The sequence below is a fragment of the Roseateles sp. P5_E4 genome (assembly GCF_054049255.1).
On the sequence record NZ_JBFUMS010000004.1, the window covers coordinates 277,368 to 388,399 of the forward strand.

A 111,032-nucleotide genomic window follows, 5' to 3' on the forward strand; every position below is an offset into this window, starting at 1 on the left:
CAACAGCGCCAACCAGGCGCTGGACCGCATCATCAACTTCTTCCCCGAGGACCGCCGCCAGCAGCTGCTGATGGACCTGTCGCTGAACCTGCGCGCGCTGATCAGCCAGCGCCTGCTGCCGCGCCGCGAAGGCAAGGGCCGTGTCGCCGCGGTCGAGATACTGCTGAATTCGCCGCTGATCTCAGACCTGATCTTCAAGGGCGAGATCACCGAGATCAAGGAGCTGATGAAGCGCTCCCGCGAGCAGGGTATGCAGACCTTCGACCAGTCCCTCTTCGACCTCTACGAGGCCGGCAAGGTCACCTACGAAGACGCGCTGCGCAATGCTGATTCGGTCAACGACCTGCGCCTGCAGATCAAGCTCAACAGCGAGCGCGCCCGCAGCGGCGACCTGTCCAGCGGTACCGAACACCTGACCATCCTTTGACCCATTGCTCATGACCACCCGCAGCTACGACCCCATTCCCGCCCGCCGCGTCGCCTTCCTGGGCCTGGGCGTCATGGGCCATCCGATGGCCGGACATCTGGCGCGCGCTGGCCACCAGGTCACCGTCTACAACCGCACGCGGTCCAAGGCCGAGGCCTGGGTCAAGGAATATGGAGGTGCCTTTGCCGCCACGCCAGCTGAGGCCGCCCGGGGCGCGGAGTTCGTGTTTTGCTGTGTTGGCAACGACGATGACCTGCGCTCGGTGGCGCTCGGAGAGGAGGGCGCACTCGCCGGCATGACCTCGGGAGCCGTCTTCGTGGACCACACCACAGCCTCGGCGGCCGTGGCTCGCGAGCTGCACGACGAGGCAGCCAAGCGAGGCGTCGCCTTCGTTGATGCGCCGGTCTCCGGTGGCCAGGCCGGTGCAGTCAACGGTGCGCTGACCATCATGTGCGGCGGCGATGCGGCCCCTTTTGACATGATGAAACCCATCGCCCTGGCCTTCGCCAAGGCCGTGACCCTGCTCGGCGGCCCGGGCTCGGGGCAGCTTGCCAAGATGGTCAACCAGATCTGCATCGCCGGTGTCGTGCAGGGCCTGTCCGAGGCCGTGCGCTTTGGCCAGAACGCCGGCCTGGACATGGCCCAGGTGCTCGAGGTCATCGGCAAGGGCGCCGCCCAGAGCTGGCAGATGGACAACCGCGGCAAGACCATGGTCGAAGGCAAGTTCGACTTCGGCTTCGCGGTCGACTGGATGCGCAAGGATTTGGGCCTCGTGCTCGACGAGGCGCGCCGCAATGGCTCACGCCTGCCGGTGACGGCGCTGGTGGACCAGTTCTATGCGGACGTCCAGTCCATGGGCGGGAATCGCTGGGACACGTCCAGCTTGATCAAGCGTCTCTGACCCAACAAAGCCACAGAGTCACAGAGGCACGGAGAAAGCCGCAGCGAATTCCTCTGCGTCTCCGTGCCTCTGGGGCTGTGCTCAGAGCTACTGCTTTTTCGGTGTGAGGCGAGCGAGTTCGTCTTCGCTGATGATCTCGAACGCCCGGATCACTTTCTTGACGCCGCCGACCTGGCGCGCGATCTCGGTGGCGCGATTGGCCTCGCGTTCGGTCACGCGGCCCATCAGGAAGACCTGGCCGCGCTCGACGACAACGTAGAAGGCATTGCTCAGCAGGTCGCGCGCGTCGATGAACGAGGCCTTGACCTTGCCCTGGATGACGACGTCGTTGGAGCGACCGCTCAGTGCGCTGTGCATCGTGACCGCAGTCTCGTTCAGCACCTTGGTGACGTTCTCGACGCCGGCGACGATGCGCTCCACCTGAGCTTGGTCGGCTTCGTTGCGGGCCTCGCCGGTGATCAGCGCGACGCGGTTGTAGCTGTTGACGTTGATGTGCACCTTGTCGCCCAGCTGCTCGCGGATGCGGGCGCCGGCCTTGATCTCGATGGTCTCGTCCTCGAGCTGGGTGGCCGAGGTGCGGCGGTCGGTGGCGACGCTGACGCCACCCACCATCGCGCCGCCGATCAGCAGTGGCGCGCACCCGGTGGCAAGCGTGCTGGCGAGGATGGCGGCGGTCAGGGTGAGGCTGAGTTTTTTCATCGGGGTTCCGTCAAGGAGGTTATTCGTCGCTGCCGAGCAGTTGCAGGTCGACAGCGTCGACCAGCGCATGCAGCAGCACGCGCTGGGCTTCCACAACGCGTGGCTCGCGGCCGTGGCTGACGCGGATCTGGATATCGGTGTCCTGCAGCAGGCCGCGCCATTCGTCGGCGGCGCCCGGCGGCTGGGCGGTCAACGCGATGATGCTCATCTCCTGCGCATGGGCCACGGCCACGGCTGACTGCCAGGCGTCGCGCTGCTCGCGCAGGGGCTCGATCATGACGAGGACGTCACCCGGGTGGCCATGGGCCTGCAGGAGGCGCGCCAGGTCCACGCCCGCGGCGTCACGGGCCTGGGCGGACAAGCTCCAGGCGGCCAGGCCAGGCCTCTCCTGCTCGAAGCGGCCGGCCAGGCGGGCGGCCAGATAGTCGGCGTCCATGCTGGCCAGGCCCTGGCCGGCACACAGGATGCGGCTGCCGCCAGTGACGGCGTCCACCACCATCTGCGCGGCCATCGCCAGGGGCCGCGCCAGTTGCTCGGCGGCTTGGTAGAGCAGGTCGGCGCTCTCGAAGAATTGCTGCTGGATGCGTTGTTCAATCATGCGGCGCGGATCATAGTCAGGCAGCGTCGAAAGCTCCCTGTAACCAGTTGAGTTCGGCACCGTCGATGGCGACGACGTCGAAACGGCAGGGCGGTGGGCTGGCGTGGCGCAGCAGATAGTGCTGGGCCGCGTAGATCAGGCGCTGCTGCTTCCTGGCCGTCACGCTGGCGGCCGCGCCGCCATGCGAATCGCTCGCCCTTGCCCGCACCTCGACGAAGACCAGTGTGCCGTCGCGGTCCTGCAGGATCAGGTCAACTTCGCCGGCACGGCGGTTGGGGCCGCCGCCGACTCGATAATTCCGCTCCACCAGGCGCAGGCCGGCGCGCTGCAGATGCGCGAGCGCCGCGTCCTCGCCCGCCAGGCCGATCTCGGCCCGGTCAGGTTTTGAACGAGAGCCCCACTTGAACATTGATGCCTCTGTGCTTCGTCAGGCCGCACAAGCCGCAGCCGGCGGCCAGCAGTATCCGGCCGCCACGCTCTATCTCGTCGCGACGCCGATCGGCAATCTGGCTGATATCTCCTTGCGCGCCATCCATGCCTTAAGCCTGGCCGATGCCCTGGCCTGCGAGGACACGCGCCAGGGCGGCGGCCTGCTGCGTCATCTGGGCCTGCACAAGCCGCTGATCGCGCTGCACCAGCACAACGAGCGTGAGGCCAGCGCCACGGTGCTGGCGCGATTGGCTGCCGGTGAGCGCGTGGCCTATGCGTCGGACGCCGGCACGCCGGCCATCTCGGACCCCGGCGCCGTGCTCGTGCAGGAGGTGGTCGCAGCCGGCTACCGCGTACTGCCGCTGCCCGGGCCGAGCAGCGCGGTGACGGCCCTCAGCGTGGCTGGCGACACGGCGGCCCGGGGTTTTGCGTTTGCCGGCTTCCTGCCGACCAAGGCCGGCGAACGCCGCACGGCGCTGCAGGCGGTGCTGGCTGTGGAAGGCCAGAGCCAGGTCGTGTTCGAGGCGCCGCACCGTATCGTCGAGGTGATTGCACTGCTGGCCGAACTGGCGCCGACGCGCCGCGTGACGGTCTGCCGCGAGCTGACCAAGCAGTTCGAGAGCATTCACACCGCCGAGGCTGCGACGCTGCCGGCTTGGCTCGCGGCCGACGCCCAGCGCCAGCGTGGCGAGTTCGTCCTCGTGCTGCACGCCTTGGCGCCGCAGGCCGCGGCGGACGATGAACTGCCCACTGAGGCCCTGCGCGTGCTGGCCCTGCTCGTCGCCGAATTGCCGCTCAAGCAGGCCGTCGCCCTGGCCGCGCAGATCAGCGGCGCGCCGCGCAACCGCCTCTACGACGCCGGTCTGGCCCTCAAGCGCGGCGGCGACGAGTGAAGAGGCTGCCGGCCGCCAGGCCCAGGGCCAGCAACAGCGCGGGCGCGGGCTCGGGCACCGCGGCAGCGAGCAGATAGACATTGCCGTCAATGCCGACGGCATAGAGGGCGCCATTGCCTCCTTCGCCGAAGCTGGTCAGCGTCGAGCCGCCGAAGGGCGAGGCCAGTGGCGTGGCGGTACCGCCGTTCAGGGTCCAGATGCGGCCGGAGATGTAGTCGCCGAACACGTATTTGCCGTCGAGGCTGGCATCCGCGCCGCCGCGGTAGACATAGCCGCCAATGACGGTGGCATCGCCGTTGGCGCGGCCGTAGTCGTAGATAGGCTCGGTCAGGTTGGGCGGCGTGGGGTCGCTGATCCCGGGCGTAGCGATCGTGCCCTCGCGCACACGCCAGCCGTAGTTGGCGCCGCGGCCGAGGCCCGAGGCAGCGGAAGCGAAATCCACTTCTTCCCGCGCGCCCTGGCCCACGTCGCCAATCCACAGGTCGCCCGTCTGGCGGTCGAAGCTGTTGCGATAGGGGTTGCGCAGGCCATAGGCCCAGATCTCGTCATTGCCGGCCACGCCGACAAAGGGATTGTCCGTTGGCACCGTGTAGCCGCCCGCGGGGTTTGGCGTGATGCGCAGCAGCTTGCCCAGGTTGCTGGACAGGTTCTGGGCGTTGTTGTCGGGGTCGTTGCCACTGCCGCCGTCACCGGTGGCAATGTAGAGGTTGCCCGGGTCCGCGGCATTGAAGCCGATCCAGCCGGCCTTGTGGTTGCTGCGCCCGGCCGGCTGGGCCACCGTGATGACCGTCTTGGCGCTGGCCAGGTCCACGGCACCTGCGCCGTTGACGGTGTAGCTCGCGACGACGGTGCTCAGTGTCGTCTTGTCGATGTAGTCGACATAGAAGCGGCCGTTGTTCGCGAAGCCGGGGTCGAAGGCCAGGCCCAGCAGGCCACGCTCGCCGCCGGTGTCGATCTGCCCCGACAGGTTGAGCCAGGTCGAAACAGTGCCACCGCTGTCCTGCACCTTGATGCGCCCGGTCTTCTCAACGATGAAGAGCCGCGAATCGCCGCTGGGGGCGGTCAGGAAGACGGGCTGCTCATAGCCCGAGCCGACCAGGGTGGCGGCGAAGGCAGGACCGGCAGCAGCGGCCAGGGCCAGCGTGGCGAGCGGGAAAAGCTTCATGCGGCGCTCCAAATCCGTGAAGGACGGATACGCCGCATGCTGTGCGGGGCCTCGCCTCGCCGGCCATCCCTAGCAGGCCACCGCCAGGGATGGATTTGTTAGCAGGCGTAATGCATGGGTCATCTGGCTCGACACGCGGCTGCGTTGCGTCACTGCTCCCGGGCGTTGTGCTTCTTGCGGTGGATGTCGCGGCTGGCGCCGTCTTGCATGGCGGTCAGGCGGCGGCGCTCTTTGGCGGTGACGGTGCCGTCGGCCTTGGCCTTCGCCTCGGCGTGGTCGACGCGAGCCTGTTCCTTCTCCAGGCGCTGGGTCTCGTGGGCCGTCAGGCTGCCGCTGGCGGCGCCTTGCGCGATCCGGGCCTGCTGGTTCGCCTCGCGCTGGTCGATGCGAGGCGTGTTGGTGCCGGGCGTCTGTGCGAAGGCGCTGGCACCGGAGAGGGTCAGCAGGGCGATCAGGGCTTTGTGAAAGGTCTTCATCGGGGACTCCTTGGGGACGTCGGGTTGCAAGGCCTGTCCACAACGACGCCTTTTTCCGCGCGGCTGACACCCTGCCGGTAAAGAAGGATGTCCATGTCTTCCAATGCCTGACGCCCGACTTCCTAGAATCAAGCCATGATCGCCGTCGAACCCACCCTGGCCCGCCTGGCCACCGCCCGCTCGCAACTGCTGGAGCCCTTCGGCCTCACCGAGGCCTCGCTCTCGCAGGCGTTGCGCCTGATCACCGAGCATCGCGTCGATGACGCCGACCTCTATTTCCAGACCACGCGCGCCGAGGGCTGGAGCCTGGAGGAGGGCATCGTCAAGAGCGGGTCCTTCAGCATCGACCAGGGCGTCGGCGTGCGCGCCGTGGCCGGCGAGAAGACGGCATTCGCCTACTCGGACGACATCTCGCTCGATTCGCTGCTGGATGCCGCGCGCACCGTGCGCACCATCGCCGCGGCTGGGCAGAGCAAGAAGGTCAAGGTGCCGGGCCAGAGCCGCGTGGCCGGCAGCCGCGAGCTGTACGGCGTGTCCGACCCCATTGCCAGCCTCGACAGTGCCGCCAAGGTCGCACTGCTGGAGCGAGCCGAGAAGATGGCCCGCGCCAAGGACCCGCGCGTCGCTCAGGTCATGGCCGGCCTGGCCGCTGAGCACGAGGTGGTGCTGATCGCGCGTGCCGACGGCACGCTGGCAGCGGACGTGCGGCCGCTGGTGCGCCTGTCCATCACCGTCATCGCCGAGAGCAATGGCCGCCGCGAGGTCGGCTCGGGCGGCGGCGGTGGGCGCTTCGGCCTGGCCTATTTCACTGACGAGATGATTGCCAGCTATGTCGAGCAGGCGGTGCACGCCGCGCTGACGAATCTGGAAAGCCGCCCGGCGCCGGCCGGCGAGATGGTCGTCGTGGTCGGCCCGGGCTGGCCCGGTGTGCTGCTGCATGAAGCTGTTGGCCACGGCCTGGAGGGCGACTTCAACCGCAAGGGCTCGAGCGCCTTTGCCGGCCGCATCGGCCAGCGCGTGGCTTCCAAGGGCGTGACGGTGCTGGACGACGGCACCATCCCCGACCGCCGCGGCTCGCTCAACGTCGACGACGAGGGCTGTGCCAGCCAGCGCAATGTGCTGATCGAGGACGGCATCCTGAAGGGCTATATCCAGGACGCGATGAATGCGCGGCTGATGAAGGTCGCCCCGACCGGCAACGGCCGCCGCGAGAGCTATGCCCATGTGCCGATGCCGCGCATGACCAACACCTACATGCTGGGCGGCAAGGACGATCCCAAGGAGATCGTCGCGTCGATCAAGAAGGGCCTGTACGCCACCAACTTCGGCGGCGGCCAGGTCGACATCACCAGCGGCAAGTTCGTGTTCTCGGCCAGCGAGGCCTACTGGGTCGAGAACGGCAAGATCCAGTACCCGGTCAAGGGTGCCACCATCATTGGCAACGGCCCGGACGCGCTGACCCGCGTCAGCATGATCGGCAATGACATGGCGCTGGACACCGGTGTGGGCGTCTGCGGCAAGGAAGGGCAGAGCGTGCCGGTGGGGGTCGGGCAGCCGACGTTGCGGATCGAGGGATTGACGGTGGGTGGCACGGCTTGAAAGCCTGGCTTGGCGCTTCACGAACGACTGCGCCGGCCAGCGTGCTAGATTCCGCTCCCATGTCCCGCGCTGCTTACTTTAGCTTTTGGTTTTTTCCCCGCCCCGGCGGTGGAGAGTCCTGAGCGCGCGCGCTGAACCCAGACTCCCTACAAACCGCCGGGCCCGCAAAGCCCGGCGGTTTTTTGTTTTCTGAAAGGCTGATCCGATGAACGCCAAAGTCTCCTCCGTCGAACCCGAAGCCCAGCGCTGGTACTCCCAGGACGACAAGACCAGTGCCACCGACGACGAGCGCATCGTCGACGTCACGCCGCTGCCGCCGCCGGAACATCTGATCCGCTTCTTCCCCATCCGCGGCACGGCGATGGAGAACCTGATCGGCCAGACCCGCCAGCGCATCCGCAGGATCATGAGCGGCGAGGACGACCGGCTGCTCGTCGTCATCGGCCCCTGCTCCATCCACGACCCGACGGCCGCCATCGAGTACGCCCGCAAGCTCAAGGAGCAGCGCGAGAAGTACGCCGGCACGCTGGAGATCGTCATGCGCGTCTACTTCGAGAAGCCACGCACCACCGTCGGCTGGAAGGGCCTGATCAACGACCCCTACCTGGACGAGAGCTACCGCATCGACGAAGGCCTGCGCATCGCCCGCCAGCTGCTGCTGGAGATCAACCGCCTGGGCGTGCCGGCCGGCAGCGAGTTCCTTGACGTCATCTCGCCGCAGTACATCGGCGACTTGATCGCCTGGGGCGCCATCGGTGCGCGCACGACCGAAAGCCAGGTGCACCGCGAGCTGGCTTCGGGCCTGTCGGCGCCCATTGGCTTCAAGAACGGCACCGACGGCAACATCAAGATCGCCACCGACGCCATCCAGGCGGCGGCGCGCGGCCACCATTTCCTGTCGGTGCACAAGAACGGCCAGGTCGCCATCGTCGAGACGCGCGGCAACGCCGACTGCCACGTCATCCTGCGCGGCGGCAAGGCGCCCAACTACGACGCCAAGAGTGTCGCCGAGGCCTGCGCTGACCTGGCCAAGTCCAAGCTGCCGCAGCGCCTGATGGTGGACTGTTCGCACGCCAACTCCAGCAAGCAGCACCAGCGCCAGCTGGACGTGGCGCGCGACATTGCCGGCCAGATGCGTGAGGGCGGCAAGAGCATCTTCGGCGTCATGGTGGAAAGCCACCTGCATGACGGCGCCCAGAAGTTCACGCCCGGCAAGGACGACCCGGCCGCACTCGAATACGGCAAGAGCATCACCGATGCCTGCCTGGGCTGGGACGACTCCCTGGCCGTGCTGGACGTGCTGTCCGAGGCGGTTCGCGCGACACGGGCCTGATCGCACTGGCGCTTGAGTGCGGGCCCCCGAATCAAGGGGTAAATCAAGGGGTCGGGGGCGCGGCCCGGCGCGCCCGGGAGTAGCCTGAGCCTTTGGGCATCCTGAGGATCAGCACCATGCGACATCTACTGCTTGCGGCCGCTTTCTCTGCCCTGCTCGCCGCCCCCGCGCAGGCGGTGGTGGTCATTGGGTTCGAAGGCGTGAACGCCACTTATCCAAGCACCAGCTACGCCGACATCCTGAGCTTTTACAGCGGCGGCACCAGCAGCCAGGGCACGACGGGCGCCAATCTGGGCGCGACCTTCGCGAGCAACGCGGTGGCGGTTTGCCTGAATGCGCTGGGCGGAAGCTGCTCGAATGCCTCGCGCGGCGGCCTGTCGGTGACCTCGTCGCAGGGCGGTATGGGCATCGGCAGTGGCACCTCAACGTATTTCGACTTTCCCAGCGGCTTCAGCTTCGCGATCGGCTTCAGCTACGCGGTGGCGCCTGGCTCGGTGGCAACTATTTCTGCCTACAGCGGCCTGGGCGGCAACGGTGCACTGTTGGCGCCGCCGCTGGTGCTGCTGCCGGGCTCGCCAGGTTGCGCGGCCTACAACGCCAGCCGGTGCCCCTTCGGGCCGGGCGGGTACTCCTTCTCGGGCGTGGCGAAGTCGGTGGTGTTTACCGGGCAGCCGGGCAAGGTGGTGTGGGACGACCTGACCCTGGGCGCCAACGACCCGCAGTCTCCCGTGCCGGAGCCCGCAGCCTGGCTGAGCTTGATGCTCGGCCTTGCATCGCTGACTGTCCTGGGGCGGCGCCAAGCCCTGCCCCGGCCGCGTGACTGAGCGCGGGTCCTCCAGCAGTCGTCCTCGACCCGGATCGTCGGTCCACTGACACAATCCGGGCCATGCAAGCCCGGATCACCGTCATCTTCGCCACCGGCGCGCGGGTCGACATCCAGCTCGACGGCACCGAGGTGCTGGGCTTCGAGGCCGCCCGCCGCTGGCTGGACGAGAACTTCGTCCGCCTGGAGTGCGAGCCCCTGCGAGGCTCGGGCAAGGTGCTGCTGGCCGACAAGCTGGTGGGCGTCGCGCTGGCCGCAGGGCCGGCTGCGTTTGCCGATGCCGCCTGGGCGCTGGACTACGCCCGCGCGGCGGCCGGTTCGCTGTCCAAGGCGCTGATCAAAGTCGACGTGCCACGGCTTGCAGTTTCCTACTGACGCCCCCACTTGAACTCCTGCCGCGCGGCCCGACCTGAGGCCGCGTTTTGTTTTGATGGACACCTCACCATGACCAAGCAAACCCACGCCTTCCAGGCCGAAGTCAAGCAGATCCTGCACCTCGTCACGCACTCGCTGTACTCCAACAAGGAGATCTTCCTGCGCGAGCTGGTGAGCAACGCCAGCGACGCCTGCGACAAGCTGCGCTTCGAGGCGCTGGACAACGCGGCGCTGTTTGAAGACAACCCCAACCTGGAAGTGCGCGTCAGCTTCGACGAGGCAGCCAAGACGCTGACCATCAGTGACAACGGCATCGGCATGAGCGCCGATGAGGCCGCCTCCCACCTGGGCACCATCGCCAAGAGCGGCACGCGCGAGTTCATGGCCAAGCTGGAAGGCGACCAGAAGAAGGACGCCCAGCTCATTGGCCAGTTCGGCGTGGGCTTCTATTCCGGCTTCATCGTCGCCGACCGCATCACCGTCGAGACCCGCCGCGCCGGTCTGCCGGTGGACCAGGCCGTGCGCTGGAGCAGCGAAGGCACCGGCGAGTACGAGCTGGAGACCATCACCAAGGCTGGCCGCGGCACCGACGTCATCCTGCATCTGCGCGACGGCGAGGAAGAGTTCCTGAAGACCTGGCGCGTCAAGTCGACCATCAGCAAGTACAGCGACCACATTTCGCTCCCCATCCTGATGAAGAAGGAAGAGTGGGACGCGGACAACGCCAAGCAGGTCGTGCTCGACGAATGGGAGCCGGTCAACAAGGCTTCCGCCCTGTGGAGCCGCAGCAAGAGCGAGGTCACGCAAGAACAATACGAAGAGTTCTACAAGCAGATCAGCCACGACAGCGACGCGCCGCTGGCCTACACGCACAACCGCGTCGAAGGTCGCAGCGAGTACACCCAGCTGCTTTACATCCCGCAGAAGGCACCCTTCGACCTGTGGAACCGCGACAAACGCGGCGGTGTGAAGCTGTACGTGAAGCGCGTCTTCATCATGGACGACGCCGAGGCGCTGATGCCGGTCTACCTGCGCTTCGTCAAGGGCGTCATCGACTCGGCCGACCTGCCGCTGAACGTGAGCCGTGAGCTGCTGCAGGAAAGCCGCGACGTGAAGGCCATTCGCGAAGGCTCCACCAAGCGCGTGCTGGGCATGCTGGAAAGCCTGGCCAACAGCGAAGAGCAGGCCGACAAGGACAAGTACGCCGCCTTCTGGAAGGACTTCGGCCAGGTGCTCAAGGAAGGCATCGGCGAAGACCACCAGAACCAGGAACGCCTGGCCAAGCTGTTCCGCTTTGCCTCGACGCATGCCGACGCGAACGTCAGCCTGGCCGACTATGTGTCGCGCCTGAAGGACGGCCAGGACGTCATCTACTACATCACCGCCGATTCGCTCGCTGCTGCCAAGCACAGCCCGCAGCTGGAAATCTTCCGCAAGAAGGGCATCGAGGTGCTCCTGCTGGTGGACCGCGTCGACGAGTGGATGCTCAGCCACCTCTACGAATTCGAAGGCAAGACGCTGCAGTCCGTCGCCAAGGGCGCCGTGGACCTGGGCAAGCTGCTGGACGAGGACGAGAAGAAGAAGGCCGACGAGACGGCAGAGAGCCTGAAGCCGCTGCTGGACAAGCTGAAAGAAGCGCTGAAGGACCGTGCCAAGGACGTGCGCGTGACAACCCGCCTGGTCGACTCGCCCGCCTGCATCGTCGTGGAAGAGGGCGACATGAGCGGCCATCTGGCGCGCCTGTTGAAGCAGGCCGGCCAGACCGCGCCTGAGAGCAAGCCAACGCTGGAGATCAACGCCGAGCACGCACTGGTGAAGAAGCTGGATGGCAGCGATCACTTCGACGACCTCGCCCAGGTGCTGTTCGACCAGGCCGTGCTGGCCGAAGGCGGTCACCTGGAAGACCCGGCGGCCTATGTGAAGCGCGTCAACGCGCTGCTGACGGGTTGACCGTCGCGGCGCTGTAGTTCAGCGCCAGGCCCGGTCCTTGAGTCCGGGCCGGTCTGGGCGCCGGCGGCCTTGCTGGTCCGCCGAGTCGGCCCTGCTTCTGCGCTCTTTACGTGGCTTTGTGACGGTTTTGCGACAGGTCCCGTGCCCCCGGGCTTTCGCCTCGGCCGGCTCGCGGCTACCCTCCTAGGGTTTCCACCGAGTTTGCGTCGTACATGGTTCCGAGTGAGTTCTGCGCCTCTGTTGCGGCCGTGCCAGCGGCCATGGTGACCCGACGCCTCGTGTTGAGGCCACCGCGGGAAAGCGATCTGGATACCCTGACGGCGCTGCATGCCGACCCGGCGGTGAACCGTTTCTGTGCCGCCGCGACGCCGCACGGCCGCGCGGCCACCGAAACCCAGTTGCAGGCCTGGCTTGCTCACTGGCAGACGCGGGGTTTCGGCCACTGGGCCATCGCCGAGCGCGAACAACCTGAGACGCTGATCGGCTTTGGCGGCCTGATGCACCGCAGCGTTGCCGGCCACGCCGGCCTCTACCTTTACTACCGCATCACGCCCCAGGCCTGGGGCCGCGGCCTGGCATCGGAAATGGCCCAGCATGCGATGAGCCAGGCTTTCGAACAGCACCACGAAAGTACCGTCGTCGCTGCCGTTTTGCCCAGCAATGCGCCAACGCGCAAGACGCTGGAGTGTCTGGGCCTGCGCATGAAAGGCACATTGGCCGATGGCCCCGGCAGCGCCGCTGCGCTGCTCTATGAGCTGGGTGCCGACCGTTGGGCTGCCCTGCCCAAGGTCGAACCTGAAGCCATCGCCTTCGCGGCCTGAGCCTGAAACTCAACCCGCAAACCGCCTCAGGCCGACGAGGTCCAGCACCCGCAGGCCGCCATATTCGATGCGGATCAGGTTGGCATCGCTCAAGCGGTGCAGCGCCTGGTTCACCCGCTGGCGCGACAACCCCACCAGATAGCCCAGCTCCTGCTGCGTGATGCGCAGCCAGTTGCCCACGCCTGGGTAGAGGGTCGGGTGGAAGAGGGCGGCGAGGTTGCGGGCGACGCGCACGTCGGGGTCGTGGATGCGGTCGGTCTCTCGCGCAGCGATGAACTGGCCCAGGCGTTCGTTCAGCTGGTCCAGCACGAAGCGGTTGAAGGCGATGCTGCCGTCGAGCAGCGCATGGAAGCTCTCGATGGGCAGGCCGGCCACGACGCTGGGCCGCAGGGCCTGGATGTTGTAGCGGTAGACCTCGCGCTTGAGCAGGGTGCCCTCGCCAAACCAGCCGCCCGGCGGGATGCCGGTGAAGGTGACGGCTGCGCCCAGCGAGTCGTCGTTGTTCATCTTCAGCAGGCCCTCGACGACGCCAAACCACAAGGTGGCTGGTCGGCCGATGCGGCACAGCCGCTCGCCGGGCTCGGCATCGCCGACCTCCAGCGTCGTGAGAGCGCGCTCGCGCAACGGGCCGTCGAGCAGCTTCAGCCAGGGGATGGCATCCAGCTCAGCCGGCGCTGGCCGGCGTGTGCGTTGTCTGAGCGGCAGCGGCGTGTTGGCCATGGGGGCGGGAAAGTCTGGGCCGTGAAGACCCGTAAATTGTCGTCGTACGGACAGATGGGCGTCAAAGTACTGACCAGAATGGGGCTCACAGACGCAGGCTCCAGCCCGCGCATTGGAGACAGGCTTGACGACCTTCCCCCGGCTCTTGCTCGACCACGCCGCCCAGCGGCCAGACGCGCCCGCGTTGCGCGAGAAGGCTTACGGCGTGTGGCAGACGCTGTCGTGGGCGCGGCTGGCGGCATTGGTGCAGGAGCTGGCTCTGGGGCTGTCGGCCGCCGGCCTGCGTCGTGGTGAGCATCTCGTGGTCGTCGGCGAAAACCGGCCGCGCCTGTACGCCAGCATGCTGGCCGCGCAATGCCTGGGCGCCATCCCAGTGCCGCTTTATCAAGACGCCGTCGCCGCCGAATTCGTCTTCCCGCTGAACAACGCGGAGATCGCGTTTGCCATCGTCGAGGACCAGGAGCAGGTCGACAAGCTGCTGGAGCTGCGCGAGCAATGCCCCCAGTTGAAGCGCATCTGGTTCGACGACCCACGCGGCCTGCGCAACTACGACGAGCCGGGTCTCGCTTCGCTGGACGAGCTGGCTACGCGGGGCCGCGCCTATGCGGCCGAGCGACCCGAGTTCTTCGCCGCCGAGGTGGCGGCCTGCCTGCCCGGTGACGTCGCGGCGCTGTTCTTCACCTCCGGCACGACGGGCAACCCCAAGGGCGTCATGCACACCCATGCGACGCTGATCGACCGTGCCCAGGCCGGCCAGCGCTTCGACAAGCTGACCGACCATGAAGAGGTGCTGGCCTATCTGCCGCCGGCCTGGGTGGGCCAGAACATCTTCAGCTATGCGCAGTGGCTGGCCGTGGGCTATGTCGTCAACTGCCCGGAGTCGGCCTCCACCGTCAGCATCGATCTGAAGGAGGTCGGCCCGACCTACTACTTCGCGCCGCCGCGGGTCTTCGAAGGCCTGCTGACGACGGTGATGATCCGCATGGAGGATGCGTCGGCGATCAAGCGCTGGCTGTTCGAGCGCTGCATGAGCCTGGCCCGGCGTGTTGGCCCGCGCCTGATGGACAAGCAGCCGGTGGGCCTGCTGGACCGGATGGCCTACGCCGTGGGTGATGCGCTGATCTATGGCCCGCTGCGCAACACGTTGGGCTTCTCGCGCGTGCGGGTGGCCTACACGGCAGGCGAGGCCATCGGGCCCGACCTGTTCAGCTTCTACCGGGCCATCGGCATCAATCTGAAGCAGCTCTATGGCTCGACGGAGACGGCCGTTTTCGTCTGCCTGCAGCCCGACCACGAGGCCCGAGCCGACACGGTGGGCGTGCCCATCGACGGCGTGGAGATCAAGCTGACCGACAGCGGCGAGCTGCTGGTGCGCTCGCCCGGCCTGCTCAAGGGCTACTACAAGAACGACGCCGCGACGGCCGAAGCGCTGACGCCAGACGGCTGGTTCCACACCGGCGACGCCGGCTTCCTGACGCCTGGCGGCCACCTGAAGATCATCGACCGCGCCAAGGATGTCGGCCGTCTGATGGGCGGCACCTTCGACGGCGCGATGTTTGCGCCCAAATACGTCGAGAACAAGCTGAAGTTCTTCCCGCACATCAAGGAGGCGGTCTGCTTCGGCGACAAGCGCGACAAGGTCTGCGCCTTCATCAACATCGACTTCGAGGCCGTCGGCAACTGGGCCGAGCGGCGCAATCTGCCTTACGCCGGCTACACGGACCTGGCCCAGCGGCAGGAGGTCTACGAGTTGATCCTGGATTGCGTGGAGAAGGTCAATGCCGACCTGGCGCAGGACGAGCTGCTGGCCGGCAGCCAGATCAGCCGCTTCCTCGTGTTGCACAAGGAGCTGGATGCCGACGATGGCGAGCTGACGCGCACACGCAAGGTCCGCCGCGGTGCCATCGCCGAGAAGTACGGCGTGCTCATCGACGCGCTCTACGACGGCAAGGTGTCGCAGTACATCGAGACGCAGGTGAAGTTCGAGGATGGCCGCACGTCGATGGTGGCGGCCGACCTGCGTATCGTCGAGGCACGCACCTTCCCGCCGGTTCGGAGCGCCGCATGAAGAAGATCGGCGAGATCGTGCTGGAGGTGAAGAACATCTCGCTGGCCTTTGGTGGCGTGAAGGCGCTGACCGATATCAGCTTCGATGTGCGCGAGCACGAGGTGCGCGCCATCATCGGCCCCAATGGCGCGGGCAAGAGCTCGATGCTGAACTGCATCAACGGCGTGTATCAGCCACAGCAGGGCAGCATCACGCTGCGCGGCCGTACCTTCAAGGGCATGAGCCCGCGCCAGGTGGCCGAGATGGGCGTGGCGCGCACCTTTCAGAACCTCGCGCTCTTCAAGGGCATGAGCGTGCTGGACAACATCATGACCGGCCGCAACCTGCGCATGAAGCGCGGCCTGTTCTGGCAGGCCCTGCACCTCGGCCCCGCGCGGCGCGAGGAAAGCGAACAGCGCGAGGCGGTGGAGCGCATCATCGACTTCCTCGAGATCCAGGCCTACCGCAAGACGCCGGTTGGTCGCCTGCCCTACGGCCTGCAGAAACGCGTCGACCTCGGCCGCGCGCTGGCGATGGAGCCCAGCCTGCTCTTGCTGGACGAGCCCATGGCCGGCATGAACGTGGAGGAGAAGCAGGACATGTGCCGCTTCATCCTGGACGTGAACAACGAGTTCGGCACCACCATCGTGCTGATCGAGCACGACATGGGCGTGGTGATGGACATCTCGGACCGCGTCGTCGTGCTGGACTACGGCAAGAAGATCGGCGATGGCGCGCCGGATGACGTGCGCAAGAACGAAGACGTCATCAAGGCCTACCTCGGAGCAAGCCACTGATGGGCCCATTCCTCGAAACCCTGATCGGCGGCCTGATGGCCGGCATGCTGTATTCGCTGATCGCCCTCGGCTTCGTGCTGATCTTCAAGGCCAGTGGCGTCTTCAACTTCGCCCAGGGCGCGATGGTGTTGTTTGCAGCGCTGGCGATGGCGCGCTTTGCCGAGTGGATTCAGAAATACACAGGCCTGGACGGCAAGGTCGTCGTCAACCTGCTGGCCTTCGTGGGCGCGCTTGCGGTGATGGTCGTTGTCGCCTGGCTGGTGGAGAGGCTGGCGCTGTCCAAGCTCGTCAACCAGGAAGGCGTGACGCTGTTGATGGCCACGCTCGGCATCGCCTACCTGCTTGAAGGCCTGGGCCAGACGCTGTTCGGCAACGACATCTACAAGATCGACATCGGCCTGCCCAAGGACCCGATGTTCCTGTTCGAGGACGTCTTCCCCGGCGGCATCCTCGTCAGCAAGGAAGACCTCTATGCCGCGCTGATCGCGGCAGCATTGGTCGCGGGGCTGTCGCTGTTCTTCCAGAAGACCGCCACCGGCCGCGCGCTGCGCGCCGTGGCCGACGACCACCAGGCCGCGCAGAGCATCGGCATCCCGCTGTCGCGCATCTGGGTCATCGTCTGGAGCGTGGCGGGCTTTGTCGCGCTGGTGGCCGGGATGATCTGGGGCAGCAAGCTGGGGGTGCAGTTCTCGCTGTCGCTGGTGGCGCTGAAGGCGCTGCCGGTCGTAATCCTGGGCGGACTGACCAGCGTGCCGGGTGCCATCGTGGGCGGGCTGCTGATCGGGGTGGGGGAGAAGCTGTCGGAGGCCTATCTCGGGCCCATGCTTGGGGGCGGCATCGAGTACTGGTTTGGCTATGTGCTGGTGCTCGTTGTCTTGCTGGTTCGGCCCCAGGGGCTGTTCGGCGAGAAGATCATTGATCGGGTCTGACGATGCTTTACCGCGAGAACGGCCAGTTCAAAACCTCTTACTCGGCGGACAGCCAGATCCTGCCCATCCGGCAGGATCGCATCGCGATGGCGCTGATGCTCATCGCTGCCTTCGTCGTCATCCCTATGGTCTCCAGCGAATACCTGCTGCGCGCCATCTTCATCCCCTTCCTGATCCTGTCCCTCGCCGCGCTCGGCCTTAACGTGCTGGTCGGCTACTGCGGCCAGATCTCGCTGGGCTCGGGCGCCTTCATGGCCGTGGGCGCCTATGTGGCCTACAACTGCCAGGCGCGTTTCGAGGGCATGCCGCTGATCGTGTCGCTGCTGGTCGGCGGGCTGGGTGCCACGGTGCTGGGCGTGGCCTTTGGCTTGCCGTCGCTGCGTATCAAGGGGCTCTACCTCGCAGTAGCGACCTTGGCGGCGCAGTTCTTTGTCGACTGGGCCTGCCTGCGCCTGCCCTGGGTCACCAACGGTTCTTCCTCAGGGTCGGTCAGTGTGGCGGGGCTGAGCCTCTTCGGCTTCAGCGTCGAGTCGCCGGCATCGCGCTACTTGCTGTGCCTGGCCTTCGTCGTCGTCTTCTCGCTGGCAACCAAGAACCTCGTGCGCGGCCACATCGGCCGGTCGTGGATGGCCATGCGCGACATGGATGTGGCGGCCGCCGTCATCGGCATCCGCCCCATGCAGGCCAAGCTCAGCGCCTTTGCCGTCAGCAGCTTCATCATCGGCGTGGCCGGTGCGCTGTGGGGCTTCGTGCACCTGGGTTCGTGGGAGCCGGCCGCCTTCGGCATCAACCGCAGCTTCGACCTGCTCTTCATGGTCATCATCGGCGGCCTGGGTTCGATCTCGGGCGCCTTCTTCGGCGCGGCCTTCATCGTCGTGCTGCCGCTGATCCTGGACAAGCTGCCCTACTGGACCGGCCTGCCGATCGACACCGCCACCGCCTCGCACCTCGCGCTGATGATCTTCGGCGCCCTCATCGTGTTCTTCCTGATCAAGGAACCACACGGCCTCGCGCGACTCTGGGCGACCGCCAAGGAAAAGCTCAGACTCTGGCCCTTCCCGCATTGATACCCACAACGACAAGGAGACAGCCCCATGAAGACTCTCATCACCTGCGCGGCCCTGGCCGCCCTGCAACTCTTCGCGGCCCCCGCGGCTATGGCGCAAGCCAAGGAGCAGTTCTTCCCGTTGCTGGTGTATCGCACGGGCCCTTACTCACCCAATGGCACGCCCTGGGCCAATGGCAAGCAGGACTACATCAAGCTCATCAACGCCCGCGATGGCGGCGTCAACGGCGTGAAGCTCACGTTCGAGGAGTGCGAGACCGGCTATGCCACCGACAAGGGCGTGGAGTGCTATGAGCGCTTGAAGGGCAAGGGCGCGACGCTGTTCGACCCGCAGGCCACCGGCATCACCTTTGCGCTGACCGACAAGGTGCCCAACGACAAGATCCCGCTGATCACGCTGGGCTACGGCCTGTCCGCTTCGGCCGATGGCGGCGTATTCGCGTGGAACTTCCCGCTGATGGGCAGCTACTGGACGGCGGCCGACATCCTCATCCAGCACATCGCCAAGAAGGAAGGCGGCCTGGACAAGCTCAAGGGCAAGAAGATCGCCCTGGTCTATCACGACAGCCCTTTCGGCAAGGAGCCCATCCCGCTGCTGGAAGAGCGCAGCAAGATGCATGGTTTCGAGCTGGTGAAGATCCCGGTCACCGCGCCCGGCGTGGAGCAGAAGAGCGCCTGGCTGCAGGTGCGCCAGCAAAAGCCCGACTACACGCTGCTGTGGGGCTGGGGCGTCATGAACTCCACCGCGCTGAAAGAGGCCCAGGCCACCGGCTACCCGCGCGACAAGATGTATGGCGTCTGGTGGTCGGGCGCCGAGCCCGATGTGAAGGACGTGGGCGAGGGCGCCAAGGGCTACAACGCGTTGAACCTGAACACCTCCGGCCAGACCCCGAAGGTCATCCAGGACATCCTCAAGCTCGTGCATGAGAAGGGACAGGGCACGGGCCCGAAGGACGAGGTCGGCTCGGTGCTCTACACGCGCGGCCTGGTCATCCAGGCGCTCGGCGTGGAGGCCGTGCGGCGTGCGCAGGAGCGTTTCGGCAAGGGCAAGGTCATGACCGGCGAGCAAGTGCGCTGGGGCCTGGAGAACCTGGCGCTGGACGACAAGAAGCTGGCCTCGCTGGGCCTGAACGGCGTGATCCGCCCGATCAGCACCAGCTGCTATGACCACCAGGGTTCGACCTGGGCGCGCATCCACACCTGGGACGGCGCGAAGTGGAGCTTCAGCAGCGATTGGTACGAGGCGGACGCACAGATCATCAAGCCGATGGTGAAGGCGGCGGCGGACAAGTACGCGGGAGAGAAGAAGCTTACTCGGCGGACGCCTGCTGAGTGCCAGAGCTGAGCCGCGCGGCGGCTCAGCTCTTCGAGCTGGCAATGCCCCGCTCCCACCCCTTCCCCGCCCTCCGTGAGGGCGGGGTGCTGAGGCCCCACCCCTGTCCCCTCCCCCACGGGGAGGGGCGCCACCCGCGAGAGCATCCATGCTGAGGAAAGAGTTGCGATGACAGCCCCCCTCCTGAACGTCAACGGCATCGAAGTCATCTACAACCACGTCATCCTCGTGCTCAAGGGCGTGTCCCTGCAGGTAGCCGAGGGCCAGGTGGTGGCCTTGCTGGGGGGCAATGGCGCCGGCAAGACCACCACGCTGCGCGCGGTGTCCAACCTGCTGGAAGGCGAGCGCGGCGAGGTCACTAAGGGCAGCATCGAGCTGCGCGGCGAGCGCATCGAGAAGCTGTCCACCTCGGCCATGGTGGAGCGCGGGGTGGTGCAGGTCATGGAGGGCCGGCACTGCTTCGCCCACCTGACCATCGAGGAGAACCTGATGACCGGCGCCTACACGCGCAAGGACGGGCGTGGGGCCGTGGCGGCGACGCTGGACAAGGTCTACACCTACTTCCCGCGCCTGAAGACGCGCCGCACCAGCCAGGCGGCCTACACGTCGGGCGGCGAGCAGCAGATGTGCGCCATCGGCCGCGCGCTGATGGCCAACCCCAAGATGGTGTTGCTGGACGAGCCGTCCATGGGCCTGGCGCCGCAGATCGTCGAGGAGGTGTTCGAGATCGTGCGCGACCTCAACACCAAGGAGAGGACGACCTTCCTGCTGGCCGAGCAGAACACCAGCATGGCGCTGCGTTATGCCGACTACGGCTACATCCTGGAGAACGGCCGCGTCGTCATGGACGGCGCTGCCAGCGCATTGCGCGAGAACGAGGACGTCAAGGAGTTCTATCTCGGCGTGGGCGGGGAAGGGCGACGCAGTTTCAAGGACGTGAAGAGCTACAAGCGAAGGAAGAGGTGGCTGGCATGAGTGACGACAACTGGGAGATGGCGCCGCCACCTTTTGATGCGGACTCGGCGCTGCTGACGATGAAGCGCTTCGCGCGCGACCAGCGCGTGCTGGCCGAACGCGGCGAGGGCTGGATGCTGGGCGCCGACGTCGTGCTCAAGCTGACGGTGGAGGGTGCGACCGTCAAGGTCCAGCTCACCAAGCGCCCGGCGCGCACGCCCGAGTGGGACACCTTCACGTTGAAGTCGGCGACCGAGCTGCGCAAGTTGCAGGACGAGATCAAGCGCCGGCTCACGCGTTGGAAGGACGAGGAGTGAGCGCCGCGCCGGGCCGCCCCAAGCAAGCTCGCTCCCGCTTGGCGGGACAGGCCGTAGGCCGAAGGGTGCACCAATGAGCTCGGAGTTCTTCGACGCGCTGGAGACGCGCGACCCGGCCGCGCGTGAGGCCGCGCTGATGGCTGCGCTGCCGGAGCAGATCGCGCATGCCCAATCCAGCAGTCCGGCCTACACCGATTTGCTGGCTGGCATCGATGCCACGAGCATCACCTCGCGCGCTGCGCTGGCCACGCTGCCGCTGACACGCAAGAACAGCCTCGCCGCCGCCCAGGCCGCGCGCCGCGCGCTGCGCCTCGGCGGGTTTGCGGCCGGCATGCCGCGGCGCATCTTCCAGTCGCCCGGGCCGCTCTACGAACCCGAGCCCGATGCCGACGGCGCCGACCCCTGGCGCGCTGCCCGCGCCCTGCATGCAGCCGGCATCCGCGCGGGGCAGCTCGCCCATGTGGGCTTCAGCTACCACCTGACACCAGCAGGCGCCATGATGGAAGCCGGCCTGCGGGCCCTGGGCGCGGCCAGCTTTCCGGGCGGCGTTGGCAACACCGAGCTGCAATTGCAGGCCCTCCTGGACCTGCAGCCCGAGGCTTATGCCGGCACGCCCAGCCTGCTGCGCATCCTGCTCGAGAAGGCGGCCGAGGGCGGGCACGTGCTGCCTTATCTGCAGTGTGCTCTGGTCAGCGGTGAGGCCTGCCCGCCGGCGCTCGTTGCATGGTTTGCCGCACGCGGCGTCGACGCCTACCAGTGCTATGCGACGGCCGACCTCGGCCTCATCGCCTACCAGACCACGGCGCGTGAAGGCCTGGTCGTGGACGAGGGCGTCATCGTCGAGATCGTGCGCCCCGGCTCTGCTGAGCCTGTGCCGGACGGCGAGGTCGGCGAAGTCATCGTGACGACGCTGAGCGCCGGCTACCCGCTGATCCGCTTCGCGACCGGCGACCTCTCTGCCGTGCTGGCCGGTGCCAGTCCTTGTGGCCGCACCAACCAGCGCCTGCGCGGCTGGCTGGGCCGGGCCGACCAGTCGGCCAAGGTGCGTGGCATGTTCGTGCATGCCGGCCAGGTGGCCGAGGTGCTGGCGCGCTGTGGCCAGCGCGGCCGGGCCCGCCTCGTTGTCGACGGGGAGCTGGCCAACGACCGCATGTGCCTGCAACTCGAGGCCGCGCCGGCCGAGGGCCTTGTCGAGCAGTTGCAGATGGCGCTGCGCGACATCACCAAGCTGCGCGGTGAGGTCGAGCTGCTGGCCCCGGGCAGCCTGCCCAACGATGGCCTGGTCATCGAGGATCGCCGCCCCGTGTGACGCGCGTTTGACGGTCTCGGGCCTGACCTGAGCCTGAATCGGTGACAGGAAGGCCCGCATGGACTCAGCTTGGCGGGGCCACCACAGTCCGCCGCTTTGCCGGCCACCGCTGGCACCAGCCGAGGACGCGACATGACCCTTGCCCGCCATCTTCTGCCCACCCTGCTCGTGCTGCTGCTCGCAGCCTGCGGTGGTGGCAGCAACGACCCCCAAGTCTCTTCCCAAGCTTCCCAGGCCGAAAGCGAGCTGGCCAAAGCCGCCGCCGCGCGTCCGCGCGCCAAGGACCCCGACCACCACGAGTTCTCGGCCACGCTGTCCGCGCCCTTCGCGGTCACCGCCGCCAGCGGCGAGCGCGTCTTCAGCGTGCAGATGGACCACCCCGGCATTGCCGACGGCCAGGTCTTTGCGTGGGCGCTCAGCCTGGTCGACGAGCAGGGCCGCGTGCTGCAGCGCTGGAGCGGCGAATCGCGCTATGCCGGCGCGCCGGTGATGGCCAGCGTGCGCTGGGTCGGTCGCGGCACCGGCGGCACGGCACTGGCCGATGGCCTCTACCAGCTCAAGCTTGAGGCCGCCAGCCTCGACGCCGCCACCGCGCTGAGCCAGGGTGCGACCACCGGCCGCGCCGAGCGCCTGCTGGCCGCTGCCGCGCCGCTGGACCATGCCGAGCAGCAATGGCCGGTTGCCCTCGGCCAGCCGGCCAGCGTCGACCTGCCGCCCTATGCGGCCATGCCCACGGCCGCCGGCCGCGGCCTCGTCAAGGCGCAATCGGCACCGGCCATCAACAGCCTGCCCTACACGGTCTACTACGCCAATCTGCACAGCCAGACGAATGACTCCGACGGCGGCGGGGCGCTGGGCAGCTGCTCGTCTTCGCAGCCCGCGCAGACCGGCGCCTTCGGCCCGGCAGACGCCTTCGCCTATGGCAAGACGGCGGGCCTGGACATCCTGATGTCGTCCGAGCACAACCACTACTTCGACGGCTCCTCGAGCACCAACGCCAGCGGCAGCGCTGCCACCGCCAAGAGCCGCTACCAGGCCGGCCTGTCCGCCGCCACCGCCGCGACGACATCGAACTACCTCGCGATCTACGGCATGGAGTGGGGCGTCATCAGCAATGGCGGCCACATGAACATCTTCAACAGCACCGAGTTGTTCGCCTGGGAATACAACAGCAGCAACCAGCTCTTCGGCGACCGCTTCACGGCCAAGAGCGACTACGCGGCCTTGTACGCGACGATGCGCCAGCTCGGCCTTGTCGGCCAGTTCAACCATCCCGACACGACCGGCCAGTTCCTTGTCGGTGGCACGGCGCTGGGCTACAGCGCCGATGGCGACGAGGTCATGGTGCTGAGCGAGATCCTGAACAGCTCGGCGTTCTCGTCCAACACGACCGAGACCGAGACGGGCCTCAGCAACTTTGAAGACGCCTTCAACAAGATGCTGGAACGGGGCTTTCACGTGGCGCCCGCCAGCAACCAGGACAACCACTGCGCCAACTGGGGCAAGTCGTACACCAACCGCACCGGCGTGCTGATCCCGAATGGCACGGCGCTCAGCAAGGCCAGTTTCATCGATGCCATCAAGGCCCGCCGCGTCTTCGCGACGATGGACAAGACGGCGCAGATCGCGCTGACCGCCAATGGCCACGTCATGGGTGAGCGCTTTGCCAACAGCGGCACGCTCTCCTTGAGCGTCGGCTATGCCAGCAACAGCGGCAAGACGGCCACCAGCGTGCAGATCTACGAGGGCGTGCCCAAGCGCAATGGCACCGTCACGCTGCTGGCCAGCAGCGGTACGGTCAGCACGACGCCGGCCATCGGCGAGCACTTCTACTACGCCAAGATCACGCAGAACGACGGCAAGATGCTGTGGACAGCGCCCGTCTGGGTCACGCAGTCCAACGGGCCGGTGGACACCACGCCGCCGACCGCGACGGCCAGCGAGAGCGGCACGTCCGGCACCGTCACGCTGTCGGCCACGGCGAGCGACAACATCGGCGTGGCGCGCGTGGACTTCGTCGTTGATGGCACGGTGAAGGGCAGCGACAGCAGCGCGCCCTATTCGCTGTCGCTGGACTCGACGACGCTGGCCAACGGCAGCCACAGCCTGGTTGCCCGCGCCTACGACGCCGCCGGCAACTCGGGCGCCTCGTCGGCCGTCAACTTCAGCATCAACAACGCCAGCGCGACGCTGAACGAGACCGAGTCCAACGGCACCATCGCCACCGCCAACGTCGTCACCAACCAGACGACGATCAGCGGCACCATGGCCACCACGAGCGACAAGGACTACTTCAAGGTTACGCTGGCCGCAGGCAAGACGCTGCGTGTCGACATGAGCTGCCCGGCGGCCTATGACTACGACATCTACTTGCACAACGCCAGCGGCACGACGCTGACCTCGTCGGAGAGCGCCACCTGCACCGAGTCCCTGAGCTACAAGAACACCGGCAGCTCGGCGCTGGCGGTCTACATCCGCGTGGGGGCCTACTCAGGCAGCAGCGGCACCCAGGGCTATGCGCTGGCGCTGAGCTACCCCTGATGGCGCTGGCTTGGGGCCATCCCGGAGACGTCGGGGGCGGTACTCTGCCTAAGATCGTGCGCACACATCCTGGAGACAAGCCCATGCGCACGACCCTGATTGCCCTGGCGGCCCTGCTGGCCGCCGGCACCGCTGCCGCCGACTATCCCGACAAGCCGGTCACCGTGATCGTGCCGTTTGCAGCCGGCGGGCCGACCGACAAGGTCGCTCGCGACCTCGCCGAGGCGTTGCGCAAGCCCCTGGGCGCCACCGTCATTGTCGAGAACGTCGGCGGTGTCGGCGGCACGCTGGGCGCCAACAAGGTGGCCAAGGCCGCGCCGGACGGCTACACGCTGCTGCTGCACCACATCGGCATCGCCAGCGCGACGGCCCTGTACCGCACGCTGCCCTACAAGACGCTGGAAGACTTCGAATACCTGGGCATGGTCAACGAGGTGCCGATGACGCTGATCGGCCGCCCCAATCTGCCGGCGGCCAACTATGCCGAACTGGCCAAGTGGCTGGAGTCCAACAAGGGCAACATCAACCTCGCCCACGCCGGGGTCGGCTCGGCCTCCCATCTGTGCGGCCTGCTGTATCAGTCGGCCATCAAGATCGACATGACGACCGTGCCCTACAAGGGCACCGCGCCGGCCATGAACGACCTGCTCGGCGGCCAGGTCGACATCATGTGCGACCAGACCACCAACACCACCGGACAGATCGAGGCCGGCAAGGTCAAGGCCTATGCGGTGATGTCGGCCAAGCGCCTGCCCAGCGGCCCGCTGGCCAAGCTGCCGACGGCCGACGAATCAGGGCTGAAGGGCTTCAACCTGGCCGTCTGGCACGGCATGTATGCACCCAAGGGCACGCCCAAGGCCGTCATCGACAAGGTCAACACGGCGCTGCGCGCAGCCCTGAAGGACGCCGACTTCCACAAGCGCCAGGAGGCCCTGGGTGCGGTCATCATCAGTGACGCGCGCCTTGCGCCGGCAGAGCACAAGAAGTTTGTCGAGGCCGAGATCAACAAACTCACCCCGGTCATCAAGGCGGCAGGGGTCTACGCCGACTGAAATGGAGCCCCTCGTCTGGTCTCGCCATGCTGAACGCAGGCGAGTCCAGCCGGTCCCCCTGGGGGACGGCGATGCTTGCCGGATTGACCAGCAAGCACATCGCCAAAGGCGGGCCTGCTTGGGAGCGGCCCGGCGCTCGGCCCGCAAGCCAGCAAGCAAGCGTTGTTTCGAACGTCGGCCGGGGCGGCGCTCAGCCTTGTGTGCGGGCGTGCACGCCGCTTGGCCGTCAGTGGGGGCGGGCCTTTTCGCGCTTGTTCGCGTACATGCCCTGGTCACTGCGGCTGAGCACGGTGCGCAAGGTGTCGGTCGGCAGGACTTCGGCGAGCCCCAGGCTCACCGAGACCGACAGGCCGGCAGCGATGCCGCCCCATGCATGGCGGGACACCGCGTCGGCGATCCGCTCGGTCAGCGCTTGGGCTGCCTGCGCGCCGGTATCGCGCAGGATGATGACGAACTCGTCGCCGGCCAGCCGCGCGGGAAAGTCCTTGTCGCGCACGCATCTTCGGATCTGCGCCGCGATGGCCCGCAGCACCGCGTCGCCCGCGTTGTGCGAATGGCCGTCGTTGATCTGCTTGAACTTGTCGACGTCGATCATGACGAGGCAGGCCGTGCTGCCCTGGGTGCGCACCTCCTCCAGCAGGCCTTGCAGCTGGAGTTCGAAATGGCGCCGGTTCGGCAGGCCGGTCAGGCCATCCTCGAGCGCCAGTTGCTGGAAGTGCGCGCGCCCGGCCTCGGAGGCGTGCAACTGCCGGGTCCGGCTGCGCAGTTCCAGTTGCCGCTCCACGTCGGCGACGCGGCCGCGCAGGCTGGCAGACCGGGCCAACTGCTCGCGCTCGGCCAGCTCGCGCAGGGCCTGCGCGGCTGCGGCGTGGTCGCCCGCGGTGGACGCCAGATAAGCCAACTGGCCCAGGCCAATGCTGACCAGCCCTTCATGGTTCTGCGCCAGGGCGATGCGAATCATCTGCTCGGCGTGATTGCGGGCCAACGGCAGGTCATCTTCGGCCAAGGCCAGTTCGGACCCGGCCCAAAGCACGAGGGCTTGCAGCCAGGGCCGGCGGGAAGATTCCACCGCCTCGCGCAGCCGGCGCACCTGCGCCGCGGCACCCACAAGGTCGGCCTGCCAGATCAGCAGCATGGCCTTGTTGAAGGCATGGGTGAGGGCGCTGCTGCTGCGGCTGCCAATGCCGATGCTGGCCAATGGCGCTGCATCGTGCAGCAGTTCGTCGCAACGGCGCAGGTGTTCGCGCAGCAGTTCCAGGCTGGTCGTGCCTGCCGTGGTGGCGCTGCGTGCGCTGAGCGTGCGCATGACCTCGGTGGACCCCAGGTCGGCATGCAGCACATAGGTGTCAACCGGGGGATCGCACTGGTAGGCCAACTCGATGGCGCGCTGTGAAGCCTCGCTGGCCTCGGCGTAGGAGCGGCCGATGAACATGGCGACACCCAGTGCGTGGTGGGCCACGACCTGCTCGACGCTGGCTCCGTCGCCCGACGTGCCGGCACACAGCTTGACCGCCAGCAGGGCGCAATCGACCGAGGTTTCGTAGTAGCCCAGGCGTGCGGCGGCCATGGCCTGGGTGGCCAGCGCGCGGCATTCGCCCTCGGGCATCTCGGCCTGCTGAAACTGGAATGCCGCCTGGCGCGCGGACTCCAGCGCCGCAGCGAAATGACCTAGCAGGCGCAGCTCGACGCTGGCAATGCAGTGCGTGGCTTCCGCCTGGGCGGCCACGCTTCCCCGTTCAAGCGCGGCGTGGTGGGCGCGGCGCGCTGCGTCCAGCGCGGCCTCGGCATTGCCTGCATCGGCATGGGCCCTGGCTTGGGCCAGCGTGGCGTTGATCTGTGCTTGTTCCATCCCTGGCTCGGCTTCTGGTGGCGGGCGCGCGGCAGAGTCTGAGGTGCGGTCACGACGGTCCGGGGTAAACACGCTGTTGACTCGTCAAGTAATCACGGAAAGAATGCATGTAAACGTTTACATGACGACACAACGACCGACCCGCGCAAGCGGAGTTGGCACACGGATGAGACAACCGTTCCCGCCTGGCTTCCTTTGGGGCTGTGCGACTTCCGCCTATCAGATCGAAGGCTCGCCGCTGGCCGATGGGGCCGGCGTCAGCAACTGGCATCGCTTCGTGCGCACGCCGGGCCGCGTGCTCGGCGGCGATACCGGCGACATTGCCTGCGACCACTACCGCCGCATGAAGGACGACGTCGCGCTGATGCGCGAGCTCGGCCTCACGGCCTATCGCTTCAGCATTGCCTGGAATCGCGTGCTGCCCGAAGGCCGTGGCGCCGTGAACGCGGCCGGACTGGGTTTCTACGAGCGCCTTGTCGACGAACTGCTGGCCGCTGGCATCCAGCCGATGGTGACGCTGCACCACTGGGACCTGCCCGCGGCGCTGGACGACCGTGGCGGCTGGCTCAACCCCGACATGCCCGACTGGTTTGCCGATTACGCGCAGGTCTGCTTCAAGGCGCTGGACGACCGCGTGCCGATGTGGGTCACGCTGAACGAACCCTGGGTTGTCGCCGACGGCGGCTTCATGCATGGCGCGCTGGCGCCCGGTCACAAGAGCGCCTTCGAGGCGGCCATCGTCGCCCACCGGCTGATGCAGTCACACGCCAAGGGCGTGCAGGCCTACCGCGCGACCGGAAAGAACAGGATCGGCCTGGTCGTCAACATCGAGCCCAAGCATCTGCCGGCCGACGCCAGCGAGTATGACCGCCACGCCGCCGGGCTCGCCGACGCCTACATGAACCGGCAATACCTCGACCCGGCCCTGCTTGGCAGCTACCCGGCCGAGTTGCGCGAGGTCTTTGGTGAAGCCTGGCCCGACTGGCCGGCCGCCGAGGTCGAGGCACTCAAAGTCCCCGTCGACTTCCTCGGCCTGAACTACTACACCCGCGCCGTCGTGCGCTTTGATCCCAAGGCCTGGCCGGTGCCGGCGGTGCCGCAGCGCCAGCCCGGCGGCATCTACACCGAGACCGGCTGGGAGCTGCACCCACAGAGCTTGGCCGACACCCTCGTGTGGATGCACGAGCGCTACGGCGGCCTGCCGCTGTATGTGACCGAGAACGGCGCCGCGTTCTACGACCCGCCGGTGGCCATTGACGGCCGCGTTGACGATCCGCTGCGCGTGCACTATCTGCGCACCCACATCGCCGCCGTGCGGGACGCTATTCAAAGGGGCGCCGACGTGCGCGGCTACTGCGCCTGGTCGCTGTTCGACAACCTCGAATGGGCGCTCGGCTTTGCCAAGCGCTTCGGCCTCGTGCATGTGGACTTTCAGACACAGCAGCGCACCCCCAAGGCCAGCGCGCGCTTCTATGCTGAAGTCATCGCTTCCCACGGCGCCAACCTCTGACAACAAGATGACGGTCACCCCCGCCACGATCAAGGACGTCGCCCGCGTTGCCGGTGTGTCGGTCGCCACCGTTTCGCGCGCGCTCAACGGCGCCGAGAACGTGCTGCCGCACACGCGCCAGCGCATCGTCGAGGTCGCCCGCGAATTGCGCTATTCGCCGTCGGGGGCGGCGCGCAGCCTCATCACGCGACGCACCGACACCATCGGCGCCCTGCTGCCCGATCTGCATGGCGAGTTCTTCTCTGAGCTGATCCGCGGCATCGACCAGGCCGCCCGGGCGCGCGGCCTGCATCTGCTGCTGTCGAGCTCCCACGACGATGCCAACGAGGCCGCGGCCGCGCTGCGCGCGATGAACGGCCGCGTTGACGGCCTCATCGTCATGTCGCCGCACGCCGACGACGATTTCCTGTCGCAGAACCTGCCGCCTGCCCTGCCGGCCGTGCTGCTGAACTCCGGCGTGCGCGGCGCGAGCCAGCGGGTCTTCGCCGTCGACAACTTCGGCGGTGCGCGCGCGATGACCGAGCACCTGGTGCGCAGCGGCCGGCGACGCATCGCTTTTCTCGGCGGCCCGCAGGCCAACTTCGAGGCGCGCGAACGCGAGCGCGGCTACCGTGCCGGCTTGGCCGTGGGGGCCGAGGCATGGCTGCTGGAGGGCGACTTCTCCGAAGCAGGCGGCCAGCGCGCCGCGGCCGAGCTGCTGGCCCTGCCGGCGGGCCAGCGGCCCGATGCCGTCTTCGCCGCCAACGACATCATGGCCATCGGCCTGCTGGGTGCGCTGCAGGCCGGCGGTGTGCGCCTGCCCGAAGACATCGCGCTTGCCGGCTTCGACGACATCCCCATCGCCCGCTACGTCAGCCCGGCGCTGACGACCATGCACGTGCCCATTGCCGCGCTGGGCGGCCAGGCACTCGATGCGCTGGCCGACACCCTGGAGCGCAACGCCACCGACGCCGGCGCCACCGTGATGCCGGTGCAACTCGTTGTGCGGCGTTCGTGCGGCAGCGCCAAGACCTGATCCCGTCCAAACCACAGCACAACACAGGAGACAAGGACATCATGAGCACCCCGACCCCCCGCACCAAACCCAGACTTCTCACCCGCCATCTCTGCGCCGCCGGCCTGATCGGCGGGCTGCTGATGGCGGCCCTGCCCGCGCAGGCGCAGAGCGCCAGCGCCACCGTGCGCGGCACCATCACAGCGGCTGGCGCCACGGCGCCGGCAGGCACTGATGTCGTCGCCGTCAACAAGGCCAACGGCAATACCTACCGGACCAAGACCCTGCCCGACGGCAGCTATGTACTCGTCGGCCTGAACCCCGGCAACTACGAGGTCCGGGTGGCCGGTGCTGCCACCGGCAGTGTGGTTACGCTGTCCGTCGGCCAGAACGCGACGCTGGACCTCGGCAGCACGGACGCCAAGCTCGGCACCGTCGTGATCCAGGGCAGCGCGCAGCGCCAGGGCGTCATCGATTCCCAGGTCGGCACCACGGTGTCCAACAAGATGATCGAGGCCATCCCGCAGGCCACGCGCAACTTCCTGTCGGCAGCGGACTTCGCTCCCGGCGTGCGCTTCGACACCGACGCCAGCGGCAATACGCGTCTGCGCGGTGGCTCGCAAAACATTGACGCTGTAAACGTTTTCATCGACGGCGTCGGCCACAAGAACAACATCCTGCGCGGCGGCCTGAACGGCCAGGACACCAGCCAGGGCAACCCATTCCCGCAGACGGCCATCGCCGAGTACCGCGTGCTGACGCAGAACTACAAGGCCGAGTTCGACCAGGTCTCCAGCGTCGCCATTTCCGCCGTCACCAAGTCCGGCGGCAACGAGACCCATGGCAGCGTCTACGTCAACCGCACCGGGAGCAACTGGACGTCGCTGAGCCCCATCCAGGAGAGGGACAAGGCAAATCACATTGATCCTCCCTCGTACAAGCAGATCGAAGGCGGCTTCAGCATCGGTGGCGCCATCAAGCCCGACACGCTGCACTACTTCGTCGCCTACGACGGCAAGTCCATCGACAAGCCGCGCCAGTTGACTGCGATGAACCTGGACAAATACCCGAACAGCCCCGGCATCGTCCCCGCCATCGCTGCGCAGCAGGGCTCGTTCAAGGGCCAGTTCAAGGAGCATCTGCTGTTCGGCAAGCTGTCGGCCGAGATCGATGACCGCCAGCGGCTGGACCTGTCCACCACGCTGCGCAAGGAAACCAGCTACTCGGTCGACGGTGACCGCTTCGCGCCGAGCACGGCCATCAACAACAACAACAACGAGTACCGCGTCGACCTGGCCCACGAGTACGCCGGGGACAGCTGGCTGAATGAAGCGCGCGTGGGGTGGGAAAGCTCGAAGTGGAACCCGCAGTCGGACTCCACCGACCCGCTGGTGCGCTACAAGTACTCGCCCACCAACGCGATCAACAACGTCCAGGACGTCTTCTTCACCGGCGGCTCGCCCAACGCGCAGGACCGGCGCCAGAGCGGCGTCTACCTGAAGGATGACCTCAGCTACACGGGCCTGGCCGGCCATGTGGTCAAGGGCGGCGTCCAGTTCAAGGCCATGAAGTACGACCTCAGCGGCACCGCCTTCCGTGTGGCGGCGATCGACACCGTGCTGAACACGACGACCGGCCAGCCCTACTTCAACGGTCTCAGTTGCACCGGCACCAACGTCAGCAGCAGCGGGCTGTCCAGCGACCAGTGCAACATCCGCCTGCCCATTCCCACCGCGTCGGCGAACTTCAAGAACAACCAGTACGGCATCTATCTGCAGGACGACTGGAAGGTCAGCAAGCAGCTGGAATTGAACCTCGGTGCGCGCTGGGACTATGAAGACAACATGCTGAACAACAGCTATGTGACGCCAGCCGACCGCATCGCCGCGCTGAACGCGCTGGATGGCCGGACCGTCGATGGCATCACCGCGCCGCCGGGGCAGACCTACGCCCAGACCTTGGCCAAAGGCGGCATCAACATCGCCGACTACATCTCCACCGGTGATTCGCGCAAGCCGTTCAAGAAGGCCCTGGCACCGCGCCTGGGCGCGTCCTACGACGTGTTCAGCAACAAGGCCACGGTGGTCTACGGCGGCTGGGGCCGTAGCTACGACCGCCGCATGGCCAACAACGCGCTGGACGAGCTGCAGAAGAACGCGGCGCCCAACGGCGAGATCTGGCTGATCCGCAACAAGTTCAAGATGCCCTTTGCCGACCAGATGAGCCTGGGCGTGCGCCAGGCCGTGGGTGAATGGAATCTGGACGTCGCGGTGTCGAACATCCACGCGAAGAACCAGTTCTTCTGGTCCAACGGCAACCGTGATCCCAACGGCGGCTTCGGCAACTCCAACAACGTGGACCCGCTGTGGGGCGGCGCCCCGCGCAACTACGGCACCATCGTGCTGGGTGACTTTTCCGGCGAGAACAAGGCGACCAGCATCTTCCTGTCATTGGAGAAGCCCTACACCCAGGCCAGCGGCTGGAGCATGACGGTGGCCTACACCCACACCGACGCGAAGACCACCAACAACGAATGGTCGGATGACATCTTCGACTGGACCTACGGCAAGGCCAATCACGGGTTCCACCCGACCAAGGATGCAGAGAAGAACCGCCTGGTCGTTGGCGGCCTGATCGACAGCCTGCCCTGGGGCATGCAGCTTTCTGGCAAGTTGACCGTGGGTGACGGCCAGCCGCGTCGGGTGGTCGATTGCCATACCGGGTTCAGCGGCCCCACCGGCTGCAGCGCCGTGGCGCGCGGCTCCGACACCTACAAGCAACTCGACCTGGCGCTTTCCAAGAGCTTCAAGGTCTATGGCGGCGACCTGCAGATCCGTGCCGATGTGCTCAACCTGTTCAACACCGCCAACTGGGGCTACTACGACGACTGGGTCGGCGGCCCGTCCACGCCGCCGAAGAACGCCCTCGGTGGCGACAACGACCACTTCGACACCCGCACCGGCGTGCGCGGCTCGATGCGGCAGTTCAAGCTGGGCGTGAGCTACTCGTTCTGATCCTGAAGACCGGAAGCCGGCCGCGCCGAACGCGCGGCCGGCTCCCACAATCACCCCCATCATGAGTTTGCTGACCCGACGCGCCGTCCTGGCCCACGGCGCCGGCCTCGCCCTGGCCGCCAACCTGCCCAGCTGGGCCGAGGCGCCGGCGCAAGCCGCCGACACCTTTCTCGCCGACCTCGAGCGGCGCACCTTCGACTTCTTCTGGGAGACGACCGACGCCCGCACCGGCCTCGCACCCGACCGCTGGCCCACACCGTCATTCGCCAGCATCGCGGCCGTCGGTTTTGCGCTGAGCGCCTATCCCGTCGGCGTGGCGCGTGGCTACATCACGCGAGCGCAGGCTGCCCAGCGCACGCTGACGACGCTGCGCTTCTTCGCCGACCTGCCGCAGGGCCCGGGCAAGACCGGCGTGGCGGGCCACAAGGGCTTTTTCTATCACTTCCTCGACATGAAGGAGGGCCTGCGCTTCGACCGCTGCGAGCTCTCCACCGTCGATACGGCTCTGCTGCTGATGGGCGCCCTGCATGCCCAGAGCTTCTTTGACGGCGAGCATGCCGACGAGGCCGCCATCCGCGCACTGGCGGACGAGCTCTATGGCCGCGTCGACTGGACCTGGGCCCAGGTGCGCCCGCCGTCCATCAGCCACGGCTGGTCGCCGGAGAAGGGTTTCATCCGCAGCGACTGGAAGGGCTACAACGAGGCGATGCTGGTCTATCTGCTGGCACTCGGTTCGCCGACCCATCCGGTCAAGCCCGAGGCCTGGGACGCCTGGACCAGCACCTACGACCAGCAGAGCTGGGGCGAGAGCTATGGCCAGACCTTGTTGCGCTTCCCGCCGCTGTTCGGCCACCAGTTCACGCACTGCTGGGTGGACTTCCGCGGCATCCGCGACGCCTACATGCGTGACAAGGGCTTGGACTATTTCGAGAACTCGCGCCGCGCGACCTATGTGCAGCAGGCCTACGCCAAGGACAACCCGCTCGGCTGGCAGGGCTACGGCGGCGAGGTCTGGGGCGTCAGCGCCAGCGACGGCCCGGCCGACATCTCGCTGCAGTACACCACCACCGCCGGCAAGACAGTGAAGCGCCGCTTCATCAGCTATGCCGGCCGCGGCATGGGCCTGCATGACGACGGCACGCTGGCGCCCTATGCGGCTGGCGGCTCCATCGCCTTCGCGCCCGAGATCGTCATCCCGGCGCTGATGGCCATCAAGGAGCGCTACCCGCACACCTGGGGCCGCTACGGCTTCTGGGATGCCTTCAACCCCAGCTTCAACTTCCCCGATGTGCGCCTCACGCATGGCCGCATCGAGCCCGGCAAGGGATGGGTGGACACCGACATGCTGGGCATCGACCAGGGCCCGCTGCTCGCGATGATGGGCAACCATCGCGGCGAGCTGGTGTGGCAGGCGATGCGCAGGAATGCGTACCTCATCAAGGGCTTGAAGCGGGCTGGCTTCACCGGAGGCTGGCTCGGCTGACATGCGCCGCCGTGACCTGCTCAGCGCTTCCGCCGCCGCGGCCCTGACTGGCTGCGCGCGTCACGACGGCACGACGACACTGCGCTTCTGGGCCATGGGCCGCGAGAGCGAGGTCGTGGCTGAGCTGATGCCCGGCTTCGAGCGCGAACACCCCGGCGTGCGCGTCAAGGTCGAGCAACTCCCCTGGACGGCCGCGCACGAGAAGCTGCTGACGGCATTCGCTGGCGACGCCACGCCCGATCTGGCCCAGGTCGGCAACACCTGGCTGCCCGAGATGCAGGCCCTGGGCGCGCTGGAGCCGCTGGAGCCTTGGCTGGCGCGCACGCCGGCACTGCAGGCGACGGACTATTTCGAAGGCGTCTGGGCCACCAACCTGGCCGGTGGCCAGCGCGTGGGCCTGCCCTGGTATGTCGACACGCGGCTGATGTTTGTGCGCCAGGATCTGCTGGCCAAGGCCGGCATCAAGGCCATGCCTGTGAGTTGGGATGACTGGCGCGCCGCGCTGGCGCGGCTGCGCGAGCAGGGCATGGACAAACCCATCCTGCTGCCGACCAACGAATCCGCGCCGCTGCTTGCCTTGGCCCTGCAGCAGCCGGGCGAGGTGCTGCGCGACGGCGGCCGCTACGGCAACTTCTCAGGCCCGGGCTTTCGCAAGGCTTTGTCCTTCTACCTGGAGCGCTTCCAGCGCGGCGAGGCGCCCGGCGTCAGCGAGGTGCAGATCGGCAACCTCTGGCAGGAGTTCGGCCGCGGCAACTTCGCCTTCTACATGTCGGGGCCCTGGGACATCGGCGAGTTCAAGCGCCGCCTGCCGGCCGAACTGGCCAATGCCTGGATCACCGCCGAGCTGCCTGGCCCGGACGGCCCCGGCGTCTCCATCGCCGGTGGTGCCAGCCTCGCCATGTTCAAGCGCTCGCGCCACAAGCCCGAAGTCTGGGCGCTGATCAGCTACCTGAGCCGGCCCGACGTGCAGCTCGAGTTCTACCGCCTGACGGGTGACCTGCCGGCGCGGCGCGGTGCCTGGGCCCTGCCTTTGAACGGCGCCACGCTGGCCGAGGACCGCCACGCCGCCGCCTTCCGCCGCCAGCTCGAGCGCGTGCGCGCGGCGCCGGCCGTGCCGGAATGGGAGCGCATCGAGAAGGAGATGCAGCTCGCGGCCACGCGCGCGGTGCACGGCGTGACCGACCTCGACACGACGGTGCGTTCGCTGGATGCCCTCGTCGACGGCATCCTGGAAAAGCGCCGCTGGATGCTGGACCGAAAGACCGCCGCATGAAGCACAGTGGTCGCGAATCCCTCGCCGCCTGGGCCTTCGCCGCCCCGGCGCTGATCGTCATCGCGCTGTTCTTTGGCGTGCCCGTCTTCGCCGGCCTTGCGTTGAGCCTCACCGATTTCGACATCTATGCGCTGGCCGACCTGCGCAACCTGCGCTGGCAAGGCTGGGACAACTATGTGCACGTGTTGAGCCTGCCGCTGTTCTGGAAGGCGCTGGGCAATACCCTCTACTTCGTCGTGCTCGGCGTGCCGCTGTCGATCGGCGTGTCGCTGGCCGCGGCCGTGCTGCTGCAGTCGAAGCTGGTGCGTTTCAAGCCGCTGCTGCGCACCGCCTTGTTCGCCCCCGTGGTGACCACGCTGGTGGCCGTCGCCGTCATCTGGCGCTATCTCTTCCACGTCAAATACGGTCTGGTGAACTACACGCTGCAGTCCCTGGGCCTGGACCCCGTCGACTGGCTGGGCGACCCGCACTGGTCCATGCCCACCATCATCCTGTTCGCCGCCTGGAAGAACTTCGGCGGCAACATGATCATCTTCATCGCGGCGCTGCAGGCCGTGCCGCATGACCTGTACGAGGCCGCGCGGCTGGACGGCGCGCGCAGCTGGGCGCAGTTCCGCTACATCACGCTGGCCAGCATCGCGCCGACCCTGCTGATGGTCACCATCCTGACGACGGCCGGGTACTTCCAGCTTTTTGCCGAGCCCTATGTGATGACCCAGGGCGGCCCGCTGCAGAGCACGGTCAGCGTGCTCTACCTGATGTACGAAGAAGGCTTCAAGTGGTGGAACCTGGGCCTGGCCTCGGCGGTGGCCTTCGTGCTCTTCGTCGTCATCGTGGTGGTCAGCAAGGGCCTGATCGCCGTGCAGCGGCGGCTGACGGGGGAGGGCGCATGAAGCCCAGGACCCTTCTGGTCAATGGCCTGCTGTGGGCCTTTGCGGCACTGGCGGCCTTCCCGCTGGTGTGGATGGTGTGTGTGTCGCTGATGCCGGCCGGCAGCGCCTCCAGCCTGCCGCCGCCGCTGGTCCCGCACGACCCGACGCTGGTGCACTACCGCCAGTTGCTCGGCGACGGTGGCTTGAAGCGAGCCTTCGTCAACAGCCTGGGGCTGGCCGTGGTGAGCACGTTGATGTCGGTGAGCTTCAATACGCTGGCGGGCTACTCGTTCGCCAAGCTGCGCTTTCGCCACCGCGAGCGGGTGTTCGGGCTGCTGATCGCGGCGCTTGTCATCCCGGGGCAGGTGGCGATGCTGCCGCTGTTCCTGATGCTCAAGGGCATGGGCCTGGTGAACACATGGATGGGCGTGCTGATTCCCAGCATGGCGGGGATCTTTGGCATCTTCCTTGTGCGGCAGTACGCGCGAGGGGTGCCGGATGAATTGCTGGAGGCGGCTCGGTTGGATGGGGCAGGGGAGGGGCGCATCTTCTGGAACATCGTGCTGCCGACGTTGAAGCCGGTGTTGGTGACGCTGGCGGTGTTTGCCTTTTTAGGAAGTTGGAACGACTTCATGTGGCCGTTGATCGTGTTGACGGATGGCGAGATGCACACGCTGCCAGTCGCATTGGCTGCGTTGTCGCGGGAGCATGTGAACGACAGCGAGCTGATGATGGCGGGGGCGGTGATCACCGTGCTGCCGGTGCTGGGGTTGTTTGTGGCGCTGCAGAGGTATTACATGCAGGGGCTGTTGATGGGGAGTGTGAAATGACGGCCCGTTGCAGTGGCTTTGTGCCTATGCCCAGCCGGGAGTTCGCCCCGGCGGGCGACCTTCTTTTTGAGCGACCAAAAAGAAGGCAAAAAGTCGCCCCTGCGAAACCGCCCCTGCGGGGTTCCCTGCGATGCTCTGAACCCGGGGCCGCGCCCAACTCACTTCGCTACGCTGCGTTCAAACAAAGGGGCGCGAAGTCAGAGCTTGAGGCTCGCTGCGCTCGCGCCCCGGGCTCCTGCGCTTCTCGGCGGTTTAGAAGGGGAGTTCTCGAAGCAGCCGAACAGCCAACAGCCAAACCCGAAAGCCGTTCGCACCGAGGTGGTTTTCTCCCCCCCTTTGAGCCCGCCGAGGAACGCAAGACCTTGAGGCCGCGCGCGCAGCGCGCCTCAAGAACTGACTCCGCGCAACTGTTTGACCGCAGCGTAGCGAAGGGAGTTTTGCGCGGGGCCTCAAGGGCTGAGTACCGCAGGGCACCCCGCTGCGAAGCAAAGGGGCGGGCGGTTCGGGGGCGACTTCTTTGCCTACTTTCTTGTTCGCACAAGAAAGTAGGTCGCCCGCCGGGGCGAACTCCCGGCATGGGCCTTACCTCTCAACCTGCAGCCGCCAAGCCATGAGAAGGTTTCTCTACGTCTTGCTGACTTGCACCCTGCTCGCGTGCCTTGCGTCTCACGCCGCCATCCTCGATGACATGAAGGACGCCACCCGCTGGAAAGCCACCGCCTCCGACCAGGTCAAGGCTACCCTTCGACAAGACTCTCGCGACGACTCCCTCTGCCTCGACTACGACTTTGCCGGCGTCTCCGGCTATGCCGTGCTGCGCCGCGAACTGCCGCTGGACTGGCCGGCCGACTTCGCGCTGACCACCCAGCTCAAGGGCAAGACCATCGGCAACGACGTGCAGATCAAGTTCGTCGACGCCAGCGGCGACAACGTCTGGTGGATCAATCGCCCCGCGCTCGCATTGCCAGAAACGTTGACCGAGACGCGCTTCAAGCGCCGCCACGTCGCCTTCGCCTGGGGGCCGACCGAGGACCGCGTGCTCAAGCGCAGCCAGTTCATCGAATTTGTCGTCGTCGCCGGCCAGCAAGGCGGCGGGGCAGGCGCCCTGTGCGTCGGCGCCCTGGGCCTGGAGCCGCGCGAGCCCGCGCCCAAGGCCTGGCCTGCGCCGCGTCGCAGGCTGGGCGCCAGCGAGATGACGCTGGACTTCCAGTCCTTGCGGGAGTTCAACGGCCTGTGGTTCGACAGTGGCGCGGCCATGCGCGTCGAGGTCTCCGACGACAACCGGCGCTGGAAGACGCTGTCCACCCAACCCGGCCGCGCCGTCTTCCTCGGCGAGCAGGAATGGCGCTGGATTCGCCTGCGTTACGAAGGAAAAAAGCCGCCTGAGGTCGAGTTGCGTGACGCCGCGCAATGGCCGGACCGCAACGCCGCCGTCGCTGAGCTGGCCAAGTCCCTGCCGCGCGGCGAGCTGCCGCGGGCCTTCCTCGGCGAACAGAATTACTGGACCGTCGTCGGCGTGGATGGCGGTGCCCAGCGCTCCGGCCTGGTCAGCGAGGACGGCGCCATCGAGCTGACCCGCGGCGGCCCCAGCATCGAGCCGACCGTGCGCCTGGCTGATGGTCGTCTCGTCACTTGGGCTCAGGTGCGCACGGGGCACAGCCTCATCGAGCACGCCTTGCCGGTCGTTCGGTGGCAGCATGCAGACGTCGAGTTGCGCGTCGAAGCCGGTGCCGACGGTCCGGCCAAGGCGCCGCAGCTGCTGGCCCGCTACACGCTACGCAACCCCACCAGCAAACCGCAGCGCTACTCGCTGCTGCTGACGTTGCGCCCCTGGCAGGTCAACCCGCCGCAGCAATTCCTGTCGACACAAGGAGGCATCAGTCCTTTGCCCACCGTGGCCTGGGCCGATGGCAAGTTGACTGCTGCCGGCCTGGCCCTCCAGCCACGCGAGACGCCAGCCGAAGTGCGCGCCGCATCGTGGAGCGCCGGCCCTGGCTTCGCCACGCTGCTGCAGGCGCCGCCCCTCACGCAACTGGCGGACGCCGAGCAACTGCCCTCCGCGCTGATGCGCTTCGACATCGAACTCGCATCGGGCGAGGCACGCAGCCTGGGCTGGGTGACGGGCGGTGATGCGGGCGCCCTCGACACCCGCCTGGCCGTCGCGGCGGCGCAATGGCGCGACCGCCTCGGCGTGCTGGAACTGAACCTGCCGCCCCAAGCCCAGCCCATCGCCGACACCATGCGCAGCGCGCTGGCGCAGATCCTCGTGTCCCGCGACGGCCCCGCGCTGCGCCCCGGCACGCGCTCCTATGCCCGCTCGTGGGTGCGCGATGGCGCCATGATGGTGGCCGGCCTCGTGCGCATGGGTGAGGCCCAGGCCGCGCGCGAGTTCGTCGACTGGTATGGCGGCTATATCTTCGAGTCGGGCAAGGTGCCCTGCTGCGTCGACCAGCGCGGCGCCGACCCCGTCGTCGAGAACGACAGCCACGGCCAATACCTGTTTGCCGTCGCCGAGCTCTGGCGTCACACCCAGGATCGCGCGCTGCTGGAGCACCACTGGCCCAAGGTGCAGCGCGTCGTGGCGTGGATGGAGGCCCTGCGCCAGAGTGAACGCAAGCCGGGTGCCGACGCGCGCTTCAAAGGACTCATGCCGCCGTCCATCAGCCACGAGGGCTACAGCGACAAGCCGGCCTATTCCTATTGGGACGACTTCTGGGCCTTGCGCGGCTACAAGGACGCGGTGCAGATTGCCCAGGCCCTGGGTGACACCGCGCAGGCCGTGCGCTGGGCGGTGTCGCGTGACGAGTTCGAGGCCGAACTGGGCGCCTCCATCACTGCGACCGCCCGGCACTACCAGCTGAACCACATCGCCGGCGCCGCCGATCGCGGCGACTTCGATGCGACGTCGACCACCATGGCCCTCAACCCGGCCCAGGCGGACAAGCTGCCGCCCGAACTGCTGCGCGGCACCTTTGACCGCTATGTGTCGGAAGCCGAGGCCCGCATCACGGGCCGCAAGGCCTGGGCCGACTACACGCCCTACGAGCTGCGCAATGTCAGCGCCCTGGTGCGCCTGGGTCGGGTGGATGAAGCGCACCGGCTGCTGGCCTGGTTCTTCACGCACCAGCGCCCGATGGGCTGGAACCAGTGGGCCGAGGTGGTGCGGCCCGATGCGCGCGAGGCCCGCTTCCTGGGCGACATGCCGCATGCCTGGATCTCGTCCGACTACCTGCGCGCGGCCCTGGACCTGCTGGCCTACGAGCGCGAAGCCACTGGCAGCCTCGTGCTCGGCGCGGGTTTGTCGCCAGCCTGGCGTGCGGCCGGTGACATCGGCGTGGCCGGCCTGTCCACGGCCTGGGGGCGGCTGGACTACCGCTTGCTCAAACGCGCCGATGGCGGCTGGACGCTGCATATCGACCGCCGGCCCGAACGACTGCCTGGTGAATTGCGCCTGGCCTGGCCGGGTACGGAGCGGTTGCCGAGCGCTAACGTCGAGACTCAGGGCCTGAGCTGGCAGGATCGCGAGCTGCCCCTGCCCGCCAACGCCACCACCATCCAGCTGGAGCCCACACCATGACGATGAACCGCCGCCAGTTGCTGTTGACGACGCCGGCTCTGCTCAGCGCCTGCGCGGCTTTGCCGCCCACGCCTGCCGGCCTGGCCGCCGGCGAGCAGCGCGCCTGGGAGCTCGAAGGCCAGCGCTTCTGGATCTGGCTGCCGCGCGAATACAGCCAACGCACCGAAGCCTGGCCGCTGGTTGTCTTTCTGCACGGCTCGGGCGAGCGTGGCACCGACCTGGAGAAGGTCAAGGTCCACGGCCCGCCCAAGCTGGTCGCCGTCGGCGCCGACTATCCGTGCATCGTTGTCAGCCCGCAGCTCGAGGACAACCTGCGTTGGGACCCCGAGCGATTGCACAAGCTGCTCGGCGCCCTCAAGGCCAGGCTCAATATCGATCCGCAGCGCTGCGTCGGTACCGGCCTGTCCCTCGGCGGCTTCGGCGTGTGGCACTGGGCCACGGCCTTCCCGCGCGACCTCGCGGCCATCGCACCTGTCTGCGGCTTTGGCGATCCGGCCAAGGTGTCCGCCATGCGCGGCGTGCCGGTGCGCGGCTATCACGGCGAGCAGGACCAAGTCGTGCCGTTGGCGCCGCACATCGCCTGTGTCGAGGCGCTGCGCGCGGCCGGTGGCACTGCATCACTGACCATCTACCCCGGTGTCGGCCACGACTCCTGGACGCCGGCCTATCAAGATCCTGGACTGCTGCCCTGGCTGTTGGCGCAGCGACAAACATGACCGTTCACTCCCTTGGCAACAAAGTCGGCCTCGAGGCCGAGCTGCTGTCCCATGGCGCGCTGCGCCGCCTGATGTTCGGGCCGGCGCTGATGCTCAACCTCTTCCCCGGCAACGAGCTGGAAGGCGGGCCGGCCAATGTCTGGCTGCGCCGGCGCGATGCGGGCGGCAATTGGCGCATCGCAGCGCTGCTGGGGCCGCTCTCGCCGCTGAGCGCGCACACCGACGAAGGTGCCTTCGAGATGCGCGGTGAGTGGGACGGCCTGGCCCTGCGCCTGCAACTGCGCCTGGCCGCAGATGAGCTCGTGCTGTTCTGGCATCTGCAGGCCGCGAACGTTAGCGACACCGCCTGCGAGATCGCACCCGTGCTGGTGCAGGACGTGGGCCTGGCCGACTATGGCGCCGCGCGCACCAACGAGTTCTATGTCAGCCACTACATCGACCTGCAGCCGCTGCAGCACCCCGGCCACGGCGTGCTGCTGGCCGCACGCCAGAACCAGGCGCAGGGCGGCAAGCACCCCTGGCTGCTGGCCGGCTCGTTGCGCCGCGCGGAGAGTTTTGCGACCGATGCCAGCCAGGTCTGGGGCCATGCCGCGCGTGAGGGCGCCTTGCCGCCCGGGCTGTTGAGCGGCCTGCCGGGTCAGCGCCTGCAGCACGAGCACGCCCTGGTCGGGTTGCAGGACGAGGCACTGCCGCTCGCGCCCGGTGAGCGCGCGGCGGCGGGCTTTTTCCTGGCGCTGCAAGCCCATCATCCCGGGGCCAGCAGCGACGCCGACCTGGCCCGGCTGCCCACGCTGCTGGCGCTGCCCGAGGCCCAGCCATCCAACATGCTGGACGCGCCGGGCCTCTTGCCGGCGCCCAGCCTGTTCGCCAGCGCATCGATGCTGGCCAGCCGGGACTTCAGCGACGAGGACCTGGCCGCCTACATCCCCGGCGAGCGTCGCCATGAGGAATGGCAGGGCAACCAGCGCTTGAGTTTCTTCACCGGCGAGGCGACCCACGTCGTGTTGCGCGCCAAGGAACTGCTGGTGCGGCGGCCCCACGGCCACATCCTGCGCAGCGGCGACCATCTCGTGCCTGACGAAGGCGCGCTGACTTCCACCTGCTGGATGGGCGGTGTCTTCCATTCCATGCTGACCCAGGGCCATGTCAGCATCAACCGCCTGCTGTCCACGCAGCGCAGCCTGCTCGGCCTGTTCTGCACGGCCGGCCTGCGGTTGTTCGTGCAGCCACAGGTGAGCGACTGGCTGCTGCTCGGCCTGCCGTCGGCTTTCGAGATCCAGCCGCAGCGTTGCCGCTGGCTCTATGCCTTTGATACCAGCGTCATCGAGGTCGTCGCGTCGGCCGGCGCCACGCCGGATGCGATGGCGCTGAGCGTGCGCATGCTCAAGGGCCGGGCGCTGCGCCTGCGCGCCAGCCTCAATCTGGCCGTGGGCGGTGACGATGGCGCCGCGCCATTCAAGCCCGTGTGGGAGCACAGTGGCAGCCGGCTGCGCATCACGCCGCCCGAAGGCAGCGAGCTGGCGGAACGCTTTCCCGGTGGCGGCCTCGTCATCGACGCGCCGGGCCTGGCCATCGTGGGCGACGACGGCCGGCTGTTCGACGACGGTGTCAGCCGCGGCGAGCCGCTGGTCTGCCTCGACTTCTCGCCGGCGTCGGCGTTTTCGCTGACGCTGCGCGGCGAGCTGCTCGACACCGTGCCACCACCCGCCCAGCCGCTGACGCTGCCGCATTGGCAGCACCCGGCCCTGGCGCAGTTGAGCGACATCCTGCCCTGGTATGCCCACAACGCCCTGGTGCACTACCTGTCGCCGCGTGGCCTGGAGCAGTATTCGGGTGGCGGTTGGGGCACGCGCGATGTCTGCCAGGGGCCGCTGGAAATGCTGCTGGCCCTGGGCCAGACCGCACCGGTGCGGGATCTGCTGCTGCGTGTGTTCAGCAACCAGAACCCGGATGGCGATTGGCCGCAGTGGTTCATGTTCTTCGAGCGCGAGGCCAAGATCCGTGCCGGCGACTCGCATGGCGACATCGTCTTCTGGCCGCTGCTGGGCTTGGCGCAGTACCTGATCGCCTCCGGCGATGCGGGCATCCTCGATGAAGTGATGGCCTTCCACGGCGGCGAGCGGGCCACGTTGGCGGCGCATGTCGAGCAGGCGCTGGCGCTGATCCGCCAGCGCGTCGTGCCCGGCACGGGGCTGGCCGCCTACTGGCATGGCGACTGGAACGACTCGCTGCAGCCGGCTGACCCGGCGCTGCGCGAGCGCCTGTGCAGCGCCTGGACCGTGACGCTGCACCACCAGATGCTGCACACGCTGGCGACGGCCTTCACGCAGATCGGCCGAGCCCATGACGCCGCCGCGCTGACCGCCGAGGCCATGGGCGTGCGCGCCGAGTTCCAGCGCCTGCTGGTGCAGGACGATGTCGTCGCCGGCTACGCCCTCTTTCCCGAGCAGGGCGAGCGTGAGCTGTGGATCCACCCGCGCGACACCCGCACCGGCCTGCGCTACAGCCTGCTGCCGATGATGCATGCCGTCATCGACGAGCTCTTCACCCCCGAGCAGGCCGCCATCCAGGCCGCGCTGATCGAGCAGCATCTGAAGGGCCCCGATGGTGCCCGCCTGTTCGACGCGCCGCTACCCTATCGCGGCGGCCCGTCGCAGCTGTTCCAGCGCGCCGAGACCAGCACCTTCTTCGGCCGCGAGATCGGCATCATGTACATGCATGCCCATCTGCGCTATGCCCAGATGCTGGCCCATCTCGGTCACGCCGAAGCCTTCCTGCAGGCGCTCGCGCTGGCCCACCCGATTGCACTGACCGACCGCGTGCCCAGCGCGAGCCGGCGCCAGGCCAATTGCTACTACTCCAGCTCCGATGCCGCCTTCCCCGACCGCTACGAGGCCCAGGCCCATTACGGCCGAGCGCTGGCCGGCGAGGTGGCGCTGGACGGCGGCTGGCGCATCTATTCCAGCGGCCCGGGCATCGCGCTGGGTCTGGTCATCAACTCGCTGCTCGGCCTGCGGCTGGAGCAGGGCGCCCTCGTCGTCGATCCTGTCATGCCGCCGTTGCTGGACGGGCTCACCGTGCAGCTGGTGCTGGCGGACTTGCGCTTCGAGCTGACCTACCGCGTCGGCTTGCGCGGATATGGTGTGGAGCGGGTGCGGGACGAGGCGGGCGCCGAGCTGCCGGCCATGCGGCGCGCGAACGCCTACCGCATGGCTGGGCTGGCGCTGGCGCGGCCTGTGCCGGGCAGCCTGTCGCGGCTGACGATAGAGATCGGGTAGGAGATCCTCGTGGTGAAGATCCTTGCGAAGTTCTGGCTCTTGCGCTTCCTGCAGGTGTTCGTGCTGGCATGCGCCGTGCTGGGCGGCATCGAAGCCCTGCAGCATGGCGGACAGGAGGCGTCCTACCGGTCCGTGCTGACCTGGGCGGCGCTCACGGCGTTGATGACGGCGACGGTCTCGGCCTGGTGGGCCTACAAGCGCCAGTGCAAACTCGTCTTCAAGGATCCCTAAACCATCCGTATCGGGATGGTGACGGGGCCGTCGTTGATGAGGTGGACCTGCATGTCGGCACCGAACTCGCCATTGGCGACGACAGGGTGCTGGCTTCGTGCAAACGCCAGCGCGTGCTCGTAGAGCCGGCGTCCCGGCTCCGCCGGAGCAGCGCCCGTGAAGCTCGGCCGGTTGCCGGCACTCGTGTCGGCCGCCAGCGTGAACTGGCTGACGATGAGCAGGCCGCCGGCCACGTCCTGCAGGCTGCGGTTCATCTTGCCGGCGTCGTCGCTGAAGACGCGCAGCTTCAGCACCTTGGTGATCAGCTTCTCGGCGGTCGCCTCGCTGTCGGTGGGTTCGGCGCAGACCAGCATCAGCAAGCCCGGGCCGATGGCGCCGACAACAGCACCGCCCACCTCCACGCGTGCCTCGCGCACCCTTTGCAATACCGCGATCACACCAGGTCCTCCTCATCCATGTTGTGCGCCTCGACGTCCATGGGCAGCAGCTGGATGCTGGCGCGCAGCCCGGGCACGGCACTCATCAGCGCCTGCTCGACGTCCACGCGCAGCGCCGCGGCGCGGCCCAGAGTCCAGCTGGCCGGCATGTGCATGTGCAGGTCGATGAAGCGACGCTGGCCGGCCACGCGGCTGGCGATGTGGTCGAAGCGGATGGCGTGCGGATGGATAAAGCCGTCCAGCACCGCCATCACCTGAGTCATGGATTCGGCGTCCAGGGCCTGGTCCATCAGGCCACCGGTGGACTCGCGCATCAGATGCACGCCTTCGCGCAGGATGTTCAGCGCCACGATGATGGCCAGCAACGGGTCCAGCCATTGCCAGCCGGTGGCCATGACACCCAGCAGCCCGGCCACGACACCGGCCGAGGTCCAGACGTCGGTGATCAGGTGGCGCGCATCGCCCTCCAGTGCCACCGAGCGCACCTCGCGTGCCTTGCGCAGCATGGCCCAGGCCATGGCACCGTTCAACGCCGAGCTGACGACGGCCAGCGTGACGCCGACGCCGATGGCTTCCAGAGCCTGGGGGTGTTGCCAGCGGTCTGCAGCGCCCCACAGGATGCCCAGGCCGGCCGCGATGATGAGGATGCCCTCGAACCCGCTGGAGAAGTATTCGGCCTTGTGGTGACCATAGGGGTGGCCTTCATCCGGTGGCTGGGCGGCCAGCGTCACCATGGCCAGGGCGAACACGGCGCCGGCCAGGTTGACGAGGGACTCCAACGCGTCGGCCGCCAGGCTGACCGAGCCCGTCCACCACCACGCGGCGGTCTTCAGCGCAATGGTCACGAGGGCGACTGCGACCGAGAGCTTGAGATAGGCGCTGGCTTGCATGGCGGCATTGTCAGCGGCGCGCAGCAGGCCCCCGCAGAATGGGTGCCATGATGAATGCCGCTTTGATACGCGTTGCGGCCAGCCTGCTGGCCATGCTGTTGCTGGCGTTGCCGTTCGCGACGCCGGCCCAGGACCTGAAACCCGATACGCAGGGGCGCATCGACTTCGACAGCTTCACGCCCAAGACCATGTTCGACCTCGCCCGCGAGCGCCGCCAGAACTGGGCGGCGCAGCGCGTCTGGGGCGAACTGAGCCTGCCCAGGGGCGCCGGCGACAAGGTCCCGGCCATGGTGCTGATGCATGGCAGCGCCGGCGTGGAGAGCAGCATGTCGCAATGGGTCGACGCCTTGAACGACATCGGCGTCGCTACCTTCGTCGTCCACGTCTTTGAGGCGCGCGGCGTCAAGCGCACGGCGGAGAACCAGACGCTTGTTCCCTACTCGGCCGACCTGATGGACGCCTTCCAGGCGCTGATGCTGCTCGCCGGTCATCCACGCATCGATGCTTCCCGTATCGGCATCATGGGCTTCTCGCGCGGCGGAAGCGTGGCCTTCCAGACCGCCATCGAACCGCTGCGCCGTGCCGTGGTGAAGAGTGACCTGAGCTTCGCCCTGCACATCCCGGTGTACGCGGGATGCAACCAGGTCTACTGGTCGCCGCGAGTGACGAAGGCGCCGCTGCTCAACCTCGTCGGCGCTGAAGACGACTACGCCACGGCGCGGCCCTGCGAGCAGTTGGCCGAGCGCTACGCCGAGGCGGGCACGCCGGCTCGCACCATCAACTACGCCGGGGCGCCGCATTCCTGGGACGCCATGTACCAGCCCTTCCTGCTGGAGGGGGCCACGTCGGCAGCGCCCTGCGGCGTGCTGCGCTGGGACATCGAGGCGTGGAAGATCACGGCCGAGCGCACCGGCGCGACCATCGACGCGGCGAGGCTTGGGGAGTTCTTCGACAGCTGCGTCATCCGGGGCGTGCATGTCGGGCGCAACGAATCGGCCTTCCGGCAATCGCGAGCGGATGTGAAGGCCTTCGTGCGGCAGGTGTTTTTCGCCGGCAAGTGACCCGCGGGCATGCGCCGGATGCATCCTCAGGCTGGCGGGTCATGGGAGCGACCGCCATGGCGGCGTCCCTAGAATCCGCCTGCTGCTTTCCGGAGTCCGCTGCATGACCACCCCCCATACCACCGACGTCTCCCACATCGCCCCGCGCGAGAAGGCCGAGATCCTTTCGCAGGCCCTGCCTTACATCCGCAAGTTCCACGGCAAGACCATCGTCATCAAATACGGCGGCAATGCGATGACCGACCCGGGCCTGCAGCAGGACTTCGCCGAGGACGTGGTGCTGCTCAAGCTCGTGGGCCTGAACCCCATCGTCGTGCACGGCGGCGGGCCGCAGATCGAAGGCGCCTTGAGCCGCCTGGGCAAGAAAGGCGAGTTCGTGCAGGGCATGCGCGTCACCGACGAGGAAACCATGGAGGTCGTCGAGTGGGTGCTGGCCGGCCAGGTGCAGCAGGACATCGTCGGCCTCATCAATGCCGCCGGCGGCAAGGCCGTGGGCCTCACGGGCCGCGACGGCGGCATGATCCGCGCGAAGAAGCTCAAGATGATGGACAAGGACGATCCGGCCAAGGAGCACGACGTCGGCCAGGTCGGCGACATCGTCGCCATCGACCCCAGCGTCGTGAAGGCCCTGCAGGACGACCAGTTCATCCCCGTCGTCAGCCCCATCGGCTTTGGCGAGCACAACGAGAGCTACAACATCAACGCCGACGTCGTCGCCGCCAAGCTGGCCACGGTGCTGCAGGCCGAGAAGCTGCTGATGCTGACCAACATCCGCGGCGTGCTGGACAAGAACGGCGAGCTGCTGACCGAGCTGACGCCGCGCCGCATCGACGAGCTGGTGGCCGACGGCACCATCAGTGGCGGCATGATCCCCAAGATCGCCGGCGCCATTGACGCGGCCAAGAGCGGTGTCAATGCCGTGCACATCATCGACGGCCGTGTGCCGCACGCCATGCTGCTGGAGATACTGACCGATCAGGCCTACGGCACGATGATTTCGTCTCGATGAGACGAAATGCTCGTGCCGCGTCTGAGCCGAAGGGGAGGACTTGCGATGATTTCGTCTCGATGAGACGGAATGCGCGTTCCGCGTCTGAGCCGAAGGCGAGGACTTGCGATGATCGGTGGGTGACGAAATCTCGCGACCCGGTCTGGCTGTTCGACCTCGACGACACCCTGCACAACGCTTCGCATCGGGCGTTCACCGAGCTGAATGCGTCGATGGCGGCCTATATGGTCACCTACCTCGGCCTGACGGAAGAGCAGGCCGCCGCTCTGCGCAACCGCTACTGGCAGCGCTATGGCGCAACGCTGACGGGGCTGCAGCGCCACCATGGCGTGAAGCCGGCGCATTTCCTCAGCGAGACCCATCGCCTGCCCGGGCTGGAGGCCCATCTGCATGGCCACGGCCATGACCTGGCCGCGCTGCGCCGCCTGCCGGGGCGCAAGCTGCTGATGACCAATGCGCCGCGCAGCTATGCCGAGCGCGTGCTGGCGGCCATCGGGCTGTCCGGCGTCTTCGAGCGCCTGATCTGCGTCGAGGACATGATCATCTTCGGCCACTCCCGCCCCAAGCCCGATACGCGCATGTTCCGTATCGTGCTGGCACGCCTGAAGCTGAAGCCGGAACGCTGCATCCTCGTTGAAGACACGCTGATCCACCAGAAATCGGCCCGCAGCCTGGGGCTGCGCACCGTCTGGATGCAGCGCTGGCTGCGCAAGGCGGCCGATGGCCGGCGCCTGCAGCACCGCCCGGCCTACGTGACCCAGCGGGTGCGTTCCCTGGCAGCCTTGTTACGCTACCCCCTGTTCTGAAGGAAGACGCTCATGGATGAGGGGGTATCCTCACCTGACAATGCGGCTTCCGCGCGTTTGGAAAGTCCACAGAGTCCATGTCCCCGTTCTCGGTCCTGATCGTCGAAGACCAAGCCCGCTTCCGCGAGGCTTTCACTCACGCTCTGGGCAGCGTGCCCGACATCGAGCTGCTGGGCATCGCGCCCGACCTGCCCCAGGGCCGGCGCATGTTCGATCAGTTGCAGCCCGACGTCCTGCTCGTTGACCTGGACTTGCCTGGCGGCAGCGGCATCGAGCTGATCCGCCATGCGGCCCAGACCCGGCCGCAGTGCGAGGTCATGGTCATTTCCGTCTTCGGCGATGAGCAGCATGTGGTCGCCAGCATCGAGGCTGGCGCCACCGGCTATCTGCTGAAAGACAGCCTGGCGCTGGACCTGCCCGGCCAGCTGCGCTCTCTGCGCGCCGGCGGCAGCCCCATCAGCCCCGTCATCGCCCGCCGCCTGCTGGTGCGTCTGGCCCCCGGGTCGCAGAACTCGACCGGCCCCTCGCCGGAGGCCATGGCCGCGACGATGGCCGACGAGGAAGTGGTCGCCCTGTCCGAGCAGGAATCGCGCGTGCTGCACCTGGCGGCCAAGGGTTTCACCTTCGATGAGATCGCGCAGTTCATGCAGGTCTCGCCGCACACGGTGATGACCTACGTCAAGCGGGTCTACCGCAAGCTGCACGTGCGCTCCAAAGTGGAAGCGATCTACGAAGCTCGCCGCCTGGGCTGGCTGCGCGACTAGGGCTGTAACAGGCCCTAACATCGCCGGCATGGACGCCGACCAGCCCGCCGCCGACAGCCCCGCTGCCAACCCCAAGAAGCGCCCCAAGCCCGGCGAGCGCCGCACGCAGATCCTGCAGGTGCTGGCCGGCATGCTGGAGCAGCCGGGCGCCGACCGCATCACGACGGCGGCGCTGGCAGCCAAGCTCGACGTCAGCGAGGCGGCCCTGTACCGCCATTTCGCAAGCAAGGCGCAGATGTTCGAGGCGCTGATCGATTTCATCGAGAGCAGCGTCTTCGGCCTGGTCAACCAGATCGCCGACTCGCCGCATCCCCTGCCGCCGCCTGGCAAGGCCGCGCGCATCGCCAGCGTCATCCTGCAGTTCGGCGAAAAGAATCCCGGCATGGCTCGGGTGATGGTGGGCGACGCCCTGGTCTACGAGAACGAGCGGCTGGTGGCCCGCATGAACCAGTTCTTCGACCGCATCGAATCCTCGCTGCGCCAGGTACTGCGCGCCGCAGCCGAGGCGCAGGGTTCACTGACGCCGACCGTGCAGGCCAATGCACAGGCCTCGGTCTGGGTCAGCTTCATCATCGGCCGGCTGCAGCGCTATGCGCGCTCGGGCTTCAAGCGGCTGCCGACGGAGCAGCTCGAAGCCTCGCTCAGGGCGATCGCCTGAGCCTGGCCGCCTAAACTGCGGCGATGTCTGCCGCTCTGGATTCCTTCCTCACCCGCGCCGAGGGCCTGCTGACCCGGCTCGAAGCCGTTCTGCCCCACGCCGCCACGCCGCCCGACTGGGCTGCTTCCACCGCCTTTCGCGCCCGCCGGCGCCATGGCGCCCTGGTGCTTGAGCCGGTGCGCGCCGTCAGCCGCATCCGCCTGTCAGACCTGCAGGAAGTCGAGCCGCAGAAGGAGCGGCTGCTGCGCAACACCGCCCAGTTCGTCGCCGGCAAGCCGGCCAACAACGTGCTCCTGACGGGCGCCAAGGGCACGGGCAAGAGTTCGCTGATCAAGGCCGTGCTCAACGAGTTTTCGAGCCAGGGCCTGCGCCTCATCGAAGTCGACAAGGCCGACTTGGTGGACCTGCCGGACCTGGTCGAACAGGTTGCGGCCCGCCCGGAGCGCTTCGTGGTTTTCTGCGATGACTTGAGCTTCGACGAAGGCGAGGCCAGCTACAAGGCGCTGAAGAGCGTGCTCGACGGCTCCGTTGCTGCCGCCACCGACAACGTGCTGATCTACGCCACCAGCAACCGCCGCCACCTGCTGCCCGAGAAGATGGCCGACAACCTTGCGGGCACCCACGGCGAGCATGGCGAAATCCATCCCGGCGAGGCCGTGGAGGAGAAGATTTCGCTGTCCGAGCGCTTCGGGCTGTGGATCAGTTTCTACCCCTTCAGCCAGAACGAATACCTGGCCATCGTGGCGCAGTGGTTGCGCCACTTTGGCGTGGACGACGCCGCCATTGAAGGGGCACGCCAGCCGGCGCTGATCTGGGCGCTGGAGCGCGGCTCGCGCTCGGGCCGTGTGGCTTACCAGTTCGCGCGCGACATGGCAGGGCGTGCCGAATGACTGAACGTCCCATCACCGAAGTGGCGGTTGGCGTTCTCGTCGCGCCTGACGGCCAGTTCTTGCTGACCTCGCGCCCCGAGGGCAAGGTCTACGCCGGCTACTGGGAATTCCCGGGCGGCAAGGTCGAGCCGGGCGAAAGCATCGAGCAGGCGCTGGCGCGTGAGCTGCGCGAGGAACTGGGTGTGCAGATCGGCGCAGCCCATCCGTGGAAGATGCTGGTCATGGACTACCCGCACGCCCGCGTGCGGCTGAACTTCTGCAAGGTGTACGACTGGCAGGGCGATTTCCAGATGCTGGAAGGCCAGCAGATGGCCTGGTCCGGCCTGCCGGCGCAGGTCCGGCCGGTGCTGCCTGGGACGATCCCGGTGCTGGAGTGGTTCGCTGAAGAGCGCCGGCACGTCGGTCCGACTCACCTAGACTGAAACCATGGAAACGCAGCCCCCACGCTCACTTCGTTCTCTGCCCCCCGAGGGGGCGCCATTGCCCTTCGGGCGGCCGGGCGGGCCATGAACTGGTTGGACGAAATCAAATGGGACGACAAGGGTCTGGTGCCCGTCATCGCCCAGGAGCAGGGCACGGGCGACGTGCTGATGTTCGCCTGGATGAACCGCGAGGCCCTGGCCCTGACGGCCGAGCGCGGCCAGGCCGTGTACTGGAGCCGCTCGCGCAGCAAGCTGTGGCACAAGGGCGAGGAGAGCGGGCACTTCCAGCAGGTGCATGCCATCCGCATGGACTGCGACAACGACGTCGTGCTGCTGACCATCACCCAACTTGGCCATGAGCCCGGCATTGCCTGTCACACCGGCCGCCACAGCTGCTTTTTCCAGAAGCTGGAGAACGGCGTCTGGAGTGCCACCGAACCCGTTCTGAAGGATCCGAGCAAGATCTATGAGTGACGACATCCTCCGCCGCGTCGGCGCGGTCATCGAGTCCCGCAAGGGTGCTGACCCCGGCACCAGCTACGTCGCCAAGCTCTTCGACAAGGGCCTGGACGCCATCCTGAAGAAGGTCGGCGAGGAGGCCACCGAGACCGTCATGGCCGCCAAGGATGGCGACGCCCAGAAGGTCGTCTACGAGGTGGCCGACCTGTGGTTTCACAGCATGGTGGCGTTGGCCCACTTCGGGCTGAAGCCCGAGGACGTGCTCCGGGAACTTGCGCGTCGCGAGGGCTTGTCTGGCCTGGAAGAATTTGCGTCCCGCAACAAGCTGCCGAAAGAAGCCCCATGAACAACGATCCGAGCCCCGTGGCGCTGGATGTCGGCGCGCCTGCCGAGAAGCTGGCCAGCCTCAAGCAGCTGACGATGGTGGTCTATGTCCTCTATGCCCTGAGTGCCTTCACCGGCTTCACCGGCATCGTGGCCATCATCATCAACTACATCAAGCGCGAGGACACTGCGGGCACCGTCTACGCCAGCCATTTCACCTGGCAGATCCGTACCTTCTGGTGGAGCCTGGTATGGGGCATCCTGGGCTTTGCCACCTTGCTGCTGGGCGTGGGCTTCGTGATCCTGGCCGTTGACGGCATCTGGTTCCTCTATCGCCTCGTCAAGGGCTTCTTGAACTGGAACGACGGCAAACCCATGCCGGTCTGAAGCGAGTAAAAGATGACTCACGATCCCAACTGCCTGTTCTGCAAGATCGTCGCCGGCCAGATCCCGAGCAAGAAGGCCTATGAGGACGAGGACGTTCTGGCCTTCCATGACATCCATCCCTGGGCACCCGTCCACGTTCTCATCATCCCCAAGCGCCACATCGCCTCCATGGCGGACGTGACCGAGGCCGAGGCTGCGCTGCTGGGCAAGATGACGGCCCTGGGCCCGCGTTTGATGAAGGAACTGGGTGTTACCAACGGCTTCCGCCACGTCATCAACACGGGTCCGGACGGCGGTCAGGAGGTGTTGCACCTGCATCTGCATGTGATGGGCGGGCCTCGGCCGTGGTTGAAAGGCTGAGTTGTGACCAAACCTAAGGGCTGAGCACGATCGCACCGGAACGTGATCGGCCTCGAAATGACCCAGGATGCTAGGGTCATCCCTCACCTAGAATTTGAGCCAGTCCACAAGGAGTCAACATCATGGGTTCATTCAGTATTTGGCACTGGCTGATCGTCCTCGTCGTAGTCATCGCCATCTTCGGCACCAAGAAGCTGCGCAATGTCGGTTCCGACCTCGGCGCAGCCGTCAAGGGGTTCAAGGACGGGGTGAAGGACGGCACGACCTCCGAAGATCAAGCCGCAGCGCCCCAACAGGTCACCGCCCGCAAGGTCAATGACCCGAACACGGTCGACGTCGACGCGAAGACCAAGTCCTAAGTGCTTGACTTCGGCTTCGACAAGATCGCGCTGATCGGCGCGGTGGCCTTGATCGTCATCGGCCCCGAGAAGCTGCCGCGCGTGGCCCGCACGGTGGGCACCTTGCTGGGCAAGGCACAGCGCTATGTGGCGGACGTGAAGGCCGAGGTCAACCGCTCCATCGAACTGGAGGAGCTTCAGAAAATGAAGACCCAGTTCCAGACGGCGGTCCAGGACGTCGAGCAGAGCGTGCGCCAGGAGGTGGACACCGCAACGCAGGCGATGAACCAGACCTGGCAGGACGTGACCAGCGATTCGTCCTACGAAGCCGGCACGACGATCGCGCCACCGCCGCCCGAGTACCGCCACCCTAAAAAGAACTGGCGCCTCAAGCGCGGGTCGACGCCGATGTGGTTCAAGCAGAAGGCCGGTGTGAAGCGTCATACCCAATCGGGAGCTGCCCGCGTGGCGCGATTCCGCCCACCAGGCCTGAACCGATGAGCTCCTTCCAGAACCCCGACCACGACGAACTGGCCGGTACCGAACAGCCCTTCGTCACCCACCTGATGGAGCTGCGCGACCGGCTGCTGCGCGCCGTCATCGCCATCGCGGTCTGCTTCGGCGTGCTGTGCCTCTACCCCGGGCCGAGCCAGCTTTACGACTGGCTGGCGGCGCCGCTCGTGGCCAACCTGCCCGAAGGCACCAAGATGATCGCGACCAACGTCATCGCGCCCTTCTTCGTGCCGATCAAGATCACCATGCTGGCCGCCTTCATGCTGGCTTTGCCCATCGTGCTCTACCAGGCCTGGGCCTTCGTCGCGCCGGGCCTGTACTCGCACGAGAAGCGCCTGGTGATGCCGCTGGTCGTGTCGAGCACGCTGCTGTTCTTCGGCGGCGTGGCCTTCTGCTACTTCTTCGTCTTCAAGAAGGTCTTCGCCTTCATCCAGAGCTTCGCGCCCAAGAGCATCACGGCGGCGCCGGACATCGAGGCCTATCTCGGCTTCGTGATGAACATGTTCATCGCCTTTGGTGCGGCCTTCGAGGTGCCCATCGTCGTTGTCGTGCTGGTGCGCATGGGCATCGTGTCGGTGGAGAAGCTGCGCGAATGGCGCGGCTACTTCATCGTCGTGGCCTTCATCGTTGCGGCCGTCATCACGCCGCCCGACATCGTTTCGCAGCTCGCACTGGCGATCCCGATGTGCCTGCTCTACGAGGTGGGCCTGTTTGCGTCCACCTACTTCGTGCGCCATACCAAGGCGCCCGACGAGGCGGAGCAGACCACCCCCGATCAGTCGTCCTGATCGCGCTGCGGCTTGGGCCGCTGGGCCACGGCGAGCTGGAAGTGCATGGCCTTGCCGGCGCGCTGCACGCCCACCTCGACCTGACTGCTGGGCTTGAGGGCCGCCACGCTGGCCAGCAGTTCGGCTGGCGTCGTGACGGCATGCTCGCCGATGCGGGTCAGCACGTCGCCCGGCTTGATGCCAGCCTTGGCCGCCGGCGCGTCGTTGACGACGCCGCCGATCAGCACGCCCTTGGCATCGCCCAGCTTCAGTGCCTCGGCCAGTTCGGGCGTCAGCTCGCGCGTCTGCACGCCGATCCAGCCGCGCGCGACGACGCCGTCCTGCAGCAGCGAGGCCGCCACCTGGCGGGCCACGTCGACCGGGATGGCGAAGCCAATGCCCAGGGACCCGCCGCTGCGCGAGAAGATGGCCGTGTTGATGCCCACCAGCCGGCCATCGGCGTCCACCAGCGCGCCGCCCGAATTACCCGGGTTGATGGCCGCGTCGGTCTGGATGAAGTTCTCGAAGGTGTTGATGCCGAGCTGGTTGCGGCCCAGCGCCGACACGATGCCCGACGTGACCGTCTGGCCGACGTTGAACGGGTTGCCGATGGCCAGCACGACGTCACCGACCGCCAGGCTGGCCGCATCGCCCATCGCGATGACCGGCAGATCGGGCAGGCTGATCTTCAGCACGGCCACATCGGTCTCGGGATCGGTGCCGATGAGCTTGGCCTGGGCCTGGCGGCCGTCGCTGAGCATGACCTCGATGTCGGAGGCGCCCTCGACGACATGGTTGTTGGTCAGCAGCACGCCGTCAGCCGAGATGATGACGCCCGAGCCCAGGCCAAGCTGGGGACTGCCGCGGGGCTGGCGCAGCCCGAACGGGAAGCCGAACAGCTGTTCATGCGCCCGGCCCGCGCGCGACGGCGCCTTGCTGGCCGTGATGCTGACGACGGCCGGCGCTGCGACGCGAGCGGCCTGCGAGAAACCGGCCCGCACGACGGAGGCGGCAGGCGAGGAGGGCAAGGCGATCTGGCGTGCGGTCTGGGCGACGGTGGCATGGGGTAGCCGTGCCTCGTGCAGCCATTGCGGCTTCAGCGTCGAGACGACGAAGAGGGCGGCCAGGGCGACGGTGACCGCCTGCGCGAAAATCAGCCAGAGCCGTTTCAACACCTACATCCCCATCAAGCCATGACCGATCGCGCCGCGCTGGAACTCCGCCTGAACCAGCTGCTGGAGCCCACGCGCTTCAAGGATTATGGGCCGAACGGTCTGCAGGTCGAGGGGCGCGCCGAGGTGGGTCATCTCGTCTGCGGCGTCACGGCCAGCCTGGCCCTGATCGACGCGGCCATTGCCGTCGGGGCGGGTGCCATCCTGGTCCATCACGGCCTGTTCTGGCGTGGACAGGATGGCCGCGTGACGGGCTGGATGAAGCAGCGCCTGGCGCGGTTGATCCAGCAAGACATCAACCTCTTTGCCTATCACCTGCCGCTGGACGCTCACCCGACATTGGGCAACAACGCGCAGCTTGGTGCGCAATTCGGCTGGGCTGCGGACAGCCGCTTCGGCGAGCAGGATCTCGGTTTCAGCGCGGCCATCGAGCCCACCGACCTTGCCGCGCTGACGGTGAGGCTTCGCGATGCGCTGGGCCGCAACGTGACCGCCGTGCCGGGCGACGGCCGCCCGCTGCGCCGCGTCGCCTGGTGCACCGGCGGCGCCCAGGGCTATTTCGAGTCGGCCATCGCGGCGGGCGCCGATGTCTTCATCACCGGCGAGATCTCCGAGCCCCAAGCCCACTATGCCCGCGAGACCGGCGTTGCCTTCATCGCGGCCGGCCACCATGCCACCGAGCGCTATGGCGTGCAGGGCGTCGGTGCCCAGGTCGCGCAGGATCTGGGCCTCACCTGGCAGTTCATCGACGTGGACAACCCGGCCTGACCTAACCCTGGCGTAACCCGGCGCGGGGCCGCGGCTCCTAGCATCCGGCATGCCTTCCTGCTGCTATTGCGTTGCCCTCTCGCCCACTCGTGTCCTTGGGATGCTTGGCCTTCATCTGGCCGGCGCGTGAAGGCCGCGGAGGCCGTCACGCGGCCAGGCCGCTGGCGCCTGGCTTCGTCCCGGCGTCGGCAGATGGCGGTCTGGGCCGTGCTGTTGGGGCATGCGGCGTTGCTGCTGCTCATCTGGCAGGCGCGGCGGTGGCCAGCGGCAGGCGAAGAAGCGCGGCGTTCAGTGGTGCTGCGCCTGCTGCCCCCGCCGCCGCAGTTGCACCAGCGTGCGGCGCGCGTGCAGGCGCGGCAGCCCACCGCCCCATCACCGGGCATCAGCCCAAGACCCACGCCAACCCTGCCGGGCGCACCGGACGGCGAAGGCGCGCCCGTGGTCGCGGCGACGGGTGCGGCCCTGTCGCCCGGTGCGGCGGCGTCTGCACCCGGCGCGCTGAACCTGAGGCCCAGCCCCGAAATCCTGCGCGGCGCCCTGGCCAACCCGGCCACGACCGACCCGCGCAGCAATTCACCCAGGCCCACCTTCGAGGAGCGCATCGCGATGGGACTGGACCCCGACCTCTGCGTCAAGCTCGAGCGTGATGCCGAGGGCGTCGTGCGACGCCGGATGGGGCGGCTGGTAAATGCCACCTCTTTGCTGCAGTCCACGCATGGGGTGGGTGCCAGAGGCCTGCTGGTCTGCGAATGACGCCGCCTGAGGTTCAGATCTCGGCCGCCAGCGCGTAGCCGATCGCGGCCCGGGTGGCCGCGACCTGCGCCGCATTGCATTGCTCGGGCGTGGCGCGCGCGCTGTCCGGGTAGACCTCGGTCGTCGTGCTGAAGCGGGCGCCGGTGATGGCGGCGCACAGGTTGCGGCTGCGCACTGCGAAGCTGATGACGCCGGGCGACTGCAGCGGGCAGCCGATGATCTGGCCGTTGACATCGGGCTCGGCGATGTGGGTGACCTGGGCCACCGCGGCGATGACGGCCTTCTGGAACTCCGGTTGCGGGTGTTCGGCGTCGTCGACGAGGTAAAAACCATCGGGAATCAGCCCGGGCTCGAACACCTCGCCATCGCGCGCCGCCAGGGCAGGGCGGAACTCTGATTCGTCCGTGTCGGTGGTCTCGTGCAGGTCGATGTGCATCAGCACGCGGCCGCGCAGCGGCGCGAGCAGGGCCACCAGGGCCGTGGACTCCGGCACGGGGCTGCCCTCGCGGAAGTTGCGGTTGGGGTCGATTGCATCGAAGTTCCAGCGCTGGATGCGCTCATAGGCCCAGGGGCTGACGCAGGGCACCACCAGCAGGTTGGCCTGGCCGGCAGCTTCCTGCCCATGCTCGCGGACGAACTGCAGCGCACCATGCACGCCGCTGGTCTCGTAGCCATGCACGCCGCCGGTCACGACGAGGACGGGCAGGTCCTGGCGCCAGCCGCGGCTGCGGATGGCCAGCAGCGGGAAGCGTTCGCCGTCACAGACCACGGCGCCGTATTCGCTGACGTCGAAATCCTGCTTCAGAGGCTCGATGGTGGCGAGCACGTCAGCCGCAAAGCTGCGCTGCTTGACGAGGCGCCCGCGCCAGGCGGCGACCTCGCCCGGGCCCCAGGGCTGGCCGGGAATGCCGATTGCGTAGCTCATGGCCGTGCCTTTTCGCTCAAGATCCAGGCGTTGATGCGCTGCTCCAGCAGCGGCAGCGGCATGGCGCCCTGGTCGATGACGGCCATGTGGAAGCGGCGCTGGTCGAACTTGGCGCCCAGCGCGACTTCCGAGCGGGCGCGCAGCTCCTTGATCTTCAGCTCGCCCATCATGTAGCTCAGCGCCTGGCCGGGCTGGGACAGGTAGCGGTCGACCTCGGCCGTCATGAAGGTGGCGTCGTGGCCGGTCTGCTCGATCATGTAGGCGATGGCCTTGTCGCGGTTCCAGCCCAGGGCATGCAGACCGGTATCAACGACCAGGCGCGCGGCGCGGAACATCTGCGCCTGCAAGTGGCCAAAGCGCGCGTAGGGGTCGCGGAACAGGCCGATCTGCGGGCCCAGCGTCTCGGCATACAGCGCCCAGCCCTCGCTGAAGACCGAGTACTGCGACTGGCGGCGGAAGTTGGGCAGCTCGCCCAGCTCGACCTGGCGCGAGATCTGCAGATGGTGACCAGGCACGGTCTCGTGGGCGACCAGCGTCTCCATCGCCCATTTCGGCCGGCGCTTGAAGGAGATTGCGTTGGCGTTGAACCAGCCGGGCGTCGTGCCGTCCAGCGACGGGCCGTTGTAGTTGTCGGCCGCGCCTTCGCCGGTGTAGGGCGGCATGCCGCGGATGCCATAGGGCGAGCGCGGCAGCTGGGCGAAGAGCTTGGGCAGCTCGGGGTCGATGCGTTTGGCGATGGCGCGGTAGCCGTCCAGCAGCTCGTCGGCCGTCTGGTTGAAGAACTTGGGGTCGCTGTAGAGGAATTTCTTGAAGGCGGCGAGGTCACCGTCGAAACCGGCCTCGGCCTTGACCTTCTCCATCTCGGCGCGGATGCGCGCGGCCTCGCGCAGGCCGGTGGTGTGGATGTCGCCCGCCGCCAGCGGCAACGTCACATGGCGCTGGATCAACGCCTCGTAGACCTTGTCGCCGCCGGGATAGGTCGACAGCGAGCCGCTGTCCGGCGCCTTCGGCAGCAGCTCGTCCTTCATGACGGCGAGCAGCCTGCGCTGGGCCGGGTAGAAGATCTCGCGCATGGCCGCCTGGCCCTGGGCCTGGTAGTTGACCTTGACGCTGGCGTCCACCGTCATGCGCGTGAAGGGTTCGTAGACCGGGCTCTTGGTGACGTCCTCGGTCAGTTGCCCTTCCACCTGGGCAATGGCACGCGCCAGCACCGGCTTGGAGGTGACCCAACCCAGGGTCAGACCCTGGCGCAGGATGGCGATTTCCTGGTCGACCCGCGCCGGGTAGGCGGCCAGGCGCGTCAGCCACTGCTTGACCTGGGTCTCGTTGTTGACCGGCACATTGCGCGCAAAGCCGGCCAGGGCCGATTGCGCGCCGTACAGGGTGCCCAGCGTCAAGGTGCGCCAGCCGGCGAAGCCTTGCATGGCCACCTCCTGCTGGTAGCGGTTGATGAAAAGGGCCAGCGAGACACGGTCGGTGTCGCTGAGCTGGGCCGCGTCCACCGCACGGGCGCGGGCCAGCATGTCGCGGGCAAAAGCGTCGCGGGCGGCCAGGCCGGCCGCGGAACGGTCGCTCAGCTTGTCATTGAAGCGCAGGTCACCGCGCAGCGTGGCCCATTCCGGCGCCGCATGGGCCTCGGATTCCCAGGCTTCGTCGAACAGGGCCAGCAGGGCCTGATGGGCTTTGGCGACAGCGTCGGTAGCGGCTGCATTGGCCTTGGGTGCCGGCTGGGTGGCGGCGGGGGCGGTCAGATGCAGACCGGCGATCAGGGCGGCAACAAGGGTCTTGCGCAAGAAAGTCTCCACGGCGTGATGAGCCGGTGGGCAGTCTGCCAGCGCGCTGCCGGGGTGATGAAAGAATGCGGCATGACCCCGGAAAACTCCCTAGGCCAGCCCCTGGTCCTCAGCATGGGTGATGCCTGTGGCATCGGCCCCGAGATCATCGCCAAGTTGTGGCGGCACGAGATGCCGCGGGATGCCCTGGTGGTCGGCGACGTTGCCGTCATGAGGCGCGCGGTCGCTGCTGCCGGCGGTGGCCTGGCGGTCGCCGAATTGCATGGGGCCGATGAGTTAGGCCGCGTACCGCTGCGCTGCCTGCCGGTCTGGCAGCCCGCTGGCCTGCCCGCAGGCTTGATCGATGCCCCCTTGGGCCAGGTCGATGCCCGTGCCGGCGCGGCCGCAGCCCTGTGCATCGAGGCTGCTGTTGGCCTGATTCAGGCGGGCCATGCGCGCGCCCTCATCACGGCGCCCATTCACAAGGAAGCCCTGCATGCGGCCGGCTCGCCCTACCCGGGCCATACGGAAATGCTGCAGGCCCTGGCGGGGGGCGTTCCGGTGCGCATGATGCTGGCCAACGAGGAGCTGCGCACGGTGCTCGTCACCATCCACTGCTCGCTGCGCGAAGCCATCTCGCGTGTGACCCGCGAGGCGGTGGCAGAGACGCTGCGCATCACGCAGGCCGCACTGCAGCGCATGGGCATCGCCGCGCCCCGCATTGCCGTGGCTGGGCTGAACCCGCATGCCGGCGAAGGCGGCTTGTTCGGTGATGAAGAGATCCTGCATATCGCGCCCGCCATTGCCGACGCGCGTGCGGCCGGCATGGACGCCAGCGGCCCTTATGCGCCCGACACCATCTTCATGCGGGCCCGGCGCGGCGAGTTCGACGTCGTCGTGGCGATGGTGCACGACCATGGCTTGATCCCGGTCAAATACCTCGGGGTGGAGCAGGGCGTCAACGTGACGCTGGGCCTGCCCTTCGTGCGCACCAGCCCCGACCACGGCACGGCTTTCGACATCGCGGGGCGAGGCCTGGCCGACCCGGCCAGCCTGGGCGCGGCACTGGCGATGGCGCGACGGCTGATCGGCGGCTAGCGGCCGCCGAGCGCCGCCAGTTGCGCCCGGGCACGAGCCGTCGCGCGCTCCAGCAGCAGGCCGTGTTCATAGGCGCGCATGCGGTCGGCCTCGCAGAGCTTCCTCAGCATGCGGGCCGTCATCGTCACCGTCTCCTGGTGGCGGTTGCCGTGCGTGAAGATGAAGAAGCTGCGCCCGGCGCTGACATGGGCCAGGCGCACCTTCTGCCATTCGTTGCCGGTGTGCATCTGGTAGGCGAAGCCGAGCTGCATGTTGTCCACCAGCAGGGCGCCGCTGCTGGCCTCGGGTGCGCCCTCGGCGGCGGGCAGGCCGTCGATGGAGATGTCCACAGCCTGCAGCGGTTCGGCCGCGGCCGCCGCGTCGTTGCCTGACAGGTCGAGGTCCAGCTCGCCGTTCCAGTCGACGCTGGCTTCCTCGACGAGGCCCAGGCTCTTGGCCTCGGCCGGCGTCAGGCGCTGGCTGGCGTCGAGGTCGCCGGGCGCGGTTTCGCCGGCCATGGGCTTGGCGAGGTCGGCCTCGGCCGGTGGCGCGACGCCGAAGATCTGGTCGAGCTGCTTGATCAGCAGGTTGGTGTCCAGGGCGCTGGCGGCCTGGCCCTTCAGCGATTCGGCATGCGCGGGCAGCAGCACGCCGAAGAAGTCCTTGCGCGGGCCGTCTGGCCAGCGGATCAGGTCCATGCCCTCGTTGAGGGTGCGCATCAGATTGGGCAGCTCGCGCAGGAAATCGGCGCGCGCGGCCGTGCCGCCCTTGGGCTGCACGCTCATGACCAGGGTGCGGCCGAGCGTGCGCAGGCGCAGGGCCCGCTCCGGCGCGCCCTCGCGCGAAGCCAGCACGATGGCCTGGGACCAGACTTGAGCCAGGAAGGTGCGCAGGAAGTCCTGCATTGGCACACGGGCGAGCTGCTGCTGCAGTTGCAGGGCGTAGCGCTGCTGCAGGCGCAGGTCGGTCTCGCGGCGTTCGACGACGGCGGCGGCGTCGCCGGCAGCCTTCAACGTGCTGCGGGTCTGCTCGGTGATGAAGGCTTCCAGGGCGTCCAGCTTGGACGTGTAGACGTCCATGCGGTCGAAATCGCCCTGGGCGACGTCCTGCACGAGGTCGCGCACATGGGCCAGGAAGGAGCGGCCGGGGTCGTCGCTGAAGTCTTCAAAGGCACAGGCGAGGGACGCCATGCGATTGACGAACACGCGCACCGGGTGGCGGCGCGAGGAGAAGAAGGTTTCGTCGCCCAGGGCCACGCGCAGCACGGGCAACTGCAGGCGGGCCAGCAGGCGCGCCATCTGCGGCGGCACCTTGGGGTCGGACAGGATCTGGTCGAACAGGCCGGCGACGACGTCGATGACCATGTGGTCCAGCCGGCCCGTGGCCATCTGACGCAGTTCGTCGCGATGCTGGTTGATCAGGTTGGGCGGCAGCGGCATCTGCCCCCAGGCGCTGGGCTCACCGCTGAGGGTGTCAAGGCCCATGCGGCTGGAGTTGCCGTGGCTGTCATAGGCCGGCTCGTAGGCGCCGGGCGTCTGCGCCAGGCGGCGCAGCAGGTCCATCATCTGGGGGTCGACCCGGCCAATGCCGCCGCTGCCTCCGCCGCCGCCGCGGCTGCCAAAGCTGCCGCCGGCTCCGCCGAAGCCGCTGTTGCGGCCGCCGCCAGGGCTTCCCTGGCCACCCAGGCCGCCATGCCCTGAGCCACCGTAGCCACCGCGCGAGGACATGCCGCCAAGGCCCGAATCGAGATCGCCAGGCTGGGTGGCTGCACCCAGGCCGCCGAGGCGCGAGGCGGTGCCATCCGGCGATGCGCGCACGCGCAAGTCCTGGGGCCGCAGGCCGCGCGAGCGCAGCAACTCGGCAATATCGGCATAGCAGGCGCGCATCTCCTGGGCCAGCGCGCGAGTCAATTCGTCAGTCAGCGTCTGGCGGGTGACAGGGTCGTCGGTGATGGCCTGGATGGCATCAAGCAGGCCCTGGCCGATGAGCTCGGGCCGCAAGGGGTTGCGTTCACCGACCTGGATGCCGGCGACATAGGACTCGACCTCGCGCAACTCCCACTCACAGTGGTGGCCGATGGCCAGGCCGATGCGGTCCGCGGCTACCAGGTTGTTGACCTGGTCGTCGTCCATCAGCGAAAGCTCGCCCCAGGCCTTTTTGGCCGTGGGCGCCGCCTGCGGCGGCTTGGTATCGGATTGTTCGGCCGACACCTGTTTGCGCAAGCTCTGCACAAAACGCTGCGAGAACACGCCTTGTTGCTGGCGGAACACGAATTGAGCCGCGAGCAGGGCGTCGCGACGCTTGACCTGCCCCGAGGACAGCGCCGACAGTCCGAGACCTTCCGCGCAGCGCTCAGCCGCCTGCTCACCCGCCAGACGAATGCGGGTCAGCGAGGCTTCGAGGTGCGGGTTCAGGCGTATCTCTGGCGCGTTCATCAACTAGTGGCACGAGCTGCGTCGAAAGTATCGCGCCTGCAACAGGTGCGGGTTTTCAACCAGTTGCCAAATTCCTGGCACAAAAAAGCCCGGTAACCATTGCTTACCGGGCGACGGGCGGCGCGAGAGCTTAGCGCTTCAGCGAATCGCGAATCTCCCGCAGCAGTTGAATGTCTTCCGGCGTGGCCGGCGGCTCGGCCGGCGCGGCCGCGGCTTCGGGTTCGCGCTTGAGGCGGTTGATCTGCTGAATCATCAGGAAGATGACGAAAGCCAGGATGATGAAATTCAGCGAAACGGTCAGGAAGCTGCCATAGGCCAGCACGGCGCCGGTTTTCTTGGCTTCGGCCAGCGTCGTGGCCGTCTGGCCGGCCAGCGGGATGAAGTAATTGCTGAAATCCAAGCCGCCGAAGATCTTGCTGACGACCGGCATGATGACGTCGCCGACCAGGGAGTCGACGATCTTGCCGAAGGCGCCGCCGATGATCACGCCGACCGCCAGGTCGACGACATTGCCTTTGACGGCGAACTCCTTGAACTCGGAGAAGAAACTCATGCGGGGCTCCTGGATGGCGATGTCTGTGAGATGACTCGGACGGATGTTGGCGCCAAGTCCGGCGAGCCAGAAGGCGGGTAAACCTGCGGTCGGTCGTCGCTTGGCCGAGCCTCGGGTAAGCGTCCGTTAGAATCCTGGGCTGCCCCTGATCAGAAGTCTCTTTAGAGGACCCTCATGAGTGACCAGCAAGTGGACCAAGGCAAGCGCACCTGGTTGATTGCAACCGGTTGCGCCGGCGCCGTTGGTGGCGTTGCGACTGCCGTGCCCTTCGTCAGCACTTTTGCGCCGAGCGAGCGCGCCAAGGCCGCTGGTGCCCCCGTCGAGGTCGACATCTCCGGCATCAAGCCCGGTGAGAAGCTGACCGTCGAATGGCGTGGCAAGCCGGTCTGGATCGTGCGCCGCACGCCGGAACAGCTCGAGGCCCTGAAGAAGAACGACGGCCAGCTGGCCGACCCGAACTCAGACCGCAAGGCCTTCCCCATCCCCGACTACGCCAAGAACGAGAACCGCTCGATCAAGCCCGAGTACCTCGTCGTCGTCGGCATCTGCTCGCACCTGGGCTGCTCGCCGAGCGACAAGTTCGCAACCGGCGCCCAGCCCTCGCTGCCGGATGACTGGGCGGGCGGTTTCCTGTGCCCCTGCCACGGTTCTACCTTCGACATGGCCGGCCGCGTGTTCAAGAACAAGCCCGCGCCCGACAACCTCGAAGTGCCGCCATACATGTATCTGTCGGACACCCGGCTGGTCATCGGTGAAGACAAGAAGGCCTAACGGAGCACGGGACGAGACATGGCTGAATTCAAAGAAGCACCCGCAGGCGCCTCGGCAGGCGTGAAGACCATGACCTGGCTGGAGAACCGGTTCCCGACCGCGTTCGACGCCTACAAGGTCCACATGTCGGAGTACTACGCGCCGAAGAACTTCAACTGGTGGTACATCTTCGGCTCGCTGGCGCTGCTGGTCCTCGTGATCCAGATCGTCACCGGCATCTTCCTGGTGATGCACTACAAGCCCGACGCGGGCCTGGCCTTCGCGTCGGTCGAGTACATCATGCGCGATGTGCCCTGGGGCTGGCTGATCCGCTACATGCACAGCACGGGCGCCTCGGCCTTCTTTGTCGTTGTCTACCTGCACATGTTCCGCGGCCTGATCTACGGCAGCTACCGCAAGCCGCGCGAGCTGGTCTGGATCTTCGGCTGCGCGATCTTCCTGTGCCTGATGGCCGAAGCCTTCATGGGCTATCTGCTGCCATGGGGCCAGATGAGCTACTGGGGCGCCCAGGTCATCGTGAACCTGTTCRCTGCCGTGCCCTTCGTCGGCCCGGACCTGGCGCTGATGATCCGCGGCGACTACGTGGTTGGCGACGCGACCCTGAACCGCTTCTTCAGCTTCCACGTCATCGCCGTGCCGCTGGTGCTGCTGGGCCTGGTGGTTGCCCACCTGCTGGCCCTGCACGATGTCGGTTCCAACAACCCCGACGGCGTCGAGATCAAGAAGCACAAGGACCCGAAGACCGGCATCCCGCTGGACGGCATCGCCTTCCATCCGTTCTACACGGTGCACGACATCTACGGCGTCTGCATCTTCCTGATGGCATTCACCGCCATCCTGTTCTTCGCGCCGGAACTGGGCGGCTACTTCCTGGAGTACAACAACTTCATCCCGGCCGACCCGCTGAAGACGCCGGCTCACATCGCCCCGGTCTGGTACTTCACGCCGTTCTACTCGATGCTGCGCGCGACGACCGACACCATGGTCAACGTGCTGTGCGGCGTCGTCGCCGTCGCGGCCGTCGTGAGCTTCCTGAAGGGCAAGTTCGGCGGTGCCGCCAAGGTGGCCCTGCTGGTGGCGGCCGCCGTGCTGATCTTCCTGCTCAAGGTCTTCGACGCCAAGTTCTGGGGCGTGGTCGTCATGGGTGGCGCGGTCATCATCCTGTTCTTCCTGCCCTGGCTGGATCACAGCCCGGTCAAATCGATCCGCTACCGCCCCGACTGGCACAAGTATGTGTATGCCGTCTTCGTCGTCTTCTTCCTGTGGCTGGGCTACCTCGGCATCCAGCCGCCGAGCGACGTGGGCACCTTGGTCGCCCAGGTGGGCACCTTGTTCTACTTCGGCTTCTTCCTGCTGATGCCCTGGTGGAGCCGCCTCGGCACGCCCAAGGCAGTGCCGGACCGTGTGACCTTCCACGCCCACTGAGCCGCGGAGCAACAACACCAATGAAAAAGCTGATCGCTCTCCTGCTGGCCACCCTGGGCTTCGTGGGTGCCGCCCAGGCCAACACCGGCGGCATCGAGTGGGACAAGTTCCCCAAGGAAAAGATGTCGGACATGGCGGCGCTGCAAAGCGGTGCCAAGCTGTTCGTCAACTACTGCCTGAACTGCCACTCGGCCGCCTACATGCGCTACAACCGCATGCGCGACATTGGCCTGTCCGAGGCCGACATCAAGAACAACCTGCTGTTCGCGGCCGAGAAGGTCGGTGAGACCATGAAGGTCAGCATCGACCCGAAGGACGCCAAGGCCTGGTTCGGCGCCAACCCGCCCGACCTCAGCGTCATCGCCCGCTCGCGTGCCGATGGTGCCAAGGGCTCGGGTGCGGACTATCTCTACACCTACATGCGGAGCTTCTACCGCGACGACACCAAGGCCACCGGTTGGAACAACATGGCCTTCCCCAGCGTCGCGATGCCGCATGTGATGTGGGAGCTGCAGGGCCAGCGCGCCGCCAAGTTCGAGGAAGTGGCCGACCCGCACGACCACGACAAGAAGACCCACGTCTTCGCCGGCTACCAGCAACTGACGCCCGGCACGCTGTCCGAGCGCCAGTACGACGAAGCCGTGGCCGACCTGGTTGCCTATTTGCAGTGGATGGGCGAGCCCGCGCAGGGCCAGCGCTTTCAGCTCGGCGTGATCGTGCTGATCTTCCTGTCCATCCTGACCGTGTTTGCCTGGCGACTGAACGCCTCGTACTGGAAGGACGTGAAGTAAGCCCGTCCATCCCGGCACCGCTCTCGGGCGGTGTCGAAACACGCAGTGGGGCGCGCTTGTAGCCACCCACTGCGTTTGCTTTTTCAGCGCGGCCCCAGCCGTCGCGCGTTTTTGATTGACTGACCCCTCGGGAGCCCAAGCCATGATGGTCCTTTACTCCGGTACCACCGACCCCTACTCGCACCGCTGCCGCTTCGTGCTGTTCGAGAAAGGCATGGACTTCGAAATCCGTGACGTTGACCTGTTCGCGAAGCCCGAAGACATCGCTTTGATGAACCCGTACAACGAGGTGCCCATCCTCGTCGAGCGCGACCTCATCCTGTACGAGTCGCACATCATCAACGAGTACATCGACGAGCGCTTCCCGCATCCGCAGCTGATGCCCGGCGACCCGGTGGCCCGCGCCCGCGTTCGACTGTTCCTGCTGAACTTCGAAAAGGAGTTGTTCGCCCACGTGAACATCCTCGAGGGCCGCGGCACGACGACCAAGGCGACCGACAAGCAGCTCGAGAAGGCTCGCTCGCAGATCCGCGACCGCCTGACCCAGCTCGCGCCGATCTTCCTGAAGAACAAGTACATGCTGGGCGACGACTTCTCGATGCTCGACGTGGCCATCGCGCCGCTGCTGTGGCGCCTGGACTACTACGGCATCGACATGTCCAAGAACGCGCTGCCGCTGCTCAAGTACGCCGAGCGCATCTTCAGCCGCCCGGCCTACATCGAGGCGCTGACGCCCTCGGAAAAGGTCATGCGCCGTTGATTGCCCACCCCGAAGCGCTGTGCGCTTCCCCCTCGAGGGGGCGCCGTCAGTGGCCCGGCAAAACCGGTTCCATAGCGGCCGCGGGGTCTACAGACCGTATTGCACCCTGACCGGGTTGACTGTCGTACATGGATAAATCGCAAGGAGTTGAAGGCGGGGCGGGCAATGGCACGTCCACCCGCCCGTACCTGATCCGCGCGCTGCACGACTGGTGCACGGACAACGGCTTCACGCCCTATATCGCGGTCCACGTCGATCGTTCGGTGCAGGTGCCGATGGAGTACGTGTCCAACAACGAGATCGTGCTGAACGTCGGCTTCGATGCCACCAGCGGACTGGATCTCGGCAACGAGTTCATCCAGTTCAAGGCGCGCTTCGGCGGCGTCGCGCGAGAGATCGTCGTGCCGGTGGATCATGTTGTCGCGATCTACGCCCGCGAGAACGGCCAGGGCATGGCCTTTCCGGCGCCCGAGGCGCTGGCCGAAGGTGCACCGCTGCCCAGCCCGGCGCCGCCGGAGCCGCGCCGCAGCGGCCTGCGTCTGGCCAGCGAAGCCAGCGACGACGAGGGCGATGACACGCCCCCGCCACCCGACGCGCCCAGCGGTGGCCCGCGGCCTTCACTCAAACGGGTGAAGTGAGCGACTAGAATCTCGCCTGTTTTTCGCCGGCTTAGCTCAGTTGGTAGAGCAACCGCCTTGTAAGCGGTAGGTCATCAGTTCGAATCCGATAGCCGGCACCATTTCATTGAGTCACCCCGACTCAAGCAGCATCAAGGCCCCCAGGTGAATCAACCACTTGGGGGCTTTTTTCTTGCGGCCCGTGTATCGCCTCGTATCATCCCGCGTCAGTGAATACCGTCACTTCTGCCGGTACAAGAGGCGGTACTTCGATGCCGCCAGGGAAGCGATACCGTCATGCCGACCCTCGCCAAGGGCCTGACCGCCCAAGCCGTTAAGCAAACCAAGCCCGCCGAGAAGGCCTTCAAGCTCGCCGATGGCGCGGGGCTCTACCTGCTGGTGCAGCCCGGTGGCGCGCGCTACTGGCGCTTCGACTACAGGTTTGCCGGCAAGCGCCTGACCCTGGCCCTGGGCGTCTACCCCGAGGTCAGCCTCGCCGAGGCCCGCCAGGCCCACGAGACCGCGCGCCAGCACCTGCGTCAAGGCCTGGACCCCATGGGCAAGCGCACGGCTGACAGGCACCGCGCCCGCGCTGAGGCCGCCAACACCTTCAAGGCCGTGGCCCTGGCCTGGCACAAGGTGAAGTCGGCGGAGTGGGCGGACGCGACGGCCGCCAAGGTCTTGGCGCAGATGGAGGCGCACGTCTTCCCCGCGCTTGGCCATCGGCCGCTAAAGAGCATCGAGCCGCCTGAGCTGCTGCGCGTGCTGCGCGGCATCCCGCAGGCCTACACGGCGACGCGCATGCGCGAGGTCTGCGGCCAGGTCTTCCGCTTCGGCATCCAGGAAGGGCACGGCGAGCGCAACCCGGCTGCCGACCTGCGCGGCGCGCTCGCCAACCCCGACGTCACCCATAGGCCTGCCCTGACCACGCCACGCGAGTTTGGAGCCTTCCTGCGCGACCTGAAGGCCTACCAGAGTGCCGACCGGCTAACGCTCTTGGCGGCCCGCTTGGCGCTGCTGACCTTCGTGCGGTCGCAGGAGCTGCGTTTGGCGCAGTGGGTCGAGTTCGACCTTGACGCGCGCGAGTGGCGCGTGCCCGCCGGCAGGATGAAGATGGGCAAGGGCCTGAGCCAGGCCCACATCGTCCCCCTGTCGGATGCGACGCTGGCCACCCTGGCCGAACTGCGGGCGTTGAGCGGCCATGCGGCTCTCCTCTTCCCCAACGTCACGGGCAAGGCCGACCACATGAGCGAGAACACCATCGGTCGCATGCTCTGGCGCATGGGCTACAAGGACAGGCAGACCTTGCATGGCTTGCGGGCTTCCGCCCGCAGCATCCTGGGCGAGCGCGGCTGGTCGCGCGACGCCCTGGAGCGCCAGTTGGACCACGCCGAGCGCAACAGGGTCGTGGCCGCCTACGCGCGCGGCGAGCACCTGGAGGAGCGCCGTCGCTTGATGGCCGACTGGGGCGCCGTGGTGCAGGCGCTGGAGGCGGGGGAGTCGCTGCTGCCCGGCGGCAACGTCATCCCCATGGCCCGAGCGGCCTGATCGACCTTGGGCTGCGCCACGCCCGGCGTGTCGCATCGATACGACATGGCACGGCATGGCGCATATATGCGCAACGTGACACGGCGCGGCGTATGCGAAGAATACGCAACCGATGCAGAACAGCACCGGGTCAACGCAAGGAAAAGTCAGGGCCATCCGGCCCAGGGCCTTCGCCGCTCTAACGGCGTGCCGTAGGGCACCCTTGCCCATCAACGAGGTGCCGGCCGTCTTCGTCGCATGCGACGAGGCTATCCGGCCGTCGCCCCGCCCGGGGCGGCTCTGCTCAATCCCCCTCCCTCTGCAACGCACCCGCCGCCTGACTAGGTCAGCGCCGGGCTGCATAGACGCGCCCCTATGGGCGATGTACTGATGAGCAACCCCGTGTTCCTTCGCCTGTCCGACCTCTGCGGCCGGCGCAACCCGCCCCAAAAAGGCATGCTGCCCTTCAGCGCCAACACCATCTGGCGCAAGGTGCGAAACGGCACGTTCCCGAAGCCCATGAAGTTGGGTCCCAACGTGACCGCCTGGCTCTTTGCTGACGTGCAGGCGTGGGTGGACGAGTGCGTCGCCGCGGCCGCGCTGGGAGATGCGCAATGACCCGCACCCCTGTCTTCGCTCGTGCCGACGGCCGCGCTGTCGCGGCCCGCCAGGCCTCCCGTCGCCCGCACCCGCACCTGGCCTCTGAGCACCTGGCCGTCTTCTGCCGCATCCGCGACGAGCATCCGGGCTTCAGCGTCGATGCCTGCCAGCAGCGCCTCCTTGAGGGCATGCGCGTGCGGCCCGCGGGCGTGACCCCGTTCGAGGCGCGTCTGCATCTTGGTATCTATCACCCTGCCGCCATCGTCAACAAGCTGCGCAGGCAGGGGCGTCTCATACACAGCGAGCCGGTCTGGCGCGTCGATGAGGAGGGCAACCCGCGCGGGACGGTGGCCTACACCTTGGACGACCATGGGTGACGGGCATGCCTTCGCGCACGGCGGAGAGATGCCGGGCGGCGGCGTGTACGTTGGCGTGCGCGGCGTGCATCCGGAGCGGGTGCTGCCCGCCTTCAAGCACAACCTGCGGCACCTGATTCCGGGCCACCCCTGCCCGGCAGGTTGCAACCCCGCATTGACGAGCGCCAACGAAGTCCTGCAGGGCGCGTTGTGCGTCGATGATGCCCAGCGGGCCATGGCTGACGCGCTCGCCTTGCATGGCCTGGTGCCGCCCCAGCGCAAGGACGCATCGTGGCTGGTCGAGGTGGTGTTCAGCGCGCCGCCGGGCTTGGCGCGGCACGGCGACTACCTGCGCGAATGCGTGGCCCTGCTGGCCAGGCAGACCGCTGGCCTCGTCATCAGTGCCGTCGTCCATCGCGACCAGGGCGCGCCGCACGTCCACTGCCTGCTGCTACCCATCGAGGGCGGGAGGTGGGTCGGGTCTCGCCTTCTCGACAAGAAGCGCGTCATGAAGCTCAGGGCGGCTTTGTTCAGCGGGCCTGCTGCCACATACGGGTTGCGGCAGCCCGCGCGGCTCAGCGGCGCGCGCAAGGTGGAAGGGGTCCGCCTGGTCATGGCCAGGATGAGCCAGAGCCCGGCGCGGGAGTGCCCCTTCTGGCCGGTGTTCCAGGCGTGCATAGAAGCCAACCCGGCGCCGTTCCTGGCCCGCATGGGAGTAGACGTGCCGGCCGAGCCTGCAAGAAGCTTCACCGCCATCATGACCGGCACGGGCAGGCGAACCAGCGAGGATGCACGGCGCCCTCGCTAGCGAAGCTGCAACTGCAATAGCGGTCCATCTGCATGCAACTGCAACACAGGATGCGGTTCAGGTCGGGTCTACTGCAATAGCAGTCCAGCTTGGAAACCAACTGGAAACCTGTTTGGAAACCTGCGTGGCAACTTGCGCGCAAGGGCTCCGGTCGGCGGCCCCAGGAGCTAGCGACTGAGGCGCCGAGATGCGGCCCGGGCGCAAACCTCACGCACCATGTGCTCCTTGGCCGCCGTCCGCCCCACGAGGCGGGCTCTTGCCTCCGGGCCGGCTACCTGCTGTTCCAGCAACTGGTACAGCGCCAGCCTAAGCAGGTCTTGGGGGTCTTTGAGGCCTAGCTTTTCAGTCAGCTCTTTGACTTCGAGCCAGCAGCCGCGCTCGCCGCGCAGGTCGACATTGATGACGGGGCCGTGGCCTACCGGGCTTGCATAGAGAAATTCCCATCCCTGTGGTGACGACTCGAAGGCATCCATCTTCGCGAACATGTCAGCATTGGCCAGTTGGGTCATGGCGCCTCCGGCGTCTTTGAAATTGAATGCGGGCAATCTTCTCAAGCCAGTCCTGCGCTGTCCACGTCGGTAGGCAGGCTTGGGCCGCTCCCGCAAGCGGCCATGGGGCTAGCGCAGTGCATGCAAGCTGCTAGCGCAAGGCGGCCTGCTGCGCAGCGGGGTGGCCGTCGCCCGCTTCACAATCTCGCCATGACGACCATCATGGCGGAGACCCCGAAACGCATCCTGGGCGCCTCGCTGGCCGGCGCAGCCGTCGGCGTCCTGGGCGGGCTCATCGGCCTGGGCGGTGCGGAGTTCCGCCTGCCGCTCCTCATCGGCCTGTTCGGGTTCATCGCGCTCCACGCCGTCATCCTGAACAAGGCCATGAGCTTGATAGTCGTCAGCAGCGCCCTGGTCTTCCGCATGGGCACGGTGCCCGCGCACGAGCTGGCTGCCAACTGGCCCAGCATCATCAACCTGCTTGGCGGCAGTCTGGTGGGTGCGTGGCTGGGCGCAGGATGGGCCACAAAGCTCAGCAACCGACGGCTCTACCAGGTCATCAGCATCATGCTGCTGGCCATCGCAGCCGTGCTGCTGTTCGCGCACGGCGTCCACGCTGACGGTGCCCGGCTGCATGGCCCAGCGCAGGTGGTGGTGGGGCTGCTGGCCGGCTTCGTCATTGGCGTCGTCGCTGCCGTGATGGGGGTGGCCGGTGGCGAACTGCTCATCCCGACCCTCATCCTGCTGTTTGGCGCTGATATCAAGCTCGCGGGCAGCCTCTCCGTGGCCATCAGCCTGCCGACGATGGTCGTCGGCTTCATCCGCTTCAGCCGGGACAGCGCCTTCGAGGTGCTGCGGCGCAACCGGCGCTTCGTGCTCGCTATGGCGCTGGGCTCTGTCGCGGGTGCGGCCGTCGGCGGCCAACTGCTCGGCGTGGTTCCGAGCGCTGTCCTGCTGCCCGCGCTGGCCGCCATCCTTGTCATATCAGCGGTGAAGGTCTGGCGTCACAAGTAGCGCTCGGTGCCAAGATGGCGCGGCGGGCGCCTTGCCCGCATCGTCCAGGTAGGACGTCCAATGCGCGAGTCCCTGGCCGCCAAGGCCCCCCTATGCGTGTTGCTGCATCGAGCGATGCCGCGGTGCAGTCTGGCAGTGAGGCCGGAAATGGCAGGGACAATCGCCGTCACGAGGGGGCACGATGCATGAAGCGCAGCAACCAACAGCAGCCGCAACCCCAGCAGCCCCCACACCGGCTCCGGCCGATGCCGGCGTGCCCGTCGTGGGACGTGATGCAGTTCGAGCTGGAGGAGTCCCGTCGGTCGAAGCCCGAGCCGCAGGCCAGGCCATCCTCAAGCGATGGGGCTCCGGCCGAGGCCTCGCCGATAGCGAGACCCCGCGACTAGGCGACACCGACCAGCAGGCCGAGGAGGCCATCAACGCCGTCAGCAACGCCATCGGTGGGCTGTTTGGCGAGGGCCACCGGGTCATCCGTTCCGCGACAGCCGCCGCGGCGCCATACAGGGTGTGGTAGCCCCCAAACCAGCGGGGCAAAAGGAAACAATCATGAGCAAGCCAAGGCCGGCGCAACCCACAAAGCCGTCCTCGCCTTCTCCGCAGCGCAGCCAGTCGACGTCGTCGACGGACGACGAGTCTGGGGACGACCCGACAACGGGCACCCTGCGAGTGGCGAGGTTCGTCCATCAGAACAAGGCGCTGGCAGGCAAGCGGGCGTATACGGGCAAGCCCCGCTAGGCAGGGTCGACCCGCTGCAGGGCACTGGCGACCGGCGGTATCACCCCGCGGTGTCCGGGAGCGTCGAGCGCATGCGCGACTCTCGCAAGGCCGACCGCGAGCGCAAGGCCAGCAGCCGGGCGAAGAGCGTGTCCGGTGTGACTCCGGGTGGAGTCACACCGGAGTCACACCACTGGAACAGGAACAGGAACAGGGGAGGCGCCTGGTGGCGCCGCAGCCGCTAGCGCGGGCGTGCTGTCAACCTCTTGTAAACCTGCCTGACAACCTGGACCGGCGACAGGGGGCTGGAGAGACCTCTTTTGCTGGAAACGAATGGAAACTTTCGCGGAAACTTTCAGCGGCTTTCGATGCCGCGGTGACCGGCAAGCTCAACATCTTCGATGTCTTCCTGGGCGACGATAATTGCACCGCCGGGTTGTGCTGACGCGCAGCGCTGGTGCCGGGGGAGGAGAGCGACGCCATCGCTGCCATGTGAGCGGACGACGCGCTGCTGAAATCTTCGGCATGAACCTGGCGAGAGGGAGAGGGTGAGTTCCAGGCCGTGAGGGGCGGCCTGGAGGCGCGCCTGTAGACAACAACAACCTGATTTTGGTCATGCATTCAAGAATTGGCGCCGCGGCGCTGCTGCTGCTCGGGTGTCTCGGAGGCGCCCGCGCCGAAGGTGTCGAGACCGTCACCATCCCGCCTTTGGATGTGACCAAGCCGAGCGGCGAGGGCTGGCAGGTCGTCCGGCGCAGTGAGCAAGTCATCGCCTTCCAGCGCATCGACCAGGTGGCCAAAAAGCAGTCCACCGCCTACGTCGCGCTCATGGCTCTGAAATCATCCGGCGACTTGGCGGGCATTGAGGCCGAGCTGAAGCAGAGCATTGCGGCTGCCCTGCCCAAGCTCCTGGCTGTGCATGAGGTGACGTACAAGGGCAGCCAGTCGCGCGGCTACCCCTGCGTCACAGCCGTGGCGGAGACGACACAAGCTCTTGTGGTGCCCCAATCCGGCGAAACGCTGAATCTGCCCATGAGCGTCATCATTCTTGCCTGCCGGCTGGAGGGGAGCGTCCCCATGGGCTTCATGGCGGGCTATTCGCGTTCAGCGTTTAGTCGGGATGCGCAGGCGCAAGAGGACGCAGAGACCTTCTTCAAGGGCGTCACCCTCAGCTCGGGGAAGACCAAAGTCGTGGCGGTGGAGCCCATGAAGCCGCCTGGCAACTACACGGGCAAGGGCGTGCTGCGCACGGGCTCTTGCCCCAAGCCTGCCTACCCGCCCGAGAGCCTGGCTGCGGGCCGTTCGGGCACCGGCCAGATTCGGGTGAACATGAGCGCCCAGGCGAGGGTGCTGTCCAGCGAGGTGCTTGTATCTAGCGGCACGCCCGAGCTGGATGAAGCCGCCCGCGCCGTGCTGCCGCGCTGCTCATACACCCCTTCCTTCAAGGACAGCAACCCCGTGGCCGACACGATGGTCATCGAGTTCGTCTGGGCGCTGTCACCTACGCCGTCTGTGAGTTTCGATTCGAAGTGAGCTGGCCGCGGGGCGCGAGGCAGCATGACCGCGCTGACGGTATTTGTGACGGTATCTTCGGTGGCGTGACGGGTGCTGCGCCTTATGCGTCAATGCGTTAGGCGCTGGGTTTGGGTCGGATAGCCGCACCAATGCAAACCCACTGTCTCGCGACAGTGGGTTTTTTCATGTGCGCCTATTTCTGGATCAGCTTCACGCGGATATGTCCAGGCAGCCCGGCCTGGGCCAGCAGGGCTTCCAGCCGGGGCAGCAGATGGCGCAGCTTGGCGGCGACGGCCGCGTTGGCGGCCAGCAGGCTCCAGCCTTCTTCGTCCAGCGGCCCGGGTTGCAGGCTGGCCAGCAGATTGCCCGGCAACGCGGGCCCGATGATGCGCAGCCGCCGCCGTGACGCCTCCAGGCGCGCATTGAGCTGACTCAGGCCCTCGTGAGCACGCAACGCGTCGGCCACCGGTGTCGGCGACGGGACGCTGACGCGCACGCTCTTGGGAGCAAGGTAGCGGGGCGGGTTGGCCATAGCCGCAGTGTAGTGAGGCGGCGATCCTGGCCAAAAGCCCACTGCTAAACTGCGCCGTTTTGCGCGGCCGGGCAAGTCCGTCTTGCAATGCCTCGCCGTGCCCTCAGATTCGCGCCTCCCACCGGTTGGACAGCCCGCCCGGTGCCGCGCAGCTCCTCATTCCTCGCAGCATGTTGCCCAAGCTTCTCACCTCGATTTTCGGTAGCCGCAATGAGCGTTTGCTCAAGCAGTACCGCCGCACCGTGCAGCAGATCAACGCGCTGGAGCCGAAGTACGAGGGCTTGAGCGACGACGAATTGCGCGCCCAGACGGCTGAATTCAAGCAGCGCATCGCTGCCGGCGAGACGGTCGACGACATCCTGCCCGAAGCTTTCGCCGTCTGCCGCGAAGGCAGCAAGCGCTCGCTGAAGATGCGCCACTTCGACGTGCAGCTGATCGGCGGCATGGTGCTCAACGACGGCAAGATCGCCGAAATGCGCACCGGCGAAGGCAAGACGCTGATGGCCACGCTGCCGGTCTACCTGAACGCGCTGACGGGCAAGGGTGTCCACGTCGTCACGGTGAACGACTACCTGGCGCGCCGCGACGCGGAGTGGATGGGCAAGCTCTACACCTTCCTCGGGCTGTCGGTCGGCATCAACCTGCCGCAGATGCCGCGCGAGCAGAAGCAGACCGCCTACGCCGCCGACGTCACCTACGGCACCAACAACGAGTACGGCTTCGACTACCTGCGCGACAACATGGTCTACGAGACGGCCGATCGCGTGCAGCGCGGCCTGTCCTACGCCATCGTCGACGAGGTGGACTCGATCCTCATCGACGAGGCGCGCACACCGCTGATCATCTCGGGCCAGGCGGACGACCACACCGACGTCTACAAGCGCATCAACGCCGTCGTGCCCAAGCTGAAGAAGCAGATCGGCGAGCTCGACCCGCGCACCGGTGAAGGCGTCATCGAGCCGGGCGACTTCACGGTGGACGAGAAGTCGCACCAGATCCACCTGACCGAAGACGGCCACGAGGTTGCGGAGGCGCTGCTGACCGAGGCCGGCCTGATCCCGGAAGGCGCGAGCCTGTACGACGCGGCCAACATCACGCTGATGCATCACCTGAATGCAGCGCTGCGGGCCCACCACGTCTATCACCGCGACCAGCATTACGTCGTGCAGAACGGCGAGGTCACCATCGTCGACGAGTTCACCGGCCGCCTGATGAGCGGGCGACGCTGGAGCGACGGCCTGCATCAGGCTGTCGAGGCCAAGGAAGGCGTGGAGATCCAGGCGGAGAACCAGACGCTGGCCTCGATCACCTTCCAGAACTACTTCCGCATGTACGGCAAGCTGTCGGGCATGACGGGCACGGCCGACACCGAGGCCTATGAGTTCCAGGAGATCTACGGCCTCGAGACCGTCGTCATCCCGCCGAACCGCCCGACCATCCGCAAGGACGAGCTGGACCTGGTCTACAAGACCGACAAGGAAAAGTACAACGCCGTCATCGAGGACATCCGCGCCTGCCACACGCGCGGCCAGCCGGTGCTGGTGGGCACGACGTCCATCGAGAACTCCGAGCTGATCTCCAAGCTGCTGGACCAGGCCAAGCTGCCGCACAACGTGCTGAACGCCAAGCAGCACGAGAAGGAAGCGCAGATCGTCGCCCAGGCCGGTCGCCCGGGCGTCATCACCATCGCCACCAACATGGCCGGCCGCGGCACCGACATCGTGCTGGGCGGCAACGTCGAGAACCAGGTCAAGTTCCTCGAGGCCGACGAGGCGGTCCCCGCCGACGAGAAGGCGCGCCGCATCCAGCAGCTCAAGGACGAGTGGCAGGGCCTGCATGACAAGGTGCGGGCCGAGGGTGGCCTGCGCATCATCGCGACCGAGCGCCACGAGAGCCGCCGCATCGACAACCAGCTGCGCGGCCGTGCCGGCCGCCAGGGCGACCCGGGTTCTTCGCGCTTCTACCTGTCGCTGGACGACCAGCTGATGCGCATCTTTGCCGGTGAGCGCGTGCGCGCCATCATGGACCGGCTCAAGATGCCCGAAGGCGAGGCCATCGAGGCCGGCATCGTCACGCGCAGCATTGAAGGCGCCCAACGCAAGGTCGAGGCGCGCAACTTCGATATCCGCAAGCAGTTGCTCGAGTACGACGACGTCTCGAACGACCAGCGCAAGGTCATCTACCAGCAGCGCAACGACATTCTCGAGGCCGATAGCCTCATCGCCCAGATCGCTTCGCTGCGCGAGTCCACGCTGAGCGATGTCGTGCGCACCTTCGTGCCGGCCGAGAGCGTGGAAGAGCAGTGGGACCTGCCCGGTCTGGAGCAGGTGTTGCAGGGCGAATGGCAGATTGGCCTGTCACTGACCGAACTCGTCAAGAAGAGCGACTCGATCACCGACGACGACATTCTGGAAACCGTCACCAAGGCCGGCGACGAGCTCTTCCAGGACAAGCTCGAGCGCGTCGGCATCGATCAGTTCAACCCCTTCATGCGCATGGTGCTGCTGCAGAGCATCGACCAGCGCTGGCGCGAGCACCTGGCCGCGCTGGACTATCTGCGCCAGGGCATCCACCTGCGCGGCTATGCCCAGAAGAACCCCAAGCAGGAATACAAGCGCGAAGCCTTCGAGCTGTTCTCCCAGCTGTTGGACCTCGTGAAGATGGAAGTCACCCGCACGCTGATGAATGTGCGCATCCAGAGCCAGGAAGAGGCCAGCCAGGCCGCCGAGGCCATGGAGCGCCGTGCCGAAGCGGTGTCCAACGTGACCTACCAGCACCCCAACGAGGACGGCTCCATCAGCCAGGACGTCGACCCCGCCACGCTGCTGGCCGAATACGGCCACGTGGGCCGCAACGACCCCTGCCCCTGCGGCAGTGGCAAGAAGTTCAAGCTCTGCCACGGCAAGCTGGCCTGAGTTTTCCTGGTCGCATCCCGCCACGGGCCGGCTTTGCCGGCCCGTTTTCATTGGTGGCTCACCCCGCGCAGCCCACCCATGTGGGGGGAAAAGCGTGCGTTTGGGCACATCCCGCCGCCTGCGCCACGCGCATGAGGGGTGCTCGGACCGCTCTCACCCCCCTAGAGTGCAGTCATTCCCCGGCGAAACTCCGGGTAGACCCGAATAGAGAACCTGAAAGTACGTGATGAAAACGTTGTCTAAAGCGCTCGCCGCCCTCAGTCTTGTTGCCGCTGCATGCAATGCGACCGCAGCGGTGACGCCGGTGTCGTTCAGCTTTTCCAACGACGCCATCATGTCCAACGGCGCAGGTGCCGCGCAGTTCAACGACATCTTCGGTTTCACCTTGAACGGTGTGACGCTGATGGGCGGCAGCGTCATCACGTTCTCGGCCGAAGACCAGGCCAGCGTCGACATCACCTCGGCCTACCTCACCCAGGGTGGCACGTCCGTCGCGCTGACGCCGGTCGGCGCCGGCATCGACGTGGACAACGACATCTTCGGCATCGAGACCTGGACTCTGGGCCAGCAATGGCTGTCGGCGGGCGCCTGGCAGCTGCACGTCCTTGGCGCCGGCTTCAGCGCCAAGGGCTTCGAGGGCTACACCGCCACGCTGGAAGGCAGCACGTCGACCACCGAGTTGCCCGAGCCCACCGCCCTGGCCCTGGTGGCCGTGGCCCTGGCCGGAATGAGCCTGTCCCGTCGCCGCGCTCGCTGAGCCGCGTCCAGCCGCCCCAATCACGAAAGCAGTCCAACCATGTTCAAGCCTCTGACTCTCGCCGCCGCCCTGCTGATGAGCGCTTCGGCATTCGCCGCCGACACCGTCAGCATCCGCTTCGTCGACCGTGATGCCGGCGATCCGGCGCTCACCACCTCGCTGACGACCAACTACGTCACCGGTGGACTGAACTTCACGGATGCCGCCACCGGCAGTTTCCTGGCCTACTGCATCGAGCCGACCCAGTCCTTCGCGCTGAGCTTCAAGAGCGACGGCGTGACGCCCAACTTCAAGACCTACACGGTCGGCAGCTTCAGTGGCAGCCAGGACACACTGCTGCAGGCGCTGTACTCCAGCAAGTTTGCTTCGGTCCACTCCGGCAACCAGCAAGCCGCCTTCCAGCTCGCAGTCTGGGAAATCATGCGCGAGAGCAGCGGCACGCTCAGCGTTGCCCAGGGTAGTGGCAGCTTTTTCCTGAAGACGGAAGGTGCCACCGGCCAGCAAAATGGCATCAACAATTCGGTGCAGGCCCTGGCCACCAACTACCTGGCCGCCGCTCAGAGCTACGAGGGTCCGGCGCTGTACAGCCTGACCAAGCTCAGCAACGCCAGCTACCAGGACCTCGTCGTCGCAAGCGCCGTCAACGCGGTCCCCGAGCCCGAGACCTATGCCCTCTTCCTGGGCGGCCTGGGCGTCATCGGTCTGCTGGCCCGCCGCCGTCTGCCGCGCTGATCCACTTTCAGCTCCTTGCAAAGGCTCCCTCGGGAGCCTTTTTCACTTCTTAGAATCCTCGCGCTTTCCCTGACACCAACCGAGCGCGCCATGCCCGTCAATCTCACCGCCCCCGATCCCGCCTCCCTGTTGCCCGTGCCGGGCGTGCGCCTTGGCGTGACCATGGCCGGCGTGCGCAAGGCCAACCGGCGTGACCTCAGCGTCATCGCGCTGGAAGAGGGCGCCGCGGTCGCCGGCGTCTTCACGACCAACCGCTTCTGCGCCGCTCCCGTGCAGCTTTGCCGCGAGCATCTGGCCGGCGGCTCGGCCATCCGCGCATTGCTGATCAACACCGGCAATGCCAACGCCGGCACCGGTGCCGACGGCCTGGCCCGTGCGCGCCAGACCTGCCAGGCCCTGGCCGGCTTGATCGGCTGCCAGCCAGAGCAGATCCTGCCTTTCTCGACCGGCGTCATCATGGAGACCCTGCCGGTGGACCGCATCACCGCCGGCCTGCCCGCCGCCCTGGCCGCGCTGAAGGCCGACAACTGGGCCGAGGCTGCCGCCGGCATCATGACGACGGACACCCTGCCTAAAGCCGCTTCACGCCGCATCGAGATCGGCGGCGTGCCCGTCACCCTGACCGGCATCTCCAAGGGCGCCGGCATGATCCGGCCGAACATGGCCACCATGCTGGGCTTCGTCGCCACCGACGCCAACGTCGCCCCGGCCCTGCTGCAGCCGCTGGTGAAAGAAGCGGCCGACGCCTCCTTCAACCGCATCACCATCGACGGCGACACCTCCACCAACGACTGCTTCATGCTGATTGCGTCGCGCCGCGCGGCGCATGCCGAGATCACGTCGCTGGACAGCGCCGAGGCCAAGACGTTGCGCGAGGCGCTGATCGCGCTGGCCCAGGAACTCGCGCAGGCCATCGTGCGCGACGGCGAGGGCGCGACCAAGTTCATTGCCATCACCGTCGAAGGCGGCCGTGACGAGGCCGAGTGCAGGCTGGCGGCCTATGCCATCGCCCACTCGCCGCTGGTCAAGACGGCCTTCTTTGCCAGCGACCCGAACCTCGGCCGCATCCTGGCGGCCGTCGGCTATGCCGGCATTGGCGACCTGGACCAGGGCCTGATCGACCTGGACCTGGATGACGTTGCCGTGGTGCGCCAGGGCGGGCGCCTGACGACCTATCGCGAGGAAGACGGCCAGCGCGTCATGAAGCAGTCCGAGATCACCATCCGCGTCGGCCTGAACCGCGGTTCGGCCAGCGCCACCGTCTGGACCTGCGACCTCAGCCACGACTACGTCAGCATCAACGCGGACTATCGAAGCTGAGGGTTATTGCTGTCAGGGCTTCATCGCATGACGATCGGCGCCGCCTGCGGGCGGCGCTGACAATCCGCGGCTTCACGGAACACATCCCGGACACCGCTCGATGAAGCTCACCTTGTCTGCCATCACCCTCGCAGCCGTTCTCGCCACCAGCGCCCAGGCCCAGGGCCTCAGCTATCCCGCCACGCGCAAGGTCGACCAGGTCGACGCCTATCACGACACGGCTGTCGCCGACCCCTACCGCTGGCTGGAGGACGACAACAGCGCCGAGACCAAGGCCTGGGTCGTCCAGCAGAACGAGGTCACCGACAAGTTCCTGGCCGCCATGCCGCAGCGCCTGCCGGCGCGCCGCATCTACACCGAGCTCTACAACTTCGAGCGCTTCGGCATCCCCTTCAGCGAAGGCGGCCGCTATTTCTGGACCCGCAACGACGGCCTGCAGCAGCAGAACGTCCTCTACACGGCCAAGTCCCTGGCCGACACGCCGGTCGTGGCGCTGGACCCCAACCTGCTGTCCAAGGACGGCACCGTGGCACTGAGCGGCGTCGTGCCCTCGCGCGACGGCAAGCTGCTGGCCTATGGCATCGCCGGTGCCGGCTCCGACTGGCAGACCTGGAAGGTGCGTGACCTCGCCACCGGCCAGGACCTCGCTGACACCATCGAATGGGTCAAGTTCAGCGGCGCCGCCTGGACGGCCGATGGCAAGGGCTTCTTCTACGCCCGCTATGACGCGCCCAAGGAAGGCGACAAGCTCAAGGGCGCCAACTACTTCCAGAAGCTCTATTACCACCGCCTCGGCACGGCCCAGAGCGAGGACCTGCTCGTCGCCGAGAACCGCGACGACAAGGAGTGGGGTTTTGGCACCGAGGTGTCGGACGACGGCCAACTGCTGGTCATCAGCGTCTGGAAGAGCGCCGGCAGCAAGAACGGCCTGATGGTGCTGCCCCTGCCCAAGGGGGCTTTTGCCGGCGGCAAGCCCCAGCCCATCACGCTGGACTTCGACGCCCAGTACACCCCTGTCGCCGCCGTCAACGGCAAGCTGATCGTCAAGACCGACAAGGGCGCCCCGCGCGGCAAGCTCGTCGCTGTCGACCTGAAGAACCCGGCGCAGGCCAATTGGAAGACGCTGGTGCCCGAGGGCCCGGATGCGATGACGGCAGCCTCTGCCGTCGGCGGCCGTTTCCTGTTGAGCTATCTGCATGACGCTGCGACCCTCGTGCGCGTGCATGGCGCCGACGGCAAGCAGCTCAGCGAGGTCAAGCTGCCCGGCATCGGCACGGCTGGCGGCTTCGGCGGGCGCTGGAGCGACAAGGAAACCTTCTTCAGCTACACCAGCCTGACCACCCCGGCCGAGATCCATCGCTACGACGTCAAGACCGGCAAGATCAGCCTGTTCAAGCGTCCCAAGACGGCCTTCAACCCCGATGAGTTCGAGACCCGCCGCGAATTCGTCACCAGCAAGGACGGCACCCGCTTCCCCATCTTCATCGCCGCGAGGAAGGGCCTGAAGTTCGACGGCAGCAACCCGACCCTGCTCTACGGCTATGGCGGCTTCGACATCTCCATCACCCCGGGCTATGGCGTGACGGCCGCGACCTGGATGAGGATGGGCGGCGTCTACGTCATTGCCTCCATCCGCGGCGGTGGCGAATACGGCTCGGCCTGGCACGAGGCCGGCACCAAGCTGAAGAAGCAGAACGTCTTCGACGACTTCATCGCCGCCGGCGAATGGTTGATCAGCCACAAGGTCGCCAGCCCCGCGACGCTGGCCATCAACGGTGGCAGCAACGGCGGCCTGCTGGTCGGCGCGGTCACCAACCAGCGCCCCGACCTGTTCGCGGTCGCCGTGCCGCAGGTCGGCGTGATGGACATGCTGCGCTACCAGAACTTCACCATCGGCTGGGCCTGGGCTACCGACTACGGCACCAGCGCCGACAGCCCGGAGATGTTCAACGCGCTGCGCGCCTACTCGCCGGTGCACACCATCAAGAGCGGCGCCAAGTACCCGGCCGTGCTGATCACGACCGGCGACCATGACGACCGCGTCGTGCCGGCCCATAGCTTCAAGTACGCCGCCACGCTGCAGGCCGCCGACACGGGTGCGGCTCCGAAGCTGATCCGCATCGAGGTCAACGCCGGCCACGGCGCGGGCAAGCCGACATCCAAGATCATCGAGGAGCGCAGCGACATCCTGGCTTTCATTGCCAACACGATGAAGTTGGAAGTCAAATAATGAGACCCCTCGTCCGGCCTCGCGCCGCTGAACGCGGGCGAGTCCAGCCGGTCCCCCGAGGTGACGGCGATGCTTGCGGCGTCGAGCCGCAAGCACATCGCCAGCGCGGGCCGGCTCGGGAGCGGCCCAGCGCTCGGCCCGCAGGGCGATGAGCAGTGCTGTGGTGATCCGTGACCTGGGCGTCGGCGATGTCGACGCTCTGCTTGATCTCTATCAGCATCTGAACGCCGGCGATGCGCCGCCTTCGCAAGAGGCGGTACACGCCGTGTTCGCACATCCGTGGCTGCGCCATTTCGGGCTTTTTGACGGTGAGACGCTCATCGCCAGCTGCAACCTCGCCGTCATCCCCAACCTGACGCGCGGCGGCAGCAGCTATGGCGTCATCGAGAACGTCGTCACCCATGCGGACCATCGCGGCCAGGGGCATGGCCAGGCCGTCGTCCGGCATGCGATTGATCAAGCCTGGGGCGCAGGTGCCTACAAGGTCGTGTTGACAACCAGCCGCAAGGACCCCGCCGTGTGGGCCTTCTACGAGCGCTGTGGCTTTGACAGCGGCGACAAGCGCGCCTTCGTCATACGCCGGTCCTAGAAGTTCACGGCCTTGGTCTTGAGGCCGCGAGCCACCAGCGTCGCGTTGATCAGCTGGGCCTGCTCCCGGCTCGGGAAAGGCCAGACCGTTGCGCGCCAGCCCTCGGGCGTCTGGATGACATCGGCCTGCAGCGCGTCGGGGTTGCCGTGCACGCCGACCAGGCCCGCCTTCATCTTCCCCAGCAGCGCCTCGGCCTCGGCCTTGCTGCCCGGCGGGCCGACGAGGGCGACGACGACCTTGTCCGATGACTGGGCCAGGCGAGCCAGGCGTGGGTCGACGGGCTCGGGCTTGCTGGCGGCAGGCTCGGGCTTGTCGACCGTCTTTTCGCCCGGCTTTTCCGCAGGCGCCTCGGCGGGCTTGTCCGAGCGCAGGATCGGCGGGCGCTTGATGCCGTCGGTGCGCTCCACGAGGCGGGGGCGAATATCGGGCGGTGGCGCGTCGCTTGCAGCCTCGCTGGCGGGCGCTTGCGCGGCCGAAGCGGCCGCAACGGCCGACTCTGGAGCGGAGGCGGGCGCAGAAGCGGCTGAGGCGGAGACAGGCAGGGCCGGCGCTGATGCCGCCGACGCTGCCGTCGGGGGCGGCGCAGCGGCCGGCTCGGCCGCGCGTTGGGGCCACAGCATCCAGGCACCCACGGCGATCAGGACCGCCAGCACGGCACCCGCTGCGCCCAGGCGGATCGGGTCCCACAGCCGGCGGCCAATGATTTCCGAAGGGATGCCGCGGCCGGCCAGCACGCGGGTGCGGGCGCTGCCCACATCGACGCCCGCCGTCATCACATAGAGCTCGAAAGGCCAGCCGCCGTGGGCGCTGGCGAGGGTCTCGTCGATGACGATGACGCGCCAGGGCCGGCTGTCGGGGGTGGCCGGCGGCTCGGCAAAGCCATGGGCCAGCGCAAAGCGCTCGACCTGGGCCGGGCTCAGGCCGGGCAGGAATTTCTCGCTGAAGGCGCGCCATTGCGTGCGCGGGCGCCGGGCGATCAGGCGTGGCAGATGCGTCAGGCGCTGCTTCCATGCCGCCCAGCGTGACAGGGGTGGCGAGCCATGCAGTGCGTCGAAGGCGCTGACCACATCGGTCAGCACGGGCTCGACCAGGCCGCCCGCCTCGGCAGAGGCGCGCACAAAGGGCAGGGCCACCACGCCCACGGTGTGCACGTCGCCCACGGCGATGCGCCGCGCAAGCGGGTGGCGGTTGTGCCAGTCAACGATCTGTTCGGCCAGGCGCTCCATGACTACTTGATCTTCGCCGAGCCGCAGGCGATGCAGCTCAGCGAAATGAGCGCTCATCCCAGCTCTTTATTGGGTATTCGCGGGCCGAGCGCCGGGCCGCTCCCTAGCCGGCCCGCCTTGGGCGATGTGCTTGAGGCTTGATGCCGCAAGCATCGCCGTCCCCCCGGGGGCTGAGGCCGGACACGGCAAGTCCTGTGGACTCGTCGTGCCTGCCGAAGCGCTGCGGCCGCCGGCTGCAGCGCGGTCCCGGCCAAGGTACTCCTTGGACGAGGGGCTTCACTTCAGCCCAGTTGCTTCAGCAGCCAGGCGTTCAGATCTTCAATCTCCTCCATGCAGACCGAGTGCGGCATCGGGTATTCATGCCATTCGACCTCATGACCCAGGGCGCGCAACGCGTCACGGCTGGCCGTGCCGCGGGCGGGCACGACGACCGGGTCTTGCGTGCCATGGGCCATAAAGATGGACAGGTCGGCATTGGCGGGTGAGCGCTCGGCGGCCGTCGTCGCGGCCAATGGCAGATAACCCGACAGCCCGACGGCGCCGCCGAGACGCTCGGGGTAGCGCAGGGCGGTCATCAGCGCCATCGCGCAGCCCTGCGAGAAGCCGACGAGGACGATGCGCGCCGCCGCCACGCCGCGTGTGCGTTCGTGGTCAATCAGCTCGGTGATCTGGCGCACCGATTCGCGCAAGCCGGCCTCGTCCTCGCGCTTGACGAGGTCGGCGCCGAGGATGTCGTACCAGGCCCGCATCACATACCCGCCGTTGATCGTGACGGGCCGTTCGGGCGCGTGCGGGAACACGAAGCGCACGGCGCCCAGGCTCTTCAAATCAAGCTCGCCGCAGATGGGCACGAAGTCATGGCCGTCGGCCCCCAGGCCGTGCAGCACGATCAGCGTCGTGCCGGGATTGGGGCCGGTCTCGACGACATGGGTTTCAAGCATGGGGGTTCCAGTTCTCGATGCGAAGTTCAAAGCGTTTGTCGCCGTAGACGTCCAGGCCTTCGTCGGTCGGCGTCCAGCCGGCTCGACGGTAGAAGGCCTCGGCGCGTGAATCGGGCTGGGTGCCCAGGTCCAGGCGCCCGTGGCCCTGGGCGAACAGCCAGTTCACCATCACGTCGTGCAACTGGCGGCCGTAGCCCTGCCCATGCAACGCCGGGTCCACGAACATCGCCCAGATGTGGCCGTCGCGGGCGTCGCCGATGGCAAAGCCCGCAATGCGCCCGGGCTCCAGTTCGACAACCCAGCCACGGCCGAAATCTTCCAGATAGACATGCAGTTCGGCATCCGAGATGCGGCCCGGGGTCAGCTTGTTCTCGGTGACGGCATAGCGCACGCGCCAGATCTCGGCAGTGTCGTCGCGCGTGGCGATTCGAAGTGTCATGGCGTCATTGTCGCGACAGCGGGCGCTGCCCTTGCCGTTCATGATCACGTTCATGGGAAGCCTTTATCTCGTCCGCCACGGTCAGGCCAGCTTTGGTGCGGCCGACTATGACCAGCTCAGCGCCAAGGGCCATGAGCAATGCCGCCATCTCGGCGCTTACTGGCGCGAACGCGGCCAGCGCTTCGATGCCGTGTTCACCGGCACGCTGCGGCGGCACAAGCAGTCGCTGGCGGGCATCGTCGAGGGCTACGGTGAGGATCTGCCCGCCGTCGCACTGCCGGGGCTGAACGAGTACGACAGCGAGGCCGTCGTGCGCGCCATCCACCCCGGCCCCATCGATGCCCCGACGACCCCCGAGGCCGTCAAGCACCACTTCCGGCTGCTTCGCCAGGGCCTGCTGGCCTGGATGAGCGGCGAGACGGCACCGGTGGGCATGCCGGCGCACGCGGATTTCGCCGCCGGCGTGGCCGATGCGCTGGCACGCGTGCTGGCTTTGGGTGTGGGCAAACAGGTGCTCATCGTCTCCAGCGGTGGGCCTATCGCCACGGCCGTGGCCCAGGTGCTGTCCACGCCGCCCGAGACTTTTGTGGAACTCAACCTGCGCATCCGCAACTCGGCTGTCACCGAGTTTGCCTTCAACCCGAAGCGCCACCACCTCGTCACGTTCAACACGCTGCCGCACCTGGATACGGCGGAGATGCGGGCGCACATCACGCACGCCTGAGCGCGCCGGCCCCAAACGGGCCAATACCGACGGCACTGGGCATGGCTCTCCTGGGCGAAGCGGCCGTGCGACCCGGTCGGCAGCATGACGACTCCTCAACCCCCGATGGAGTTCCGTCATGTCTTCACCCCGCCTTTTTGGCTTCGCCACCCTGATCAGCCTGGCCGCCACCTTCGTTGAACCGGCCCAGGCCCAGAGCTACAGCTTCAACCAGACCGGCTACGCCGATGGTGCCACGCTGAGCGGCCATTTCGCCGGCAGCGACCTCGACGGCAATGGCTGGCTCTATGCCTATGAGCTGACCGAGTTTGAGCTGAACTGGTCCGGCAACCGCGCCGTGCAGGCCTTCAACCTCGGCTTCAGCGAACGCGCCGGCCTGGAGTTCGAACTCTCCAGCGGCACGCTCTCGCACATGGCCGCCTTCAGCCAGAACGAGGAGGGCGTGCGCTTCTTCAGCTTCGACAGCAAGGGCTGGCCCAGCTACACGATCCCGGGCGTCGTCGCCGACGAGCGCCTGGGCCTGGTGTCCATGAGCTGGGAGCCGTTGCAGGTCACGGCCGCCGTGCCGGAGCCGCAGAGCCTGGCACTGCTGATGGCGGGCATGGGCTTCATCGGCCTGTGGAGCCAGCGCCGACGGGCTCACTGACAATGCGCGGCTATGGCCGCGCCCTTGTTCACGTCCCTCATCACGCCGCCGCCGGCCGCCACCGCGCCGGCCCACGAGCGCTTTTTGCACCTCATCCGCCTGGCCCTGGCCGGCGGGCAGTTTGGCAAGTTGCTGCTGTCCGGCCCCGTGGGTGATGACGAGGACGTCGAGCGCCTCACCGTGCGCCTGGTCGAACTGCGCGGTGAGCCGGCCTTGAGCTTTCTCTGGCGCCACCGCACCAAGGACGTCACCAAGAACCACGCCCCCGAAGCGGGCCTGGCCGAGATCGCCACGCTGCTGGGCGCGCGCTTTCGCAATGCCCATCTGCACACGGCGACCGAAGAGGTGCAGTTCGCCGTCAGCCGCAAGGGCCGCGAAACGCTGCGGGTGACGCGCGTCGATGGGTCTGAAGCGGTTGCTCCCGCTGCCCACGACAAGGCCAAGCAGCGCCCGCTGGACATGCTCAATCCCGTGTGGTCGGCGCTGGGGCTGACCCACCTTGTCAAGGGCGAGCCGGCGCTGGTGCCGGCGATGGCGCGCAAGTGGAAGCAGATCAACCGCTTCGTCGAGATCCTGTCCTCGGCCGTCGACGAGGCCGAACTGCAAGGCCCCGTGCGGGTGGCCGACTTCGGTTCTGGCAAGGGCTACCTGACCTTCGCCGTGCATGACTGGCTGCAGTCCCACGGCCTCAGCCCCCGCGTCACGGGCATCGAGCTGCGTGACGACATGGTCAAGTTGTGCGGTGCCATCATCGACAACGAGGGCCTGACCGGCCTGCGTTTCGACCAGGGCGACGTGAGAACGCAGGCCGTGCAACCGCTGGACGTGATGATTGCCCTGCACGCCTGCGACATCGCCACCGACCATGCCCTGCACGTTGCCCTGCAGTCGGGCGCCAAAGTCATCATGAGCTCGCCCTGCTGCCACAAGGAGCTGCGCCCGCAGATGACGCTGCCAGCCGTGCTGCGGCCCATGCTGCAGCACGGCATCCACCTCGGCCAAGAGGCCGAGATGGTGACCGACTCGCTGCGCGCCCTGCTGCTGGAGAGCCAGGGTTACCGCACCCAGGTCTTCGAGTTCATCGCGCTGGAGCACACCAGCAAGAACAAGATGATCCTGGCCGTGAAGGCGCAGGGCCTGGCCGCCGAGGCATTGGCTGCGCGCCGGCCCGAGCTGCTGGCGCAGATTGCCGAGATCAAGCGCTTTTATGGTCTGCGCGAGCAGCGGTTGGAGCAGTTGCTGGCGGGGTGATGAATCGGCCTGCGCCGCTCCGGCAGTGCGGCCTCAGCCGCTTAGCCCGCCTTGCCAAATAGCGACTGCAGCAGGGCCTCCGCCCTCTGCAGGCCTTCATCGGTGAGAGCCACGGACGTCGCCTTGCCGACCGGGTCGCTGATCAACCCCTTCTCGTGCAGCCGGCCCATCGCATCCCAGTCGAAGGACTTCCACGCCCGATGGCCGTCATGCAGGCCCAGTAGCAACAAGGCCAGCACGGCGTCGTCGATCCGTTCGGTGTCCAGGTTCATGAAGCCTCCTGTCGAGCCATGGCCAGTGCATCCAGTGGCGAGCGCACGGCACCGCCGCCGAGCTTGAGCACATGGGTGTAGATCATCGTGGTGGCCACGTCGGAGTGGCCGAGGAGTTCCTGCACGGTGCGGATGTCGCTGCCGGCTTGCAGCAGGTGGGTGGCAAACCGAAGGTTCAGTGAAGACTGACTTGTACCCAAGTCATGTCGTAGCTAAAACAATGGCGCAGCGTGTGGGGTGTGGCGGGCTTGGCGACGCCTGCGGCCTGGACGGCGCGCTTGAAGGCGCGCTGGAAGGTCTCGTGATAGAGGTGGTGCCGGCGGAACACGCCGGTGCGCGGGTCGGTGGCGTGATGGTCTTGCGGGAAGACCCAGAACCAGCCCCAGCTCGCGCCCGCCCTGGGGTATTTGCGGGCGAGCGCGCCGGGCATCTGCTCAGCCGCAACTGCGAGTACGCCACAGATGTTCCCGCGTTTGAAGAGCCGTTCGAAAAGGAGTTCGCGTACGTTGCAGACCTATGGGAGTCAGCCGCAAGCCGAGCCGAGTTCGAGTCTAAGTACAGTCGTGCAGTCTCAAATCAACATGATGCGCGGTACTGCTAACCTTTTGCTGCAGCGGGCGGCTTCGCCGCCCGCTGAGCGCACACGTTTTGGCTCAGATGACCATTGAGAACGCCTTCTTGACCTTGTGTGGATTCCTCGCGATCTACATCGGTTGCCGGTTTATCGTGGCGAGGAAGATTCCAATCGTCAGCGAAGACGATCGCGAAACACATGGTTGGCTTCGCGGGAAGGAGGCTGTCATCGCAGGCCTTGCGGTTGTCGCTCTGGGGCTCGCACTCTTGGCTGCCGCGATTGGCCTCATCAAGCTACGTGCCTAGCCACATGAATATCCTGAGCCGGCCAGCTACTTCCGCAGTGATCCATAACCTGCCATTGGAGCGGACCGCCTTCGGCGTCCGCTCACTTTCACGTTCGGCCTCACCAATGCCGCCATGCCCCGCGATTGGCGGCCAAATTTAATGTAGCTACATTAAAGCGTGCAAGTTGAGTTCGACCCTGCCAAAGACGCGAGCAATCTGGAGAAGCACGGGCTATTGCTGGCATTGGCAGCCGGACTCGATTGGGATGCATCACTGGTGTGGGTTGATTAACGGTACGAGTACGGCGGGTTGCGCATGATCGCGTTAGCGCCGGATACCGGGATCCTGTATTACGTGGCATTTGTAGGTCGTGGCGAGACGCGAAGGATCATCAGCTTGCGCAAAGCCAACCGATGCGAGGTGAAGCACTATGTCCAAAGTTTCTAAGCGCCCGGCCATCGTCATGCCGACGGTGGCGGAAGGCAAAGCGATTACGGCAGCCGCAAAGGCCGATCCGGACGCGCACCCCCTGACTCCGAAGCAGTTGCAAGCCATGGTTCCGATGAAGGCTGTACGTGGTCGGCCTAAGTCTGAGAACAAGAAGCTGCTGGTGTCCGTCCGCTATAGCCCGGAAGTCGTGGCGTATTTCAAGTCAACCGGCGAGGGGTGGCAGTCTCGTATGGACGGTGTGCTTCAGCAGTACGTAGCGCGTCACTCGCGGCGAGCGTGAGGCCGAACCAGCCTCTCGAGCCGACTCGCGTCCGCAGGCCGCTGCTATCGGCTCAGCTTCAACGTCAGGCGTCACTCAAGCGGCATCGCGTACGTCTGACCATTCTTCGAAAGAACAGGAGACCCCAAATGTCCACATCGGTGCTCTTCATGTCTATGTCACTCGACGGATACATCGCTGGCCCGAACGACGAAGTGGGCAACCCCGGCGGCGACGAATTCGACCGGTTGCACGAGTGGTATGGGGACTTCTCCCGTCCATCTGGGGCGGTCGGACAACTGTGGGATGAGTGGAACTCACCTGGCGCGATTCTGGCGGGGCGGCGCACTGTGGAGCAGGTCGATCACTGGGGCGGTGACAACCACGGTGTCCCGATCATCGTGCCCAGCCACCGGCCGCCGGGCCCTTCGGTAGCGAACTATCCGTTGGTGACCTACGTGCCCGACGGCATCGAGCGCGCAATGGCGCAGGCAAAGGCCGCCGCCGGGGATCGCATCGTGCTGATGCTTGGTGCGTACACGGCGCAACGGGCGCTCGAGGCTGGTGTGCTGGACGAGTTGCAGATCCACCAGATCCCGGTCCTGCTCGGTGGTGGCCGCCGGTTGTTCGAGATGTTGCCTTCGCGCGTGGAGTTGGAGATTGTCCGGGTGATCGACACCCCGGAAGCCACCCACATCCGCTACTGCGTTCGTCGCTGAGTGGGATGACGCCTGACAACGGGTTCCAGCCGCCGGCTCCCATGAATTCAGCGCCAGCCATCGAATACAAGCTCTCGCCACCGCTGGGTGACCTGGAACTGAACGAGTTGTTTTCTGCGTCTTGGGCAAACCATCGCCCCACGACGTTTCAGGCCGTCTTGCGCTCCAGCATGGCTTACGTCTGCGCGTACCGGGGGGCCGAACTTGTCGGCTACGTCAACGTCGCCTGGGACGGCAAGACGCATGCGTTTGTCCTGGACACCACGGTTCATCCCAGTTGCCGGCGGCGGGGCATCGGAAAGGCGTTGGTTCTTGCCGCGCTGGAGCAAGCCAGGGGGCGCGGGGTCACTTGGGTGCACGTCGACTTCGAGCCTGACCTGCGGGAGTTCTACAGCCGTTGCGGGTTTCGCTTGTCCGAGGCTGGCGTCTTCAACGTCGCGGCCGAGGCGTGACAGTCAAGGGGCGTCCCGCAGGCGGGCCGCGGGCCGAGGGCAGCGACTTGGATCACGTCAACGCGCGCGGCGGCGCCGGGCCAGCATGGCCAGGCAGGCCAGGCCGGCCAGGATCAGGGTCCAACTGCCCGGCTCGGGCACCGGCACGGCGCTGGTCACGAAATGGCCATCGGTGGCCAGGCCATTGGCGGCCGTGAAGCCGTAGAACACCGGCGTGCCGACGAGGCCGAGCTGGTCGAAGCTGACCTGGGCGCTGACCGTGTAGATGCCGAGGTTCAAGTGCTCGATGGTGCCGGTCAGCATGCCGGCGTTGTCGTTCAGCCCCGAGGGGGTGTACTGCACCGAGGCATACCACTGGAAGTCAGGGTCGCGGATGGTGTCGCCCAGGCCGGTTTCGGTAGCAGCCAGCGGCGCCACTGAGCCGCCGGACAGGATCTGCAGGCTGGGCGACACCGGTTCGCCGTTGAAATGAAAGGTGTCGATGGCAAAGGCCACGCTGGCCGGACTCAGACCGTCATAGCCGAGGCCCGAGCCTGCGCCGCCGACGCCGGCCGTGTCGCTCAGCGTGAAGGTGAGGCCATCGCCGCGCAGGCCCTGGCTGACGGGGATGAAGAAGTGGAAGTCGAAAGCGAAGGCCTGGTTGAAGTCCAGCGTGAGGGCATTCGGCGCGAAGCCGGCGCCGCCCTGGCCGCCGACACCTGGTGCCGTCAGCATCAGGTCGCTGTAGGTGAAGCCGTTGCCCGGCGTCGTGTTGGACGCCGTCGCGCTGCCGTACAGCGACCAGCTGGTGAAGTCGGTGAATCCGGTTGCAAGGCTCACGCCCTGCTGGGCATGGGCGCCAAGGCTGGCGGCAAGGGTCAGGGGCAGCAGCAGTCGGGCAAGCTTCATGGTGGGGTCTCCGATCAGGTTGTGCGCCAGTCTGGAGAGCGACCGTTAGGCAATCGTTAGCCGATGGAGCCATCTCACCCCCTCAAGCCCGGGGTCTGTGAACTAGCATCCGCGCCCATGGCTCTCGCCCACACCAAGACCCGTGCGCCGCGCCCGCGTGCCGGCCTGCTGCTGCCACGCCCGGCCCTGCTGGCCGACGTGCAGCGCGCGCTGGATGCTCACCGCGTGCTGTTGATCTGCGCGCCTGCCGGCTATGGCAAGACGTCGTTGCTGACCCAGGCCCTGGCCGATGCGGGCGCCGACACGGCCATTGCCTGGGTGGCCCTGGACGAAGGCGACGACCTCGGCCGCCTGCTGGACTGCCTGTTCGCCGCCTTCGAGCCTTATGACCCGCCCTGGCGCACGGCGCCCGAGGGCCTGCGAGACGCGGCGCTGCGCGGCGGCACCGAGATCGTCACCGTGGCCGATGCGATGCTGAATGCGCTGGAGGCCTGCGAGGTCGAGCATGGCCTGATCGTGCTGGACGACGCCCACCATCTCGTCGACCCGGCTGCGTTGCAGTTCCTGGACCGCTGGCTGGCCCGCATGGGCGAGCGCTGGCGCCTGGTACTGGCCGCCCGCCACGAGCCCGCGCTGCGCCTGGCACGGCTGCGGGCCGCCGGCGAGCTGGCTGACCTCGGCCCCGTCGAGCTGGCGCTGGCGCGCGGCGAGGTCGAGCAACTGGCCCAGGCCGCGGGCCTGGACGAAACCGCTGCGGCGGGGCTCTACGAGCGCTGCCAGGGCTGGCCCGCCGGCCTGCGCCTGGCTTTGGGCGCGGGACAACAGCGCCTGCCCGCAGCCATCGACCGCGCCACCTTCGACTACCTGGCCGCCGAGGTACTGGACCGGCTGGAACCGGGCCTGCGCGGCTTCCTGCTGCGCACCAGCGTGCTGCACGAACTTGACGCCGCGCGCTGCCAGGCGCTGGGCGAGGACGCCCACGCAGCCGGCTGGCTGGCCGATATGGAGCGCCTCTCGCTCTTCGTGACCGTCGTCGACCTGGCGCCCCACACGCTGCGCCTGCACCAGCTCTTGCGTGACATGCTGCAACAGCGCCTGCGCCAGGAGCAGCCCGAGGTCTACCGCCAGCAGCTGGAGCGCGCCGCGATGCTGGAGACGGACGCGGTGCGCCGGCAGAGCCTGTTGCTGGCCGCGGGCCGCCCCGAGCGTGCAGCCGAGCTGCTGCTGGCAGACGGCGCCTTGCTGATGAACCAGCTCGGCGCCCAGGGCCTGCTGGACCTGACCCGGCGCTTCGACCCTGCCTTTGCCGAGTCCAGCCCGGAACTGCACCGCGTCAAGGCGCTGGCGCTGTGGGTGCTGTGGGAGGCCCAGCAGGCCGAATGGCATCAGAGCCGCGCCGAGGCGCTGTTCGACGCGCGCGGCGACCAGGCCGGTCTGCTCGCCGCGCGCGGCCATCGCAGCATCCTGCTGATCGCGCAGGGCCGCCTCCAGGAGGCTGAAGCCCTGCTGCGCGACCTCGACCCGTTTGCGCTGAGCGGCGAGCTGCGCCGCGTGACGCTGCTGGGCCGCACCTGGCATGCGATGGAAAGCTGCCGCTTCGATGCCGTTGCGCCGCTGTTCGACGCCCTTGTCACCGAGCTGCTGAACACGACCACGCTGGAGAGCTGGTACATCTGCTCGCCGTCGCCGCGCCAGATCAGCTGCGTCGGCATGTCGCCGGTGGCCGACCGCTGGTACCGTGGCGCGATGCAGGTGCTGGGCAACCGGTCGCTGCCCTTCGGCGTCAACGCGCACACGTCCCAGGCCTGGAACCTGTTCTGGCAGGGCCGCCTGGCCGAATCCCGGCAGATGCTGGCTCATGCTGAAGCCGATGCAGCCTGGTTGGGTCGCATCGTCATCGCGCGCAACCAGGGCCAGGCCCTGCATGCGATGTTCGACCTGATCGCCGGCCGCCATGACGAGGCCCTGGCCCTGATGCGGCTGCGCCTGGCCGAGCATGTGCCGGGCTATGGTGCCTGGGGCGCTTGGCATGCGACCTTTGCCATGTCGCGCATGGCGGCCGCCATCGGCAACCTTGAGGCGCTGGCCGAGAGCCTGGAGTGTCTGGTGCGCATCGGTGCGGACCTGCCCGACCTCGTCATGCCGCACCGGCCACGGCCGCTGCTGGGCCTGCAGGCCCAGCTCGCCGCGCTGCAGGGCCGGCGCGACGAAGCCATCGCCGCCTGGCGCGGTCTGCTGGCGGACGGCGAAGGCGGCGACCTGCTCGGCCAGCTGGCCGAGGCGCGCCTGCGTCTGGCCGCCGTGCTGCTGGAGGGCGGCGACCGTGGCGGTGCGGCACAGGCCCTGGCCCCGGCGCTGGCCCGGCGCGAGCCCGGCGGCCTGCTGTGGGCTGTGCCGAAGCTGCTGCAGATGGCGGGTGAAGACTGGGGCGACCTGCTCGACCCGGTCGACCTCGCCCGGCTGCGCGGCTGGGCCGACGCCGTGCGCCCGGCCACGCGGGTGGTGGTCGAAGCCGCCGCCGTTTCCGGGGACGACCGGCTCTCGCAGCGCGAAGCCGAAGTCATCGCCCAGATCGCCGCCGGCGCCAGCAACAAGCACATCGCCCGCGCGCTGGACCTGAGCCCCCACACCGTCAAGCGGCATGTGGCCAACATCCTCGACAAGCTGGGCCTGAACTCACGCGGCGAGGCGGCCGCGTGGTGGAACCAGCGTCAGATGGCCACCAGGCCCGGCACGCTGGCCTGACCCAGCGCCCGGCACAGCTTGGCCCAGGCCGTGTCGTTGAGCAGCGCGCGCGCCGAGGCCAGCACCGGCGCCTGAACCGGCGGTGGCAGGCTGCCGATGACAAGGGCGCGCTCGGCCGGCGTCAATGCCGGAATCATCCAGCGCAGCGTCTCGCTCATCTCGCGCGGGCCGATGCTGGCCAGGATGCGGTGGTGGATGTCGAGCAGCTCGGCGTCGCTGTAGGCGGCCCACAGCGCCAGGTTGTGGCGGCTCTCTTCCACGCCCATGTGCTCGAGGTTGTGGGCCACGAAGGCCGCGAAGCGGCGGTACAGGCGCTGGGCGGCGCTCGCTGACGGCATGGCGCGCAGCGCGGCGGACTCGGCGCGCAGGCCGGCGATGGCGTCCAGGTGCTCCTCGTGCTCGACCTCGATGGCCGCGCTGGCCCCCGCGCGGCGGGCTTCGATGGCGGGGTGGACGAACTCGTTCTCCTTGTCGAGATGGTGCCGGGCGGCATCCAGCAACGCGTCGAGCTGGCCCAGGCTGGTGGCCAGCTCGAGCGGGTCGTCGACATCGAGGCGGCTCAGCTGCTGCAGTGTGTCGCTCATGAACAGGCGCAAAGCCTTGTGGATATGGGCGTAGAGGTCCAGGCGCGGGGGGAGGGTGGTCATGGTGAAGGCTCCGTTTGAGCCGGCGTGATGGGGCCGGATGCGCCGCAGTGTTCCGGCCGGCGTCGCGGTTGCCATCGCGCTGATGGGCCATGCCCGACGGGCCATCGGTCGTGGCTCGTCGCATGGCTCTTCGGGGCGATGGCAGGGCCCGGCCTGCTCGGCAAAGTGCGATCCATGCAACGCCTCGACCTCGTCCTTCTGCTCAGCACTGCCGCACCGGCGGCGCGCGCCGAGCTGCCCCGGGCGCATCGAGCGTGTCTCTGTCCCGTTGATCCTTTTCCAGGAGATCCTCATGAAGCGTTTTGATTCCTCTTCTGCCCCACTCAGCCTGAGCTGGGCCATCGTCACCGCTCTGGGCTTGGTGGCCGCCGGTGTGCTGGTCCTGCCCGCCGAGGCTCATGCCGCCGCGTCGCCTTGTGACGACAAGGCGACACTGCAACGCCGGCTGGATGACTTCGATTCGCGCTGGAATGCCAGCGACGCCTGGGGCCTGACGGCCCAGTTCACGATGGAGGGCAGCTTGGGCGCTGCCGGCGAGCCGGGCCGCGTGGCGGTCTACCGCGAACTCATCGAGCGTCTGGGCCGTTCGTCGCAGCAGCGCAAGACGCGCCTGCTGCGTGCCACCGACGTCGGCCAAGCCTGCCTGGTGGACGTGCAGGTGCGCAGCGGCGAACGCGGCGAGGCTGGCTTGTTCCTGCTGGCGCCGTCGGCCGAGGGCGGCATCGTCGCGATGCGCTGAGGCAGCGCACCCGGGCTGGGCGCGTGGGCGGCCTACTTGCGTCTCAAAGGCAAATTGCCTTGTCGGCGTGAGGTCGTCGTTGCCTACTTCGCCTTCGCCGGCCAGCGCCGGAAGTCGTACCAGAGCTCCGGACGTTCGGCAGGCGTGGCGGTGCCGGGCGTGAGCAGCGGATTGGTGAGATCGATCACCACGCGCTCATGCAGGCGCGCACGGCGTAACCGTTCGCCGAAGTAGCGCTCAAAGAGCTTGTCAAAGCTGCCATCGGCCATCGCCTGGTTCAGTCCGCGCTCGATGTCGGCGGCGAGCTTCGTGGCCTTGCGGTTCACCATGAAGTAGGCGTCATAGGGGTAGTGCAGCACCACGTGCGACTCCACCTCGAAGCGGTCCGAGCGCTCCTCCAGTTCATCCCAGACCTCGGTCAACCCACGGGGAAAGTAGTCGAATCGTTCCCCCTGCAGCATGTTGAAGAGCGCCAGGTAGGCCGAGCCGGCCACGACCGGAATGCCGTTGGCACGCAGGATCTCGGTGTCCGGCCAGCTCTGGCCTTGGCCTACCCGCAGTTGCTGAAGCTGCTGCAGTGAGTTGAGCGACCCAAAGCGTGCCTGATCTCCGCGCCGGATGAGGCCAACCCGCCAACCGAGCATGCCGCGATTGACGGGGATGCGGATCGCCAGCAGGCGGGCTTCGCGCTCGGGCGAGGCGGGAATGGGCGCCACGTCGATCATGCGCCCCGCCTCCAGCTCAAGGACCTGGCGCTCCTGGTTCATGGTGACACCCGCATGCTCGATCCGGTACTCGGTGCCGCAGCGCGCCAACGCCAGCGCCAGCAATTGATCGGCGTAGACCGACCGACGGTCTTCCCGAACCTCGGGGCGCGGGATGCGCACGACCTCGACGGCTGCCGCAGCCTGCACCGCCGCCGCAAACCACAGTGCCGCGCAGAATCGAGCGAGCACTGTCATGAAGGACTCCTGCTGCTGCAACAGGTGGGGATGCTACCGGTCAGTTCCCAGAAGGCCGCCGCGCACGCCGAGTGGCGTTTGCATGCAGGCAAAGTAAAGCCCCGAGCGGCCAAGGCCGTTCGGGGCGAAAGAGCGCTTCACGCCGCCCGGGACGCACCCCGGAGGGACGTGGGGCTGCGGCGTGGATCACAGCGCAGGTGGCCTGGCAGGGCGACACCGGGAGGTGACGCAGTCGGGCCCGAATCTCATGCTTTCATGGTCGCGGGCGGCTCGCGTGCCGCCTCGCCAGGGGCCGCAACGTTGCCGGGGGCCATGCACTGGTGACGGGCTGAATCATCGGCGCAGCGGCCTGCGACAAAGCCGCGATCAGCCGGGATCGACCCGGCTTTTTCGGCTCAGTGACTGTGAGCCTCGGTACGGGCGGGCAGCACCTTCAACCTGACGGACGGTGCGCGCGGCTTGGGGTTGGCGGCGCTCGGCAGCTCGGCCCAGTTCCACTCGCCCTGGGTGCAGACCTGGCGCACGGCAAAGGCCAGTTCGCCCGGCTCGGCTGGCAGGGACACGCGCAGCACGAACTCGTCGTACCAGGCGTCCTGCACATAGTTGGCCTCGCCATTGGCCACCCAGCGTGCCTCGGCCAGTTCGTCGGTGACGGCCTTGCCGTGGCTGTCGTAGGGGACTTTCAGCGGCCGCTGCTTGGTGGTCAGCGTCCAGCCGGCTTTGGGCATGGGCTTGGCGCCGCGCAAGCCCTCAGGCAGGGTGACGACGATTTCCTTCGTCGCCGCGCCGCCCTCGCAGCCGTGCCCGACCTTGAAGACGGCGCGGTAGCTGCTGCCGGCCGGGGCCTCGGGCTGCTCCAGCGTGATGTGGGCCTGGGCGGTGCCGGCGACGGCAAGCAGAGTGGCGGTGAGGTATGTCTTCATAGATCGAATTTCAGCTCGGCCGAGTAGCTGCGCTGCGGGTAGGGGTGGAAGTTCCAGTATTGATAGTCGTTCAGGTTGTCGATGCCGACGGCGGCGCTCCACTGGCGGTCAATCTTCCACAGCACGCGCAGATCGGCCGTCGCATATTTGCTGACGCCCATATAGGCAAAGCCGTTCACGTCGGCATTGTTGAGTGTGCGGTACTGGCGGCCGCTGTAGCGGGCCGCGAGGCTGGCGCTCCAGTGCTCGTCGAAGCGCCAGGCTGCCAGGGCGGTGGCGCGCCAGCGCGGGATGTTGGGCTGCCAACGCCCCAGGGTGTCGCCCGGCGTTGCGACAAAGCCGCTGTTGGCCTTGATCCTGGAGTCGGTGTAGGTCGCGCTGGCCGACAGGTCCAGGCCCTTGAGCAGCCAGTCGTTGGCGGCGAGCGTGGCCTCCAGGCCGGTCGTGCCTATCTTGTCGATGTTCTGCACGCGGCTGACGTTCCTGTTGGCCGCCGGGTCGAAGAGGGCCTGCGAGTACAGCGAATCGCGGGTCGTCTCGGCGAACAGCGTGAGGCGCGACTGCAGCGGTCCCCAGGTGGCTTCAGCGCTCAGCTCGGCCGTCCAGGACTTCTCGGGCTTGAGGTTGGGGTCGTTGATGTACGCCGAGTTCGTCGTCGACGTGGCGCCATACAGCTCGGCCACGGTGGGCATGCGAACGGCCCGGCCGACGGAGGCCTTGAGCACGGTGTCGGCCGTGGCCTGCCAGGACAGGGCCGCCTTGGGTGACAGGAAGCTCTCGCTGCGCGCGGCATAGGCCTGGCCGGCCGTGGCCGAGAAGTCCGTGCGTCCGTCGTGGGCCTGCCAGGCTTCAGCGCGCAGGCCCAGCACGGCCTTCCAGTCGGGCGCCAGCAGCCAGGCGTCCTGTGCATAGGCGGCCTGCAGGCGGGTTTTGCCATGGACATTGGCGGCCAGCGCGCCGGGGCCGTCAGCGAGGTAGTTGCCGGCGATGTTGGACGTCAGGTAGCTGAGCCGGTAGCTGTCCTGCTGCAGGCCGAGGTCGACGACGTGATCGGTGCCCGCGGGGCGCCAGATGCCCTTGAGGGCGAGGGTGTTCCAGCCGGTGCCGCTGCCGTCGGCCAGCGTGCCCGCGCCGCCCGTCCGAGCGCCCGGCTGTGGGTTGCCGGCGGTGTTCTGGCGCTTGTCGTCCTTGCGGTAGTCGTAAAGGCTGGCCGCGGCTTCCCAGTCCCATTCACCGCCGCTGCGGCTCTTGACCGACAGGCCGTGCATGACGTGCAGCAGCTTCTCGCGCGTCAACGGGAAGTCGCCACCAGTCGGCGCGGTGAGCTGCTTGCCATCGATGACGACAGGCCCCGAATAGACGGGCTTGCCGTTCGCGTCGCGCAGCCAGCTCTCTGAATTGCCGTCTGAATCGTTGTGCCAGACGCCCATCACATAGCTGGCGCGCAGCGTGGGGCTGAGCTCATAAGCCAGCTTGATCTTCACGTGGTCCTGCCGGGTGCTGTATTGCGTGGCCGAGCCCAGCAGATACCAGGGCTGGCCATTGCTGTTGGGCACCAGCACGGCGCCCGTCACCGGGGTGCCGTTGGTGACCACGGTGCCCGTGCTGGCCAGGCGGTTGGCGAAGGTCAGCGGCTGGCCGTCGCTGTCGGTGCGGTTCACGTTGAGCCACCAGCTGAGGTCGCCGGCGCGGTCGCCTACCGAGGCGCTGGCCTGCCGGGCGCGGTAGTTGGCCTTGGTGCCATAGAGCTCGAAGGGCTGGGACACATAGCCCAGCTTGGCATGGGCCTCGAACTGGGTCGGCATGCGCGTCACGTAGTCGACGACGGCGCCGGCCGAGTTGCCGGGGTAGGCGGCCGAGAAGGGCCCGTACATGACGTCGACGCGCTCGATCTCCTCGGGGGTCACCAGGCCCCAGCGCGGCGGGAAGCTCAAGCCGCCGACGCCGTTGCCCAGGTAGTTGGACAGCAGGATGCCGTCGGCATAGACGGCCGAGCGTGCGCTGTTGCCGGTGCCCGAGGCGCGGCTGGACAGAATGGCGTGGTTGTAGTCGCCGACATAGCGCTTGCGCACCAGCAGGCTGGGCAGGTACTTCAGCGCGTCTTCGGTATCGGTCGCGTTGATGCTGCGCGCGATGTCCTCGCGCGTGACGGTTTCCCGAGTCGTTGGGATGTTGGTGGGCAGGGAGCTGGGCGCAACACCCTGCACGCGGACGAGGTCGAGCTTGTTGCGCGGCGTGGACGTGTCGGCGTCGGTCGCGGTCACCTGGGTGGGCAGTGGGGCGTCGTCGCAGTCGTCGCATGCCTGTGCCACGGTCCAGACAGACAGAAGGGCGCTGGCGGCAGCCGCGCGCGCGGGGGAGGATTTCTTCATGGAAAGGCCGGATCTGGGTCGCGCCGTCGTCCGCAGCGGAGGACGGCCAAACGCCGGGCCATGACGGCCGCGGCGGCGAGGGACTCAGATCAGTCCGGGTGGGGCGCGTGCGCTGGCGGGGCGCCAGGCGTGCGCGGTGACCGGTGCGGTCCAGAAGCGCTCGGGAGCTTCGGTCACCAGGTCGTCAAGCAGCTGCAGCTCAGGTGTCGCGGGAGGCTCGATGAGGTCGGCGGCGCCCAGATGGCAGGCCGGGCAATGGCCTTTGGCCAGCAGGTCCAGCGCGGCCTCAATGGGCTTCTTGGGCTCGGCGGCATTGGCGTTGGACGCCGGCGCGCGGCAGACGTCCTGCCAGGCCGAAAAGTCGCCCCGCGCATGCGCCAGCGCGGAGCTGATGCCCGGCGCCAGCACACCCAGCAGGAACACGGCCACCAGCCACCAAGAATGGCGGCGGGCGCGGGCGTGCGTCAGCTTGGGCATACTGGGATTCTAGGAGGTGAGTCGTGTCAGCACGGGTGTACGGTCGACATGAGCGAGGCTTGAGCCCCGAAACGATCAGATGACAGCACCCTTGGAAAGCCGCAGCCTGTTTGTTTGGCGATTGATGGCAGCGTGCCTCGCCTCGCTGGGTCTGTGGTGGCCTGTGCCGACGACGGCCGTCGAAGGTGCCGATGGGGTTCCTGCCTTACTGACGCGTATCCGTGCGTTGGCGAACAGTGACCGGCTTTTCGAGCCTCGCGTGGTCGCGAAGATCCTCGACGTCGAACCGGACTTTCGAGCGGAAATACAGGATGCGCCAGGATTGATCTGCAGCGAGCCGTCGATACTCAAAACGGTGTCGGCGAGATGGACACCGGCATGGGCCAAGGTTCTGACGACCCTTCCTTCCGCTGCTGGTATTGAGTTGCCGCCTGAGGCAGAAAGGTACGCCCGGTCTGCCTGGGAAGCAGGGAGCCTGCATGTCACCTACTCGTGGGTGCCCAAAGGCCCGTGTTCCGCTGAGCCAGCGAGCACGAACGAGGAGGAAGCCACCGTCGTTTTCGATGGCCTGCAGGTATTCGCCTGCGTGACGGCCGACGCCGTTTCATCGCAGTTCAAGGGGTATGCAGAAGAGCGGCAGCCGCCGCCTTATCACGGTGGGCCGGTTCCTCAGGTCCTGGTCGGCCCCCAAAGTGGGTCGCGAGGCACCCGCATCACCTTTGACTACCGGAGCAATGGTTGCGCTCAATCGATTCGTATTGAGCAAGCCACCCGCTTTGGCAGTCTGCACCGGGAGCGCAACTAGGCTGACCGGGACGGCGCTGTGGCCGCTCCGTGCAATGCGGGCCTGGCCGGCCTCCCTAGGCGCATCCTCAGGCCAGCAATTCGGCCAGGCTTCGAGCAACGACCATCGTCGCCTTGCGCAGGTCGTCCAGCACCAGATGCTCGTCGGCCCGCTTGGCATTGCTCTCCAGCACCGTGCGCGGCCCGGCGCCGTAGATGGCGGCCGGGATGCCGTGGGCGGTGTAGAGGCGCACGTCGGTGTACAGCGGCGTGCCCGAGGTCGGGATGGCCTCGCCGAACACCGCCTCGCCATGCTTCTGCAGCGCGGCGATGAGGGGCGCGGCGCCGGGCAGCGGCTTCATGGAGTTGGCGAGCAGCAGGCGCTTGATGTCGAGCTTGACGCCGGGGCTCTGCGCGACCGCGGCTTCGATCAGCGCGCGCACCTCGGCCTCGACGGTGGCCGGGTCTTCCTCCGGGATCATGCGGCGGTCCAGCTTGATGACGACCTTGCCGGGCACGACATTGGTGTTGCTGCCGCCCTCGATGCGGCCGACGTTCAGGTAGGGGTGGGTGATGCCAGCCACCTCGGAGCGGCGCATCTTCAGCACGTCGTTGTGCGCGTAGAGGGCCGTCAGCAGCTTGTTGGCGGCCTGCAGCGCGTCGATTCCCGTGCTCGGATAGGCCGCGTGCGAGGCCAGGCCGTGCAGGGTCACTTCCATCTGCAGGCAGCCGTTGTGGGCGGTGACGACCTGGTAGCTGAAGCCGGCGGCGATCAGGTAGTCGGGCTTGGTCAGGCCGTGCCTGAGCAGCCAGCCGGGGCCGAGTTCGCCACCGAATTCCTCGTCGTAAGTGAAGTGCAGCTCGACGGCGCCCTTCAGCGGCAGGCCCGAGTTCTTGAGAGCCAGCAGCGCGAAGGTGTAGGTCGCGAAGTCGCTCTTGCTGACGGCCGATGCGCGGCCGTAGAGCTTGCCGTCGACGATCTCGGCCCCATAGGGCTCGTGCGTCCAACCTTCGCCCGGGGGTACCACGTCGCCGTGGGCGTTGAGCGCAATCGTCGGGCCGTCCTCGCTGAAGCGATGGCGCACGATCAGGTTGGTGACGGACTGCATGCCGGCCGCATGCACCTCGGCGGCGGGCACGGTGTGTTTCTCGACCTCGAAGCCCAGTTCCGCCAGCAGCTCGGCCGTGCGATAGGCATGCGGCGCGTTGTTGCCGGGCGGGGTGTCGGTAGGGATGCGGACGAGGGCTTGGAGGAAGCCGACTTCGTCGTCGAAGTTCTCGCTGATCCAGGCATCAATGCGGTTCTGAGTCATAGGGTGTCGATCAAACGTTCAAACGCCCGGATGGACAGGTCGGCGTCATCCGCCGTCACCGACTCCAGCGGGTTGTGGCTGATGCCGCCATTGCCGCCGCGCACGAACAGCATCGCCTGGGGCAGCAGCTCGTGCAGCTTCATCGCGTCGTGGCCGGCGCCCGAGGGCAGGCGGTGGATGGGCAGGCCGAGTTCGGCGACGGCGGCCTCCCAGCGCGACTGCCAGGCGGCATCGCTCGGTGCGGCATTGGCGGCCATCGTCGGCTGCAGCGTGAAGCTCAGGCCGCGGCGCAGGCAGATTTCGTCGAGCTTGGCGCGCACGTCGGCGTCGAGTGCGTCGCGGGCTGTGTCGGTCGTTGCGCGCAGGTCGAGGCTGAAACGGCAGCGACCGGGGATGACGTTGATGGAGCCAGAAGGCACTTCCAGCATGCCGACCGTGCCGACGACGTCCGGCACCGCTGCGGCCCGCTGTTCCGTGAACAGGATCAACTCGGCCACGCCCGCCGCGGCGTCGCGGCGCTGGCCCATGGGCGTCGTGCCGGCATGGCTGGCCAAGCCGATGATCTCGCCGGTGTAGCGGCGGCTGCCGTTGATGCTGGTGACGATGCCCAGGGGCAGGTCCAGGCTGTCGAGCACCGGGCCTTGCTCGATGTGGACTTCGACAAAGCCGAGGTAGCGCGACGGATCGCGCCTGCAGCCGGCGATGGCGTCGAGCGTGCCCGGCAGGCCGGCCGCCTGCATCGCATCCCGCAGCGTGATGCCGGCGGCGTCGGTCTGGTCCAGCCAGGCTGCATCGAACCCGCCGATCAGCGCGCTCGAGCCGAGAAAGTCCGCTGGGTAGCGTTGACCCTCTTCCTCGGAGAAGCCCACAACCTCGAGGCCAAAGGGCAGCCGCTTGCCGGCGCGATGCAGCTTGCGCACGACCAGCATGGGCACAAAGATGCCCAGCCGCCCATCGAAGCGGCCGGCGCGTCGCACGGTGTCGTAGTGGCTGCCAGTCAGCAACCGCTTGTCGGCGCCCGTGCCGTTGTAGACGCCCACGACATTGCCGACCGCATCGCGGCTGACCTCGTCAAAGCCGCAATCGCGCATCCAGGCCATCAGCTGCTCGGCAACGGCCGTGTGCGTGGGCGTGGCGTAGGTGCAGGTCAGAAAGTCCTCGGCCTCGCTGTGAACGGCCAACTGGGCGGCCCAGTCCCACAGCTGCTCGCCCAGCTCGGGCCGAACGCCAAATTTGTCATTCAGTCGGATCTCCGCGATGCGATGGATCTGGCGCAGGCACTCGGCGCGCTCCAGGTCGGGGTGGGCGCGCAGCCGGCGCTCGAAGGTCGCGATGATCTCGGCGCGCGCGAAGCCCGTGCCACGCGGCCCGCGCACCGCCAGGATGAAGGGAAAGCCAAACCGCTCGTTGTACTTCGCATTGAGCAGTTGGAGCTTCTCGAACTCCTCGGGCGTGCAGGCCGTCAGCCCGGCTTTCTGCTGCTCGTTCGTCGACTCGGCCGTCAGCTTGCCGGCGACGGCGGCCTTGCCGGCCAGCTCGGGATGGGCGCGGATCAGGCCGAGCTGTTCATCCACCGTCGCTTCGCGTACGACACGGGCCAGCGCGACCTTCAGCGCAGCCAGCGACTTGAACGGGCGTGCCGCCGCGGCGCGCTCGGCGATCCAGGGCGAGTGTTCGTAGGTGCCGTCCAGCAGCGCGACGAAGTCGCTAGAAGTCGCGCCATTCAGCAGCGTGATGCCGTGGCGGACGTGCGTTGCGTCGAAGTCTTTAGCCGTCATGGGTGAATTGAACGTACAAGGATGTTGGTGATGCAAGCTGGACTTCTTGTAGTCAGCGTCACCGTGGTTTTGGAGTTCGCGGGCTCGATCGGCGGTACATAGAGGGTCGAACGCATGTAAATGTGATGCCCCAGGTCCATATGAGTCGACTTCCAGCCGGCCTGCTCGAACGACTGGTCGAGTTGCAACGTGCGGTCGCAACCGAGGCCGTTGAAAGGCGCCGTCTCCCAGTCGATGTGCAATTGAATTCCCTTTGGGGATTCAAAGATTGCGACGTGAATTTCCTTGCCTGCATTGTTCGATATGAGCCCCGACAGAAAGCGATCGGCGCCCAAGTTGGGCTCTTGTTCTCGGGTTCTCTCGATGTACTCCGCACCGAGATAGGCCAGGATTTGACGGGCAGTGAGTCGTGGAATCGCCGGGAGCAGGTCCGCCAGGTGATTCCAGATCGGCACCAGGACGCCCTCACCATCCAGGTGTGGCACTTGCTGAGCGCCTGTGGGCTTGCTCTCCGCCACGGCAGGGAGTTCGCCAGCGCTTGACGCATCGGTCAGCAACAGACCGCCGATGAGCAATATCGCAGCCGCTGTCAAAAGTCCACTGTCCGGCATGGTTCGAGAGCCCATCATTCCCAGACAAAGGCCGTCTTGGCGTCAAACGGATGGGTAGTTTTCCAATGCCGCGCGATGTCCAGCCGCCGGCAGACCCAGACGCGGTCATGCGCCTCGATGTGGTCCAGGAACTTCTGCAGGGCCCGCATGCGGCCCGGGCGGCCGAGCAGGCGGCAGTGCATGCCGATGCTCATCATCTTCGGGCTGTCGGCGCCCTCGGCATAGAGCACATCGAAGCTGTCACGCAGGTATTCGAAGAAGGGCTCGGCATGGCTGAAGCCCTGAGGCAGGGCGAAGCGCATGTCGTTGCAGTCCAGCGTGTAGGGCACGACGAGGTGCGGCGCCAGCTCACCGTTGGTCTTCCTGACCTGCAGCCAGAAGGGCAGGTCGTCGCCGTAGTAGTCGCTGTCGTAGTCGAAGCCGCCGAAATCGGCCACCAGGCGGCGGGTGTTGGGGCTGTCGCGGCCGGTGTACCAGCCCAGGCCATGCGGGTCACGGCCCAGCGTCAGGCGCTTGAGGCTCGCCATTGCCTGGGCCATGTGGGCGCGCTCGGTGTCTTCGTCGATGTTCTGGTAGTGCACCCAGCGCCAGCCGTGGGAGGCGATCTCGTGGTTGAGCTCGACGAAGGCCTGGGTCACTTCGGGCGAGCGCTCCAGCGCCATGCCCACGCCGAAGATCGTCAACGGCAGCGCGCGCTGCTCGAACTCCTTCAGCAGCCGCCACACGCCCACGCGCGAGCCGTACTCGTAGATGCTTTCCATGCTCAGGTGCCGCGCCGGGAAGCTGGGCGGGTTGGCCATCTCGGACAGGAACTGCTCGCTGCCGGCGTCGCCATGCAGCACGGAGTTCTCGCCGCCCTCTTCGTAGTTGAGGACGAACTGCACGGCCACCCGGGCGCCGCCGGGCCATTGCGCGTGGGGCGGGTTCTCGCCGTAGCCGACGAGGTCGCGGGGATACCGGGGCTGATGGGGCGTGCTCATCCCTACACTTTGCATCAATCGACGGAGATTCCATGGGCAAGCTCACAACACATGTTCTCGACACCGCCAATGGCTGCCCCGCCGCCGGCATGGCCGTGCGCCTGTACCGCTTTGACGCCGAAGGCCCCAAATGGCTACGCAGCCTGCACCTGAATGGGGACGGCCGCGCCGACGGCCCCCTGCTGGAAGGCGCCACCTTCACCGCCGGGCGCTACCGCCTGGTTTTCGAAGTTGCGGCCTATTTCCGTGGACGTGGCCAGGCCTTGCCGGAGCCGGCATTCCTGGACGAGGTGCCGCTGGACTTCGGCATTGCTGATGAAGACAGCCACTACCACGTGCCGCTGCTGGCATCGCCTTGGGCTTACTCGACCTACCGTGGCAGCTGAACCGCTGATCCTCGTCACGGTCGCCCGCACCACCGGCAGCGTACCGCGCGAGGAGGGCGCCTGGATGGCGGTGACGCCGGATGGCATCACCGGCACCGTGGGCGGAGGCCACCTGGAGTTCGACGCCATTGCCCGCGCCCGCCGGGCGCTGGATGGCGACGAACTGGAGGCGGAGGTGCGCTATCCCCTCGGCCCCAGCCTGGGCCAATGTTGCGGCGGCGTGGTCTGGCTGGCCTTCGAGCGCGTCGCAGCGGGCGAAGACCTGGCCGCCCATGTGCCCCAGCCACCGCAGCGGCCCCTGGCCTTGTTTGGCGCCGGCCATGTCGGCCTGGCCATCGCCCACATCGCCCGCGACCTGCCGCTTGCGCTGCACTGGATCGACAGCCGCGATAACCAGTTTCCCGATCAACCGCCCGAGCTCGGCTGGCGCCAGGAGGTCTGCGATCCAGCGGCCGATGCTGTCGACGATCTCTCCCCTGGTTCGGCCGTCCTCGTCATGAGCCACAACCATGCCGAGGACTTCGAGATCATTGCCGCCTGCCTGAAGCGCCAGCGCGAGCGGGGCGACCTGGTCTTCATCGGCATGATCGGCAGCCGCACCAAATGGGCGAGCTTTCGTCAACGCCTGGAGGCCCGCGGGTTCACGGAGGCCGACCTGGCTCGCGTCGTATGCCCCATCGGGGTGCCCGGCGTGGCGGGCAAACAGCCGGCGGTCATCGCAATTGCGGCGTTGGCACAGGTTCTTGCATTGCCGTGAACTAAATCGCGGCACGCGGTGTTACAACGCCGGCGTCGAGCTTTCGGCACCTTCGGATGCAGCCAATACTCCCGGGCTGCAGGATCAATTTTGCTGTTTGCACTCATGCGCCCCGACACGGAGATTTTGATGGCCCAACCCGTTCTTTCGACGCCGGCGGCGGCGCCTGCTGCGGTTGGCGCGTGCACGAAGAATTGACATGGCGTTGAACGAGAAGCGGGCCGGACTGTCGACCGCGCACAAGCTTGGGTTGGCCTTCGGCTGGCTGGTCATGCTGACGGTGGCGCTCGGCGTGGCGGCGCTGCAATCGCTGGGGCAGGCACTCATCTGGAGCCTGCTGATCACCAGCCTCCTGTCCGTCGTGGCGCTGGCCGTCGTGCTGTCGCGTGCGCTGCTGCGCGAGCTGGGCGGCGAGCCGCGCGTCGTGGCGCAGCAACTGCAGTATGTTGCCCAAGGTGACCTGACCCACCACGTGCCCGTCAAACCCGGCGACCAGGCCAGCGTGATGGCGGGTCTGGCGCAGATGCAGCAGCGGCTCATCACGGTTGTCGCTCAGGTGCGCGAGGGTGCCGAGAGCGTGGCCATGGCCAGCGCCGAAATCGCCACCGGCAACACCGACCTCTCCCACCGCACCGAGTTGCAGGCCGCGGAGTTGCAGCGCACGGCGGGCGCGATGGAGACGCTGCGCCAGCAGGTGCTGCTCGGTGCGGACCATGCACGCGATGCCAGCAGCGTGGCCACGACGGCTTGCGGCGTGGCCGAGCGCGGCGGTGCCGCGGTGGGCGGGGTGGTGGACACCATGCAGGCCATCAGCCACGGCTCGGCACGCATCGCCGAGATCATCGGCGTCATCGACGGCATCGCCTTCCAGACCAACATCCTGGCGCTCAATGCCGCGGTGGAGGCGGCTCGCGCGGGTGAGCAGGGCCGAGGCTTTGCGGTCGTCGCCGGCGAAGTGCGTGGCCTCGCGCAACGCAGTGCCAACGCCGCGAAGGAGATCAAGCAGCTCATTGCCGACAGCGGCGAGCAGGTGCAGCAGGGTTCGCGGCAGGTGGACGGCGCGGGCGAGACGATGCAGCAGGTGGTGGACGCCATCCAGAAGGTGGACCGCATCGTCAACGAGATCAGCGCCGCTGGCGCCGTGCAGGCCAGGCACGTGAACGACGTGGGCGAATCCGTCGGCCAGATGGATCGCAGTACGCAGCAGAACGCCGCCCTGGTGGAGCAGAGCGCCGCCGCCGCCGAAAGC

109 protein-coding genes and 1 tRNA gene (2 of these 110 cut by a window edge) are annotated in these 111,032 nt (G+C 67.3%); 78 read left to right on the forward strand and 32 right to left on the reverse strand.

What is annotated here, in order from left to right; genetic code table 11:
- Positions 1-427, forward strand: partial view of a PilT/PilU family type 4a pilus ATPase gene (locus ACXJLH_RS10460; RefSeq protein ID WP_056193006.1) — the end only. 710 nt of this gene lie to the left of the window's left edge; the window shows 427 of its 1,137 coding nt (coding positions 711-1,137); its start codon lies beyond the left edge, outside the window; the stop codon is at positions 425-427.
- A 10-nt stretch (positions 428-437) separates the two neighbouring features.
- Entirely contained in the window at positions 438-1,328 is an 891-nt protein-coding gene (locus ACXJLH_RS10465; protein ID WP_457443924.1) for an NAD(P)-dependent oxidoreductase, read from the forward strand.
- A gap of 87 nt (positions 1,329-1,415) precedes the next feature.
- Here ACXJLH_RS10465 and ACXJLH_RS10470 read toward each other — a convergent pair whose 3' ends face one another.
- From ACXJLH_RS10470 to ACXJLH_RS10480, 3 genes are read right to left on the reverse strand one after another with little or no spacing between them, the layout of a single operon-like run.
- Positions 1,416-2,027 carry a BON domain-containing protein gene (locus ACXJLH_RS10470; RefSeq protein ID WP_457323941.1) on the reverse strand — a complete coding sequence of 204 codons (612 nt, stop codon included), beginning with the start codon at positions 2,025-2,027 and terminating at the stop codon, positions 1,416-1,418.
- Positions 2,028-2,046: 19 nt separating this feature from the next.
- On the reverse strand, positions 2,047-2,625 hold the full coding sequence (locus ACXJLH_RS10475) for an SIS domain-containing protein (RefSeq protein ID WP_056192992.1): 579 nt from the start codon (positions 2,623-2,625) through the stop codon (positions 2,047-2,049).
- A 16-nt stretch (positions 2,626-2,641) separates the two neighbouring features.
- Entirely contained in the window at positions 2,642-3,034 is a 393-nt protein-coding gene (locus ACXJLH_RS10480; RefSeq protein ID WP_457443926.1) for a YraN family protein, read from the reverse strand.
- Between ACXJLH_RS10480 and rsmI the strand changes: the two genes are divergently transcribed.
- On the forward strand, positions 3,027-3,947 hold the full coding sequence (gene rsmI, locus ACXJLH_RS10485) for a 16S rRNA (cytidine(1402)-2'-O)-methyltransferase (RefSeq protein ID WP_457443928.1): 921 nt from the start codon (positions 3,027-3,029) through the stop codon (positions 3,945-3,947). The genes ACXJLH_RS10480 and rsmI overlap by 8 nt on opposite strands.
- Here rsmI and ACXJLH_RS10490 read toward each other — a convergent pair.
- Together ACXJLH_RS10490 and ACXJLH_RS10495 are read right to left on the reverse strand one after the other, a co-directional pair.
- A complete protein-coding gene (locus ACXJLH_RS10490; RefSeq protein ID WP_457443929.1) occupies positions 3,925-5,112 on the reverse strand; it encodes a PQQ-dependent sugar dehydrogenase in 1,188 nt (395 codons plus the stop codon). The genes rsmI and ACXJLH_RS10490 overlap by 23 nt on opposite strands.
- 149 nt (positions 5,113-5,261) lie before the next feature.
- The gene (locus ACXJLH_RS10495) at positions 5,262-5,588 is read right to left on the reverse strand and encodes a hypothetical protein (RefSeq protein WP_056192984.1); all 327 of its coding nucleotides are present in this window, start codon (positions 5,586-5,588) and stop codon (positions 5,262-5,264) included.
- A gap of 135 nt (positions 5,589-5,723) precedes the next feature.
- On the opposite strand from ACXJLH_RS10495, the gene tldD reads away from it, so the two are divergent.
- The 6 genes from tldD to ACXJLH_RS10525 all read left to right on the forward strand — a co-directional run bounded on the left by tldD (position 5,724) and on the right by ACXJLH_RS10525 (position 12,489).
- Complete coding sequence (gene tldD, locus ACXJLH_RS10500) at positions 5,724-7,187, forward strand: metalloprotease TldD (protein ID WP_457351532.1); 1,464 nt, start codon at positions 5,724-5,726, stop codon at positions 7,185-7,187.
- A gap of 205 nt (positions 7,188-7,392) precedes the next feature.
- Positions 7,393-8,520 (forward strand): 3-deoxy-7-phosphoheptulonate synthase, encoded by a 1,128-nt coding sequence (locus ACXJLH_RS10505; RefSeq protein WP_056192978.1) that lies wholly within the window; start codon positions 7,393-7,395, stop codon positions 8,518-8,520.
- Positions 8,521-8,636: 116 nt separating this feature from the next.
- Positions 8,637-9,344, forward strand: a complete 708-nt coding sequence (locus tag ACXJLH_RS10510) for a PEP-CTERM sorting domain-containing protein (RefSeq protein WP_457390300.1) — start codon at positions 8,637-8,639, stop codon at positions 9,342-9,344.
- Positions 9,345-9,406: 62 nt separating this feature from the next.
- Entirely contained in the window at positions 9,407-9,718 is a 312-nt protein-coding gene (locus ACXJLH_RS10515) for a hypothetical protein (protein ID WP_457324825.1), read from the forward strand.
- Positions 9,719-9,787: 69 nt separating this feature from the next.
- On the forward strand, positions 9,788-11,668 hold the full coding sequence (htpG, locus tag ACXJLH_RS10520; protein ID WP_457390301.1) for a molecular chaperone HtpG: 1,881 nt from the start codon (positions 9,788-9,790) through the stop codon (positions 11,666-11,668).
- Positions 11,669-11,928: 260 nt separating this feature from the next.
- Entirely contained in the window at positions 11,929-12,489 is a 561-nt protein-coding gene (locus ACXJLH_RS10525) for a GNAT family N-acetyltransferase (RefSeq protein WP_162247736.1), read from the forward strand.
- Between the two features lie 9 nt (positions 12,490-12,498).
- Here the strand turns inward: ACXJLH_RS10525 and ACXJLH_RS10530 are convergent, their stop codons facing one another.
- Complete coding sequence (locus ACXJLH_RS10530; RefSeq protein ID WP_056192965.1) at positions 12,499-13,209, reverse strand: Crp/Fnr family transcriptional regulator; 711 nt, start codon at positions 13,207-13,209, stop codon at positions 12,499-12,501.
- 124 nt (positions 13,210-13,333) lie between these two features.
- On the opposite strand from ACXJLH_RS10530, the gene ACXJLH_RS10535 reads away from it, so the two are divergent.
- The 10 genes from ACXJLH_RS10535 to ACXJLH_RS10580 all read left to right on the forward strand — a co-directional run bounded on the left by ACXJLH_RS10535 (position 13,334) and on the right by ACXJLH_RS10580 (position 25,554).
- Positions 13,334-15,277 (forward strand): AMP-dependent synthetase/ligase, encoded by a 1,944-nt coding sequence (locus ACXJLH_RS10535; RefSeq protein WP_457443932.1) that lies wholly within the window; start codon positions 13,334-13,336, stop codon positions 15,275-15,277.
- Positions 15,274-16,053, forward strand: coding sequence for an ABC transporter ATP-binding protein (locus ACXJLH_RS10540; protein ID WP_457443934.1), 780 nt, complete (start codon positions 15,274-15,276; stop codon positions 16,051-16,053). The genes ACXJLH_RS10535 and ACXJLH_RS10540 overlap by 4 nt, the downstream gene beginning before the upstream one ends.
- Complete coding sequence (locus tag ACXJLH_RS10545) at positions 16,053-16,982, forward strand: branched-chain amino acid ABC transporter permease (protein WP_457324321.1); 930 nt, start codon at positions 16,053-16,055, stop codon at positions 16,980-16,982. Before ACXJLH_RS10540 ends, ACXJLH_RS10545 begins: the two co-directional genes overlap by 1 nt.
- Positions 16,983-16,984: 2 nt before the next feature.
- Positions 16,985-18,049, forward strand: coding sequence for a branched-chain amino acid ABC transporter permease (locus ACXJLH_RS10550; RefSeq protein ID WP_457324320.1), 1,065 nt, complete (start codon positions 16,985-16,987; stop codon positions 18,047-18,049).
- Between the two features lie 27 nt (positions 18,050-18,076).
- Complete coding sequence (locus ACXJLH_RS10555) at positions 18,077-19,393, forward strand: ABC transporter substrate-binding protein (RefSeq protein ID WP_056192952.1); 1,317 nt, start codon at positions 18,077-18,079, stop codon at positions 19,391-19,393.
- A 156-nt stretch (positions 19,394-19,549) separates the two neighbouring features.
- On the forward strand, positions 19,550-20,356 hold the full coding sequence (locus ACXJLH_RS10560; RefSeq protein WP_056192949.1) for an ABC transporter ATP-binding protein: 807 nt from the start codon (positions 19,550-19,552) through the stop codon (positions 20,354-20,356).
- Positions 20,353-20,652 (forward strand): hypothetical protein, encoded by a 300-nt coding sequence (locus tag ACXJLH_RS10565; protein ID WP_457443936.1) that lies wholly within the window; start codon positions 20,353-20,355, stop codon positions 20,650-20,652. Before ACXJLH_RS10560 ends, ACXJLH_RS10565 begins: the two co-directional genes overlap by 4 nt.
- Before the next feature lie 73 nt (positions 20,653-20,725).
- Positions 20,726-21,961, forward strand: a complete 1,236-nt coding sequence (locus tag ACXJLH_RS10570) for a phenylacetate--CoA ligase family protein (RefSeq protein WP_457443938.1) — start codon at positions 20,726-20,728, stop codon at positions 21,959-21,961.
- 132 nt (positions 21,962-22,093) lie between these two features.
- The gene (locus tag ACXJLH_RS10575) at positions 22,094-24,502 is read left to right on the forward strand and encodes a CehA/McbA family metallohydrolase (protein ID WP_457443940.1); all 2,409 of its coding nucleotides are present in this window, start codon (positions 22,094-22,096) and stop codon (positions 24,500-24,502) included.
- An 83-nt stretch (positions 24,503-24,585) separates the two neighbouring features.
- Complete coding sequence (locus ACXJLH_RS10580; RefSeq protein WP_056192940.1) at positions 24,586-25,554, forward strand: tripartite tricarboxylate transporter substrate-binding protein; 969 nt, start codon at positions 24,586-24,588, stop codon at positions 25,552-25,554.
- 226 nt (positions 25,555-25,780) lie between these two features.
- On the opposite strand, the gene ACXJLH_RS10585 is transcribed toward ACXJLH_RS10580, so the two are convergent.
- On the reverse strand, positions 25,781-27,403 hold the full coding sequence (locus ACXJLH_RS10585) for a diguanylate cyclase domain-containing protein (protein ID WP_457443942.1): 1,623 nt from the start codon (positions 27,401-27,403) through the stop codon (positions 25,781-25,783).
- 166 nt (positions 27,404-27,569) lie between these two features.
- Between ACXJLH_RS10585 and ACXJLH_RS10590 the strand changes: the two genes are divergently transcribed.
- The 11 genes from ACXJLH_RS10590 (at position 27,570) to ACXJLH_RS10640 (ending at position 45,181) form a co-directional block, all read left to right on the forward strand.
- Entirely contained in the window at positions 27,570-28,913 is a 1,344-nt protein-coding gene (locus ACXJLH_RS10590; RefSeq protein WP_457443944.1) for a GH1 family beta-glucosidase, read from the forward strand.
- A gap of 7 nt (positions 28,914-28,920) precedes the next feature.
- Positions 28,921-29,928, forward strand: a complete 1,008-nt coding sequence (locus ACXJLH_RS10595) for a LacI family DNA-binding transcriptional regulator (RefSeq protein ID WP_457443946.1) — start codon at positions 28,921-28,923, stop codon at positions 29,926-29,928.
- A 41-nt stretch (positions 29,929-29,969) separates the two neighbouring features.
- Positions 29,970-32,921 carry a TonB-dependent receptor gene (locus ACXJLH_RS10600; protein WP_457443948.1) on the forward strand — a complete coding sequence of 984 codons (2,952 nt, stop codon included), beginning with the start codon at positions 29,970-29,972 and terminating at the stop codon, positions 32,919-32,921.
- Between the two features lie 61 nt (positions 32,922-32,982).
- Positions 32,983-34,404: a glucoamylase family protein gene (locus tag ACXJLH_RS10605; RefSeq protein ID WP_457443950.1), complete on the forward strand. Its 1,422-nt coding sequence runs from the start codon at positions 32,983-32,985 to the stop codon at positions 34,402-34,404.
- Between the two features lies 1 nt (position 34,405).
- The gene (locus tag ACXJLH_RS10610; RefSeq protein ID WP_457443952.1) at positions 34,406-35,677 is read left to right on the forward strand and encodes a sugar ABC transporter substrate-binding protein; all 1,272 of its coding nucleotides are present in this window, start codon (positions 34,406-34,408) and stop codon (positions 35,675-35,677) included.
- Positions 35,674-36,570 (forward strand): carbohydrate ABC transporter permease, encoded by an 897-nt coding sequence (locus ACXJLH_RS10615; protein WP_457443954.1) that lies wholly within the window; start codon positions 35,674-35,676, stop codon positions 36,568-36,570. The genes ACXJLH_RS10610 and ACXJLH_RS10615 overlap by 4 nt, the downstream gene beginning before the upstream one ends.
- Positions 36,571-36,659: 89 nt before the next feature.
- Entirely contained in the window at positions 36,660-37,379 is a 720-nt protein-coding gene (locus ACXJLH_RS10620) for a carbohydrate ABC transporter permease (RefSeq protein WP_235531826.1), read from the forward strand.
- A gap of 610 nt (positions 37,380-37,989) precedes the next feature.
- Positions 37,990-40,956, forward strand: a complete 2,967-nt coding sequence (locus ACXJLH_RS10625; RefSeq protein WP_457443955.1) for a hypothetical protein — start codon at positions 37,990-37,992, stop codon at positions 40,954-40,956.
- On the forward strand, positions 40,953-41,672 hold the full coding sequence (locus ACXJLH_RS10630) for a carboxylesterase family protein (protein WP_457322720.1): 720 nt from the start codon (positions 40,953-40,955) through the stop codon (positions 41,670-41,672). Before ACXJLH_RS10625 ends, ACXJLH_RS10630 begins: the two co-directional genes overlap by 4 nt.
- Positions 41,669-44,950 (forward strand): GH36-type glycosyl hydrolase domain-containing protein, encoded by a 3,282-nt coding sequence (locus ACXJLH_RS10635; protein WP_457443957.1) that lies wholly within the window; start codon positions 41,669-41,671, stop codon positions 44,948-44,950. Before ACXJLH_RS10630 ends, ACXJLH_RS10635 begins: the two co-directional genes overlap by 4 nt.
- 9 nt (positions 44,951-44,959) lie before the next feature.
- Positions 44,960-45,181, forward strand: a complete 222-nt coding sequence (locus tag ACXJLH_RS10640; protein ID WP_056192911.1) for a hypothetical protein — start codon at positions 44,960-44,962, stop codon at positions 45,179-45,181.
- Here ACXJLH_RS10640 and dtd read toward each other — a convergent pair.
- Positions 45,178-45,618, reverse strand: coding sequence for a D-aminoacyl-tRNA deacylase (gene dtd, locus ACXJLH_RS10645; RefSeq protein WP_056192908.1), 441 nt, complete (start codon positions 45,616-45,618; stop codon positions 45,178-45,180). The genes ACXJLH_RS10640 and dtd overlap by 4 nt on opposite strands.
- On the reverse strand, positions 45,615-46,508 hold the full coding sequence (locus ACXJLH_RS10650) for a cation diffusion facilitator family transporter (RefSeq protein WP_056192904.1): 894 nt from the start codon (positions 46,506-46,508) through the stop codon (positions 45,615-45,617). The genes dtd and ACXJLH_RS10650 overlap by 4 nt, the downstream gene beginning before the upstream one ends.
- 50 nt (positions 46,509-46,558) lie before the next feature.
- Between ACXJLH_RS10650 and ACXJLH_RS10655 the strand changes: the two genes are divergently transcribed.
- The 14 genes from ACXJLH_RS10655 (at position 46,559) to tatC (ending at position 55,287) form a co-directional block, all read left to right on the forward strand.
- Entirely contained in the window at positions 46,559-47,569 is a 1,011-nt protein-coding gene (locus tag ACXJLH_RS10655; RefSeq protein WP_056193136.1) for a dienelactone hydrolase family protein, read from the forward strand.
- A 103-nt stretch (positions 47,570-47,672) separates the two neighbouring features.
- Positions 47,673-48,578 carry an acetylglutamate kinase gene (gene argB / locus ACXJLH_RS10660; RefSeq protein WP_457390321.1) on the forward strand — a complete coding sequence of 302 codons (906 nt, stop codon included), beginning with the start codon at positions 47,673-47,675 and terminating at the stop codon, positions 48,576-48,578.
- A 119-nt stretch (positions 48,579-48,697) separates the two neighbouring features.
- Positions 48,698-49,384 carry a pyrimidine 5'-nucleotidase gene (locus tag ACXJLH_RS10665; protein ID WP_056192898.1) on the forward strand — a complete coding sequence of 229 codons (687 nt, stop codon included), beginning with the start codon at positions 48,698-48,700 and terminating at the stop codon, positions 49,382-49,384.
- A gap of 77 nt (positions 49,385-49,461) precedes the next feature.
- The gene (locus tag ACXJLH_RS10670) at positions 49,462-50,148 is read left to right on the forward strand and encodes a response regulator (RefSeq protein WP_056192896.1); all 687 of its coding nucleotides are present in this window, start codon (positions 49,462-49,464) and stop codon (positions 50,146-50,148) included.
- A gap of 28 nt (positions 50,149-50,176) precedes the next feature.
- Positions 50,177-50,806, forward strand: coding sequence for a nucleoid occlusion factor SlmA (gene slmA, locus ACXJLH_RS10675; protein ID WP_457443959.1), 630 nt, complete (start codon positions 50,177-50,179; stop codon positions 50,804-50,806).
- Between the two features lie 23 nt (positions 50,807-50,829).
- Positions 50,830-51,696 carry an ATP-binding protein gene (locus ACXJLH_RS10680; protein ID WP_457443960.1) on the forward strand — a complete coding sequence of 289 codons (867 nt, stop codon included), beginning with the start codon at positions 50,830-50,832 and terminating at the stop codon, positions 51,694-51,696.
- Positions 51,693-52,118, forward strand: a complete 426-nt coding sequence (locus ACXJLH_RS10685) for an NUDIX domain-containing protein (protein ID WP_056192887.1) — start codon at positions 51,693-51,695, stop codon at positions 52,116-52,118. The genes ACXJLH_RS10680 and ACXJLH_RS10685 overlap by 4 nt, the downstream gene beginning before the upstream one ends.
- Before the next feature lie 84 nt (positions 52,119-52,202).
- A complete protein-coding gene (hisI, locus tag ACXJLH_RS10690; RefSeq protein WP_056192885.1) occupies positions 52,203-52,592 on the forward strand; it encodes a phosphoribosyl-AMP cyclohydrolase in 390 nt (129 codons plus the stop codon).
- On the forward strand, positions 52,585-52,923 hold the full coding sequence (locus ACXJLH_RS10695; protein WP_457326340.1) for a phosphoribosyl-ATP diphosphatase: 339 nt from the start codon (positions 52,585-52,587) through the stop codon (positions 52,921-52,923). The genes hisI and ACXJLH_RS10695 overlap by 8 nt, the downstream gene beginning before the upstream one ends.
- Complete coding sequence (locus tag ACXJLH_RS10700) at positions 52,920-53,288, forward strand: DUF4870 family protein (protein WP_457390325.1); 369 nt, start codon at positions 52,920-52,922, stop codon at positions 53,286-53,288. Before ACXJLH_RS10695 ends, ACXJLH_RS10700 begins: the two co-directional genes overlap by 4 nt.
- Positions 53,289-53,300: 12 nt before the next feature.
- Complete coding sequence (locus ACXJLH_RS10705) at positions 53,301-53,648, forward strand: histidine triad nucleotide-binding protein (RefSeq protein ID WP_457390326.1); 348 nt, start codon at positions 53,301-53,303, stop codon at positions 53,646-53,648.
- A gap of 122 nt (positions 53,649-53,770) precedes the next feature.
- Positions 53,771-54,007 carry a Sec-independent protein translocase subunit TatA gene (gene tatA / locus ACXJLH_RS10710; RefSeq protein ID WP_457443962.1) on the forward strand — a complete coding sequence of 79 codons (237 nt, stop codon included), beginning with the start codon at positions 53,771-53,773 and terminating at the stop codon, positions 54,005-54,007.
- Positions 54,008-54,487, forward strand: a complete 480-nt coding sequence (tatB, locus tag ACXJLH_RS10715; protein ID WP_457324414.1) for a Sec-independent protein translocase protein TatB — start codon at positions 54,008-54,010, stop codon at positions 54,485-54,487. It begins immediately after the preceding gene.
- Positions 54,484-55,287, forward strand: coding sequence for a twin-arginine translocase subunit TatC (tatC, locus tag ACXJLH_RS10720; protein WP_056192870.1), 804 nt, complete (start codon positions 54,484-54,486; stop codon positions 55,285-55,287). The genes tatB and tatC overlap by 4 nt, the downstream gene beginning before the upstream one ends.
- On the opposite strand, the gene ACXJLH_RS10725 is transcribed toward tatC, so the two are convergent.
- On the reverse strand, positions 55,275-56,438 hold the full coding sequence (locus ACXJLH_RS10725; protein ID WP_457324413.1) for a S1C family serine protease: 1,164 nt from the start codon (positions 56,436-56,438) through the stop codon (positions 55,275-55,277). The genes tatC and ACXJLH_RS10725 overlap by 13 nt on opposite strands.
- 21 nt (positions 56,439-56,459) lie before the next feature.
- On the opposite strand from ACXJLH_RS10725, the gene ACXJLH_RS10730 reads away from it, so the two are divergent.
- The gene (locus ACXJLH_RS10730; RefSeq protein ID WP_457443963.1) at positions 56,460-57,206 is read left to right on the forward strand and encodes a Nif3-like dinuclear metal center hexameric protein; all 747 of its coding nucleotides are present in this window, start codon (positions 56,460-56,462) and stop codon (positions 57,204-57,206) included.
- A 126-nt stretch (positions 57,207-57,332) separates the two neighbouring features.
- Positions 57,333-57,959, forward strand: coding sequence for a hypothetical protein (locus ACXJLH_RS10735; RefSeq protein ID WP_056192861.1), 627 nt, complete (start codon positions 57,333-57,335; stop codon positions 57,957-57,959).
- A 13-nt stretch (positions 57,960-57,972) separates the two neighbouring features.
- Here ACXJLH_RS10735 and ACXJLH_RS10740 read toward each other — a convergent pair whose 3' ends face one another.
- A complete protein-coding gene (locus ACXJLH_RS10740; RefSeq protein WP_457443965.1) occupies positions 57,973-58,884 on the reverse strand; it encodes a M14 family metallopeptidase in 912 nt (303 codons plus the stop codon).
- On the reverse strand, positions 58,881-60,677 hold the full coding sequence (locus ACXJLH_RS10745) for a DUF885 domain-containing protein (RefSeq protein ID WP_457443967.1): 1,797 nt from the start codon (positions 60,675-60,677) through the stop codon (positions 58,881-58,883). The genes ACXJLH_RS10740 and ACXJLH_RS10745 overlap by 4 nt, the downstream gene beginning before the upstream one ends.
- A 72-nt stretch (positions 60,678-60,749) precedes the next feature.
- On the opposite strand from ACXJLH_RS10745, the gene pdxA reads away from it, so the two are divergent.
- Entirely contained in the window at positions 60,750-61,754 is a 1,005-nt protein-coding gene (pdxA, locus tag ACXJLH_RS10750; protein WP_457443969.1) for a 4-hydroxythreonine-4-phosphate dehydrogenase PdxA, read from the forward strand.
- Here the strand turns inward: pdxA and ACXJLH_RS10755 are convergent.
- Both ACXJLH_RS10755 and mscL read right to left on the reverse strand, forming a co-directional pair.
- Positions 61,751-64,168 carry a DUF1631 family protein gene (locus ACXJLH_RS10755; RefSeq protein ID WP_457443971.1) on the reverse strand — a complete coding sequence of 806 codons (2,418 nt, stop codon included), beginning with the start codon at positions 64,166-64,168 and terminating at the stop codon, positions 61,751-61,753. The two genes, pdxA and ACXJLH_RS10755, sit on opposite strands and share 4 nt — an antisense overlap.
- 130 nt (positions 64,169-64,298) lie before the next feature.
- The gene (mscL, locus tag ACXJLH_RS10760; RefSeq protein WP_056192848.1) at positions 64,299-64,721 is read right to left on the reverse strand and encodes a large conductance mechanosensitive channel protein MscL; all 423 of its coding nucleotides are present in this window, start codon (positions 64,719-64,721) and stop codon (positions 64,299-64,301) included.
- Between the two features lie 174 nt (positions 64,722-64,895).
- Between mscL and petA the strand changes: the two genes are divergently transcribed.
- The 10 genes from petA (at position 64,896) to ACXJLH_RS10810 (ending at position 72,376) form a co-directional block, all read left to right on the forward strand.
- On the forward strand, positions 64,896-65,492 hold the full coding sequence (petA, locus tag ACXJLH_RS10765; protein WP_056192837.1) for a ubiquinol-cytochrome c reductase iron-sulfur subunit: 597 nt from the start codon (positions 64,896-64,898) through the stop codon (positions 65,490-65,492).
- A gap of 18 nt (positions 65,493-65,510) precedes the next feature.
- A complete protein-coding gene (locus tag ACXJLH_RS10770; RefSeq protein ID WP_457443973.1) occupies positions 65,511-66,917 on the forward strand; it encodes a cytochrome b in 1,407 nt (468 codons plus the stop codon).
- Between the two features lie 20 nt (positions 66,918-66,937).
- Positions 66,938-67,708: a cytochrome c1 gene (locus ACXJLH_RS10775; protein ID WP_056192823.1), complete on the forward strand. Its 771-nt coding sequence runs from the start codon at positions 66,938-66,940 to the stop codon at positions 67,706-67,708.
- A 142-nt stretch (positions 67,709-67,850) separates the two neighbouring features.
- Positions 67,851-68,468 carry a glutathione S-transferase N-terminal domain-containing protein gene (locus ACXJLH_RS10780; RefSeq protein WP_056192820.1) on the forward strand — a complete coding sequence of 206 codons (618 nt, stop codon included), beginning with the start codon at positions 67,851-67,853 and terminating at the stop codon, positions 68,466-68,468.
- 128 nt (positions 68,469-68,596) lie between these two features.
- Complete coding sequence (locus ACXJLH_RS10785; protein ID WP_457443975.1) at positions 68,597-69,106, forward strand: ClpXP protease specificity-enhancing factor; 510 nt, start codon at positions 68,597-68,599, stop codon at positions 69,104-69,106.
- Between the two features lie 25 nt (positions 69,107-69,131).
- Positions 69,132-69,207 (forward strand) — tRNA-Thr (locus ACXJLH_RS10790).
- Positions 69,208-69,382: 175 nt separating this feature from the next.
- Positions 69,383-70,633: a tyrosine-type recombinase/integrase gene (locus tag ACXJLH_RS10795; protein ID WP_457443976.1), complete on the forward strand. Its 1,251-nt coding sequence runs from the start codon at positions 69,383-69,385 to the stop codon at positions 70,631-70,633.
- 369 nt (positions 70,634-71,002) lie between these two features.
- Positions 71,003-71,230, forward strand: a complete 228-nt coding sequence (locus ACXJLH_RS10800; RefSeq protein ID WP_457443978.1) for a helix-turn-helix transcriptional regulator — start codon at positions 71,003-71,005, stop codon at positions 71,228-71,230.
- Positions 71,227-71,589, forward strand: a complete 363-nt coding sequence (locus tag ACXJLH_RS10805) for a helix-turn-helix domain-containing protein (RefSeq protein WP_457443980.1) — start codon at positions 71,227-71,229, stop codon at positions 71,587-71,589. Before ACXJLH_RS10800 ends, ACXJLH_RS10805 begins: the two co-directional genes overlap by 4 nt.
- The gene (locus tag ACXJLH_RS10810) at positions 71,582-72,376 is read left to right on the forward strand and encodes a plasmid recombination protein (RefSeq protein ID WP_457443982.1); all 795 of its coding nucleotides are present in this window, start codon (positions 71,582-71,584) and stop codon (positions 72,374-72,376) included. The genes ACXJLH_RS10805 and ACXJLH_RS10810 overlap by 8 nt, the downstream gene beginning before the upstream one ends.
- 167 nt (positions 72,377-72,543) lie before the next feature.
- On the opposite strand, the gene ACXJLH_RS10815 is transcribed toward ACXJLH_RS10810, so the two are convergent.
- On the reverse strand, positions 72,544-72,885 hold the full coding sequence (locus ACXJLH_RS10815) for a hypothetical protein (protein WP_457443983.1): 342 nt from the start codon (positions 72,883-72,885) through the stop codon (positions 72,544-72,546).
- Between the two features lie 189 nt (positions 72,886-73,074).
- On the opposite strand from ACXJLH_RS10815, the gene ACXJLH_RS10820 reads away from it, so the two are divergent.
- Together ACXJLH_RS10820 and ACXJLH_RS10825 are read left to right on the forward strand one after the other, a co-directional pair.
- Positions 73,075-73,878 carry a sulfite exporter TauE/SafE family protein gene (locus ACXJLH_RS10820; protein WP_457443985.1) on the forward strand — a complete coding sequence of 268 codons (804 nt, stop codon included), beginning with the start codon at positions 73,075-73,077 and terminating at the stop codon, positions 73,876-73,878.
- A 1,329-nt stretch (positions 73,879-75,207) separates the two neighbouring features.
- Complete coding sequence (locus tag ACXJLH_RS10825; protein ID WP_457443986.1) at positions 75,208-76,125, forward strand: energy transducer TonB; 918 nt, start codon at positions 75,208-75,210, stop codon at positions 76,123-76,125.
- A gap of 175 nt (positions 76,126-76,300) precedes the next feature.
- Here ACXJLH_RS10825 and ACXJLH_RS10830 read toward each other — a convergent pair whose 3' ends face one another.
- Complete coding sequence (locus ACXJLH_RS10830) at positions 76,301-76,639, reverse strand: hypothetical protein (protein WP_157281141.1); 339 nt, start codon at positions 76,637-76,639, stop codon at positions 76,301-76,303.
- Between the two features lie 170 nt (positions 76,640-76,809).
- On the opposite strand from ACXJLH_RS10830, the gene secA reads away from it, so the two are divergent.
- From secA to ACXJLH_RS10860, 6 genes are all read left to right on the forward strand, one after another.
- Positions 76,810-79,554 (forward strand): preprotein translocase subunit SecA, encoded by a 2,745-nt coding sequence (secA, locus tag ACXJLH_RS10835; RefSeq protein ID WP_056192814.1) that lies wholly within the window; start codon positions 76,810-76,812, stop codon positions 79,552-79,554.
- A gap of 226 nt (positions 79,555-79,780) precedes the next feature.
- Entirely contained in the window at positions 79,781-80,311 is a 531-nt protein-coding gene (locus ACXJLH_RS10840) for a PEP-CTERM sorting domain-containing protein (RefSeq protein ID WP_157281139.1), read from the forward strand.
- 39 nt (positions 80,312-80,350) lie between these two features.
- A complete protein-coding gene (locus ACXJLH_RS10845) occupies positions 80,351-81,043 on the forward strand; it encodes a PEP-CTERM sorting domain-containing protein (protein ID WP_457351452.1) in 693 nt (230 codons plus the stop codon).
- A gap of 90 nt (positions 81,044-81,133) precedes the next feature.
- Entirely contained in the window at positions 81,134-82,363 is a 1,230-nt protein-coding gene (gene argJ / locus ACXJLH_RS10850; protein WP_457351450.1) for a bifunctional glutamate N-acetyltransferase/amino-acid acetyltransferase ArgJ, read from the forward strand.
- 112 nt (positions 82,364-82,475) lie between these two features.
- Entirely contained in the window at positions 82,476-84,593 is a 2,118-nt protein-coding gene (locus ACXJLH_RS10855; protein WP_457443988.1) for a prolyl oligopeptidase family serine peptidase, read from the forward strand.
- Between the two features lie 163 nt (positions 84,594-84,756).
- Positions 84,757-85,182, forward strand: a complete 426-nt coding sequence (locus ACXJLH_RS10860; protein WP_235531819.1) for a GNAT family N-acetyltransferase — start codon at positions 84,757-84,759, stop codon at positions 85,180-85,182.
- Here the strand turns inward: ACXJLH_RS10860 and ACXJLH_RS10865 are convergent.
- From ACXJLH_RS10865 to ACXJLH_RS10875, 3 genes are all read right to left on the reverse strand, one after another.
- Positions 85,179-86,465, reverse strand: coding sequence for a hypothetical protein (locus ACXJLH_RS10865; protein ID WP_457443990.1), 1,287 nt, complete (start codon positions 86,463-86,465; stop codon positions 85,179-85,181). The genes ACXJLH_RS10860 and ACXJLH_RS10865 overlap by 4 nt on opposite strands.
- A 224-nt stretch (positions 86,466-86,689) precedes the next feature.
- Positions 86,690-87,349: an alpha/beta hydrolase gene (locus ACXJLH_RS10870; protein ID WP_457443992.1), complete on the reverse strand. Its 660-nt coding sequence runs from the start codon at positions 87,347-87,349 to the stop codon at positions 86,690-86,692.
- Positions 87,342-87,788 carry a GNAT family N-acetyltransferase gene (locus ACXJLH_RS10875; protein WP_457443994.1) on the reverse strand — a complete coding sequence of 149 codons (447 nt, stop codon included), beginning with the start codon at positions 87,786-87,788 and terminating at the stop codon, positions 87,342-87,344. Before ACXJLH_RS10875 ends, ACXJLH_RS10870 begins: the two co-directional genes overlap by 8 nt.
- Positions 87,789-87,840: 52 nt before the next feature.
- On the opposite strand from ACXJLH_RS10875, the gene ACXJLH_RS10880 reads away from it, so the two are divergent.
- The 3 genes from ACXJLH_RS10880 (at position 87,841) to ACXJLH_RS10890 (ending at position 90,409) form a co-directional block, all read left to right on the forward strand.
- The gene (locus ACXJLH_RS10880) at positions 87,841-88,512 is read left to right on the forward strand and encodes a histidine phosphatase family protein (RefSeq protein WP_056193121.1); all 672 of its coding nucleotides are present in this window, start codon (positions 87,841-87,843) and stop codon (positions 88,510-88,512) included.
- Between the two features lie 118 nt (positions 88,513-88,630).
- Positions 88,631-89,158: a PEP-CTERM sorting domain-containing protein gene (locus tag ACXJLH_RS10885; RefSeq protein WP_457443996.1), complete on the forward strand. Its 528-nt coding sequence runs from the start codon at positions 88,631-88,633 to the stop codon at positions 89,156-89,158.
- Positions 89,159-89,170: 12 nt separating this feature from the next.
- Complete coding sequence (locus ACXJLH_RS10890; RefSeq protein ID WP_457443998.1) at positions 89,171-90,409, forward strand: class I SAM-dependent methyltransferase; 1,239 nt, start codon at positions 89,171-89,173, stop codon at positions 90,407-90,409.
- Positions 90,410-90,450: 41 nt separating this feature from the next.
- Here the strand turns inward: ACXJLH_RS10890 and ACXJLH_RS10895 are convergent, their stop codons facing one another.
- From ACXJLH_RS10895 to ACXJLH_RS10905, 3 genes are read right to left on the reverse strand one after another with little or no spacing between them, the layout of a single operon-like run.
- A complete protein-coding gene (locus ACXJLH_RS10895; RefSeq protein ID WP_056192786.1) occupies positions 90,451-90,681 on the reverse strand; it encodes a DUF6429 family protein in 231 nt (76 codons plus the stop codon).
- The gene (locus ACXJLH_RS10900) at positions 90,678-90,881 is read right to left on the reverse strand and encodes a tyrosine-type recombinase/integrase (RefSeq protein ID WP_457351440.1); all 204 of its coding nucleotides are present in this window, start codon (positions 90,879-90,881) and stop codon (positions 90,678-90,680) included. The genes ACXJLH_RS10895 and ACXJLH_RS10900 overlap by 4 nt, the downstream gene beginning before the upstream one ends.
- Positions 90,857-91,111 carry a tyrosine-type recombinase/integrase gene (locus ACXJLH_RS10905; protein WP_457444000.1) on the reverse strand — a complete coding sequence of 85 codons (255 nt, stop codon included), beginning with the start codon at positions 91,109-91,111 and terminating at the stop codon, positions 90,857-90,859. The genes ACXJLH_RS10900 and ACXJLH_RS10905 overlap by 25 nt, the downstream gene beginning before the upstream one ends.
- Positions 91,112-91,338: 227 nt before the next feature.
- Between ACXJLH_RS10905 and ACXJLH_RS10910 the strand changes: the two genes are divergently transcribed.
- The 4 genes from ACXJLH_RS10910 (at position 91,339) to ACXJLH_RS10925 (ending at position 93,422) form a co-directional block, all read left to right on the forward strand.
- Positions 91,339-91,560 (forward strand): hypothetical protein, encoded by a 222-nt coding sequence (locus tag ACXJLH_RS10910; protein ID WP_457351436.1) that lies wholly within the window; start codon positions 91,339-91,341, stop codon positions 91,558-91,560.
- Positions 91,561-91,972: 412 nt separating this feature from the next.
- Positions 91,973-92,272, forward strand: coding sequence for a BrnA antitoxin family protein (locus ACXJLH_RS10915; protein ID WP_457444002.1), 300 nt, complete (start codon positions 91,973-91,975; stop codon positions 92,270-92,272).
- A gap of 128 nt (positions 92,273-92,400) precedes the next feature.
- Positions 92,401-92,970 carry a dihydrofolate reductase family protein gene (locus tag ACXJLH_RS10920; protein WP_457444004.1) on the forward strand — a complete coding sequence of 190 codons (570 nt, stop codon included), beginning with the start codon at positions 92,401-92,403 and terminating at the stop codon, positions 92,968-92,970.
- 5 nt (positions 92,971-92,975) lie between these two features.
- Positions 92,976-93,422: a GNAT family N-acetyltransferase gene (locus ACXJLH_RS10925; RefSeq protein ID WP_457444006.1), complete on the forward strand. Its 447-nt coding sequence runs from the start codon at positions 92,976-92,978 to the stop codon at positions 93,420-93,422.
- Between the two features lie 57 nt (positions 93,423-93,479).
- On the opposite strand, the gene ACXJLH_RS10930 is transcribed toward ACXJLH_RS10925, so the two are convergent.
- Positions 93,480-94,310, reverse strand: a complete 831-nt coding sequence (locus ACXJLH_RS10930; RefSeq protein ID WP_457444008.1) for a PEP-CTERM sorting domain-containing protein — start codon at positions 94,308-94,310, stop codon at positions 93,480-93,482.
- A gap of 117 nt (positions 94,311-94,427) precedes the next feature.
- Here ACXJLH_RS10930 and ACXJLH_RS10935 point away from each other — a divergent pair, with 117 nt between their 5' ends.
- Positions 94,428-97,055 carry a LuxR C-terminal-related transcriptional regulator gene (locus tag ACXJLH_RS10935; RefSeq protein WP_457444010.1) on the forward strand — a complete coding sequence of 876 codons (2,628 nt, stop codon included), beginning with the start codon at positions 94,428-94,430 and terminating at the stop codon, positions 97,053-97,055.
- On the opposite strand, the gene ACXJLH_RS10940 is transcribed toward ACXJLH_RS10935, so the two are convergent.
- Positions 97,022-97,702: a hemerythrin domain-containing protein gene (locus tag ACXJLH_RS10940; protein ID WP_457444012.1), complete on the reverse strand. Its 681-nt coding sequence runs from the start codon at positions 97,700-97,702 to the stop codon at positions 97,022-97,024. The genes ACXJLH_RS10935 and ACXJLH_RS10940 overlap by 34 nt on opposite strands.
- A 292-nt stretch (positions 97,703-97,994) precedes the next feature.
- Here ACXJLH_RS10940 and ACXJLH_RS10945 point away from each other — a divergent pair, with 292 nt between their 5' ends.
- Positions 97,995-98,441, forward strand: a complete 447-nt coding sequence (locus ACXJLH_RS10945) for a hypothetical protein (protein ID WP_457444014.1) — start codon at positions 97,995-97,997, stop codon at positions 98,439-98,441.
- A gap of 83 nt (positions 98,442-98,524) precedes the next feature.
- Here ACXJLH_RS10945 and ACXJLH_RS10950 read toward each other — a convergent pair whose 3' ends face one another.
- The 4 genes from ACXJLH_RS10950 to ACXJLH_RS10965 form a co-directional block, all read right to left on the reverse strand.
- A complete protein-coding gene (locus ACXJLH_RS10950) occupies positions 98,525-99,424 on the reverse strand; it encodes a hypothetical protein (RefSeq protein WP_457444016.1) in 900 nt (299 codons plus the stop codon).
- Between the two features lie 374 nt (positions 99,425-99,798).
- Complete coding sequence (locus tag ACXJLH_RS10955) at positions 99,799-100,326, reverse strand: YcnI family copper-binding membrane protein (protein ID WP_457444018.1); 528 nt, start codon at positions 100,324-100,326, stop codon at positions 99,799-99,801.
- Positions 100,323-102,698, reverse strand: coding sequence for a TonB-dependent receptor (locus ACXJLH_RS10960; protein ID WP_457444020.1), 2,376 nt, complete (start codon positions 102,696-102,698; stop codon positions 100,323-100,325). The genes ACXJLH_RS10955 and ACXJLH_RS10960 overlap by 4 nt, the downstream gene beginning before the upstream one ends.
- 84 nt (positions 102,699-102,782) lie before the next feature.
- Positions 102,783-103,175 carry a DUF2946 family protein gene (locus tag ACXJLH_RS10965; protein ID WP_457444021.1) on the reverse strand — a complete coding sequence of 131 codons (393 nt, stop codon included), beginning with the start codon at positions 103,173-103,175 and terminating at the stop codon, positions 102,783-102,785.
- Between the two features lie 79 nt (positions 103,176-103,254).
- Here ACXJLH_RS10965 and ACXJLH_RS10970 point away from each other — a divergent pair, with 79 nt between their 5' ends.
- Complete coding sequence (locus tag ACXJLH_RS10970) at positions 103,255-103,980, forward strand: hypothetical protein (protein WP_457444023.1); 726 nt, start codon at positions 103,255-103,257, stop codon at positions 103,978-103,980.
- A gap of 67 nt (positions 103,981-104,047) precedes the next feature.
- Here the strand turns inward: ACXJLH_RS10970 and ACXJLH_RS10975 are convergent, their stop codons facing one another.
- From ACXJLH_RS10975 to puuE, 4 genes are read right to left on the reverse strand one after another with little or no spacing between them, the layout of a single operon-like run.
- Complete coding sequence (locus ACXJLH_RS10975; protein WP_457444025.1) at positions 104,048-105,271, reverse strand: M20/M25/M40 family metallo-hydrolase; 1,224 nt, start codon at positions 105,269-105,271, stop codon at positions 104,048-104,050.
- Positions 105,268-107,049, reverse strand: coding sequence for a 2-oxo-4-hydroxy-4-carboxy-5-ureidoimidazoline decarboxylase (gene uraD, locus ACXJLH_RS10980; RefSeq protein WP_457444027.1), 1,782 nt, complete (start codon positions 107,047-107,049; stop codon positions 105,268-105,270). The genes ACXJLH_RS10975 and uraD overlap by 4 nt, the downstream gene beginning before the upstream one ends.
- Positions 107,046-107,660, reverse strand: a complete 615-nt coding sequence (locus ACXJLH_RS10985; RefSeq protein WP_457444029.1) for a hypothetical protein — start codon at positions 107,658-107,660, stop codon at positions 107,046-107,048. The genes uraD and ACXJLH_RS10985 overlap by 4 nt, the downstream gene beginning before the upstream one ends.
- A 14-nt stretch (positions 107,661-107,674) precedes the next feature.
- On the reverse strand, positions 107,675-108,640 hold the full coding sequence (puuE, locus tag ACXJLH_RS10990; RefSeq protein WP_457444031.1) for an allantoinase PuuE: 966 nt from the start codon (positions 108,638-108,640) through the stop codon (positions 107,675-107,677).
- Positions 108,641-108,672: 32 nt separating this feature from the next.
- Between puuE and uraH the strand changes: the two genes are divergently transcribed.
- The 3 genes from uraH to ACXJLH_RS11005 form a co-directional block, all read left to right on the forward strand.
- Entirely contained in the window at positions 108,673-109,026 is a 354-nt protein-coding gene (gene uraH / locus ACXJLH_RS10995; RefSeq protein WP_457444033.1) for a hydroxyisourate hydrolase, read from the forward strand.
- Positions 109,016-109,783, forward strand: coding sequence for a xanthine dehydrogenase accessory protein XdhC (xdhC, locus tag ACXJLH_RS11000; protein WP_457351402.1), 768 nt, complete (start codon positions 109,016-109,018; stop codon positions 109,781-109,783). The genes uraH and xdhC overlap by 11 nt, the downstream gene beginning before the upstream one ends.
- A 199-nt stretch (positions 109,784-109,982) precedes the next feature.
- Positions 109,983-111,032 carry the 5' portion of a methyl-accepting chemotaxis protein gene (locus tag ACXJLH_RS11005; protein WP_457323490.1) on the forward strand. 489 nt of this gene lie beyond the right edge of the window, so 1,050 of the gene's 1,539 nt are visible here — the first part of the coding sequence; it begins with the start codon at positions 109,983-109,985; the stop codon falls past the right edge of the window.

Excerpts from the sequence above, each read along its gene's own strand:
- ACXJLH_RS10740 (WP_457443965.1), bottom strand. The coding sequence starts at position 58,884 with ATGAGCTACGCAATCGGCATTCCCGGCCAGCCCTGGGGCCCGGGCGAG.
- ACXJLH_RS10865 (WP_457443990.1), bottom strand. The coding sequence starts at position 86,465 with ATGAGCGCTCATTTCGCTGAGCTGCATCGCCTGCGGCTCGGCGAAGAT.
- ACXJLH_RS10515 (WP_457324825.1), top strand. The coding sequence starts at position 9,407 with ATGCAAGCCCGGATCACCGTCATCTTCGCCACCGGCGCGCGGGTCGAC.
- ACXJLH_RS10655 (WP_056193136.1), top strand. The coding sequence starts at position 46,559 with ATGAATGCCGCTTTGATACGCGTTGCGGCCAGCCTGCTGGCCATGCTG.
- ACXJLH_RS10785 (WP_457443975.1), top strand. The coding sequence starts at position 68,597 with ATGGATAAATCGCAAGGAGTTGAAGGCGGGGCGGGCAATGGCACGTCC.
- secA (WP_056192814.1), top strand. The coding sequence starts at position 76,810 with ATGTTGCCCAAGCTTCTCACCTCGATTTTCGGTAGCCGCAATGAGCGT.
- ACXJLH_RS10555 (WP_056192952.1), top strand. The coding sequence starts at position 18,077 with ATGAAGACTCTCATCACCTGCGCGGCCCTGGCCGCCCTGCAACTCTTC.
- hisI (WP_056192885.1), top strand. The coding sequence starts at position 52,203 with ATGAACTGGTTGGACGAAATCAAATGGGACGACAAGGGTCTGGTGCCC.
- ACXJLH_RS10620 (WP_235531826.1), top strand. The coding sequence starts at position 36,660 with ATGCCGGCCGGCAGCGCCTCCAGCCTGCCGCCGCCGCTGGTCCCGCAC.
- ACXJLH_RS10820 (WP_457443985.1), top strand. The coding sequence starts at position 73,075 with ATGACGACCATCATGGCGGAGACCCCGAAACGCATCCTGGGCGCCTCG.
- ACXJLH_RS10810 (WP_457443982.1), top strand. The coding sequence starts at position 71,582 with ATGGGTGACGGGCATGCCTTCGCGCACGGCGGAGAGATGCCGGGCGGC.
- ACXJLH_RS10685 (WP_056192887.1), top strand. The coding sequence starts at position 51,693 with ATGACTGAACGTCCCATCACCGAAGTGGCGGTTGGCGTTCTCGTCGCG.
- ACXJLH_RS10870 (WP_457443992.1), bottom strand. The coding sequence starts at position 87,349 with ATGCTTGAAACCCATGTCGTCGAGACCGGCCCCAATCCCGGCACGACG.
- ACXJLH_RS10600 (WP_457443948.1), top strand. The coding sequence starts at position 29,970 with ATGAGCACCCCGACCCCCCGCACCAAACCCAGACTTCTCACCCGCCAT.
- uraH (WP_457444033.1), top strand. The coding sequence starts at position 108,673 with ATGGGCAAGCTCACAACACATGTTCTCGACACCGCCAATGGCTGCCCC.
- ACXJLH_RS10575 (WP_457443940.1), top strand. The coding sequence starts at position 22,094 with ATGACCCTTGCCCGCCATCTTCTGCCCACCCTGCTCGTGCTGCTGCTC.
- ACXJLH_RS10815 (WP_457443983.1), bottom strand. The coding sequence starts at position 72,885 with ATGACCCAACTGGCCAATGCTGACATGTTCGCGAAGATGGATGCCTTC.
- ACXJLH_RS10630 (WP_457322720.1), top strand. The coding sequence starts at position 40,953 with ATGACGATGAACCGCCGCCAGTTGCTGTTGACGACGCCGGCTCTGCTC.
- argJ (WP_457351450.1), top strand. The coding sequence starts at position 81,134 with ATGCCCGTCAATCTCACCGCCCCCGATCCCGCCTCCCTGTTGCCCGTG.
- htpG (WP_457390301.1), top strand. The coding sequence starts at position 9,788 with ATGACCAAGCAAACCCACGCCTTCCAGGCCGAAGTCAAGCAGATCCTG.
- ACXJLH_RS10525 (WP_162247736.1), top strand. The coding sequence starts at position 11,929 with ATGGTGACCCGACGCCTCGTGTTGAGGCCACCGCGGGAAAGCGATCTG.
- ACXJLH_RS10570 (WP_457443938.1), top strand. The coding sequence starts at position 20,726 with ATGAGCTCGGAGTTCTTCGACGCGCTGGAGACGCGCGACCCGGCCGCG.
- ACXJLH_RS10625 (WP_457443955.1), top strand. The coding sequence starts at position 37,990 with ATGAGAAGGTTTCTCTACGTCTTGCTGACTTGCACCCTGCTCGCGTGC.
- ACXJLH_RS10795 (WP_457443976.1), top strand. The coding sequence starts at position 69,383 with ATGCCGACCCTCGCCAAGGGCCTGACCGCCCAAGCCGTTAAGCAAACC.
- ACXJLH_RS10475 (WP_056192992.1), bottom strand. The coding sequence starts at position 2,625 with ATGATTGAACAACGCATCCAGCAGCAATTCTTCGAGAGCGCCGACCTG.
- ACXJLH_RS10775 (WP_056192823.1), top strand. The coding sequence starts at position 66,938 with ATGAAAAAGCTGATCGCTCTCCTGCTGGCCACCCTGGGCTTCGTGGGT.
- slmA (WP_457443959.1), top strand. The coding sequence starts at position 50,177 with ATGGACGCCGACCAGCCCGCCGCCGACAGCCCCGCTGCCAACCCCAAG.
- ACXJLH_RS10635 (WP_457443957.1), top strand. The coding sequence starts at position 41,669 with ATGACCGTTCACTCCCTTGGCAACAAAGTCGGCCTCGAGGCCGAGCTG.
- ACXJLH_RS10550 (WP_457324320.1), top strand. The coding sequence starts at position 16,985 with ATGCTTTACCGCGAGAACGGCCAGTTCAAAACCTCTTACTCGGCGGAC.
- ACXJLH_RS10930 (WP_457444008.1), bottom strand. The coding sequence starts at position 94,310 with ATGAAGCTTGCCCGACTGCTGCTGCCCCTGACCCTTGCCGCCAGCCTT.
- ACXJLH_RS10610 (WP_457443952.1), top strand. The coding sequence starts at position 34,406 with ATGCGCCGCCGTGACCTGCTCAGCGCTTCCGCCGCCGCGGCCCTGACT.
- ACXJLH_RS10965 (WP_457444021.1), bottom strand. The coding sequence starts at position 103,175 with ATGCCCAAGCTGACGCACGCCCGCGCCCGCCGCCATTCTTGGTGGCTG.
- ACXJLH_RS10845 (WP_457351452.1), top strand. The coding sequence starts at position 80,351 with ATGTTCAAGCCTCTGACTCTCGCCGCCGCCCTGCTGATGAGCGCTTCG.
- ACXJLH_RS10560 (WP_056192949.1), top strand. The coding sequence starts at position 19,550 with ATGACAGCCCCCCTCCTGAACGTCAACGGCATCGAAGTCATCTACAAC.
- ACXJLH_RS10695 (WP_457326340.1), top strand. The coding sequence starts at position 52,585 with ATGAGTGACGACATCCTCCGCCGCGTCGGCGCGGTCATCGAGTCCCGC.
- ACXJLH_RS10970 (WP_457444023.1), top strand. The coding sequence starts at position 103,255 with ATGACAGCACCCTTGGAAAGCCGCAGCCTGTTTGTTTGGCGATTGATG.
- ACXJLH_RS10470 (WP_457323941.1), bottom strand. The coding sequence starts at position 2,027 with ATGAAAAAACTCAGCCTCACCCTGACCGCCGCCATCCTCGCCAGCACG.
- ACXJLH_RS10495 (WP_056192984.1), bottom strand. The coding sequence starts at position 5,588 with ATGAAGACCTTTCACAAAGCCCTGATCGCCCTGCTGACCCTCTCCGGT.
- ACXJLH_RS10510 (WP_457390300.1), top strand. The coding sequence starts at position 8,637 with ATGCGACATCTACTGCTTGCGGCCGCTTTCTCTGCCCTGCTCGCCGCC.
- ACXJLH_RS10545 (WP_457324321.1), top strand. The coding sequence starts at position 16,053 with ATGGGCCCATTCCTCGAAACCCTGATCGGCGGCCTGATGGCCGGCATG.
- ACXJLH_RS10895 (WP_056192786.1), bottom strand. The coding sequence starts at position 90,681 with ATGAACCTGGACACCGAACGGATCGACGACGCCGTGCTGGCCTTGTTG.
- ACXJLH_RS10920 (WP_457444004.1), top strand. The coding sequence starts at position 92,401 with ATGTCCACATCGGTGCTCTTCATGTCTATGTCACTCGACGGATACATC.
- ACXJLH_RS10975 (WP_457444025.1), bottom strand. The coding sequence starts at position 105,271 with ATGACTCAGAACCGCATTGATGCCTGGATCAGCGAGAACTTCGACGAC.
- ACXJLH_RS10910 (WP_457351436.1), top strand. The coding sequence starts at position 91,339 with ATGACCATTGAGAACGCCTTCTTGACCTTGTGTGGATTCCTCGCGATC.
- ACXJLH_RS10595 (WP_457443946.1), top strand. The coding sequence starts at position 28,921 with ATGACGGTCACCCCCGCCACGATCAAGGACGTCGCCCGCGTTGCCGGT.
- ACXJLH_RS10480 (WP_457443926.1), bottom strand. The coding sequence starts at position 3,034 with ATGTTCAAGTGGGGCTCTCGTTCAAAACCTGACCGGGCCGAGATCGGC.
- ACXJLH_RS10530 (WP_056192965.1), bottom strand. The coding sequence starts at position 13,209 with ATGGCCAACACGCCGCTGCCGCTCAGACAACGCACACGCCGGCCAGCG.
- ACXJLH_RS10960 (WP_457444020.1), bottom strand. The coding sequence starts at position 102,698 with ATGAAGAAATCCTCCCCCGCGCGCGCGGCTGCCGCCAGCGCCCTTCTG.
- ACXJLH_RS10985 (WP_457444029.1), bottom strand. The coding sequence starts at position 107,660 with ATGCCGGACAGTGGACTTTTGACAGCGGCTGCGATATTGCTCATCGGC.
- tatA (WP_457443962.1), top strand. The coding sequence starts at position 53,771 with ATGGGTTCATTCAGTATTTGGCACTGGCTGATCGTCCTCGTCGTAGTC.
- ACXJLH_RS10880 (WP_056193121.1), top strand. The coding sequence starts at position 87,841 with ATGGGAAGCCTTTATCTCGTCCGCCACGGTCAGGCCAGCTTTGGTGCG.
- ACXJLH_RS10700 (WP_457390325.1), top strand. The coding sequence starts at position 52,920 with ATGAACAACGATCCGAGCCCCGTGGCGCTGGATGTCGGCGCGCCTGCC.
- ACXJLH_RS10540 (WP_457443934.1), top strand. The coding sequence starts at position 15,274 with ATGAAGAAGATCGGCGAGATCGTGCTGGAGGTGAAGAACATCTCGCTG.
- argB (WP_457390321.1), top strand. The coding sequence starts at position 47,673 with ATGACCACCCCCCATACCACCGACGTCTCCCACATCGCCCCGCGCGAG.
- ACXJLH_RS10945 (WP_457444014.1), top strand. The coding sequence starts at position 97,995 with ATGAAGCGTTTTGATTCCTCTTCTGCCCCACTCAGCCTGAGCTGGGCC.
- ACXJLH_RS10730 (WP_457443963.1), top strand. The coding sequence starts at position 56,460 with ATGACCGATCGCGCCGCGCTGGAACTCCGCCTGAACCAGCTGCTGGAG.
- ACXJLH_RS10590 (WP_457443944.1), top strand. The coding sequence starts at position 27,570 with ATGAGACAACCGTTCCCGCCTGGCTTCCTTTGGGGCTGTGCGACTTCC.
- ACXJLH_RS10800 (WP_457443978.1), top strand. The coding sequence starts at position 71,003 with ATGAGCAACCCCGTGTTCCTTCGCCTGTCCGACCTCTGCGGCCGGCGC.
- ACXJLH_RS10935 (WP_457444010.1), top strand. The coding sequence starts at position 94,428 with ATGGCTCTCGCCCACACCAAGACCCGTGCGCCGCGCCCGCGTGCCGGC.
- tldD (WP_457351532.1), top strand. The coding sequence starts at position 5,724 with ATGATCGCCGTCGAACCCACCCTGGCCCGCCTGGCCACCGCCCGCTCG.
- ACXJLH_RS10490 (WP_457443929.1), bottom strand. The coding sequence starts at position 5,112 with ATGAAGCTTTTCCCGCTCGCCACGCTGGCCCTGGCCGCTGCTGCCGGT.
- uraD (WP_457444027.1), bottom strand. The coding sequence starts at position 107,049 with ATGACGGCTAAAGACTTCGACGCAACGCACGTCCGCCACGGCATCACG.
- ACXJLH_RS10925 (WP_457444006.1), top strand. The coding sequence starts at position 92,976 with ATGACGCCTGACAACGGGTTCCAGCCGCCGGCTCCCATGAATTCAGCG.
- ACXJLH_RS10885 (WP_457443996.1), top strand. The coding sequence starts at position 88,631 with ATGTCTTCACCCCGCCTTTTTGGCTTCGCCACCCTGATCAGCCTGGCC.
- ACXJLH_RS10705 (WP_457390326.1), top strand. The coding sequence starts at position 53,301 with ATGACTCACGATCCCAACTGCCTGTTCTGCAAGATCGTCGCCGGCCAG.
- ACXJLH_RS10505 (WP_056192978.1), top strand. The coding sequence starts at position 7,393 with ATGAACGCCAAAGTCTCCTCCGTCGAACCCGAAGCCCAGCGCTGGTAC.
- ACXJLH_RS10585 (WP_457443942.1), bottom strand. The coding sequence starts at position 27,403 with ATGGAACAAGCACAGATCAACGCCACGCTGGCCCAAGCCAGGGCCCAT.
- ACXJLH_RS10915 (WP_457444002.1), top strand. The coding sequence starts at position 91,973 with ATGTCCAAAGTTTCTAAGCGCCCGGCCATCGTCATGCCGACGGTGGCG.
- ACXJLH_RS10830 (WP_157281141.1), bottom strand. The coding sequence starts at position 76,639 with ATGGCCAACCCGCCCCGCTACCTTGCTCCCAAGAGCGTGCGCGTCAGC.
- ACXJLH_RS10755 (WP_457443971.1), bottom strand. The coding sequence starts at position 64,168 with ATGAACGCGCCAGAGATACGCCTGAACCCGCACCTCGAAGCCTCGCTG.
- ACXJLH_RS10805 (WP_457443980.1), top strand. The coding sequence starts at position 71,227 with ATGACCCGCACCCCTGTCTTCGCTCGTGCCGACGGCCGCGCTGTCGCG.
- ACXJLH_RS10905 (WP_457444000.1), bottom strand. The coding sequence starts at position 91,111 with ATGCCCGGCGCGCTCGCCCGCAAATACCCCAGGGCGGGCGCGAGCTGG.
- ACXJLH_RS10615 (WP_457443954.1), top strand. The coding sequence starts at position 35,674 with ATGAAGCACAGTGGTCGCGAATCCCTCGCCGCCTGGGCCTTCGCCGCC.
- ACXJLH_RS10565 (WP_457443936.1), top strand. The coding sequence starts at position 20,353 with ATGAGTGACGACAACTGGGAGATGGCGCCGCCACCTTTTGATGCGGAC.
- ACXJLH_RS10605 (WP_457443950.1), top strand. The coding sequence starts at position 32,983 with ATGAGTTTGCTGACCCGACGCGCCGTCCTGGCCCACGGCGCCGGCCTC.
- ACXJLH_RS10840 (WP_157281139.1), top strand. The coding sequence starts at position 79,781 with ATGAAAACGTTGTCTAAAGCGCTCGCCGCCCTCAGTCTTGTTGCCGCT.
- ACXJLH_RS10825 (WP_457443986.1), top strand. The coding sequence starts at position 75,208 with ATGCATTCAAGAATTGGCGCCGCGGCGCTGCTGCTGCTCGGGTGTCTC.
- petA (WP_056192837.1), top strand. The coding sequence starts at position 64,896 with ATGAGTGACCAGCAAGTGGACCAAGGCAAGCGCACCTGGTTGATTGCA.
- pdxA (WP_457443969.1), top strand. The coding sequence starts at position 60,750 with ATGACCCCGGAAAACTCCCTAGGCCAGCCCCTGGTCCTCAGCATGGGT.
- mscL (WP_056192848.1), bottom strand. The coding sequence starts at position 64,721 with ATGAGTTTCTTCTCCGAGTTCAAGGAGTTCGCCGTCAAAGGCAATGTC.
- ACXJLH_RS10465 (WP_457443924.1), top strand. The coding sequence starts at position 438 with ATGACCACCCGCAGCTACGACCCCATTCCCGCCCGCCGCGTCGCCTTC.
- puuE (WP_457444031.1), bottom strand. The coding sequence starts at position 108,640 with ATGAGCACGCCCCATCAGCCCCGGTATCCCCGCGACCTCGTCGGCTAC.
- ACXJLH_RS10890 (WP_457443998.1), top strand. The coding sequence starts at position 89,171 with ATGGCCGCGCCCTTGTTCACGTCCCTCATCACGCCGCCGCCGGCCGCC.
- ACXJLH_RS10875 (WP_457443994.1), bottom strand. The coding sequence starts at position 87,788 with ATGACACTTCGAATCGCCACGCGCGACGACACTGCCGAGATCTGGCGC.
- ACXJLH_RS10955 (WP_457444018.1), bottom strand. The coding sequence starts at position 100,326 with ATGAAGACATACCTCACCGCCACTCTGCTTGCCGTCGCCGGCACCGCC.
- ACXJLH_RS10580 (WP_056192940.1), top strand. The coding sequence starts at position 24,586 with ATGCGCACGACCCTGATTGCCCTGGCGGCCCTGCTGGCCGCCGGCACC.
- ACXJLH_RS10650 (WP_056192904.1), bottom strand. The coding sequence starts at position 46,508 with ATGCAAGCCAGCGCCTATCTCAAGCTCTCGGTCGCAGTCGCCCTCGTG.
- tatC (WP_056192870.1), top strand. The coding sequence starts at position 54,484 with ATGAGCTCCTTCCAGAACCCCGACCACGACGAACTGGCCGGTACCGAA.
- ACXJLH_RS10670 (WP_056192896.1), top strand. The coding sequence starts at position 49,462 with ATGTCCCCGTTCTCGGTCCTGATCGTCGAAGACCAAGCCCGCTTCCGC.
- ACXJLH_RS10780 (WP_056192820.1), top strand. The coding sequence starts at position 67,851 with ATGATGGTCCTTTACTCCGGTACCACCGACCCCTACTCGCACCGCTGC.
- ACXJLH_RS10680 (WP_457443960.1), top strand. The coding sequence starts at position 50,830 with ATGTCTGCCGCTCTGGATTCCTTCCTCACCCGCGCCGAGGGCCTGCTG.
- ACXJLH_RS10940 (WP_457444012.1), bottom strand. The coding sequence starts at position 97,702 with ATGACCACCCTCCCCCCGCGCCTGGACCTCTACGCCCATATCCACAAG.